Origin of the sequence: Cupriavidus sp. DL-D2, from assembly GCF_039710735.1 — a bacterium.
In the GTDB taxonomy this organism is placed as follows: domain Bacteria; phylum Pseudomonadota; class Gammaproteobacteria; order Burkholderiales; family Burkholderiaceae; genus Cupriavidus.
Window position 1 is genome coordinate 1 of sequence record NZ_JBDKXK010000002.1, and the last position, 113,069, is coordinate 113,069.

Below are 113,069 nucleotides of genomic sequence, written 5' to 3' on the forward strand. Positions count from 1 at the left end.
GGCGGTAAGGTCCGGTCTTCCCATTGTTTTCTCCCCTCTCCCTCTGGGAGAGGGGCGGGGGTGAGGGCAAGCCGTGCAAATTGCGACTCGGTCGGCAAACAGAGCCGCTGGCCCTCACCCCCAACCCCTCTCCCGCAAGCGGGAGAGGGGAGAAAACAAGAGGGAGAGACAGACCTACAAATCCGTCCGCAACTTCCACAACTCCGGAAACAGCACCACGTCCAGCATCCTGCGCAGGTAGCTCACGCCTTCGGTGCCGCCGGTGCCGCGTTTGAAGCCGATCACGCGTTCCACCGTTGTGACATGGCGGAAGCGCCATTGGCGGAAGGCGTCTTCGAGGTCGACAAACTTTTCGCCGAGTTCGTACAGGTCCCAGTGTGCTGACGGATTCCGATAGATCTCAAGCCACGCGGCCTCGACCGATTCGTTGTAGGCCAGCGGCTCGGTCCAGTCGCGCTCCACCACGTTGGCGTCGATCGCAAAGCCGCGACGTGCCATCAGGCGAATCGCCTCGTCATACATCGACGGGGTTTGCAGTGCCGTTTCCACCAGCTTCATATGCTCGGGACGATGCGCATGGGGGCGCAGCATCGCGGCATTCTTGTTGCCGAGGATGAACTCGATCTCGCGGTACTGGTACGACTGGAAACCGGACGACGCACCCAGGTAAGGCCGCATTGCGGAGTACTCGGGCGGGGTCATCGTGGCCAGCACGTTCCAGGCTTGCACGAGTTGATCCATGATGCGCGAGACGCGTGCCAGCATCTTGAACGCAGGTTGCAACTGGTCTGTCTTCACGGATTCGCGCGCCGCGCGCAATTCGTGCAGCATCAGCTTCATCCACAGTTCGGTGGTCTGGTGCTGGACGATGAACAGCATCTCGTTATGGTCGGGCGAGAGTGGGTGCTGGGCCGACAAGATCTGGTCGAGACCCAGGTAGTCGCCGTAGCTCATGTCGCGCGCGAAATCCATCTGCGCGCCATGCCAGCCCTCTGCATCGGCGCCTGCCGCAGGGGCGGCGCCGTGTCCCATCGGACATCCCTTGAATTCGCTCATGATCTGCTCCGCTCAGGTCACTGCGGTCCGCACGGCAAAGCGCGCGTCGCGGTACACGCGACTATCGAGCACGTCGCGCAGGATCTCCACGGCGTCCCAGACTTCGGTGAAGCTCGTGTACAGCGGCGTAAAGCCGAAGCGTGCGATGCCCGGTTCGCGGTAGTCGCCAATGACGCCACGTTCGATCAGCGCGGCCACCAGTGCATAACCGTCCGGGTGCGCGAAGCTGACCTGGCTGCCGCGCTTTGCGTGTTCGCGTGGCGTGACGAGCGTCAGCGGATGGTGTCCGCAGCGGGCTTCCACGAGTTCGATAAACAGATCGGTCAGCTTCAGCGATTTCGCGCGCAGGGCGGTCATGCTGGTCTGCGCGAAGATGTCGAGGCCGCATTCGACCATCGCCAGCGACGTGACTGGCTGCGTGCCGCAGAGGAAACGGTCGATGCCATTGGCCGGCACGTACTGCGGCGACATCGCGAACGGTGCGCGGTGGCCCCACCAGCCCGACAGCGGCTGCCAGAACTGGTCGCGCAGCGACGGTGATACCCAGACGAATGCCGGCGAGCCCGGACCGCCGTTCAGGTACTTGTACGTGCAGCCGATCGCATAGTCGGCCCGGGCCGCGTTCAGCGACACGGGCACGGCGCCAGCCGAGTGAGCCAGATCCCAGACCGTCAGCGCGCCGCGTGCGTGCGCGAGTTCGGTCAGGCCGGCCATGTCGAGCATCTCGCCGGTCTTGTAGTTGACGTGCGTGAGCATCAGCACGGCGGTGTCGGCGCCTACGGCGGCGTCGATCTCGCTGGGGCTGTTGACGAGCCGGACTTCGTAGCCTTGCTGCAGCAGGTCGGCCAGGCCCTGGGCGATGTAGAGATCGGTTGGGAAATTGCTGGCTTCGGACACGATCACGCGGCGTGCCGGATCGCGCTGTTGCTGCACGCGCACGGCGGCAGTGAGCACCTTGAACAGGTTGATCGACGTGGTGTCGGTGACCACCACCTCGTCATGCCCGGCACCGATCAACGGCGCCAGCAGGTTGCCCAGCCGCTGCGGCAGGTCGAACCAGCCGGCCGTGTTCCAGCTGCGAATCAGGCCGTTGCCCCACTCCTGATTGACCACTTCCGAAGCACGCGCGGCGGCGGCGCGCGGACGTGCGCCGAGCGAGTTGCCATCGAGGTAGATCACGCCTTCGGGCAGGGCGAACTGTTCACGGAGTGCGCGGAGCGGGTCGTCCCGGTCCATCGCCTCGCAGCGTGTATGCGTCAGGGTTGTCATATCGAATTCTGCTTGCAGGAGGGTAGGAGGTTGTTCAAAGCGCGCGCAGCACGGCACGTACCGGGCTGGCGTCGAGCGTTGCCAGTCGTAGTGGCAAGGCGATGAGTTCGTAGTCGCCAGCGGGCACGTCATCCAGCACGATGCCTTCGAGAATGGCGAGCCGATGGTCGCGCACGGCGTGGTGCGCATCCATGGTCTTGGAGGTTTCGGGGTCCAGCGACGGCGTGTCGATGCCGATCAGCTTCACGCCACGGCTGGCGAGCAGCGCGATGGTCTCGGGCGCTACGGCGCAGAACGCGGAATCCCAGGCGCCCAGCGGCGCGGTCTGGTACGTGCGCAACAGCACGCGCGGTGGCACGTCGCTCAAAGCATGGTCGATATGTTGCGGCTCCACACGCGGCGCGGCGCCGATGCAGTGGATCACGCGGCAAGGGCCGAGGTAGGCGTCGAGCGGCACCTCGCCAATCGGTGCACCGTCTGCCGCGTAGTGCAGCGGGGCATCGGCGTGCGCGCCCGTGTGCGGCGACATCGTGATCTTGCCCACGTTGACTGGGCAGTGCTCGTCGAGTTGCCACGCAGGCTCATGACGGAACGGCGTGTCGCCAGGCCAGACCGGCGTGGCGTTCGAGACCGGGGGCGTGATGTCCCAGAGGCGGCGGGAATCCGTGTGGACTATGGGGGCGTTCGGCATTGGGGCGTTGTCTCGGGGGCGTTTCTAAAGACGCGGTGCGTGCAGGGATCATAGTCAAAACCCGCGAGAAGAGGCTTGCGAAATGGGGCGTCGAAGCGCGGTTGTTTCGCATAGAATTGTGCGAATGGCACAAAAAACAGTGGATTCTGCGAAATGACCCTCGATCCAACCGATTTGCGCATCCTGACCGCGCTGCAGGAGAACGGACGCATCAGCAACCAGGACCTCGCCGACCGCGTGGCGCTATCACCCTCGGCCTGTCTGCGGCGGGTGCGGTTGCTGGAAGAGAGCGGGGTGATTGGCGGCTACAACGCGTGGTTCGATGCGGAGCAGCTAGGGCTGGAGATCGAGGCCATCGTGCAGGTGTCGATGCGGCACGATGTGGAGGGATGGCACGACACGTTCAATGCCGTAGTGCAGACGTGGCCGGAAGTGCTGACAGCCTATGTGATTACGGGGGATAGCAACTACATCCTGCGCGTTCAGGCGCGCAACCTGAAGCACTATTCGGATTTCATCGTGAACCGGCTGTACCGTACGCCGGGGGTCATGGATATCCGCTCCAACATCGTGCTGCAGCGGATCAAGACCGATGGATCGCCGTTGGCGATCCTCAAGGAAAGTAACTAGCGGTCGGCAACTAGCGGTCAGTCGGGCAGAGCGGGCAGAGCGTGGAGAATTGCGCGCCCTGGAACACCAGCGGATCGCCGCCAGCATCCAGAATGCCGCAACGCTCCACTTCGCCGACGAAAATCGTGTGGTCGCCTTCGTCATAACGGCTGCGATTGTGGCATTCGAACCACGCCAGCGCGCTGCCGAGGATGGGCAGTCCGGTTTCGGACAGGCGATAGTCCACGCCGGCAAAGCGATCGCCCTTGAGCGTGGCAAAGCGTTGGCACAGGTCCAGTTGCGACGCCGCCAGCACATTGATGATGTAGTGCGAACCGTCGCGGAACATCGGCAGGCTGTTGGCGCGGTGGGCCATGCTCCACAGCACGAGCGGCGGCGACATCGATACCGAGTTGAACGAACTGGCGGTAATACCGATGAACGGCGCGCCGTTGGCATACGGATGGCCGGCCGCGCGGGTGGTAATCACCGTCACGCCGGTGGCGAACTGCGACAGCGCACGCTTGAAATGCTGGCTGTCGAAATCGGGAGCGGTGGCCGTGCGGCCCGTAACGGGGGCGTCGGCCTCTGGCATGCCCATCTCTCGGGCTCCACACAAATCCATGATCTTCATATCGGGTTGGCCGGCGCGCATTCAACACGCACAAGCTAATCCGCGGGGGCGGCAACTTCGGTGGCCTGCCGCACAAAAACCGTGCGACTGCGGAAGGCCCAATTGTAGCGGACATCGGACATGGGCTCCGGGGTGACCTTACCGGCAGATGTTCTATGTGATTCCGATGTCCTATGCGGTGCCGAGCCTGTCGGCAATCGCTGTGGCCAGCCCAACGATACTGAGTGGCGCGCAGCCTTCGGCATTGTTGCTCACGATGACGTAGGCGGGCTGCCCGGCCTGCAGCGTGCGGACCACTACATCGGCGATGGCATTGCGCGTCTCCGTGTCCGGGTCCGCAAGCTTGTCGAAGGGGGAGAAGGCTTTCTCGGCCATCGCATAGGACCGGCCTTCGCGCAGCATCCAGCGCAGGACGAGTGGTCCGGGCGCGCCATCGTCCATCAGCGCCTGGGCTTGCGCCTGCCGGGGCACGGAAGGCAGACGATCCCCCGCGGCCAGGCAGAAGCGCACGCCGTGATCGCGCAGCAGGCGGATGTAGCGCGGCGTCAGCAGGGTCGCGTCGCGCATTTCCACGGCATAGCAGGCGTTTGGCGTCAGCGTTGGTTCGAGCGGCGGCAGCGCGGCAAGGAATGCTTCGAGTCGCGCGAATAGCGCCGGGCCATCGTCGGCAAGACTCTGCAAAGGCGAAAGCTGGAACAGCAGGGGACCACAACGCGCGCCGAGTCCCGTTGTGGCCGGCTCGATAAAGTCGCGAATGGCGATTTCCGCGTCGAGAAATGCGGCATTGGCCAGGCGTCCCGCGCCGTCGGGGCCGCGCAGCCAGGCATCGCAAACGCTGGCCGGTGCCTTTACCAGGAAGCGGAAGTGCTCAGGCACCTGCGCTGCGTACCGCAGGTAATCGGTAATCGGAATGGGACCATAGAAGCCGCGATCGATACCGGCGGCGCGCAACAGCGGATGCTGGCCGCAGGCTTCCAGGCCCTTGCGCGACAGCAGGCTTTCCGTGTACTCGCCGTCGTAGACCATGCCGTGCCAGCCTGGGTACGACCACGACGACGTACCGAAATACAGGTTCGACGGCAGCCCCGCGGCGAGCGCGTTCAGGGCGGGGTCGTGCGTCCATGGCTGGACGACCTTGCCGACGGCTTGCTTCTTGACGGGTGTGGGCGTGGAGGCGGTATCCGGCGACGCAGGTGCATCGCCGAACAGGTCGAGGTTAGGGGTCAATCTCAGCTGCTGGTTCCGATCGGAGAAGCGTAAATATAGCGCCGCGAGACCGGGAACGTATCGGCGGGGCGATCCGCCTTCTGGCAGATGACCTGGTAGATCGACATCTTGCCGGTGGTGAAGGCGTGTGCGCAGCCTGCCAGGTAGATGCGCCAGATGCGGTATTTCTTCTCGCCGACCATGGCCCGGATGGTCTCCGCATTGCTCTCGAAGTTCTCGGCCCAATGCCGCAACGTCTGCGCGTAGTGGCGGCGCAGCAGTTCCACATCGAAGGCTTCGAGCCCGCCCTTCTGGGCCGTGGTCAGCACCATGCCGATATGGGGCAACTCGCCTTGCGGAAAGACGTAGCGGTCCATGAAGGCGGACCCGTCCATTGGCACTTCGCCGCTGTCGGCATCGGGAGACGTGATGCCGTGATTCAGCGCCACGCCGTCATCCTTGAGCAGGTCGCGGATACGGCCGAAGTAGCCGGGCAGGTTCTCCTTGCCCACATGCTCGAACATGCCGACGCTGGTGATGCGGTCGAACTGCCCCTGCGTGTCGCGATAGTCCTGCAGCCGGATCTCGATACGGTCCTGCAGCCCCGCCGCCTTCACGCGCTCGGTGGCCATGTCGAACTGGTTCTGGCTCAGCGTGATGCCCACGCAGCGCGCGCCGAATTTCTCCGCTGCGCGGATGACCAGCGCGCCCCAGCCGCAGCCGATGTCGAGCAGCGTCTGGCCCGGCTGCAACTGCACCTTGGTCAGGATATGGTCGATCTTCTTGAGCTGCGCAGTGGCCAGGTCCTCGGTGCCATCCTCGAAGTACGCACACGAGTAGACCATGCGCGGATCGAGCCAGAGCTGGTAGAACGCGTTGGAGACGTCGTAGTGGTACTGGATCGACGCCTTGTCTTCTTCCTTGGTATGCGTGAAGTGGTCGGCCACCCGGGCGAGCATGCCGCCTGCCCGGCGGGCGGCCGCGGCAGAAAGGCCATAGCCCACCTTGATGATGTCGGCCAGCCGGCCGTCCAGGTCGATCTTCTCCTGGACATAGGCTTCGCCAAGATTATCAAGGCTTGGTACGAGCAGTAGGGGCAGGGCGGATGCCTCGCGCACGGTCAGCGTGACGTCCGGCTTTTCGAAATGGCCAAGCTGGTATTCACTGCCGTTCCACAGGCGGAGCCTGACTGGCAGGTTGGCGTGCTCCCGCACGTCGGAGATCCAGCTATCGAGCTGCTTTTCCAGGGCTTGTTTGAAGAACATGCGGCTTTCTCCCGATTGGTTCGTGATTCCTCTCGAAATGAAATGCCCCACGGTCGGCTGCGCTTACTGCGTGGATGCCGCAGCGCTGGCCTTGGGGGCCGCATCGATGCATGGCCGATGCGGCGGCACAGAAAACTTTACGCCAAATCCCCGGATTGTGCAGTGCGCGTCCCGCACCGTCAGTGCCTGTCAGGTCAGGCAGACATTTGCGCTCGGTCGTGGCTCAAGGCGAGAGACGCACGATCTGCCAGCTGCCGTCGGCCTGCTTGCGATAGCCAATGCGGTCGTGCAGTCGTGAAGGGCGACCCTGCCAGAATTCCATCCAAGTTGGGCTGACCCGATAGCCGCCCCAGTGCGGGGGACGCGGCGGGTTCTCGCCGTACTTGGTGCGGAAATCGGCTTCGCGCGCTTCGAGTACGTCGCGGCCCGAGACTTCGCGGCTTTGCTCGGAGGCCCAGGCGCCCAGGCGGGAGCCCAGCGGGCGCGAGGCGTAATAGGCGTCGCTTTCGGCATCGGCCACTTTCTCGACGATGCCCTCCACGCGCACCTGCCGTTCGAGCTGTACCCAATGGAATAGCAGTGCCGCGCGCGGATTGGCCCCGAGGTCCAGCCCCTTGCGGCTTTCGTAGTTCGTGAAGAACGTGAATCCGTGCTCGTCCATGCCCTTGAGCAGCACGATGCGCGCGGACGGCTGGCCGTCGCTGGCCACCGTGGCAAGCGTCATCGCGTTGGGTTCGGGGAGCTTGGATTGCATCGCCTCGTCGAACCAGCTCTGGAACTGGCGGATGGGGTCAGCGGCTACGTCGGATTCTGAAAGTGCGCTCAGCATGTAGTTGCGGCGCAGGTCGGCGAGTTGGGTCATGTCGCGGCTTGAAGGGTCAGGCGCGCGCGCGGAATCACGCGCGCAGATGCTTCGAGTATAGCGAATGCGCCGGGGAGCGCATTTGCGTTGCCGCAAGCAAAAATGGACGATTTACGAGTCCGCTGGTGAATCCTTCAGGGCAGGCGTTGCACCGATCTTGCGCGTCTGCCTGCGCGAGTAATAGTTCGCCACGCCCATCGCCCCTGCCATCGACAGGAAGATCGGCAGCATGCCCAGCGCGGTGCCCACCACGCCGAACGTGAGTGGCCACACTACCTGGCTGGTATTGAGCACGGCCGAGCGCAGCCCGAGCGCTTCGCCGGCACGGCCCGATGGCGACACGGTGTGGAGGATGTTCATGACGTTGGGCTGGGCGCTGCCGAGCGCGAGCCCCAGCACAAAAGCCAGCGCGCACATCAGCCAGAAATGCGCCACGAAGGGATAGACAAGGTAGGCCAGGCCCCCCACGAGCAAAGCCAGCCGGATGATCTTCCATTCGGAGAAGTGCCGCGACACCATTGGCATCGCCACACGAATCGCCAGCGTGGCCAGCGAAAAGGCGCCGAGCACCCAGCCGATCATCGATGGAGAAAGACCGATGCGCGTGCCTTGAATCGGAATCAGGAACGCGTGCAGATCCCACGCGGCGGAGAGCACGGCGCTGGCGACGAATACCGCGCGCAGTTCGGGATACTGGAGCAGGTCCAGCGTGGAGCGGCGCGAGCCGTCCTCGATGGCGAGGCGTCCCGCGTTGCCGCCCGTGGCGGGCAGGCGATGCCGCACGCGCTGCAACCCGATCACTCCGGCGAGCGCCACCACCACCAGCAGGCAGAAAGCCGGGCGGAAGCCCGCATGCTCGATGGTGTAACCCATGGCAACCGGGCCGAGCGTGCCCGAGATCGACAGGCCCAGCGCATGCCAGGTGTAGTTGCGCAGCCGGGTCTCGTTGGTTGATACCTGTCCGATCAGCAACTGCATGGCCACCTGCACCAGCATGAAGCCCACGCCGATCAGCGCGCAGGCGGCGTACAGCGCGGCGATGTCCGGCCAGACCGCCGGCAGCAGCGTACCGCCCACGACCATCAGCGAACCGGCCATCATCGGCAGCCGGGGACCGATCTCGTCGATGCGCTTGCCCGCGCGGATCGCCAGGAACATCGGCAACAGCGCGTAGAGCGACATCAGGATGCCCAGCGTCACCGTCGACGCCTTGAGCGAAATGGCAAAGAGGGAAACGACGACACGGCTGGCATTGAATGCCACGTGATTGCACACCGTCAACGCGATCAGCCATGTGATCGGCGGGACGGCAGCGTGAGGCAACGTCATGGGGCGCGGGGGCAGGAATAGTGGATCGCGCCGCCGGCAATGTCTCCGATCCGGGCGAGAAGACGCGCGAAGAAGAAAAAATGGATGCGGCCGAAGCCGCACCTGACAAAGCACCAAGGCCGGACTGGAACCCGGCAAAGGCGGCGATGCACGCCACTGTTGCTTAAATGCTTGATTAGTCAATGGCTGGGATGATTATGCGACCGCATCGACGCGATGCACAACATCGGTGAAGGGGGAGGTGCGGATTTGCAACAGTGGTATGTGGGCTCCCCTCTCCCACAAAGTGGGAGAGGGGTTGGGGGAGAGGGCCTGAGGGTCTGCTTGCCGACGAGTCGCAATTTGCACCGCTGACCCTCTCCCCCGCCCCTCTCCCGCGAGCGGGAGAGGGGAGCAAACCGGCGAGAGAGGAAGTCCTCAACCCCCCTGATACAGCTGCCGATCATTCTCCGGCCGGTTCGGACTCTGTACCGACGGCGCCGGAATCCTCGGCTTGGTCGGCGCCGGGCCTGCCTCCCCACGCGCGGCGTCGGACTTCGTCGGCGATTCCGGCACCGCTGGGCCGGCCTGCTGGCCCTTCACGTTGGGGCCTTGATACGTCTTGCCCGGTGGCGGTGCCGTAGGCCGCTTCTTGAGTTCCGCCAGGAGCTTGCCGCACTGGCTTTCGTCGCCGCCGGGCGAGATATCGAGTAGTGGGATCACCATCGCCACCGGCGCGGTCAGAGCGAGTGCCAGCGCGCCGCCGGCGCGCAGGGCCAGGATCGCGATGTTGGGGCTGACCGACGGATTCTTGAACGTGCCGCCTACGTAAAGCGGCGAGCGCAGCGAGATGATCCGCAGCCCCTTGGAATCCGGGTGGATGGTCAGCGCGAGTTGCTCGTCCTTGAAATTGATGCCGCCATCGACGTTGATCACCGCATCCTGCGTATCGAGCACGAATGTCTGAACGCGCGCCACACCGTCCTTGACGCCGAATGCACTGACGCCGCAATTGATCTGCACGGGCTTGTCGCCGAACAGCTTGGAGATCACTACGCTGCCCACGTTAAGACCTACCGCTTCGAGGATGAACTTGCTGACCGTGCCGTTCTCCACCAGCAGCTTGGCCTCGCCGTTCGATGTGCCCAGCAGGGCCGCCACCGAGTTACCCGTGGCCGACAGCTTGGCGCTGCCGTTCACCTCACCCACGCTCGCGCGGGTGCTCTCCACCTTCGGGAACAGTTGCTTGAGCTTCAGGTGCCGCGCGGTCATGTCGAGCATCGCGGTCATCGGCTCGCGCTTGCCGTCGAGCTTGATCGTCGAGACGAGGTTGCCGCCGGCCATGCCGAAGTTCAGGGGATCGAGCAAAAGCACGCCGTCAGTCAGCTTCAGATGCGTGGTCAGGTCCGTGATGGGCAGGTCCTCGTCGCGGACGATGCGTTTGCCTGTGAATTTCACGTCGGCATCGATCTCGTCCCAACGCTCGGTGCGGAACGGCGCCACAGGCAGCGCCTTGTTCGGCGGCTGCTTGACCGGGCTTTCCTTGGCGGCCTGGCCCGGTTTGGCATCGGCGCCAATCAGCGGCGCGAGATCGGCGAACAGCAGTTGTTTCGATACCAGTTCGCCCGACAACAACGGACGCGGCGAGCGTTGCGCGAAGGTCAGCGTGCCGCCCAGATCGCTGCTACCTACCTTGCCGGTGAAGTCACGATAGGTGTACGTCGAGGCGCCTTTCTTCAGCGTGGCCACCAGCCGGCCACGCGTGTCGTAGGGTGGCGTGGAAGGCAACACGATGCCGGTGAGCGGATACAGCGATGCCATGTTGTCGCCCGATAGCCGCAGGTTCACGTCGAGCGCGCCGAGGTGGGCCGGGTTGGTGACCGTGCCTTCGATCACCGCGCGCGTGGCACCTACGCGCACATCGGCCTGCACAGGGTAGGGCGTGTTCACATCGCGCAGGCTCAGCACCGTGCCGGCCTTGCCGGTGGCGTTGATCGTGGCCTTGTTGTAATGGCCCACTGCCTTCCAGCGGATGCCGTAGCGCTCGTTGTCCTTCGCGTCCTTGGTGTCCTTGTCCTGCTTGTTGTCCGCGGCTTTGGCGTCCGATGCGGCATCGCCCTGCGAAGCCGCCACTGCCGAAGCGTCCGATGGCATCAGCGCACCATCGCGAGCCTTGTCGTAAAGCGCCTGGTCGCCCACGGTATCGAGCGTGGCCTGCAGTTCGATCTTTTCGGCTGCATCGCTTAGCGCGAGATTGCCGCGCTGGAGTACGACCTCGCCAATGTCGAGGTGCCATTTCGATTGGCCGGAATCGGTCTCCTTGCGGGTATCGAAGGTCCAGTTATTGCGTTTGTCGGCGAGTCGTTCGAGCCAGACGGCCGGGCTGTCCACGACGATGGTCGGCACGTTGATTTCATGGGCCAGCAGCGGCAGCGGGCGCAGAATGAAGATCAGTTCGCGGATGGTGCCCATGTTGGGTGCGCGAGCCCAGTCGGGGTTGCCCACCGTGATGTCCCGTGCCGAGAGGCGGGGCCACGGCACGAAAGTGCGCCAGCCGGTCTCGCCCTGCGCGCGTTTCCACGTGACCACGAGGTCGCCGTTGATCGCGAAGGGACGGCCGATGGATTCAGATACCTTGTCGTTGAGCCACGGTTTGAGCCGGTTCCAGTCAAAGGTCAGGATGACGATGATGAGAATGGCGATCAGCGCCAGCGGCGTGAAAGCACTCCAGAAAATGATCTTGCGTCGACGCGAGGCGGGCATGGGAAACGCTCCGTTTTGTGGCTCCGTTTGTGCAGCCATGCGGCGGATAAACCACTACATGGATATTGTAGGGAGCCGTGTCCGGCGGAGTTGTCGGCGGTCGGCTGACATTGCGGTCGCCCGAAAGCCTATTTTTGGCGCCGATGCCATGGCGGCGGCTGGCTTAGAATGCCGGCAGCACAAACATTGATCGTCATGACCGCGAACTCCACGCCTGTGGCAGCGCATCACCTGCCCGACTCCCTTACCCATGAATCCGTTGCCGATGACGACTATCACCGTCGTTTTGGCGGCGTCGCGCGCCTGTACGGGACGGCCGGGCTGATCCGGCTGGAGCAGGCCAGGGTGTGTGTCATCGGCATCGGCGGCGTGGGCAGTTGGGCCGCCGAGGCGCTGGCGCGCAACGCGGTGGGCCACATCACACTGATCGATCTCGATCACATTGCTCCGTCGAACACCAATCGCCAGATTCACGCGCTGGGCGATGCCTATGGCCGCGCCAAGGTGGAAGCGATGGCCGAGCGCATCGTCGCGATCAATCCGCGTTGCCGGGTCACGGCCATCGATGACTTCGTGACGGAAGACAACGTGGCCGAATTGCTCTCGGGCTTCGACTACGTGATCGACGCCATCGACGCGGTCAAGGTAAAGACCGCCATCCTCGGCTGGGCGCGCGGCGCCGGTGTTCGGGTCATTACGTGTGGCGGGGCGGGTGGTCAGCTCGACCCCACGCGCGTCGGTATCGAGGATCTGTCTCGCACCATTCAGGATCCGCTGCTCGCGAAAGTGCGCGGCAACCTGCGCAAGCAGTGGAATTTTCCGCGCGATCCGAAAAAGAAATTTGGCATCCAGGCCGTCTATTCGGACGAGCCATTGAAATACCCCGAACCCGAGCAGCAGGCGTGCGAAATCGACGAGGTGCCGCCCGCGCCGCGTCAGGCGCCGCAAGGACTGGCCTGCGCGGGCTTCGGATCGTCGGTGGCGGTGACCGCCGTGTTCGGCTTCGTCGCAGCCTCGGCCGTGATCGGGACGATTGCCGCCGAGAACTAGGCCGCCAGTGTACGGATCAACTGGTCCACCTCGGCTTGGCCGGGTGCCTGATTGTCGAAGAAGATTAGTTCGGGATACTCGCCCGGATCTGGCGAGAAGCGGCGCTTGCGATACGCGTCCCAGTGCGTGAGCTTGTACGCATCGTTGGGATTGCCACGCTGGATAATGCGCGCGTGAGCCTCGTCCTCGGGCAGATGCACCCAGACAATGCGCGTCCGCGTACCGTCAGGCACGCGCAGCCATTGCGGATCGATCAACTGGTGTGCGCGGATTTCCCGCGATAGCGGTCCGATCACGATCACGCTGATGCCGAGCATCAAATTCTCCCGCGCGGTATCGAGCAGGCCCTCGTATTCGGGATCACGCAGGTTATCGAGGTAGGCCGGGCTGTCGCGGTCGTTGGGGTCGCCGGTAATGGCGCGCATTGCCGCGGCGCTGTAGTTACCGTAGAGCGTGTCCTTGTCGAGGAGACAGAACGGTTCGCCGGTGACCTGCATCAGCGGCCCGATCAGCCGATGCGAGAGCGAGGTCTTGCCGGTGCCGGCGTGTCCGCAGAAGAATATCAGTCGTGGCATATCGGTGGCCTGCAGGAAAGCATGAAGGCCAAGCATACCGGGCTTTGCGCAAAATCAGATCGGCTCGCGGGGAAATCGGTATCCTTTCCGCCTATCTCAAAGAAAAAGCGACCAGTCGCCATGTCCGCTTCCCCAGCACAAGATTCCCTCCATCCTTCCTCCAATCCCTACGAAGGGCTTTCCTCGGAAGGCTTGCCCGACGCACTGCGGCTTGGCGAGCCCGTCACTGATGCCACGCACGCCGAGTTCCTGCAGCTACTGGATGTAGCCGTCAAGGCGGACGACGCGGGCTTCCTGGCTGCGTTCGACGCCTGGATCGACCACACGCGCCATCATTTCGAGCAGGAAGAGCAATGGATGGAGGCAATGGATTTCGGCCCGCGTTTCTGCCACGCCAACGAGCACAAGGGTGTGCTGCAGGTCTGCGAAGCGGTGCGCAACAAGATTGCCGAAGAACAGGAAGATCCCGAAGGATCGGGCAAGGGCGGCCTCGATCTGGGCCGCCGGCTGGTGGGTGAACTGTCAGCGTGGTTCGACAATCATGTGAAGTCGATGGACACGATGATGGTCGAACATATGAAGGCGAACGGGTTTTCGTTGGTGGAGGCAGGGGCCGCTTAATCCTCGCTTTGGTTTTCTCCCCTCTCCCAGAGGGAGAGGGGAACAACACCCGCAGACGGCGAGTGTTAATTCAACGCCGTCGCCAACTGCCGCCGCCATTTCGACACCACGGCGGGTGCTTCCGTCGCCATCAGGTCGAAGACAGACAGCATCGTCTTGCGGCCGATGTCGTCTTCGAAGCTGCGGTCGCGGCGAACGATTTCCATCAGTTGTTCCAGCGCAGGTTCGTATTCGCGACGTGCGATCAGGATCTTGGCGAGTTCCAGCCGGACGCCGAGGTTGGCCGGCTCGGATGCCACCTGGGCCTTGAGATCGGCGCCATCGGGCAGGTCGTTCAGGCCGGCCATCGCCTCCTTCATCGCATCAAGCCGGGTTTGCAGCGCGGCGTAACCATCCTCCTGCGGCGCGCGCGGGGTGAGCTGGCCGAACTCGGCTTCGGCGGCGTCCAGTGCGTTGCCATCGAGCAGGAAACTGATGAATTCGAGTCGCGCCGCGTCGTTCTCTGCATCGGCTGCCAGCACGGCCTGCCATGCCGCAGTGGCTTCGTCACGCTGGTTTGCTGCCGTCAGCTCGCGCGCATGCTGCAGGGCCAGCACGCTTTCGTCCGGTCCCAGCGTGCCGATGAAATCGCGCAGTTGCGATTCCGGCAACACGCCAACAAACTGGTTCACCGCCTGCCCGCCCGCGAACGCGACGACGTGCGGAATGCTGCGTACGCCGAAGTGGGCCGCCAGTTGCTGGTTCTCGTCGACGTTAACCTTCACGAGCTTCCATTGGCCGGCGCCTTCGGCTTCCAGCTTTTCCAGCATCGGTCCAAGTGTGCGGCACGGACCACACCACGGTGCCCAGAAATCGACCAGCACCGGCACGGGGCTGTTGATGACTTCGGCTTCAAAATTCTGCAGGGTGACGTCGCTCATGTTCTGCACCTCGGAAATCGGATGGGCCAAAAACATGGCCGGATCTTCCCATTGTGAGGGCGACGCCGCAGATTGCAACCGGGCACCCTTGCAGCCCCCTCCTATAGGCGGGAAAACCTCCGGTTGAAAATAGAACGGTCGTTCAGTTATATTGTTTGACTGCTGCGCAAGGCCCGCCTTGCGCCCCATGCGAATTCGAAAAACCGGTCACCAAGACCGTCCGCAGGAGACACCATGACCACCAAGCCCGCCCGTCCGCATTTCCAGTTCTGGCCCAAGCGTGCGCCGACCGAGATCGTGCTGCCGGAGACCTCGCTCTGGTACAACCTCGAAGTCTCGGCCCATCGTTTTGCGGACAAGGCGGCGATCCGGTATTTCGGCAATGCCATCACGTTCCGCGCGCTGCAGGAGCAGGCCACAGCGCTGGCCGGCTGGCTGCAGCAGAAGGCAGGCGTGAAGAAGGGCGATCGCGTGCTGCTGTACATGCAGAACTGCCCGCAGTTCATCATCAGCTACTACGCGATCCTGCGCGCAGATGCCGTGGTGGTGCCGGTCAACCCGATGAACCGGTCCGAAGAGTTCAAGCACTACGTGACCGATGCGCAAGCCTCTGTCGCCATCTGCACGGCGGATCTGGCCGCCGGGGTCATGCAGGCCGACGGCGAGTTGCCGGCCGCAGAGCGGCTCAAGCATCTGCTGGTGACGCAGTACGCCGATGCGCTGCCGCCTTCCCATGAATTTCCCGAGGATGCCCCGCCCGCGTGGCTGACCGCCCAGCATCCGCTGCCGGCTATGGCCACGGCGTGGACCGAGGCGCTCGGCGCCGCGTTGCAGCCCGGCCCGCATACAGCAGGCCCCGACGACATGGCCGTGATGCCCTATACCTCGGGGACCACGGGCTTCCCCAAAGGCTGCATCCACACGCACCGCTCCGTCATGCACAACGTGGTGGGCGGATCGACATGGTCGGGTAGCGGCGCCGAATCGGTGCTTCTTTCCGTGCTCCCGCTGTTCCATGTGACGGGCATGCAGTACGGCATGAACGGCCCGATCTACTCGGGCGCCACGGTCGTGATGCTGCCGCGCTGGGATCGCGAGGTGGCCGGCCGCCTGATTTCGCGCTACCGGGTCACGCACTGGACCAACATCCCGACCATGGTCATCGACTTCCTGGGCAGCCCGAACCTGGCATCGTTCGACCTTGGCAGCCTGCGCTACATCGGCGGCGGCGGCGCGGCCATGCCGCAGGCCGTGGCCGAGCGGCTGAAGACGCAGTTCGGCCTGAGCTACCTGGAAGGCTATGGCCTGTCGGAAACGATGGCGCCGACGCACAGCAATCCGTCAGAGCGCGCCAAGCTGCAGTGCCTGGGCATGCCGACATTCAACACCGATGCCCGCATCGTGGACCCGGTGACGCTCGAGGAATTGCCGCCGAACGAGGTGGGCGAGATCATCGTGCGCGGCCCTCAGGTATTCAAGGGCTACTGGCGCAAGGAAGACGCCACTCGCGATGCCTTCATCGAATTCGAAGGCCAGACCTATTTCCGCACGGGCGACCTGGGCCGGATGGACGAGGAAGGCTACTACTTCATCACCGACCGCCTCAAGCGCATGATCAATGCGTCGGGCTTCAAGGTCTGGCCGGCCGAGGTGGAGAACCTGCTGTACAAGCATCCGGCCGTGCAGGAAGCGTGCATCATCGGCACCCGCGATGCGTATCGCGGCGAGACGGTGAAGGCCGTGGTGGTGCTGCGCGCCGACGCCAAGGGCAAGACCTCGCCCGACGACATCATCGAATGGGCCAAGGAAAACATGGCCGCCTACAAGTATCCGCGCGTAGTGGAGTTTGTCGACGCACTGCCGAAGTCGGGCACAGGCAAGGTGATGTGGCGCGCGTTGCAGGAATCGGAGAATGCGAAGCAGGGGGCTGCGGCGTAGGGGTTTGACCCTGCCTCGGGTTTTCTCCCCTCTCCCGCACGCGGGAGAGGGGAGCCAAAACAGTCGGGAGAGCGCAGGCTCAATGCCCCCGCGCCCGCATCAGCATCTTCACCATCGTCTTGTACCCCCGCTCCCTCGCGTGCCGTGACGGCGTGATGCCTTCGCGGTCGGCCAGATTGGCGTCGGCACCCGCATCCAGCAGCAGTTGCACGATCTCTTCGTAGCGCGCGCTGCCATCGCCCAGGATCACGGCTTCGAGCAGCGCGGTCCAGCCAAGCTGGTTCACGCGGTCTACGGGCACTCCCGCTTTCAATAGCAGTTTCACGCCTTCCACGTTGCCGTGCTGGCTCGCGGCAATCAGTGCGGTGCCATCGTAGCGATCGGTGCTGCGCACGTCCGCGCCATGTGACAGCGCCAGCCGCAGCGCGTCGAGTTGATTGGTGGCGGCGGCCAACAGGAAGGCGCTGTTCGATTCCATATCCTTCTGGTTCACGTCGGCGCCTGCCAGGATGAGCGCGCGTGCCACATCGTCGCGCCGGTTGTAGAGCGCGGCCAGTAGCGCGGAGCGACCGCGTTCGTCAGCGGCGCGGGTCGATGCGCCGGCGTTGAGCAGGCGCATGACGAGGTCAAGGTCGCCGATACCGGCGGCCGTGATCAGGTTTCGGTCCAGCGCGGTCATGCCCTCACCGCGCGGCGGCGAGATCGGGCTGCCGGTGGGGGGGCGGGAAGCAGGGGAGGGTGACGACGCGTCGCGTGCGCCGCTCATCGAGCGGGCCAGTGTCTGGCTGCCCTGGCCCGCCAGCAATCCCCCTGTCACCAGCAATCCCGTCAGGCCGATCAACTCGGCAAGTGCCTGGCGTCGGGACCGTGTCTGGAAGCGCGTCATGGTGGTGAATGTGGAGGACGATCAGACGGTTTCGTGTGGATGCGTGCTGGCCGCGATGGCGTCACCGGGGCACGTGGCTGCCGAGGCCGACACGGCGAGCGGCGTGGCAACCGGGCATGAATCGGCAGCGGCCTCCGCAGCGTCGCTAGCCTGGAGCTGGCGCCACAGCCGGCCAAGGTAGGGATCTTCCACACCGTGTGTGGCGAGGCCGAGCAGGGTCTGATGGAGGTAGTCGCGCGCCGGGCCATAAAGTCCGCAGGCGTGCTGCAGGCAGGCCACCACGCGTGCATCTGGCAGGCGGCCCGCGTAGCTTGCGTGCTCGCGGTTCATCACAAACGCCAGGGCGCGTTGGGCAGGCGCTTCCGGATTGGTATCGAGTTTCACGCGCAGCCAGCGCGGGTGATACGCGCCGGTCATCATCTCGCGACGCCACAGCACGCGGAACTCCTGTTCCACGACATGCGCCGGAACGCGAAAAATCATGCCGGTGCAGCAGCCGCCCCGGTCGAGGCCGAGCACGAGACCTGGGTGATCCCATGTGCCGCGATTGATCTTGGAGTACAGGTAGAAGCCGCGATGATAGCCGTGGACGGTGGCCAGGCGGCTTTCCGTATGCACGATCATCGGATTCCAGATCAGCGAGCCGTAGCCGAATACCCAGACATCGCCGTCGAGGCCGGGCTGTTCAGGGCGCTGCGACAGCGCCTGATGAAGCGAGCGCTCCACATCGGCATCGGACAGCAGGGACGACGCGACCGGTGAGCTGCACAGCGTCGTGCGCAGCCTGTCCGCTTCGAGATCCTGTCTGGTGATGGCCATGGGTGAAAGAATAATCCAAAGCGCATTGACACGTCGCAAGCAAACAACGGTTTGTTGGTGGGGTGTGTGCAGCAGGCAACGGTCGGCGGCGCAGGCTTGATCGGAGCGGGCGCCCTGACCGGGTGCCAAGTCACTACAATAGGCACCCTAACCTCGTGGAACAGTCACTGAACTTCGGAGAACCCAAGATGGCGCGCACCCTGACCGTGGTATTTGGCAGCGGCAAGGAATTTGAATTCACGCTGGGAGACGCCGAGTTGTCGGCGGTGACCGAGGACGCCGCGTGGCGCTGGTTCGACCGTGAGTACGCCGAACTTGACTGCCAGGCATCTAGCCCGGTGGGCAAGGTGCTTGTGATCGACAAGATCCTTAACGTGGCCAAGTTTTCGGGCGAGGCCCGCTTCGCGGGCAATGCCGAATGGGCACAGGACTTCGCGCGTCATGCGGGGCGGCTGCTGGACCGCGACAAGGTGCGGGTCGACGTGGGCAATGCGGCGATTGGGTTCTGATCCCGATCAGCGCTCTCAGCCCTCAACGAAAAACGGACGCCTTGGCGTCCGTTTTTCATGGTTGCGGAAGAGCAGGGGGCTTAGACGCCCAGCAGTTCCACTTCGAACAGCAGCGTGGCGTTCGGCGGGATTACGCCGCCGGCGCCGCGTGCGCCGTAGCCCAGCTCGGCCGGGATCACCAGGCGGCGCGTACCGCCAACCTTCATGCCTTGCACGCCTTCGTCCCAGCCGCGGATCACATGGCCGGCGCCCAGCGGGAAGATGAACGGGTCGTTGCGGTCCTTGCTCGAATCGAACTTGTTGCCGGCCTGGCCGTTCTCGTACAGCCAGCCGGTGTAGTGCACGGTCACGTGCGTGCCTGCCTTGGCTTCGTCGCCCGAGCCAACGACGGTATCTTCGTACTGCAGGCCGGAGGGAGTGGTTTGCATCGCGTTCTTCCTTTTCTGGTTGCTGAGGGGTGTCAGTCGGCGCGTTGCAGCACGTCGCGCGTCAACTGCACATTATGGTCGTCGTCGCTGACCCAGATATCGCCATCCTGGATCGTCACGGACAGCCGCATGGCGCGCTGGGCCATCTGCGCCAGCGCATCCACGGCTTCCGATGGCACATTGTAGACGGTCACGTTGCGCAGCTTGCTGGCCTTGCCCGCCATGCCCTTCCACCATTCGCGGGCGCTGGCGCTCTGATAGGTATAGACGGTCACGCGGTCGGCACGGGCGGCAGCGCGCTTGAGGCGGCTCTCGTCGGGCTGACCCAGTTCGATCCAGTGCTCGATATCGCCCGTCAGCGTTTTGTCCCAGAGGTCGGGCTCGTCCGGCTCGTCCAGGCCGCGCGTAAAGGCGAGGGTTTCGGACGCTTCGCAGGCAAAGGCCAGCAGGCGCACCATCATGCGCGCGTCGTTCTCGGACGGATGCTGGGCGATGGTCAGCGCGTGGCTGCCGTAGTACGGCCGGTCCATGTCCGATACGGACAATTCGGCCTTGAAGATCGTGGATTTGAGCGCCATGGGAACGGAATGCAGCGCGTGCCGCCCCAGGGTGGGGGACACGCGAAAGGCCGCATCATACGTGATCCGCGTGGCGCCGCGATGGAAAACCGGATGGCTGGCGTGCGGTGGCGCGCGCTTGTTCAGGACTTGCGGTAGTCGCCGAGCCAGAAGCGCAGCAGCGCGGAGACAAACAAAAGCACCAGGAACGCTGCCGCCGCTACCAGCGCCAGGCCGCCATCGCTATTGATCTGGCCAGCCAGTGCGATGCGTGCCAGCAGCATGCCGACCATCGCCGAGAGCAATGGCAGCAATATCGCGCCACGGCCGTAGGTCTTGAATGCCCACAGCGGGAAGCGACGCAGGAAATTGGCGGGAATGCTCAGGGCCAGGCAGGCACCCGCAGCAGAAAGCGACGCCGCGACGACGTCGTTGGGAGAAATCAGGCTCATCTTGGCTCGCGTCGGACCAGTACCGCATACTTCGAACGCGGCAGGATGTAAATCGGCAAGGCGCTGATTCTACGGAAGATTTTGCGTTTAAAGGTGATGCCGGGTCGTCATCGACGGAGGAATTGCTGGCTCAGGGCGCGGCGCCGGACGGCGCAGCCTCTATGGCGATCTGCAATGTGACGATGTCGCCCACTTCGGGCAGAAAACGGGTCATGCCAAAAGCGCTGCGCGACAGGCTACCTCGGAAATCGCCGCCGCAGACATCTCGCCGGATGCCGAACAGCACCGTCTGGCCGCAACTGAAGCGATTGGCTTCGAGCCGAAACGGCTGCGAGATGCCGTGCAACGACAACGTCCCTTCCACGGCAGTCAGCTTGCCTGCCTCGACCACAAACCGGTTGGCCTGGAACCGTGCCACGGGGAACGACTGCACATCGAAGAATTGCTCGGATCGCAGCACGCCATCCAGGCTGCGATTGCCGGTGTCGAGGGAATCGGTGTCGACCGTGAAATCAATGGATCCGGCACCGGTCTGCGGGTCGTAGACGATCCGGCCGTCGATCTTGGCGAAACGGCCCCGTACGGTCGTGCGGTCGTAGTGGCTGGCGCCGAAGTACACGCTCGTGTGGACGGGGTCCACCGTGTAGTTGGTAGGGGCTGCCCAGGCGGAGGCGCTCGATGCGAGCAGCGCGCCGACGATGGCGATATGGCGGAGGGCGCGCGGCATGGTGCTAGGGTTGTGAGGGAACAGTCAGTGAACAAACACCGGCAGCAGGAAGATGCCGATGACGGTCAGCATGCCGATCGTCCAGCACAGCGTACGCAGCGTGGCCCGGTCGGTCAGGTAGCAGATGGTATAGGCAATGCGGATGACGATGAAGAACATCGCCAGTTCGTCGATGCGTGCCTGCGGTGCCGCGAGGTACGACGCGGACAACACGGCTGCGGCGAAGAACGGAAAGGCCTCGAAGTGGTTGCGGTGCGCCATGTCGGCGCGCCGCGCCCGCCCGCTCTGTTTTTCCAGCCACGCGCGAGGATCGTGGTTGTCAAAGCCGCGACGGCCGCTTCCGGCCTTGGCAATCGCGACTGTCAAAACGGGCATCAGCCCCGCCAGCAGGACACACCAGAACGCGATCGGCATGCGTGCTCCTTGGATGATGGGTTGACGTGACGGCGCCCAGCGCGCCGCCATCGGACAATCAGGACAGCCAGGCGGTGCCGCGTGACCTGATGCGACGAACCTTCATGCGGCCACGACCTTGATGCGCACACCACCGGTGCCGCCCACGGCGACAACCTGTCCGGCGCGGATCTTGGCGGTCTTGCGCGACTCCTGCGCGCCGTCCACCGACACCTCGCCCGACGCGACCAGCGCCTTGCCGGCGCCGCCGCTATCGCAGATCCCGGCCAGCTTGAGCAGGTCGTTCAGCGCGACAAACTCGCCTTCGAGCGGGAATGTGATCGTCTGCGCCATTACTTGCCGCCCCAGCTGTCCTTGAGTCCGACCGTGCGGTTGAACACGGGCTTGCCCGGTTTCGAATCCACGCGATCTGCGACGAAGTAGCCCATGCGCTCGAACTGGAAGCGGTCTTCCGGCTTCGCGTTTTCCAGGCCCGGTTCGAGGTAGGCCTTGATGACCTTCTTCGATTCGGGATTCAGTGCATCAAGAAAGTTCTTACCGCCAGCATCCGGGTTCGGATCGTTGAACAGGCGGTCGTACAGACGCACTTCGGCTTCCTGCGCATGCAGGGCGCTGACCCAGTGAATGTTGCCCTTGACCTTGACGCTGTCGGCCCCCGGCGTGCCGCTCTTCGTTTCCGGCAGGTAGTTCGCGTGGACGGCGATCACGTTGCCGTCGGCGTCCTTGTCCACGCCCGTGCATTCGATCACGTAGCCATGGCGCAGGCGCACCTTGTTGCCCGGGAACAGGCGGAAGTAGCCCTTGGGCGGCGTCTCGGTGAAGTCTTCGCGCTCGATCCACAGTTCGCGCGAGAACGGGAACTCGCGGCGACCCAGTTCGGGCTGCTTCGGATGCACCGGCGCCGAGCATGCCTCGCTCTGCCCCTCGGGGTAGTTGTCCAGGATCAGCTTGACCGGGTCCAGCACGGCCACGCTGCGGTGAGCCCGGCCATCGAGGTCGTCGCGCACGGCACCTTCCAGCGTGCTCATGTCGATCCAGCTATCGGCCTTGGACACGCCGATGCGGTCGCAGAACAGCTGGATCGATTCCGGCGTATAGCCGCGGCGGCGGATGCCGACGATGGTGGGCATACGGGGATCGTCCCAGCCGTCCACGCGCTGCTCGTCCACCAATTGCTTGAGGCGGCGCTTGCTGGTGATCGCGTAGGTCAGGTTCAGACGTGCAAACTCGTACTGGTGCGGCAGCGGGGCGGGGAAGACGCCGGCGTCGCGCAGGTGTTCGAGCACCCAGTCGTACAGCGGACGGTTATTCTCGAATTCAAGCGTGCACAGCGAATGTGTGATGTTCTCGATGGCGTCCGAGATGCAGTGCGTGAAGTCGTACATCGGATAGATGCACCACTTGTCGCCCGTGCGGTGGTGATGGGCGTGGCGGATGCGGTACAGCACCGGGTCGCGCAGCACGATGTTCGGCGCGGACATGTCGATCTTCGCGCGCAGCACGTGCTCGCCATCGCCAAACTTGCCGTCGCGCATCTCGCGGAACAGCGTCAGGTTTTCCTCGACCGTGCGGTCGCGGAACGGCGACGGCTTGCCCGGCTCGGAGAAGTTGCCCCGGTTGGCTGCAATCTGCTCGGCGGTCTGGCTGTCCACGTAGGCCACGCCGCGCTCGATCAGGGTCTCGGCAAACTGGTACAGGCGGTCGAAGTAATCGCTCGCGTAGTACAGGTGCGGGGCGGCATCGGCGGACTTGGCGTCCCACGAGAAGCCCAGCCAGTGCACGGCGTCGATGATCGAGTCGACGTACTCGGTGTCTTCCTTGACGGGGTTCGTATCGTCGAAGCGCAGGTGGCAGCGGCCGGCATAGTCGCGCGCCAGGCCGAAGTTCACGCAGATGCTCTTGGCGTGGCCAATGTGCAGATAGCCGTTCGGCTCCGGCGGAAAGCGCGTGATGACGGTCGGCAGCGGCGCGCCCTGCTGGTCGGCGCGTCCGGCGTAGGTACCTGCGGCGAGATCCTGGTCGATGATGCTCCGCAGGAAGTTGGAGGCGGCTGGCGTGTCGTTGGGCTTGTTGTCTTGGCTCATGGTGGCGCCGCGTGGCATGCGGCTCGATAGCTTGGCGGACGGGCAGGGATCGGTCAGCCCCGGTCCTGGTGTTGCCTGGAATGGCGAGATTTTACAGTGCTTGCGGGCTAACCCGTCACTAACCTGTGACGACCCGGTGATTTTAAGAATCGTCTCACCTGCATGGCGTGGCGAAGTGGTGCAGAATTCACCGCAGATCGGCTCCCCGCCCATTTTGCGAGGCGTTCTGCCGTGCGACGTGATCGTCGCATGCCGCGCCCCGCCTTGCTGCAGGAACACACGCCATGAATACCCCTTCTTCTCCCGCCTCTTCCACCCATCCTGCCGATGCACTGGCTGCGCTATGGCAGGACCTGGCCCTGCCGGCCGAGGCCCTCCGCCACCTGCACCTCACAGGCGCTGATCCGATACTGCCGTCGAGCTTCGCGATCGGCACCGCCGCACAGGTCAGCCTGGGCGCGTCGGGGCTGGCTGCGGCAGCGCTCTGGGCACAGCGCACCGGACGCTGGCAGGAGGTATCCGTGGATATGCGCCACGCACTGGCCGAGTTCCGCAGCGAGCGCTACCTGCGCGTCAATGGTGGTCCGGCCCCGGAGCTGTGGGACAAGATCGCCGGCCTGTATCCGTGCGGTGACGGGCGCTGGGTGCGCCTGCACACCAATTTCCCCCATCACCGGGACGGCGTGCTGCGCATCCTGCAATGCGCGGCGGAGAAGGATGCCGTGCGCACCACGCTTGGCAAGTGGAAGGCCGAGGATTTCGAGCAGGTGGCATCGGATGCCGGCATGGTCGTCTCGGCGATGCGGACCCACGACGAGTGGCTGGCGCATCCGCAGGCCCAGGCGCTGCGTGGCCTGCCGCCCGTGATCATCGAGAAGATCGGCGAGGCGCCGCCCCAGCCTTTGCCCGAACTGCCGCCCCATGCCGAAATCAATGTCGATGCCCGCCCGCTAAGCGGTGTTCGCGTGCTCGACTTCACGCGGATCATCGCCGGACCGGTGGCAGGTCGCACGCTGGCGGCCCATGGCGCCGACGTGCTGCTGGTCACTGCGGCACACCTGCCAGCGATGGAGGTGCTGGTAATCGACACCGGCCGAGGCAAGCGGTCCTGCCAACTGGACCTGCGCGATGCCGAGGACAAGCGCGCGCTGCACAAGCTGCTGCATGGCACCGACGTGGTGGTGCAGGGCTATCGGCAGGGTGGGCTGGATAAGCTCGGCGTCGGTCCCGAAGCGGCGGCGCGTGCGCGGCCCGGCATCGTCTACGTGTCGCTGTCGGCGTATGGCCATGTGGGACCGTGGGCTGGCAAGCGCGGATTCGACTCGCTCGTGCAGACGGCCACGGGGATCAATGGCGACGAGGCGCAGGCGGCGGGCCGCGCCGATCCGGTGCCGCTGCCGGCGCAGGTACTCGACCATGCCTCGGGTTACCTGCTGGCGCTGGGCGCGATGGCGGCATTGCATCGGCGTGCTTCGGAGGGAGGGAGCTGGCATGTGCGGGTGTCACTGGCACAGACCGCACAGTGGTTGCGGAGCCTGGGCCGCATACCGGACGGCATGGCCACGCCGGACCAGCACATCGACGAAATCTCCGATCTGCTGCAGATCGAGGAGTCGGGGTTCGGCGAACTGACCACCGTGCGTCACGCCGCGCAGCTTTCGGAGACGCCGGCGCACTGGGCGCTGCCATCGGTGCCGCTCGGCACGCATGCGCCGGAATGGCTGCTGCGCGGCAGCCATTGACGTAACGCAGTCAGTACGACGCTCAGTACAGCGTCTTGCGCAACCGTTCCGGCAGTTCGCGATCATAGGTCTCACCGTCGATCGCATTGTGGCTGAGTGTGGCGACCATCGTGCCAGTGCTCGGCAGGGTGCTGCGTGCGATCTGAGCGTCGGCTGACCAGAGATGCGACCGCACCAGCGCGCGGGCGCACTGGAAGTAGACCGACTGAATCGCAATCACCAGTACCGTGGTGGGCGGTTTGTCCTCCACCGTGCAGCGTGCAATTAGTTCGGGGTCGACGGAAATCGTCGCGATGCCACTGACCCGCAGCGTTTCGTTGATGCCGGGGATCATGAACAGCAGGCCCACGCGCGGGTCCGCCACGATATTGCGCAGGCTGTCGATGCGGTTGTTGCCACGTCGGTCGGGTAGCAGCAGTGTGCGGTCGTTGAGGATCTGCACGAAACCTGGCGAGTCGCCACGTGGCGAGCAATCGCCGCCATTGGGGTTCGAGGTCGACAGCAGACAGAACGGCGCCTTCTCGACAAAGGCACGGTAGTGAGGATGCAGGTAGTCGACTTCCTTCGCCAGGGATGCCCCAGCGGGTTGGGCATACAGCGCTTCCAGCGCGGCGATCGAGTCTAGTGTGTGCGGGGGCATGATGCGAACTCTTTGAGCAGATGCGACAGGGCCTCCAGTATGCCGCAGCATGTCGGGAGGCTCCGGGCGAAGTATCGGCGGTTCAGATCGTCACGGTGCCCCGGCCCAGTTCAATCACGCGGCCACCCACGCGGATGGCGCCGTCGGCGGTCACCGAAAGATCGAGCCGGCAGCGGCGGTCTACTTGTTCGCCCTGATCCACTTCGTATTGCGCCGGCAATGCATGTCCCGTGGCCAGCAGCCAGCCGCCGAGATTGGCGCAGGCCGAACCCGTGCCCGGATCCTCGGCCACGCCGCCACCCTGCTTGGTGAAGAAATAGCGAACCAGCACCTTGCCCCGATGGGTGGGATCGAAGGCGAACACATAGGCGGTCTTGCGTCCCAGGCTGCTTTGCGGCCACTGCTCCAACCGGCCGCTGTCCGGTTGCGCGCGACGTACGGCATCGGGGGTTTTCAGCGGCACCAGCAACTGGTCGGCGCCGGTATCGACCCACATCGGCGAAGCGGCCAGATCATCGGCCGAGAGGCCCAACAGCGAGGCCATCTCGGCATCGGGCAGCCCGGCGGGCGCGGTCTTCGGCGCGCCTGTGTGCGGCGCGGTCAGCGTCCAGCGGTCTGCCTGGGCGGTGACGGGCACCACGCCGGCCTTGAATTCGAGCGTCAGCGCATCGCTCGTGCTGGCGAGTTCGCGCACGACGTGCGCCGTGCCCAGCGTGGGATGTCCTGCGAAGCGCATCTCGTAGCCGGGCGTGAAGATGCGCACGGCCGCGGTGGCCTGTTCCGACGGCAGGACGAAGGTCGTTTCGGACAGGTTGAACTGCAGCGCCAGCGCCTGCATGGTGGCGTCATCCATGCCACGGGCATCCTCGAACACGCAGAGCGGGTTGCCTCCGAATGTGGATTCTGCAAAGACATTGACGATTCGGTACGCGTAGCTGGGCATGGTCGATGGCAGGCGGACGTTGAAAACGCCAGTCTACGGAAACGGCGTCCCGATGCCATGCACAGTTTCTGACCCGCCGAACCAGACAGTTCCGCTACGCTGCGTTTTTGGACATTTGGCGATTGGCGACATCGTTGCCGATGCGAAGAATGGATGCTTTTTTCGGGTACTCCATCCATGCTGGAACTCAACAACTACGAAACGCTCGTGGCGGCGTCGCTGGTGCTGCTGGTCGGGCGCAAGCTCGTGCAGGTCACTCGTCCGCTGCGTACCTACAATATTCCCGAGCCCGTCGCAGGTGGCCTGATCGTGGCGATCTGCCTGGCGCTCGCGCGCTACACGGCCGATGTCGAGGTGAAGTTCGATACGGTGACGCAGACTCCGCTGATGCTCGCGTTCTTCGCCACGCTCGGCCTGAGCGCGAATCTGGCCAGCCTGAAGCAGGGTGGCAAGTCGATTGGTATCTTCCTGTTCGTGGTCACCGGGTTGCTGATCATTCAAAACGGGGTCGGCGTTGGCCTCGCCAGCGCACTCGGCCTGGAGCCGGTCACGGGCTTGCTGGCGGGATCGATCTCGCTGTCCGGCGGGCACGGTACGAGCGCAGCATGGGGCGACACGTTCACCAGGCAATTCGGCATGACGTATGCCAAGGAACTTGGCGTGGCATGCGCAACGTTCGGCCTTGTGCTCGGTGGGTTGATCGGCGGTCCGGTGGCACGCCATCTGTTGCGCAGGGTGACAGTTCCCGGCCTCGGGACGGATGCCGCCGATCCGCTGACCTTCGAGAACCCGCAGGCGGGGCGGCAGATCACGGCTTCGTCGCTGATCGAGACGCTGGCGCTGATCCTGATCTGCCTCTCGGCCGGTTATGCGCTGACCGAATTCTTCAAGGGCACGCGCGTGCAATTGCCCACCTTCGTGTGGGTGCTTTTCGTCGGCGTGCTGCTGCGCAACGGGCTGGCAGCACTCGGCTGGTACACGGTGTTCGACCGTGCGCTCTCGGTGCTTGGCAACGTCAGCCTGTCGATGTTCCTGGCGATGGCGCTGATGAGCCTGAAGCTCTGGCAACTGTCGTCGCTGGCCTTGCCGATGATGCTGATCCTTGCGGTCCAGACCGCCGCGATGGCGGCTTACGCGATCTTCGTCACGTTCCGCGTGATGGGCCGCAACTACGACGCAGCGGTATTGGCGGCAGGACACTGTGGCTTCGGCCTTGGCGCCACGCCCACGGCCATTGCCAATATGCAGGCGGTGACCGACCGCTTCGGTCCGTCGCATCTGGCCTTCCTGATCGTGCCGATGGTGGGCGCGTTCTTCATCGACATCGTCAACGCCATCGTGATCCAGTTCTTCCTGAACTTGCCCATGATCGCGCCTGCGCTGATCGGCCCCTGATCGTTCGCCTGCGATAAACGTTAAAAAAGGCGCCACCGGTTTCCCGATGGCGCCTCGCAGGACTTCTACTGCGGTACTGCCGTACTACGTACTGCAAAAAATCAGAAGCCGACTGCCTGACCGTCACGTCGGCTGTCGCTGGCGGCCACATAGCCGTGCTCGCCATCGTCGGACAGGCGCCAGATGAACTGGCCCGATCCGAAATCCATGTACGGATCGTCCACCGACTTCAACTGGTGGCCGCGGTCCTTGAGACCGTCCACGGTGGTGGGGTCCATGGTGCCTTCAACGTCCAGCGTGAAATCGCGGTTGACCTTCCAACGGGGGGCACAGCAGGCGGCCTGCGGTTGCTGGTTGTAGTCGAGCATGCGCACCACGGTTTGCAAGTGGCCTTGAGGTTGCATATCGCCGCCCATCACGCCAAAGCTCATCTGCGGCTTGCCGTCCTTGGTCAGGAATGCCGGAATGATCGTGTGGAACGGCCGCTTGCCGCCTTCCACCACGTTGGCCGACTTCGGATCCATGGAGAAGCCCACGCCGCGGTTCTGCAGGCTGATGCCGGTGCCCGGCACCACCACACCCGAACCGAAACCCATGTAGTTCGACTGAATGAACGAAATCATCATGCCGTTCTCGTCGGCGGCGGTCAGGTAGATCGTGCCACCCGTGCGCGGCATGCCGAAATCGAAATGCGTGGCGCGCTGCATGTCGATCAGCTTGGCGCGCGATTTCAGGTAGGCGTCGTCGAGCATCTGCTCGGGCGTGACTTCCATGCTGCGCGGGTCCGCCACGTAGCGGTAGAGATCGGCAAAGGCCAGCTTCATGGCTTCGATCTGCAGATGCTGCGAATCCACGGAATCCACAGGCAGCGAGCCGACGTCGAACTGGTCGAGGATTCCGAGCGCCATCAGCGCGGCGATGCCCTGGCCGTTCGGCGGAATCTCATGCACTTCGTGACCACGGTAGGACTTGCTGATCGGCTTGACCCATTCCGGACGATAGTTGCGCAGGTCATCGAGCGTCATCGACGCGCCGCACGACTTGCTGAACGCGGCGATCTTCTCCGCGATTTCGCCTTCGTAGTAGGAACGGCCCTTGGTGGCGCCGATCTTGCGCAGCGTCTCGGCGGCGTCCTTGAAAACGAACTTCTCGCCCACATGCGGCGCGCGGCCGTTGGGCATGAAGGTCTCGGCAAAGCCCGGCTGGTTCTTGAGATCAGGCACGGCGGCGGCCCACTTGTGCGCCACCACCGGCGGCACGGCATAACCACGCTCGGCGATCTCGATTGCAGGTTCCATCAGGTCTTCGAACGGCAGCTTGCCGAAGCGCTCATGCAGCGCAGCCCAGCCGGCGATCACGCCCGGCACGGTCACCGAGTCCCAGCCACGCACCGGGCGATTGGCCAAACCATTGCCGTCGGCGCCGTACTTGTTCTTGAAGTAGTCGGTGCTCCACGCAGCCGGCGCCACGCCCGACGAGTTCAGGCCATGCAGTTCCTTGCCGTCCCAGAGAATGGCGAACGCATCGCTGCCCAGGCCGCACGAGACCGGCTCGACCAGCGTGATGGCAGCGGCTGCGGCAATCGCAGCGTCCACGGCATTGCCACCCTTGAGCAGCATGCGCAAGCCAGCCTGCGCGGCCAGCGGGTGCGAGGTCGACACCACATTGCGCGCAAACAGCGGAATGCGCACGGAAGGGTAGGGGTTGGTCCAGTTGAAGGTTTGCATGGTTGTCTCGTCGTCCGATACACGTTCTGTTCTGCTCCCCTCTCCCGCGGCGCGGGAGAGGGGTTGGGGGAGAGGGTTCAGCGGTTCAAATTGCGGTCTGTCGAATCGTAGCCGCCAGCCCTCTCCCCCGCCCCTCTCCCGCAGGGCGGGAGAGGGGAGAAAACCAGGGGAGTGAAAAAATCAATCCACCTGAATCTTTCGATCCTTGATCAGTTTGCCCCAGCGGGCGCTGTCTTTCTTCACCATCGCGGCGAATTGCGCGGGGGTGCCGCCAATCGGTTCGGCGCCGAGCTTGGCCAGGCGGTCCTTCACGTCCTGCGACTGGATGGCCTTGTTGAACTCGGTGTTCAGGCGCGTGACGATTTCGGGCGAAAGGCCCTTGGGGCCGTAGATGCCGAACCACGTATCCGATTCGAAGCCGGGCAGGCCCGACTCGTTGACCGTCGGCAGTTCCGGTGCCAGCGGCGAGCGCTTCATGCTCGTCACGGCCAATGCCTTGAGTTTGCCGTCCTTCACATGCGGCATGCCCGAGACGATGCTGTCGAACAGTACCTGCACCTTGCTGGAAATCAGGTCGGGTACGGCCAGCGCGGTGCCGCGATAGGGGATGTGCGTGATGAACACGCCGGCCTGCGCCTTGAACGATTCGGCAGTCAGATGGACCACGGTGCCGTTGCCGCTGGAGGCGTAGTTCAGTTCACCAGGATGCTTCTTGGCGTAGTCGATCAGGTCCTTGACGTTCTTGACCGGCAGCGTATTCGGCACCAGCAGCACGTTGGTCGCCGTGGCGACCTGGCCGATCGGCGTGAAATCGGTCTCGGTGTTGTAGGGCAGGCGCGAATTCACGAACGGCCCCACCGAGTGCGTGCTGGTGGTAGCAATCAGGATCGTGTAGCCGTCAGGCGCGGCTTTGGCAGCCATGTCCGAACCAATCGCACCGCCAGCGCCGGGCCGGTTGTCCACGACGATCTGTTGCCCCATGTTCTGGCCGACCTTCTGCGCAATGGCACGCGCCAGCAGATCGGTGGCGCCGCTGGCCGGGAACGGCACGATCAGCCGGATCGGCTTGGACGGGAAGCTGTCCGCACGCGAGGGCGCGGCGGCAATGGTCAGGCTCGAGGCAAGGCCGATGCCGAGAAGGCGTAGCCAGTGTTGCATTGTTGTTCTCCGGTACGGAACGGACAGCGTGGAAATTCGGCAGGAAACCCAAATTATTCCGCGCCCTCGGTCACAATGAAAGTTAATATTTGTTGCTTGATCCACAAGAAAATCTTGTGGATTGGCCGATCATCGGCTGCCCCTTCCTTCTACGTTGACCTATGAGCACGATTCGCTTTCTGAAGACCTTTGTTGCTGTGGCCGAGCGTGGGTCTTTTGCCGCAGCAGCAGGGCAGGTGGCGCTGACCCAGGCCGCCGTCAGCCTCCAGATGCGCTCATTGGAGGAGGAGTTGCGACGTGCCTTGTTCGACCGCAGTGGACGAGTGGCCACGCTGAATGCCGATGGCCGGGCGCTGCTGCCGCAGGCGCGCCGACTGCTGGCGCTCTATGACGAAATGCGGCTGCCGCTGTCCGGTGCCGGCGATATGGCGGGTGCCGTGGCAGTGGGAGCAGTCGTGTCGGTCATGGGCGGCCTCTCGCATGTCGTGGCCGGGATGAAGCGGACCTATCCCGCGCTCGACGTGCGCCTGATCGGCGCGAAGTCGTTCGAACTGGCCGCGATGGTGGAAAGTGGCGAACTCGATGCGGCGTTCGTGGCCGAAGGCTCGGCGCAGCTGGCCGGCACACTGCAGTGGACGCCGCTTTACGAGGAGCCCATCGTGCTGATTGCCGGACGGGGAAGCCGGGGCGATGACGCGCGGGAGGCGTTGGCCGCCAATCCCTTCCTGCGATTCGACCGGAGCCAGCGGACGGGCGCACTGGTGGAGCGTGCATTGCGGCGCGCTCACTTGCGGACCAACGAGTTCCTCGAACTGAATTCGATCGAGGCGCTGGTGGAACTGGTGCGGCAGGAGGTGGGTGTGACCGTGGTGCCATTGCTCAAGCGTTCGCGCTGGCGCGACGACCCCGCGCTGCGCATCGTGCCTTTGCGCGCGGGCGGGGAGCCGATGGTGCGCATCATCGGCATGCTGGAGCGGCGTGACCACGGACGGGTGCGCGTGACCGAGGCCATCCGCGCGGCGTGCGCAGCCCTGTTCAACGCGTGACGAAAAGGGGGCGGCATAAATGAAGAAGGGCGCCACGTAGGCGCCCTTCTTCATTTCCGCGAGACTGCCGGAGACTTACTCTTCCTGGAACGCTTCTTCGCGCTTGGCCTTGATCGACGGCAGGGCCACGATCAGCACCAGCACGGCTGCGGCAATCAGCAGGCCCAGCGACAGCGGACGCGTCACGAACACGCTGAAGTCACCACGCGACAGGAGCAGCGAGCGACGGAAGTTCTCTTCCATCATCGGTCCCAGCACAAAGCCGAGCAGCAACGGAGCCGGTTCGCAGCGCAGCTTGATGAACAGGTAGCCGATCACGCCGAAGGCTGCGGTCTGGAACACGTCGAACGTGGTGTTCTGAACCGAGTACACGCCAATGCAGCAGAACGTCAGGATGGCCGGGTACAGGTAACGGTACGGCACTTTCAGCAGCTTCACCCAGATACCGATCATCGGCAGGTTCAGGATGATCAGGATGAAGTTGCCCAGCCACATCGAGGCGATCAGGCCCCAGAACAGCGCGGGGTTGCTGGTCATGACCTGCGGACCCGGCTGGATGTTGTGGATCGTCATCGCACCGACCATCAGCGCCATCACGGCGTTGGGCGGAATGCCCAGCGTCAGCAGCGGGATGAACGAGGTCTGCGCTGCGGCGTTGTTGGCCGATTCCGGACCTGCCACGCCTTCGATGGCACCCTTGCCGAACTCGTGTGCGAACTTCGACGTCTTCTTTTCCAGCGAGTACGCTGCAAACGAAGCCAGTGCCGCACCGCCACCCGGGAGAATACCGAGCATCGAACCCAGGGCCGTACCGCGCAGGATGGCCGGGATCATGCGCTTGAAGTCTTCCTTGGTCGGGAAGAGGTTCGTCACATGGTCCGTGAAGGTCTCGCGGGCATCCTTCTGTTCCAGGTTCGCGATGATTTCCGCGAAGCCGAACACACCCATGGCCACCGACACGAAGTTCAGGCCGTCAGTCAGTTCCGGTACGTCGAACGAGAAGCGCGCGGCGCCCGAGTTCACGTCAGTACCGACCAGGCCCAGCAGCAGGCCCAGCACGATCATCGAGATCGCCTTGACCAGCGAGCCGGAGGCCAGCACCACGGCACCGATCAGGCCCAGGATCATCAGCGAGAAGTATTCGGCAGGGCCGAACTTGAACGCCAGTTCCGAGAGCGGGGCAGCAAAGGCCGCCAGGATCAGCGTGGCCACGCAGCCAGCGAAGAACGAGCCCAGACCGGCAGTGGCCAGCGCCACCCCGGCACGACCCCGCCGCGCCATCTGATAACCGTCGATCGTAGTGACCACCGACGACGATTCGCCCGGCAGGTTCACCAGGATAGCCGTGGTCGAGCCGCCGTACTGCGCGCCGTAGTAGATACCTGCCAGCATGATCAGCGCGGCCACCGGGGGCAGCGTGTAGGTCACGGGCAGCAGCATCGCGATGGTGGCCAGCGGGCCCAGGCCCGGCAGCACGCCGATCAGCGTACCGAGCACGCAGCCCAGGAACGCGTAGGCGATGTTCTGAAAGGACAGGGCGGTCGAAAAGCCCAGTCCGAGGTTGGTCAACAATTCCATGAGGGCCGTCTCCTTAGCTTGCCAGGAACGCCGGCCACACCGGCATCTGCAGGTTGATGCCGTATACGAACGCGCCCAGGCTGATGATCACCAGGATGATCGCGTTGAGTACGGCGCCCTTCCAGCTGAATTCATGGCTGGCCATCGAGGAGACCAGTACCAGGACCACCACCGACAGCACCATGCCCAGCGGCTTGAGCAGCAGGCCGAACAGGACGACCGAGCCCAGGATCCACAGCAGGATCTTCAGGTCCCAGCGGGCCAGTTGGTCGTTCTCTGCCTTGGAAGACAGCGAGCCCCACAGTACGAGCGCGCCAAGGATGGCGAGCACGATGCCGAGCCAGAACGGGAAGTATCCCGGTCCCATCTTGGCGGCTGTTCCCATGGAATAGCCACGGGCAACGAAGGAAAAGCTCAGTCCGACCAGGATGAACATCAGGCCGGAGGCAAAGTCCTTTTGGCTGCGTATGCGCAAAATGATTCTCCTCGATTTGAATCTTGAAAAGCTTCGCGACAGAGGCTGCCTGTCGCGGCAGGGTGGAAGGTAAAAGCGCATCCTTTCAGCTACCTTTCATATGTCTGCATAAAGTGGCAACCTCAGGGTATGTCCCTACGCAGACGTCCGAAAGGTTTCGGTAAGTCGTTGACAATGCAAGGAAAAATGCAGGGAAAACGCGCAGCAACGCGGTGCGCGGGCTTGTGGAAAGCAGGACGAAAGCGGACAGATCGGGCGAGGGTCGTCAGCTAAGCTTGATGGATTCCGGCGCGCACCTGGCGCCTCGAATATTCCATCCCTCGGCATTCCGAAAAAGAACGAAAAAGAACAATTCACAGTCCCCGGAGGTGCGCTTGGAAACCATCGACCATGCCATTCTCATCGGCGCCGTGGTGATGACGCTGGGCATCCTGCTTGGCGTGTTTTCGTCGCGCTTCGGCGTGCCGTTTTTGCTGGTGTTCCTGGGGGTGGGGATGGCAGCCGGTGTGGACGGCCCGGGTGGCATCCGTTTCAACAACACCTGGCTCAGCTTCCTCGTCGGCAATATCGCGCTGGCCGTGATCCTGCTCGATGGCGGGCTGCGGACGCGCTTCGCCACCTTCCGGGTGGCGCTGCGGCCTTCGCTGTCACTTGCCACACTCGGCGTGGTCCTGACGGCGGTGCTGGTGGGATTATTCGCAACCTGGCTGCTCGGCATCGACTGGAAGCTCGGACTGTTGCTGGGCGCCATTGTCGGGTCCACGGATGCGGCGGCGGTCTTCTCGCTGCTCAACAGCAGCGGCATCCGGCTCAAGGAGCGGGTGGCCAGTGTGCTGGAGATCGAATCGGGCATCAACGACCCGATGGCGATCTTCCTGACGCTGACGTTGATCGAATGGATCACGGCGCCGGATGGCCTGTCCGGCCCCGCGCTCGCCATGCGGCTGGTGGTGCAATTCGGCGTGGGCGGGGTGCTGGGCGTGGCACTGGGGTATTGCCTGGCCAACATCATGGAGCGCGTCAATGTGGCCGAGGGGCTGCAGGCGATCCTGGTGTGCTCGGGCGGCTGCATGGTCTGGGCCATCGTCCAGACGGCGGGCGGCAGTGGCTTCCTGGCGGTCTACCTGACCGGCATGATCGTGGGAAACCGCGAGCGCGCGGTGACGGGCGACACCATGCGCGCGATGGACGGCATGGCGTGGCTGGCGCAGTCTGCGATGTTCCTGCTGCTCGGGCTGCTGGTAACGCCGCACCGGATCTGGGACATCGCCTTGCCGGCGACGGCACTCGCGTTGTTCCTGATGTGCGTGGCGCGGCCCGTGGCTGTGTTCGTTTCGCTTCTGCCATTCCGGTTCAATACCCGCGAGAAGGCGTTCGTCGCGTGGATGGGGCTGCGCGGTGCGGTGCCCATCGTGCTGTCGCTGTTTCCGCTATTGCAGGGCATGGAGGATTCGGGGCTGCTGTTCCGCGTGGCCTTCGCCGTGGTGCTGGCGAGCCTGCTATGCCAGGGAACCACCGTGGCACTGGCCGCTCGCCTGGCCCGGGTGTTGCGCCCGCCCTATGACGAGCCGCTTTCTCGCGAGCGCTTGCGGGGCACGCGCAATCCGCCCCTCGAGCTGATGCAGTTCGTGGTGGCGGCCAATTCATCGATGGAGGACCTGCGTGCCGATCAGATGGAGCTACCACCGCGCAGCCGGCTGATGACTGTGGCGCGCGACGGCGCGTTGGTGCCGCTGGATCAGGTTGTCCTGCATGCTGGCGATGTCGTCTCCGTGCTGGCGCCGAGCGGCACCGTGCCGTTGCTGTCGCGGCTGTTCCTGACGGCGGCCACACCACCTGCCTGGGATCAGGTGGGGCACGACTTCGTGCTCGACGGCCAGGCCGCGTTGGCCGACGTGGCTTTGCTTTATGGCTCGCGCCCGCTGACGCCGGAGGAACTGCAGTGGACGCTGGAGACGGCGATGCTCGCCATGTTTCCCTCGCCACCCGTTGAAGGCGATGCGGTGGAGATTGCCGGCCTGCGGCTTACGGTGACCCGCATGGACGGGCCACGTATCGTGCAGGTTGGCCTGCTGTTGCCGCGCAATGCCGCCGAGGATGCCCGCGACGGCAAGGAGCGCCTCTGGCGCATGCGCGACAAGGCGCGGCCAAGCGATGCGCTCAATCCACCTTCGCGCCGGAAGCCTTGACCACCTGGCCGTACTTCTTCAGTTCGCGCTGAATCAGCGCGCCGAACTGTTCGGGCGTGGTGGGCGCCGGCGTAGCGCCGATGCGGGCCAGCTTTGCTTTCATGTCGTCGGTCTTGAGGATGGCCACGATGTCGCGATTGAGCCGTTCGACGATCTCGGGCGGCGTGCCGGCCGGTGCGAGCACGCCGAACCATGTGGAGATATCGAATCCTTCAAGCCCCAGCCCCTTGCCGGCCTCGGCAATGGTCGGCAGTTCCGGGAACGATGTGGCGCGGCTGGCGGTGGTCACGGCAAACGCCTTGAGCTTGCCGGCCTTGATGTTGGCCGAGGCCGAGGCGAGGTTATCGAAGATGAGATCGGTCTGGCCCGACAGCACCGACAATTGCGCAGGCGACGCGCCGTTGTACGGGATGTGGACCATGCTCACGCGCGCCATGCTCTTGAACAGCTCGCCCGACAGATGGCCGGCGCTGCCGTTGCCGCCCGACGCGTAGTCGAGCTTGCCCGGATGCTTGCGCGCATATTCGACGAGATCGCGCACGTTGTTGATGTGCAGTTCGGTGGCCTTGCCCGGATGCATCACCAGCACGTTCGGCACGTCGGCCACCAGCGTGATCGGTGCGAAATCCTTCACCGGGTCATACGGCATTTTGGTGAACAGCGTCGGATTGATGGCGTGCGTGGCTACGGCGCCCATCACGATCGTGTAGCCATCGGCGGGCTGCTTGGCCACGTAGTCGGCCCCCAGGTTGCCGCCTGCGCCGGGCTTGTTCTCTACCACGACCGGCTGGCCGAGACTGTTGCGCAACTGTTCGCCGATGGCGCGCGCCACCGTATCGAGCGGGCCGCCCGCGGGGTAAGGCACGACGAAGCGGATGGGCTTGGTGGGCCAGTTGGCCGGCGTCGCTGCCGGGGCGGTGAACGAGGCGAGCGCGGTGGTGGCGGCCAGAACGGCAGAAAGCAGGGTCTTCAACATATCAGGCGTGGAAAGGATGGGAATCTTGTGCGCGGGGACGTGCGTTGCGTCCCCGCGTCTCAAATGGGCCCGCGAGCGCCGGCCTTCGGTGGATGCGCTTCAGCGAGCGCCAATTCCGCGCGCCATCATCACCGCGCACAGCGGCAGCAGGATAAATACATGGGCTTCGATCATGACCCAGCGGCGGGTCTTCCTGATCTCGGCGGGCGTGGGAACAAACTCCGGGAGTTTCTTTGCCTGCTTGCGCCACTTCGCGATGGCGAACGTGGGCGGCAGCGAGCACAGCGCAATCAGCACGAAGACCGTCATCTTGGCGTGGAACCACGGATTGTGGATATAGAACTCCACGCCCTTGGCGCCCAGGAACAGCCGCAGCAGGCCGGTGGCCAGCACGGCCATCGCCGAGAGGAAGTAGAACAGGTCGTACAGCGACAGGCGGCGGACGGTTGCGGGGGTCATGTCCGGGCGCAGTACTACAGCTTCGGCGGCCATCAGCGTTACCAGGATGAAGATGGCCGTGAAGTGCAGGAATGCGAGCAGGGCATCGGTCAGCATGAAATCTCCTCGGAGTGGGGAATACTCGGGAAAACTCGAAAATACGCGTCGATGATCGCCTGCCCGGTGTGTGGCGGGGGCCGTGCCTGATCAAGCGGAAGCTATCAGACCACGCCCTTGCTGCGCAGGGTGGCGATGTGTTCGGCACTGTAGCCGAGTGTCTCGCCAAGCACCACATCGGTGTGCTCCCCAAGCAACGGCGGGTGGCGCAGCGCCTCGGGCGGCGTGGCGCTCATCCGCATCGGGCTGCCCACCAGCTTGACCGTGCCGGCCGTGGGGTGCGGCAGGTCCACGCGCAGGCCGCGAGAGACAACCTGCTCGTTCTCGAACACTTCATCGAGCGTGTTGATCGGGCCGCAGGGCACACCAGCACGCTCCAGATCCAGAATCCATTGCTCGCGTGTGCGCGGGGCCACCATCTCGGACAAGATCGGCACCAGCACGTCGCGGTGTGCCACGCGCTGCGGATTGGTGGCAAAGCGCGGATCGTCGGCGAGTTCGGGTTTGCCACCCGCCGTGACGAACTTGCGGAACTGCCCGTCGTTGCCCACCGCCACGATGATCCAGCCGTCGGCGGCCTGGAACGTCTGGTAAGGGACGATGTTCGGATGGGCATTGCCCCAGCGCTTCGGCGCCACGCCGCTAGCCAGGTAGTTCGTGTTCATGTTCGCCAGCATCGACACCTGCACGTCGAGCAGCGCCATGTCGATGTACTGGCCTTCACCGGTGCGGTCGCGGTGCATGAGCGCCGCCATCACGGCGATGGTGGCGTACTGGCCCGTCATCAGATCCGAAATCGCCACGCCGGCTTTCTGCGGGCCGCCACCGGGCAGGTCGTCGCGCTCGCCGGTCAGGCTCATGAAACCGCCCATGCCTTGAACGATGAAATCGTAGCCGGGGCGTTGCGCGTACGGGCCCGTCTGACCAAAGCCGGTCACCGAGCAATAGATCAGGTCGGGCTTGACGGCCTTCAGCGATTCGTAGTCCAGCCCGTACTTCTTCAACTGGCCAACCTTGTAGTTTTCGAGCACCACATCGCTCTGTGCAGCCAGTTCGCGCACCAGTTGCTGGCCCTCGGGCGTGCTGATGTCGCAGGTCACCGAGCGCTTGTTGCGGTTGGCGGCCAGGTAATAGGCGGCCTCGGCCGTGTCGCGTCCGTCTTCGGTCTTGAGCCAGGGCGGTCCCCAGATGCGGGTGTCGTCGCCCGCGCCGGGCCGCTCGATCTTGATCACGTCGGCGCCGAAATCGGCAAGATTCTGGGCGCACCACGGCCCCGCGAGCACGCGGGTCAGGTCAAGAACACGAAGATGGCTTAAGGCACCCATGGCGGTCACGGCTGGCAGGTCTGAGGAGCCAGCACTCTATCACCGGGTCTCGGCGCCAACGCGCCGGGGCACGGGGGAATGAATGTTCCTTGGGCGATAACCGGACAGGCTGCCGGGCGGCGTCCGGCCCGGCATGGGCGTGCGCGCCACAGGTCCGCCAGCGACTGCCCCAGCGCTGGGCTTGCCCGTATAATCAAGGGTTCGAAAAATCCAACCTGACCCACTGCGCCCTGCCCCGATGCGGGAAGCGCCCGATACAACATGAAAGTCTCCGACATTCGCAGCAAGTTCCTGCAGTTCTACGAGTCGAAGGGCCATACCGTGGTCCGCTCGTCCAGCCTGGTGCCGGCGAACGACCCGACGCTGCTGTTCACCAATTCGGGCATGGTGCAGTTCAAGGACGTGTTCCTGGGCACCGACAAGCGGCCGTACTCGCGCGCCACGTCGTCGCAACGCTCGGTGCGCGCCGGTGGCAAGCACAACGACCTCGAAAATGTGGGCTACACCGCACGGCACCACACGTTCTTCGAGATGCTGGGCAATTTCTCGTTTGGCGACTACTTCAAGCGCGAAGCCATCCAGTACGCCTGGGAGTTGCTGACGAAGGTCTACCAGCTGCCGCAGGAAAAGCTCTGGGTGACCGTCTACGCCGAGGACGACGAAGCCTACGACATCTGGGCCAAGGAAGTGGGCGTGCCGGCCGAACGCATCGTACGAATCGGTGACAACAAGGGCGCGCGCTACGCCTCGGACAACTTCTGGCAGATGGCCGATACCGGCCCGTGCGGCCCGTGCTCGGAAATCTTCTACGATCACGGCCCGGATGTCTGGGGCGGCCCCCCGGGATCGCCCGAGGAAGATGGCGATCGCTACATCGAGATCTGGAATCTCGTGTTCATGCAGTTCAACCGCGACGAGCAGGGCAACATGACGCGCCTGCCCAAGCCGTGCGTGGACACCGGCATGGGCCTGGAGCGGATTGCCGCCGTGCTGCAGCACGTACACAGCAACTACGAGATCGACCTGTTCCAGGCACTGATCACGGCGGCTGGTCGCGAAACGCATATCGCGGATCTGCACCAGAATTCGCTGAAGGTCATTGCCGACCACATCCGCGCCTGCTCGTTCCTGATCGTCGACGGCGTGATCCCGGGCAACGAAGGTCGTGGCTATGTACTGCGCCGTATCGTGCGCCGTGCCATTCGCCATGGTTACAAGCTGGGCCAGAAGACGCCTTTCTTCCACAAGCTCGTGGCCGACCTGGTGGCGCAGATGGGTGAAGCCTATCCGGAACTGGCCGAAGCCGAGACGCGCGTCCGTGACGTGCTCAAGGCCGAGGAAGAGCGCTTCTTCGAGACCATCGAAAACGGCATGTCGATCCTGGACGCGGCCGTGGCCGAGCTGAAGTCCAAGGGCGGCAAGGTGCTGGATGGTGAACTGGCGTTCAAGCTGCACGACACGTTCGGCTTCCCGCTCGATCTGACGCAGGATGTGGCGCGCGAACAGGAAATCACGGTGGACGAGGCCGCGTTCGACGCGGCGATGACGCGCCAGCGCGAGCAGGCCCGCGCCGCCGGCAAGTTCAAGATGGCTGCCGGCCTCGAATACACGGGCGACAAGACCGTGTTCCATGGCTATGACGCACTGAGCAAGGAAGGCGCGCGCGTGACCGCCTTGTACGTCGATGGCGCTTCGGTGCAGACGATGCAACCGGGTCAGACCGGCGTGGTCGTGCTCGACAACACGCCGTTCTACGCCGAATCTGGCGGTCAGGTGGGCGATCAGGGTACGCTTGTGTCCGGTGCTGCCGTCTTCAACGTGGCTGATACCACCAAGGTCCAGGCCGACGTGTTCGGTCATCAGGGCACGCTGGCCAACGGCGCGCTTAACGTAGGCGACACCGTTGCCGCCCAGGTGGACGCTGTGCGCCGTGCGCGCACCGTGCGCAACCACTCGGCTACCCACCTGATGCACAAGGCCCTGCGCGAGGTGCTCGGTACCCACGTGCAGCAGAAGGGTTCGCTGGTCGATCCGGACAAGACCCGCTTCGACTTCTCGCACAATGCGCCGCTGACCGATGACCAGATCCGCCAGATCGAGGAAATCGTCAACGCCGAGATCCTGCGCAACGAAGCTACTGTGGCCGCTGTGATGCCGTTCGATGATGCCGTGAAGAGTGGCGCCATGGCCCTGTTCGGCGAGAAGTACGCCGACGATGTGCGCGTGCTGTCGATCGGTACGTCGAAGGAACTCTGCGGCGGCACGCACGTGACCCGCACTGGCGATATCGGCCTGTTCAAGATCGTCGTGGAAGCAGGCGTTGCTGCCGGCATCCGTCGCGTGGAAGCCATCACGGGCGACAACGCGCTGCACTATCTGCAGTCGCTCGATGCCCGCCTGAACGAAGCCGCCGCCGCGCTGCGCGCACAACCTTCCGAACTCGTGCCGCGTATCGGTCAGGTCCAGGATCAGGTCCGTTCGCTCGAGAAGGAACTCGAAAAGCTCAAGAGCAAGCTGGCCTCGTCGCAAGGCGATGAACTGATGGCGCAGGCTGTGGACGTCAAGGGCCTCAAGGTACTGGCCGCCCAACTCGACGGCGCCGATGTGAAGACCCTGCGCGAGACGATGGACAAGCTCAAGGACAAGCTCCAGAGCGCTGCCATCGTGCTGGCCGCCGTCGCCGACGGCAAGGTCAGCCTGATCGCCGGCGTGACAGCCGATGCCACGTCGAAGGTCAAGGCCGGCGAACTCGTCAACTTCGTCGCCCAGCAAGTGGGCGGCAAGGGCGGTGGTCGTCCGGACATGGCGCAGGCAGGCGGTACCGATCCTTCGGGCCTGCCACAGGCACTGGCCGGTGTGACGGAGTGGGTGTCGGCGAAGGTTTGATCGATCGTTGTACTGCGCTGGAAAAGACGCCTGCATGGTTCGCCATGTGGGCGTTTTTTGTTTTGCGCGCAGCGAGCCGCTAGCGCGTGTAGTGAAGGTAAGCCATCCACACGTTGACTCCCAACGCGTAGACGCCCATGGCGTAGAGGATGGGCGTTATGACCTTGTATTGCAGATCGGATTCGGTCATGAGCCGGTAGAAGAACCTTCGCATGATGGCTTTCCTTTGCTTGAGTAGAAATAAACTGTTGGGCCGCATTCTTCGATCGAATCGGTTAATGCACGACAGGCTGAAATAGCCAGATATAGCCGCCCAGATGCATGGCTGCGGTGATCGCAGTCAAAGTGACAGATACACGCAGGATCCTGTTCGGGCCGTGCGCACACGTATCTGAACGCAGACTGGCCTCCATAGTCCCGATGAGAACAAGCACAGAGGCAAGCACGATCAACGCGACATGGCCGCAGAGCAACACCCACATGAGCGCTGGATTGGCCGACGATTTGTTCAACTGCTGCCCAATGACGTAGCCCGCGCTGGCATTCATCGGAATCGCCGTCCACAGCAACTGCCCGTGCTCCATGGCACGGAGCACGGCGCCGCGCGCATGCTCCCTGAAGAATGTCGGTAGTCTCAATAGTGGCAGCAACGCCAGCGGCGCCAGCAGCGGGATCGCGATGTTGAACACGAACCAGCCGAACTGTTCCAGTCCTCTCATGGTGTCCGTCGGGCAAGAGCCAAAGAATGGCCCTCATCCTAGGCACCGCATCGGCCACTCACAATAGGGCGGATGTGAACTTTTGTGACATCGGCGCCGAGGCTTGCGTGGTGTCAATCATGTCGGAATACGACTTTTCTCAAAGGTCGCAGAGGGCCGGAAAATTCTTTCATGCTGCGGCCGAAATCGGCGCCAGATCGGAAGCAGCATCCGCATTCGTCAGCATGTCCGCCAGTGCCAGCAGCGCGGCGCTGCCCATCGACGGATACCAGGCCAAGACAGTGGTCACGCGTCCGGCATCGCCCAGCGGATGGATGCTGATCTGCGGCAGGTTGCGATAGAGCGTCAGTACGGAGCCCGGCATGATTGCCACGCCGATACCTGCCGCGGCGCACGTCACGATGGCGTGATAGGAACCGAGCTGGATCACGCGGTGCGGTGCATGGCCGCACTGTCCGTACCATTGCTCGAAGCGCGAGCGGTAATTGCAGCCGGTCTCGAAAGCGAGCAGCGTGGCACGTTCGAGATCGTCGGGGCTGGTGATGGGGGCGTGGCCTGCGCTGGCGATAATCACGAGTTCTTCCTCGAAGCCGGCGCGGGTCACAAGGCCTGGATCGTCCACGGGTTCGGCCACGAACGCGCAGTCCACATCGAAGCGTCGCAAGGCGTCGAGGGCCTGCCGGGTGGGGAGTGTCACGAGTTCGAGTTCGACATCGGACCACGCGTGGTGGTAGGCGGCCAGTATGTTGGGCAGCCGGCTCGCGGCGGTGCTTTCCATCGACGCAATCCGCAACCGGCCGTGCGGACGCGCGGGCTGCACTGCGTGGCGGGCCTCGTCGGAAAGTTTCAGGATGCGGCAGGCGTATTCGAACAGCGTCTTGCCGGCCGGCGTGAGCACCATGCGGCGTCCGTCGCGCACGAACAATTCCACGCCCAGCGATTGCTCCAGCTGGCGAATGCGCGTGGTGACGTTCGACTGCACGCGGTGCAGACGTTCGGCGGCGCGCGTGATGCCGCCCGCTTCAACGACGGCACGAAAGATTTCCAGGGCAGCGAGGTCCATATGTGCATCCTTTCCAAATACAGATGGTTTCCATCTCGGAAATTCATTTTTCGTGATGGATGTTTGGGCATAGGATAGTCAACAACGTCAAACCGTGCCAGTCGCCCCTGAGGCGCGCCAACCGCCCCATGTCTATCGCCAATGTCGAGGTTCCTGCCGGGCGCACCACCCGGCCCACCGCTAGCCCATGGGCTGTGGCGATTGCTGGCTTTGTGTCGCTGGCGCTGGCTATGGGAATTGGCCGATTCGCGTTCACGCCACTGTTGCCGATGATGCTGCACGATGGCACCGTGACACTGGGAGAGGGTGGCGCACTCGCCACACTGAACTACATCGGTTATCTGCTGGGTGCCGTGCTGTGCCTGGTGATCCGCCCCGACCCAGCGCGCATGGTCAAGATTTCGCTGGCGCTGACGGTCATCCTGACGCTGGCGATGGCCTTGCCCGGCGGCATGCCTGCATGGCTTGCCTGGCGCACGCTGTCGGGCATCGCCAGTGCCGTGGTCATGGTCTACGCCACTGCATGGTGCATGCAGCGGCTGGCGGAACTAGGGCATCCGACGCTTGGCGGGCTGATGTTCGCCGGCCCAGGTATCGGCATCGTCGTGACGGGCGTGTCGGTCTTTGGAATGGTCGGTGCGAACTGGCTGGCCAACTGGGGTTGGATCACCTTCACGATTCTCGGAGCGCTGATGCTGGCACCCGTGTGGCGCGTATTCGGCACGCCGTCGCCGATCGCGTTGCCGGCAGGGGGAACGGCACATGCGGCATCCTCCGCCCCGATGGCGCCACGGCTCAATCTCGAAACCTGGGCACTGACGCTGGCCTACGGCCTGGCCGGTTTCGGCTACATCATCACGGCAACTTTCCTGCCCGTGATCGCGCGCCACGAGATGCCCGGCAGCGTGTGGGCCGATCTGTTCTGGCCGATCCTCGGCGCGGGCGTGGCAGTGGGCGCGTGGGCCGTGACGCGCTTCGGCATGCATCACGACAATCGGCGCATGATGATGTACCTCTATGCCATGCAGGCACTGGGCGTGGCGATTGCCGCCGTGTGGCCCACGGTGACGGGCTTCGCGCTGAGCAGCCTGCTGGTGGGTCTGCCGTTCACGGCACTGGTGTCCTTTGCCATGCGCGAGGCACGGCGGCTGTGGGGCGCCAGCGCGTCGAAGCTGATCGGGCTGATGACCGCTGCCTATGCCATCGGCCAGATCGCGGGGCCGCCGCTGGCTACGTCGCTGGTGGCGCGCACGGGTGGCTTTGGCGCGTCGCTCGGCGTGGCCTCGGCCGCGCTGCTGCTTGGCGCCGCCATCTACTTGTGGATGTGGCGCACGATGCCGGTGGACGGACGCGCAGCCGGCTGACGAGTACGCTACAGTGTTGGCTTCGTCGCCCACACGAACCGGTCGCCCCCGCGCCGGCGCTGCAGGGCGGCGCGAAAGCCAATCTCCATGTCTTTTGCCTTGCAGCCCGGGCGTGCCGCCGGCCCGGCCTGGCCGATCGGTGCCGAGGAAGCGCGCGTGCGCGTGGACCTGGCCGCCGCTTATCGGCTGGCCGCACTGGAACGCTGGGATGATTTGATCTACACGCACATCTCGGCCACCGTGCCTGGCGAGCCCGGTCACTTCCTGATCAATCCCTTCGGCTTTGCCTTCGACGAAATCCGCGCATCGGACCTCGTCAAAATTAATGGGCAGGGCGAAGTGGTGGGCGAGACGGTCCATCCAGTCAATGTCACGGGCTTCGCACTCCATGGCGCCGTGCACGCGGCGCGTGCCGACGCGCATTGCGTCATGCACCTCCACAACACCGCAGGCATCGCCGTATCCGCCCAGGCTGAAGGCTTGCTGCCGCTCTCGCAACATGCCATGCGCTTTCATGGCCGCATGGCCTATCACGATTACGAAGGGCTGGCGTTTACACCCGCCGAAGGGACGCGGCTGACGGCTTCGCTCGGCGATCATCCGGCGATGCTGCTGCGCAACCATGGCACGCTGACCTTGGGCCGCACCGTGGCCGAGGCTTACGTGTTGATGGCCACGCTGATCAAGGCATGCGAGATCCAGCTGGGTGCGCAGCTTGGCAGCGCCACGGTGCAGCCGTTGCCTGCCGTGGCGGATCGGACCTCGCTCCAGCTATTCGACGATGGGGCGGTGGAGGGCGTGCTCGAGTGGCCCGCGCTGCTGCGCAAACTCGATAGAATCGATCCCTCGTACAAAGACTGACAACACCTAGAAGGAGTCAAGGAATGCCCACGTTTCACGTAGAAATGTTCGAAGGCCGCTCGGTGGAGCAGAAGCGCAAGTTTGTTGAGGAAGTCACGCGCGTCACGTGCGAGACGCTTGGTTGCTCGGCGGGTGCGGTCGATATCATCATCACCGACGTCAAGCGCGAGAACTGGGCCACCGGTGGCGAGCTCTGGGCCGACAAGCAGTAATCCATTCAGCAAGGTTTGACCGATGACCTCCGCAGTTTCCCCCGCCCAGCAGTTCGCCTCCGATAACTACGCCGGCTTTTGTCCGGAGTCGCTGAAGTATTTTCTCGAAGCCAATGCCACCGGCCACGAGAAAGCCTACGGCGACGATAGCTGGACCCAGAAAGTTTGCGACCGGATTCGCGACCTGTTCCAGACCGACTGCGAGGTCTTCTTCGTTTTCAATGGCACCGCGGCCAATTCGCTGGCGCTGTCTTCGCTGTGCCAGTCCTATCACTCGGTGATCTGCCACGAACTGGCACATATCGAGACCGATGAATGCGGCGCGCCGCAGTTTTTTTCGAACGGCTCGAAGCTGCTGACTGCCCCCGGCGAGAACGGCAAGCTGACGCCCGATGCGGTGGAGGCGCTGGTCACACGCCGCACGGATATCCACTATCCCAAACCGCGCGTGGTGTCGCTGACACAGGCCACGGAAGTGGGCACGGTCTACACCGTGGAAGAAGTGCGTGCCATCGCGGCTATCGCCAAGCGGCGCCAGTTGCGCGTGCATATGGACGGTGCACGTTTTGCCAATGCCGTGGCATCGCTGGGCGTGCATCCATCGGAAATCACGTGGCGTGCCGGCGTGGATGTGCTGTGTTTCGGCGGCACCAAGAACGGCCTGCCGGTAGGCGAGGCGGTGGTCTTCTTCGATCGCAGACTGGCGGAGGACTTCGCCTATCGCGTGAAGCAGGCCGGTCATCTGGCGTCGAAGATGCGCTTTATCTCGGCGCCCTGGCTGGGCATGCTGGAGAACGATGTCTGGCTGCGCAACGGTCGCCATGCCAATGCGATGGCGACGCTGCTCGCGCAACGCATCGCGGATATCCCGGGCGTGCGCATCATGTTCCCGACCGATGCCAACGCGGTGTTTGCCGAACTGCCGCTGCCGGCCATCGAGGCGCTGCGCGCCAAGGGCTGGTTGTTCTACACGTTCATTGGCGCGGGCGGATGCCGCATGATGTGCGCGTGGGATCTGCAGCCGGAAACCGTGGAGGCATTCGCTGCGGACATCCGCGCTGCATGCGGCCGCTGAACCAAATATCAAGCAAGAACGGGCAGCATCACAATAACGAGACAGTCCCTGGAGCCCCCTGATGGAACCCTATCGATTCTGTCCGCGCTGCGGATCTACGCTGGAACACTTGCCGATGTCGGGCCGCTATCGCCATGCCTGCGTGCAGGACGGATGCGGCTTCGTGCATTGGGACAACCCGCTGCCGGTATTGGCGGCCGTGGTCGAGTACGAGGGCCAGTTGCTGCTGGCGCGCAATGCGCTGTGGCCCGAGAAAATGTTCGCGCTGGTCACAGGCTTCATGGAACGCGACGAGACCCCGGAACATGGCGTCGCGCGCGAGCTCAAGGAAGAGACGAATCTCGATACGGTGTCGGCCTCGCTGATCGGCGTCTATGAGTTCATGCGCAAGAACGAACTGATCATCGCCTATCACGTGAAGGCGGAGGGGGACATCCGGCTGTCCGAGGAACTGGCCGAGTATCGGCTGGTGGCGCCCGAGAAGATGAAGATCTGGAACGCCGGCACCGGATTTGCAGTGGCTGATTTCCTTGAGCGCCGCGGCTTGCCCGTGCGTTTCTTCGATCGGGCCACCGGCGAGGATATCCCCGACCCGCGCCGGCCGACGGACTTCAGCATGGTCGCCGCTTCGCTACAATACGGCATCCATCAGAAATAGAAGGTGAGAGGAATGGACTTCCAGAAAGAAGTGGACGCACGCGGCCTGAACTGCCCGCTGCCGATCCTGCGGACCAAGAAGGCGCTGGCAGACATGGCTAGCGGTGAAGTGCTCAAGGTGCTGGCCACCGACCCGGGCGCCACACGCGATTTCCAGGCGTTCGCCAAGCAGACCGGCAACGAACTCGTGTCGCACGCCGAAGTCGACAAGGTGTTCGTGTTCTACATGAAGCGCCGCTGAGTCTTTGCGGGATTTGGATGTAAAAAAACCGCCTCGTGAAGAGGCGGTTTTTTATTGGCTTGGGTTTCGCACCAACCAGCGATCAACCCCGTTGCGCGAGGTAAGCGCTGAACTCGTCGCGGACTTCCGGATGCTTGAGTGCGAACTCGACGGTCGCCTTCAGGTAGCCAAGCTTGCTGCCGCAGTCGTAGCGCACACCCTTGTAGCGGTACGCCAGCACCTGCTCCTGTCCGAGCATCGCCTGGATGGCATCCGTCAGTTGGAACTCGCCACCCGCACCCGGCTTCAGGTCGCGGATATGGTCGAAGATGCGCGGTGTCAGGATGTAGCGGCCTACCACGCCCAGGTTGGATGGGGCGTCTTCGGGTGCCGGCTTTTCGATGATGCCGGACATCTTGATGACGCGTTCGTCCCACTCGCGGCCATCGACCACACCGTACGACTTGCTCTGCTCGGGCGCGATTTCCTCGACGCCTAGCACGGAGCAGTTGTAGTGGTTGTACACATCCACCATCTGCTTCATCACCGGCTCGTCGCCCAGGCCGTCCAGCAGGTCATCGGCCAGCATCACGGCGAACGGGGCGTCGCCTACCAGTCGTGCGGCGCAGAGCACGGCATGGCCCAGGCCCAGTGCTTCGGGCTGGCGCACGTAGAAACACTCCACGTTCTTGGGTTTGATCGAGCGCACCACGTCGAGCAGTGCTTGCTTGTTCTTGGCTTCGAGCTCCATTTCCAGCTCGTAGGCCTTGTCGAAGTGATCCTCGATGGCGCGCTTGGAGCGGCCGGTGACGAAGATCATCTCGTTGATGCCGGCAGCCATGGCTTCTTCCACGGCGTACTGGATCAGCGGCTTGTCTACCACCGGCAGCATTTCCTTGGGGCTCGCCTTGGTGGCGGGCAGAAAACGGGTGCCTAGCCCGGCTACGGGAAAGACGGCCTTGGTGACGCGGTTTTCCATTTCAGCTTCCTTTTCAATCCGGTGTAATACCGTGCCGCAGGATGGGGTCGCCGTCTGTCCGGTTCCGTCCGACTCGGGAGCCGGACGGGTGCGATGAGCACGTCAGGACGGCAGACGCTGTAGTTGATCCTGCAGCTTTGCCAGCGTCTGTTCGAAATCCGACATACGCTGGGTCTCCTGCGCGACGACTGCAGGCGGCGCCTTGGCGACAAAGCTCTCGTTGGACAGTTTGCCACGGCACTTTCCGATCTCGCCCGTGATCCGGTCAATCTCCTTGGACAGGCGCACGCGCTCGGCCGCCACGTCGATCTCGATCTTGAGCATCAGGTGGTTGCCAGCGACGATTGCCACCGGCGCCCCGGCACCTTCCTGCAGCAATGCGGTCTCGTCTTCGAACACCTTGACCTCGGAAAGTTTCGCCAGCGCTTGCACTTGCGCCGCGGCTTCGTTCAGGAAGGCGCTGTCGCCATGTGCGTAGAGCGGGATACGCTGGGCCGGCGAAATGTTCATCTCGCCACGCAGGTTGCGGCAGGCGTCCACCAGGGCCTTGAGCTGCGCCACCCAGGCTTCGGCGGCTTCATCGATCTTGGCCATGGCCGGCAGCGGGTACGACTGCGTGGCGATGGTCTCACTGCCGTCACCCTTGGCGCGGCCGGCCAGCGGCGCCACCTTCTGCCAGAGTTCCTCGGTGATGAATGGAATGATCGGGTGCGCCAGGCGCAGCACCGTCTCCAGCACGCGTACCAGCGTGCGGCGCGTGGCGCGCTGTTGCGCCGGCGTGCCGGTCTGGATCTGCACCTTGGCCAGTTCCAGGTACCAGTCGCAATACTCGTCCCAGACGAACTTGTAGATCGCGCTGGCGATATTGTCGAAGCGGTATTCGTCGAAGCCCTTCGCAACCTCGGTTTCCACGCGCTGCAGCAGCGACACGATCCAGCGGTCTGCCTGCGAGAAGTGCAGGTAGCCGTCCGGGCCGCAGTTGTCGTTGCACGGGCCCATGCCGCAGTCCTGGCCCTCGGTGTTCATCAACACGAAACGCGTGGCGTTCCAGAGCTTGTTGCAGAAGTTGCGGTAGCCCTCGCAGCGGCCGGTATCGAAATTGATGTTGCGGCCCAGCGTGGCGAGCGATGCAAAGGTGAAGCGCAGCGCGTCGGCGCCGAACGACGGAATGCCGTCCGGAAATTCCTTCTTCGTCTTCGATTCGATCTTCGGCGCGTCCTTGGGACGGCGCAGACCCGTGGTGCGCTTCTTCAGCAGCGGTTCCAGTTCGATACCGTCGATCAGGTCCACGGGATCGAGCGTATTGCCCTCGGACTTGCTCATCTTCTTGCCTTCGGAGTCGCGCACCAGACCGTGCACATACACGGTATGGAACGGCACCTGGCCGGTGAAGTGCTTGGTCATCATGACCATGCGCGCCACCCAGAAGAAGATGATGTCGTAGCCGGTGACCAGCACCGACGACGGCAGGAAGTGCTTCAGTTCAGGCGTCTGCTCGGGCCAGCCCAGCGACGAGAACGGCACCAGTGCGGACGAGAACCACGTGTCCAGCACGTCTTCCTCGCGGCGCAGCGGGCCGGTGCTGCCGGCGGCGTCAGCCTTGGCGCGGGCCTCTTCCTCGGTGCGGGCGACGAACACCTTGCCGGCTTCGTCGTACCAGGCCGGGATCTGGTGGCCCCACCACAGCTGGCGGCTGATACACCAGTCCTGGATATTGGCCAGCCACTGGTTGTAGGTGCTGTTCCAGTTCTCGGGCACCAGCTTGATCTCGCCGCTCTGCACGGCGTCGAGCGCCACGTCGGCGATCGAGCGGCCCGGATAGAACGTGCCTTCCGGCGCCGGCTTGCTCATGGCCACGAACCATTGATCGGTCAGCATCGGCTCGATCACGCTGCTGGTGCGCTCGCTGCGCGGCACCATGAGCTTGTGCGGCTTCACCTCGCCCAGCAGGCCCTGCGTCTTCAGGTCCTCGACCATCTGCTTGCGCGCTGCAAAGCGATCCATGCCGGCATAGGCGGCAGGCGCATCGGCCACGATCTTCGCGTCGAGCGTCAGAATCGACAGTTGCGGCAGGTTGTGGCGCTGGCCCACTGCATAGTCGTTGAAGTCGTGGCCGGGGGTCACCTTGACCACGCCCGTGCCGAACTCGCGATCGACGTACTCGTCGGCAATCACCGGAATCTGGCGATCGGTCAGCGGCAGGTTCACCATCTTGCCGATCAGGTGCGCATAGCGCTCGTCTTCCGGATGCACCATCACGGCGGTGTCACCGAGCATCGTTTCCGGACGCGTGGTGGCCACGGTCAGGTGGGTCAGGCCGCGTACGGTATCGGCCTCGGCCAGCGGATAGTGGATGTGCCACAGCGAGCCGTCTTCCTCGACGCTGTCGACTTCCAGGTCCGACACCGCGGTCCCCAGCACCGGGTCCCAGTTCACCAGGCGCTTGCCGCGGTAGATCAGACCCTGCTCATGCAGGCGGACGAAGACCTCCGTCACGGCCTTCGACATCTCGGGCGACATCGTGAAGTACTCGCGCGTCCAGTCGATCGAGGCGCCCATGCGGCGCACCTGGCGCGTGATCGTCGAACCCGACTCTTCCTTCCACTCCCAGACCTTCTCGGTGAACTTCTCGCGGCCGAGGTCGTGGCGCGATACGCCCTGCGCCTCGAGCTGGCGCTCCACCACGATCTGGGTGGCGATGCCGGCGTGGTCCGTGCCCGGTACCCACAGCGTATTGGCGCCGAGCATGCGTGCGTGGCGGGTCAGGCCGTCCATGATCGTCTGGTTGAACGCATGGCCCATGTGCAGCGTGCCGGTCACATTGGGCGGCGGCAGCTGGATGGAAAAGTCCGGGCGGGCTGGGTCGAACGTAGGCTGGGCGATACCCCGGCGCTCCCATTCTGGGCCCCATTTCGCCTCGATGGCGGCGGGTTCGAAGCTCTTGGCGAGGGACTGGTCTTCTGCGGTCATGCTTGGATGCTGGTGGGATGCGGGTCAGGGCCCTGGCCGGCAGGCGGATTGGCGCGCCATGGCACTCGGCCGGGAAAACGTCAAATTATAGGGGAGGCGGGGTGCCGGTGCGCATTTCGGGCGCCTCGGCGTGCGTCCGGCGCCCCGTCCGATGGAAACCATCCCGGTAAGGGAGGGTTGGCCGCCGGTATAATTGCCGCCTACTTTTCCGGCCCTGTCCCGATGTCCAGCCTGCTAGCCAATCTCAACGCCGAACAACTCGCCGCCGTCACCCTGCCGGACGAACCGGCCCTGATCCTGGCGGGCGCGGGCAGTGGAAAGACCCGCGTGCTGACCACGCGGATTGCCTGGCTGATCCAGAACGGCCGGGTCTCGCCGGCCGGCATCCTGGCGGTGACCTTTACCAACAAGGCCGCCAAGGAAATGCAGACGCGGTTGTCGTCGATGCTGCCGATCAATACGCGCGGCATGTGGATCGGCACCTTTCACGGGCTGTGCAACCGCATGCTGCGCGCGCATTTCCGCGATGCCGGACTGCCGCAGACCTTCTCGATCCTCGATACCCAGGACCAGCTCTCGGCGCTCAAGCGCCTGCTCAAGCAGCTCAACGTCGATGACGAGAAGTACCCGGCCAAGAGCCTGCAGTACTTCATCAACAACGCCAAGGAGCAGGGCCTGCGTCCGGCTGACGTCGAAGCCAACGACGATTTCAATCGCCGGTTCGTGGATCTCTACGCGGCCTATGACCAGCAGTGCCAGCGGGAAGGGGTGGTGGATTTCGCCGAGTTGCTGCTGCGCTGCTATGAACTGCTGCGCTACAACGACGCCATCCGCCAGCACTACCAGTACCGGTTCCGGCATGTCCTCGTCGACGAGTTCCAGGATACGAACGTACTGCAGTACCGCTGGCTCAAGCTGCTGGCCGGCTATGGCACAGGCAACGGGGCGGCGGTGTTCGCGGTGGGTGACGATGACCAGAGCATCTACGCCTTCCGCGGTGCCAACGTGGGCAACATGCGCGATTTCGAGCAGGAATTCCGCGTGCGCCACATGATCAAGCTGGAGCAGAACTATCGCTCGCATGGTCACATTCTCGATACCGCCAACCACCTGATCTCGCACAACGCGCGCCGGTTGGGCAAGAACCTGCGTACCGATGCCGGGCACGGCGAGCCGGTGCGCGTGTATCAGGCTGGCACCGATGGCCAGGAGGCGTCGTGGATCGTCGAGGAGATTCGTGACCAGATCGCGCAGGGCATGACACGCTCCGAGATCGCCATCCTTTACCGCAGCAACGCGCAGTCGCGCGTGATCGAGCATGCGCTGTTCTCGTCGGGTATCGCGTACCGCGTGTACGGCGGCCTGCGCTTCTTCGAGCGGGCCGAGGTCAAGCATGCGCTGGCCTACCTGCAACTGATCGAGAACCCGCGCAACGACGCCGCTTTCGCCCGGGTGGTCAACTTCCCGACACGTGGCATCGGCGCCAAGTCCCTGGAAACGCTGCAGGACGCCGCGCGCCAGTACAACCTCTCGCTGGCGGAGGCCGTGGCCTACGTGCCCGGCAAGGCGGGGAGTTCGCTGGGCGCGTTCCTGCGCCTGATCGATCAGATGCGCACGGAAACGAGCCGCATGACGTTGCCGGAGACGGTGGAGTACGTCACCAATACCAGCGGCCTGATTGCGCACTACCAGGCCGAGAAAGAGGGCCAGGACCGCATCGAGAACTTGCAGGAACTGGTGACTGCCGCGCAGGCATTCGTCGTGGAAGATGGCTTCGGGCTGGATGCCCCGGCGCGCATGCTGCCCGTGGGGCGCGATGCGCCGCCGGCACTGGCGCAGGGCGACCAGGATCAGCAGGTACTCGACCCCGAACAGTTGCCGGTGGTGATGACGCCGCTGGTGGCGTTCCTGACTCACGCGTCGCTGGAAGCCGGCGACAACCAGGCGCAGGCCGGCCAGGATGCGGTGCAGATGATGACGGTCCACGCGGCCAAGGGCCTGGAATTCAACGTGGTATTCATCACCGGGCTGGAAGAGGGGCTGTTCCCGCACGACAACAGCGCACAGGAAGCCGATGGCATCGAGGAAGAGCGCCGCCTGATGTATGTGGCCATCACCCGCGCCCGCGAGCGGCTGTTCCTGTCGTTCGCGCAGAGCCGCGTCCTGCACGGCCAGATGCGCTACCACATGAAATCACGCTTCTTCGAGGAACTGCCTGAGGAATCGCTGAAGTGGATCATTCCGCAAGGCCAGACCGGCTACGGCGTCAGCCGCCAGGAGCGCGACAACGCCTGGGGCCGGGATTGGTTCAAGCGTGCGGAAGATGTGCCGTACACGGGCACGAAGCCCACGGGCGGCATGGATACCGGCAAGAAGAACTACGCCGAGGAAAAACGCGCCGCAGCCACGGGTTTTCGCGTGGGCCAGAACGTCTTTCACACCAAGTTCGGAGAAGGCCGGATCAAGGCACTGGAAGGCGAGGGTGCCGATGCCCGCGCGAATATCGACTTCAAGCGCCACGGCGTGAAGTGGCTGGCACTGGCAGTGGCGAAGCTGGATCCGATTGATTGAGCGCTTCACTCCCTCGCTGTTTTACTCCCCTCTCCCTCTGGGAGAGGGGTAGGGGAGAGGGCGGGAGGTTCTGCTTGCCGGCGCATCGCAATTTGCACTGCTGACCCTCTCCCCCGACCCCTCTCCCGCCGTGCGGGAGAGGGGAGCAAGACAAGCGGATATCAAGGCTGCTGCGCCCCGTTCACCACCTCTTCCGGCGGCAGGATATTGAAACAACCCCGGTACGTTGCATAGAACGAGCAGTACAGGATAGCCAGCATCAGCAGCGAATACGGCGTCACGAGGAACGACAGCACTTCCTGCCCGCCGAATGCCGCGAACACGGTCTCCAGCACCAGCGGCACCGCTACCAGCAACACCGCGAACAGCATGGCGTAGGTGAAGAACGCGCCGCGATTGCGCCAGCAGGCGGTCCAGCTGAAGAACAGCGCCTTGACCGGCGGCACCTGGTGCCAGGCCGACAGCAGCGGCGCGAACCAGAACAGCATCGCGATCGGCGTATAGAGCAGGGCGCCGATCATCAGCGCATAGTAGAGCTGCTGTACGGCTTCGGCCGAAGGTTCCTCGCCCTTGAGCACCATGGGCGCCACCGTGCCGATGTCCACCACCGAGGTTGCGATCAGACTCAGCGTGAAAATCAGCACCGCATAGATGCCACCCAGCACAAGCAGATTGCGCATCGCCTGCTTGCCGTTGCTGCGGAAGCCCGACAACAGGATGGTTGGCAGTACGCGCTTGTTCTGGATGACCTCACGGCAAGCCGTCATCACGCCTACGTAAAGCCCTGGCGTGAAAACCAGCAGTGCGATGATGCCGAGCAGCGGTACAAAGATCGCCAGTTGCGCGGCGATCAGGTAGATGAACAGCAGCATCAGGAAGGCGAGCGGGTTCTTGCGGAACAGCCAGACACCCTGGCGGAACCAGACATAGCCTTCCTTGGCGGAAACTTCCAGTAGTTGCATGGCGAATCAGATCCAGGGGAGCGCCGCTGCGTCGTCGAGGCGACGGCGCAGGATGCGTTCGAAATGGGTCGGGTCATGCGGCTGCAGCATATCGGCTTCGCGCGGCAGATAGAAATCCCACAGCCTCGATACCCAAAAGCGCAGCGCGCCGGCGCGCAGCATGTCTTGCCAGTGACGCGCCTCTACCGCTGTCAGCGGCCTCACCGCATGATAGGCGCGCAGCATGGCCTCCGCACGCGAGAGGTCGAGCACGCCGGTCGGCAAGTCGATGCACCAGTCGTTGACCGTCACGGCCAGGTCGAACAGCCATTTGTCGTTGCCGGCAAAGTAGAAATCGAAGAAACCGCCGAGCTTCTGCTGGCCCCCGGCAGTATCGAACAGCACGTTGTCGCGGAACAGGTCGCAATGGCACGGGCCGCCCTGCAGCGCGGCATAGTCGGCGCTGCCAAAGAAGGCGGTCTGGTGCGCGATCTCGTCGGTCAGCAGCTTGCGCTGTGCCGTGTCGAGGAATGGGGTGATCTCTGGCGTGGTCTGCTGCCACCAGCCCAGGCTGCGCAGGTTCGGTTGCTGGCGCGGATAGTCCTGCCCGGCCAGGTGCATGCGCGCCAGCATCGCGCCCACTTCGGCGCAATGTTCGGGCTGCGGGGCCAATTGCGAGGTGCCGGGCAACCGTGTCACGATGGTGGCCGGCTTGCCCTTGAGCTCGCGCAGGATCTCGCCATCGCGAGCGGGCATCGGGGCCGGCACGCTGATGTCGTGGCGCGCCAGATGGTCCATCAGATGCAGGTAGTACGGCAACTGGTCGCTGCGCAGCCGTTCGAAGATCGTCAGCACGTACTCGCGCGTGACGCCATCCTGCTCCATGGTCAGAAAGAAATTGCTGTTTTCGATGCCCGAGGCGATGCCGCGCAGCGCGCGCACTTCGCCAAGGTCATAGTCAAGCAGCCAGCGGGCGATCTCGTCCTGCGAGACCGTGGTGAAAACGGCCATACTGTTTAATTGGTGCGAATCGGGGAGCGGCCGGTCGGCACGACAAGGTGCCGGCCAGCCGCCGCGGCATTGCTGCCGGAGGGCCGGCGCGATGGCCGCCCGGGCTGGGCCTTGGCGGCAATCGTGGGTAAGAAAGGCTAAAGGGTATCAGGACATGAGGCCCTGAACCAGAAAACGTCCTTCAGGCTCAGAACTTGAGGTTCACGGAGGGCACGCGATTCACGTCGTGATCCCGGATTCGCGGCGAGCTATCTTCCGGCTTGCTCATCTCGTACTTGGTGCCGAAACCCGATTGCACCTGGATCTCGGTGGCGCGTCCCTTGTCCTTGTATTCGGTCACCTGGGTGCCATCGCGCTCACGCAACTGGAAGCTCGGCTCGCGCGGCTGGTTCAGCTGGCTCTTGGACGCAGGGGCGATCGGCTGGTTGTTGATCTTGTTGAGTTCCTGCTGCGTCAAGGCGTTGCTGGTTTCCGAGTCCTGCGCCAGCACACGCTGGCTGGCGGTCAGGGCAAGCACGGCGGCGGCAAGCGCGAGCACATAGCCGGGGCGGCGGATCGCTGCATGCAGATCGGCCAGCCTGGCACCCGGTTGCGAAGGGGAAGTCATCTGAAGCTCCTGTGCGCGCGGGCAGGGAGGGCCCGCTGCGCGGATGGATCCTGCCGAATCCGGCGGCGCCGGCCCAGTCAGGATGAACAGGTTTCCATTCTAGCAATTCCTGCCATTTTCGGTCTGTTCTCGTGGCCTTCCGTCCACCCACTGTCCGGTCCGTCGCGACACCGGCCAGCGGGTGGTTGCAACGCGTAATGCCTTACAGGTAGAACATTTCTTCCTTGGGCGGAATCGGGTGGTCGCCGCCGCGCTTTTCGTAGTACTCGTACACGGCTTCCAGCACTTCCTGCGGCTCGTCCACGATCTTCATCAGGTCCAGATCGTGTTCGGCAATCAACCCCATCGGCAGCAGCGTGAAGCGGAACCAGTCCAGCAGGCCCTTCCAGAAGCGGCTGCCGTACATGACCACTGGCACGGCGCGGGACTTGCCGGTCTGCACCAGCGTCAGCACTTCGGCCAGTTCATCAAGCGTGCCGAACCCGCCGGGCATCACGATGAACGCATCCGAATTCTTCACAAAAGTGACCTTGCGCGTGAAGAAGTGGCGGAACCGCATGGCGATGTCCTGGTACGGATTGCCCTGCTGCTCGTGCGGAAGTTCGATGTTCAGACCCACGCTGGCGGACTTGCCGGCGTGTGCGCCCTTGTTGGCGGCTTCCATGATGCCGGGGCCACCACCCGAGATCACGGCGAAGCCAGCGTCCGAGAACAGCCGGGCGATCTCGATGGTCTTCTGGTAGTACGGCGAGTCCTCGCGCAGCCGCGCGCTGCCGTAGATAGAAACGGCCGGCCGGATCTCGGACAGGTACTCGGTCGCCTCGATGAACTCTGCCATAATCGTGAACATTTGCCACGATGCGCGCGCCTTCTTTGCCGTGGCGCGGTCTTCATCCGCCAGCGCACGCAGGCTTGGAATCATCTTGCGCGGATTTGCGCGAGCGGCCGCCGCGCGGGCGGCAGCGTCCTGTTCCTCGGGGGTCTTGCCAGCTGCTGCGGCATCGGCTTTTGCGGCGATGGACGCGGCGTGTGCCGAGGCTTTCTCGGGCGGCGGATTCACCGTGTTACCGGAAATGTCGGAAACGTCCGTGTCGGCGAGGGGGGCGGCGTCTGCGCCGCCTGCGGGGGCACCAGTCAATTTAGAGTCCATGGGAATGTCGGATAGTCGAAAAACACTCTTGCTCGTCGATGGATCGAGCTATCTGTATCGCGCGTATCACGCGCTGCCGGACCTGAGGAATGGCGAAGGTCTGCCCACAGGGGCAATCTACGGCATGATCAACATGTTGCGCAAGCTGCGCAACGATTTCCCCGCACAATATATCGCCTGCGTATTCGACGCCAAGGGCAAGACGTTCCGGGATGATCTATATCCCGCCTACAAGGAACATCGCCCGTCGATGCCCGAGGACCTCGCCCGCCAGATCGAGCCGATCCATGAGGCCGTGCGCGCACTGGGCTGGCCGATTGTGGTGGTCGAGGGCGTGGAAGCCGACGACGTGATCGGCACGCTGGCCTGCCAGGCCACGGCGCAAGGCGTGAATACCGTGGTCTCCACCGGCGACAAGGACCTCGCGCAGCTCGTGAATGGCAACGTCACGCTGGTCAACACGATGAGCGGCGAGATCCTCGATCCGCCCGGCGTGGTCGCCAAGTTCGGCGTGGCCCCCGAGCGTATCGTCGACTATCTGTCGCTGATCGGCGACGCCGTGGACAACGTGCCGGGCGTGCCCAAGGTGGGGCCGAAGACTGCCGTCAAATGGCTGACCGAGTACGGCACGCTCGACAGCATCATGGCTGGCGCCGACGGTATCAAGGGCGTGGTGGGCGAGAACCTGCGCAACACGCTTGACTGGCTGCCGCGCGCGCGCGAACTGGTGACCGTCAAGACCGATTGCGACCTGAGCGATGCGGTGGCGGATTTCCAGGCGCTGCATGACCTTGGCGAAGACAAGGAGAAGCTTGTCGATTTCTTCCGCAAGTACGGCTTCAAGACATGGTTGCGCGAAGCCACTGGCGAGGCGTTGCCGAATGCGCGCGCCGCCGGAGCACGTGCCACGCCGCAACCCGCGCAGTCTGCGCAGGGGGGGCTGTTCGATGCCGCGCCGAGCGCGTCGGAAGCGCCCGCCGAGGATTTGACGCCGGCCGATGTCCGCTACGAGACTGTGACCACCGAGGCCGCGCTCGAAGCCTGGATGCTGAAGCTGGTGGATGCGCCACTGGTAGCCATCGACACGGAAACCACGTCGCTCGATCCGATGGTGGCCGAACTGGTTGGCATTTCGGTGTCGGTGGAGCCGGGCGAGGCCGCCTACATTCCGGTGGCTCATCGCGGCCCCGATGTGGCGGGCATGGATAACCACGGCCAGCTGTCGCGCGAGTTCGTGCTGGAGCGGATGCGTGCGTGGCTCGAAGATGATTCGCGTCTGAAGCTGGGACAGCACCTGAAATACGATTCGCACGTCTTCATGAATCACGGCATCACGCTGCGTGGCATTGCCCACGACACGATGCTGGAGAGTTACGTGCTGGCGTCGTACCGCAATCACGGCATGGACAGCCTGGCCGAGCGCCTGCTGAACGTGAAGACGATCACGTACGAGGAAGTCTGCGGCAAGGGCGCGAGCCAGATCGGCTTCGACCAGATCGACCTGCAGCGTGCCACCGAGTACGCGGCGGAAGATGCCGACGTGACGCTGCGCCTGCATCGCAAGATGCTGCCGCAACTGGAGCAGGCCGAAGGGCTGCGCTACGTCTACGAGAAGATCGAGATCCCGGTGTCGGTGGTACTGCAGAAGATCGAACGCAACGGCGTGCTGATCGATGCGGACCGTCTGGCTGCACAGAGCGCGGACCTGGGCCAGCGCATGATGGAAGCCGAGCGCGCTGCGCATGAAGCTGCGGGGCAGCCGTTCAACCTCGGTTCGCCAAAGCAGATCGGTGAAATCCTGTTCAACCAGATGAAGCTGCCGGTGGTCAAGAAGACCGCCAGCGGCGCACCGTCCACGGACGAAGAGGTGCTGCAGAAACTGGCCGAAGACTATCCCCTGCCCAAGCTGCTGCTGGACTACCGGGGTCTGTCGAAGCTGAAATCGACTTACACCGACAAGCTGCCGCGCATGGTCAACACGCGCACGGGCCGCGTGCATACGAGCTATGGGCAGGCCACTGCCGTGACTGGCCGCCTGGCTTCGACCGAGCCAAACCTGCAGAACATTCCGGTGCGCACGGAAGAAGGCCGCCGCATTCGCGAAGCGTTCATTGCCGCGCCGGGCAACGTGATTGTTTCCGCGGACTATTCGCAGATCGAACTGCGCATCATGGCGCATATCTCGGGCGACGAGAATCTGCTGCGCGCGTTTGCCAATGGCGAAGATATCCACCGCGCCACGGCCGGCGAGATCTTCAACGTGGAACGCGAGGCCGTGACAAGCGAGCAGCGCCGCTACGCCAAGGTCATCAACTTTGGCCTGATCTACGGCATGAGCGCGTTCGGGCTGGCCGGCAACCTTGGCATCGAGCGCGAGGCGGCCAAGCACTATATCGATCGCTACTTCATGCGCTATCCGGGCGTAGCGAACTATATGGAAGAGACGCGGCAGAAGGCGCGCGAACAGGGGTATGTGGAGACGGTGTTCGGTCGTCGCCTGTGGTTGCCGGATATCAACGGCGGCAACGGTCCGCGCCGTCAGGCAGCGGAGCGCGCGGCCATCAACGCGCCGATGCAGGGGACCGCAGCAGACCTGATCAAGTTGTCGATGATCGCCGTGCAGGACTGGCTGGAGGCCGACAAGCTGGGCTCGCGTCAGATCATGCAGGTACACGATGAACTGGTGCTCGAAGTGCCCGAGGCAGAGTTCGAACTTGTGAAGGTGAAGCTGCCCGAGCTGATGTGCGGCGTGGCGCAGTTGAATGTGCCGTTGGTGGCTGAAGTGGGCAGCGGCTCGAACTGGGAAGAGGCGCACTAGCAAGTCACCTGTCTTGTCTGTCGCCCCTGCGATGCCGCTGTATGCAAAGAAGTACTTGCTGAAACGACCGGGGACCCCCTTGCCAGTCGTGTTGCTGTGCAGCACACTGGCAGCAACCCAGTCGTAGTCAGCAGAATCTTCGCAGTACAGAATAACGGCCTCGCGGTGCGAGACCACAACAGAAAGACGCCGCAGGGGCCTGCACCGGTTTTCAAATTGAAAACATCGGGTAGACCATGAGCAACGCACAAGGCAAAGAGGAAAGCGCCCCTACTCCTACGGAAACCACACCAATCGCAAGCGGTCCGCAACGCAGCGCGGCGCCGCGTGCATCCAACGCACTCCATCGCATCATCGTTGTCGGTGGCGGTGCCGGCGGGCTCGAACTCGTCACGCGGCTCGGTGACAAGCTCGGCAAGTCGCGTCAGGCGCAGATCACGCTGGTGGATCGCTCGCCCACGCACATCTGGAAGCCGCTGCTGCACGAAGTGGCTGCCGGCAGCATGGATCCCAACACTCACCAACTGGAATACGTGGCGCAGGCACGCTGGCACCACTTCGAATTCCAGCAGGGCGAACTGACGGGCATCGATCGCGAGAGCAAGGTCATCCATGTGGCTGCCTGTATCGACCAGGACGGTGCCGAACTGTTGCCCGCGCGCGAGTTGGCATATGACACGCTTGTGCTGGCCATCGGTTGCGTGACGCACTTCTTCAGCGTGCCCGGTGCGGCCGAGCATGCGATTGCCCTCGATACCGTGGCGCAGGCCGAGCGCTTCCGCCGCAAGCTGATCGCGGCATGCGTGCGCGCCCAGAATGGCAAGGGGCGCATGGGCGAGGACGGCCGTCCGCGTGTCGATGTCGCCATCATCGGCGCGGGGGCAACGGGCGTGGAACTGTCGGCGGAGTTGCGCAACACGGCGCATGTGCTGAACGCGTATGGGCTGCACCAGCTCGACCCGCGCCGCGATGTGCGTATCCACGTCATCGAGGCCGGCCCGCGCATCCTGCCCGCGCTGTCCGAACGCGTGTCAGCAGAAACGACCAAGCTGCTGCGCAAGCTCGAAGTCGATGTGTTCACTGGCGAACGCGTGACCGAAGTCACTTCGGATGCAGTGCTCACGGCCAGTGGCAAGCATATCGATGCCGACCTCACCGTATGGGCGGCCGGCATCACCGCGCCGGGCGTGTTGCGCACCCTGGGTTTGCCAGTCAGCAAGATGGGTCAGATCGTGGTTGGTCCCACGCTGCAGAGCGAGACCGATCCGAACATCTTTGCGTTTGGCGATTGCGCTGCCGCGCCGTGGACCGAGAAGCAGACCACGGTGCCCCCGCGTGCGCAGGCCGCGCATCAACAGGCCACGTTCCTGTACGACGCCATCCGCGCCCGGCTCGCAGGCAAGCCGCTGCCGGAGTTCGGCTTCAAGGACTTTGGTTCGCTGGTGTCGCTGGGACACTTCAGCGCGGTAGGTAGCCTGATGGGCGGCCTGATCGGCGGGTCGATGTTCATCGAGGGGCTGATGGCACGCTTCATGTACACGTCGCTGTATCGCATGCACGTACTGGCGCTGCACGGCGCCATCGGCATGGGGCTCGACACGGTCACGCACTGGCTGCGCAGCAAGACCAGCCCCCGGGTGAAGCTGCACTGAGGTCGATGGGCGAAAGAAGGATGGCCGGTGGCGCGTGCGCTACCGGCCATCTTTGCTTAGAATCGACGGCGCCGCGCTGGCGTCACATGGAGCGGCATCCCGATATCGCCTGATTCCCGGAGCCCGCCCCATGCTGAAGCCAGAAATTGAAAGTCTCGTCCCCGGCCAGCCCTTCGACCGCCGCAGTTTCGTCAAGACCGCGCTAGGCTCGGCTTTTGCCGCAGCCGTGCTGCCGGTGACCGCGCAGACCATCAAGACCGATTTCCAGGGCCTGACGGCCGGCGAGATCACGGTGCCGTCGAACGGCTTCAACATGCCCGTGTACCGCGCCCAGCCGGAGGGCAAGACCAACCTGCCCGTGGTGCTGGTCGTCAGCGAGATCTTCGGCGTGCATGAGCACATCGCCGATGTGTGCCGACGCTTTGCCAAGCTTGGCTACCTGGCCATCGCACCCGAACTGTTTGCGCGGCAGGGCGACCCCAGCAGCTATGGCACCATCCAGGAACTGCAGGCCAACATCATCCAGAAGACGCCCGATGCGCAGGTCATGAGCGATCTCGACACCTGCGTGGCCTGGGCGGCTGCGCATGGCGGCGACGTGAACCGCCTGGCCATCACCGGTTTCTGCTGGGGCGGCCGCATCACGTGGCTCTATTCGGCGCACAGCAAGCGCGTAAAGGCCGGCGTGGCGTGGTACGGCCAACTGGTGGGCCAGCCCAACCCGCTGAAGCCGCGCAATCCGGTGGATATCGCTGGCGAACTGAATGCGCCGGTGCTGGGGCTCTACGGCGGCAAGGACACCGGTATCACGCAGGAACACGTGGCGCAGATGAAGGCGGCGCTGGCCGAATCGTCGAATCCGAATGCGAAGGCGTCGACGTTCGTGGTCTACCCCGAAGCCGGGCATGCGTTCCATGCCGACTACCGGGCCAGCTATGTGGAAGCGGCGGCCAAGGACGGCTGGCAGCGATGCCTGGCCTGGTTCAAGCAGCACAAGGTTGCCTGATGCCGCATCGACCCGGATGACGGTGAAGTAGCCCCAACGACCGCGCGGGTGATTGCAAAGCAAGGCCGGTCGTACGTACAATGCCGACTCTTGCGTTTTTGCAACCATGTTGCGTTAGTGCGAGCGTTTCAGTCGGCGACGACTGCCCGGTGGTCGGGCGGGGGCCGGTCCGGGAGTTCATCATCCATTCCACGCTTTTGTACATCCTGCTGGCGGCGACCATTTCGGGCGTCGGCAGCATCCTGGGTGCGGCAGTGCTATCGCTGACCGTTGCCTCGCGCGTGGTGGAGCGCATGGTGAGTTTCTCGGTGGGGGTGCTGCTGGCCACGGCGCTGCTGCACTCGCTGCCCGAGGCGTTCGAGTCCGGCGCCGATCCGCGCGCGCTGTTCGGCACGCTGCTGGCCGGGCTGCTGGGCTTCTTCCTGCTCGAAAAGATCTCGCTGCTGCGCCATTCGCACCATCACGAAGGTGACGGCCATCACCATCACCATGGGCATGACCGCGAGGAAGCGGGTCGCAGTGGCCTGACGATCCTGGTGGGCGATACCTTCCACAACTTTGCCGATGGCATCGTGATTGCGGCCGCGTTCCTGGCCGATCCGCATATCGGACTGGTCACCGCGTTGGCGATTGCCGCTCACGAGATTCCGCAGGAAGTGGGCGACTTCATCGTGCTGCTCAATGCCGGATTCTCGAAGGCGCGCGCCTTTGCCTTCAACCTGCTGTCGAGTCTGGCCGCCGTGCTCGGCGGCGTGGTCGGCTACTTCCTGCTGGACGAGCTGTCGAGCTGGATTCCGTACGTGCTGGTGATCGCGTCGAGCAGCTTCCTCTATATCGCAGTGAGCGACCTGATGCCGCAGATGCAGCGCAAGCCACGGCTCAAGGAATCGGCGGTGCAGGTGTTGCTGGTGGCCGCCGGCATCACGGCCATCGTGTTCATCACCAATGGCGTGCACGAGCAGCACGCCCATCAGCATTCGAAACAGGAGGAAGCGGCGTCCCGGTGACGCCGCTTTTTGCCTGCAGTGGCCGGTGGATTAGCTACCGGTAGCCACCGGCCGCTTCGGGTCGGCGCACCATTCGCTCCACGATCCCGGATACAGCGCCGCATCGGTCAGGCCAGCCGCTTCCATCGCCAGCAGGTTGTGGCAGGCCGTCACGCCCGATCCACACTGCATCACGGTCTGCGCAGCAGGTTTGCCGCCGAAAACTTCTTCGAACTCGGCGCGCAACTGATCGGCTGGCTTGAACCGGCCATCGGCGGCCAGATTGTCCTTGAAGAAGCGATTGGCTGCGCCAGGGATGTGACCACCCACAGGATCGAGCGTCTCGTTCTCGCCGCGGAAGCGATCCGGTGCGCGGGCATCGACCACGAGCAGGGCAGGTTGATCGAGATTGGCGAGCAGGGCATTGGCGTCGGCAGTGCGCACCAGCGATGGCCGGCGCGTCAGGTTGCCACCCGTTTCCGGATCGGGCGTCGCGCCGGGTTCGAGCGGCAGTCCCGCCGCCACCCAGGCGGCCTTGCCGCCATCGAGCACGGCTACGGCACCGTGACCCACCCAGCGCATCAGCCACCACAGCCGCGCGGCGTACATCGCCCCATGGGCGTCGTAGGCCACGACCAGCGTATCGTCATCCACGCCCAGCGCGCGCAACCGGTTCACAAGCAGTTCGGCGTCGGGCAGCGGATGGCGGCCATTGACGCCGGTCTTCGGGCCGGACAGTTCGTTGTCGAGGTGGAGATAGAAGGCGCCCGGCAGGTGGCCCTGCTGGTAGATCTCGCGGCCCGCAGCCGGATTGGTCAGGTCGAACGAGCAGTCAATGATGACGGTCCGGCGGCCTTCGGAGCGAAGTTGCTGCAGTTCGGTAGCGGTGATCAGCGGTGATGGCGTGGAAGATGGCATGGACAGCGGTCTCTCTCGTTGAGCGAATCGCCGTCAATGCTACACCGCTCAGGGATCAAACCTCGGGGTGGACCTCGGCTTCCGGGGACTTCACCGGCGTGGCCGGCGTGGGATGCTCGTCCGTATCGCGCGCCCGTGTCAGCGTGGTGGCGATGCCACTGCCGACAATCAGCGCCATCCCCAGCCACGACACCCAGTTAAGCTTGTCGTTCCAGACGAGGATGCCCCAGAGGCTGGAGAACACGATGCCTGCGTATTGCAGGTTTGCGGTCAGCAGCGTATTGCCGCGCTTGTAGGCGCGCGTCATCGATGTCTGGCCCAGCGTGGCAAGAATACCGATCGCCAGCAGCATGCCGGCGCCGCGCCAAGTCATCGGACTGACCCCCGAATACAACATCCAGACCAGTCCGCAGGCCAGCCCGACCGCCGAGAAATAAAACACGATCCGGCCTTCGGGCTCGCCGAGCTGGCCGAGCTGGCGCACTTCCACATACGCCAGCGCCGTGAACACGCCCGAGATCAGGCCGATCATGCCGCCCGCGAGCTGGTTGTGGCCGACGACGGAAGGCTGCAACAGGCAGATCACACCGCCGAACGACATCAGGATGGCGCCGATCAGTTTCTTGTCGGCGGTTCGGCCCGTGCCAGCCAGCGCCGCCCCAGCACCGATGATCAGCGCGATCCAGACCGGCGACATGTAGTTCAGCGTCATCGCCGTGGCCAGCGGCAGCATCGTGATCGAGGTGAACCAGAGCAGCAGCGCGGTCACGCCGAACAGGCTGCGCTTGATGTGCGTGACCATGTGGGGCGTACGTACCGATATGCCTTGCGAGCGCAGCATGATCCACATGATCGTCACGCCGATCAGGCTGCGGTAGAAGACGATCTCGCCCGTGGTGTAGTAGTCCGACGCCAGCTTGACGCCCACCCCCATCAACGAGAAAGCGAAGGCGGCGAACAGCATCCAGAGCGATTGCATGGCGAGGGGCGGTAACGGGTGAAGCGGGTTGAAGCCGCATGGCATGGCGCCGGGCGGGAAATTCGTTGTATCGGCAACGATTGCGAATGGCGATTGTAACAGTCGGAAGAGGTCGGCTCCAAAGCAAAACGGACCGTTTTCACGGTCCGTTTCGGGGTTACCACAGTGGCGCCTAGCGCTTCTGATAGTCCATGGCGCGGCGATACCACTCGTGGAAATGCTGCATGCCGTCTTCCATTGGCGACTGGTAAGGTCCGGTCTCGCTGACGCCGCGCTTCATGAGTGCGAGGCGGCCGGCGTCCATGCGCTCGGCAATCTCGTCGTCCTCGATGCACGTCTCCATATAGGCGGCGCGCTCAGCCTCTACGAACTCGCGCTCGAACAGCACGATTTCCTCGGGGTAGTAAAACTCCACCACATTGCGCGTCTTGCGCGGCCCGAGCGGGTGCAGCGTCGAGATGCAGAGCACGTTCGGATACCACTCCACCATGATGTTGGGGTAATAGGTCAGCCAGATCGCGCCATGCTTGGGCAGCTTGCCGTTGTTGAAGCGCAACACTTCCTCGTGCCACTTCTGATACGTCATGCTGCCCGGACGCTTCAGGCCCGCGTGCAGGCCCACGGTCTGGACGCTGTGCCATTCGCCGAACTCCCACTTGAGATCGTCGCACGACACGAAACTGCCAAGGCCTGGGTGGAACGGTACGACGTGGTAGTCCTCCAGATAGACCTCGATAAAGGTCTTCCAGTTGTAGTCGCACTCGTGAACTTCCACGTGGTCGAGCATGTAGCCTTCGAAGTTCAGGTCTTCGGCCACCCCCATGCGCGCGAGGTCCGCCCGCACATCGCGCTCGCCCTCGAACAGCATGCCGTTCCAGTTCTGGAGCGGCGAACGGTTCAGGTGGACGCAGGGTTGCTCGGCGAAATGCGGCGCGCCCAACAGGTCACCCTTGAGGTCGTAGGTCCAGCGGTGGAGCGGGCAGACGATGTTCTTCGCATTCCCGCGGCCGTTCATCATGATGGCCTGGCGATGGCGGCAGACGTTGGACAGCAGTTCGATGCCGTCCGGGTTGCGCACCAGCATGCGTCCCTCGTCCTCGGCGGCCAGCGTCTGGAAGTCGCCGGATTCCGGCACCATCAGTTCGTGGCCGACGTAGCCGGGACCCTTCTTGAACAGCAGTTCGAGTTCTTGTTGATGCAGCGCCTCGTCGAAATAGACATCCACGGGCAACTGCGAATCAGCCGGCGCAAGTTTGAGCGCGGTGCTGAGATTGGACATTATCCCCACTCCCTATGAACAGGCGAAAGCAGTGAACAACCCAACCATCGAAATATGAATCGATTTGGGAAACCGTGTCAGACGAGCAGAAACCGGTCCGGTTCCCCAATCTGCAAGACTGGAGAATGCGTGGAAAACGCAACGGGGGCGAACTCGCTGACGAGCCGGGGATTGTACCCGACCCAAAAAGTTAAGGGCCTGATTATTTGGCCTTTTTAGCGAAAAAGTCGACCCGGGTCGTCATGGAGGTGCCCTTTCGGGCGCATTCGGAATGACGACCCGGGCGCACACGTCACATGGCGGTCACGCCCGTGTCACAAGCGATTGATATGTGCGCTATCCGCACGGGGCTGTCTGCAATATGGATCAGTCTGTTCTGCGGCCTGCCCACGGTTTGGCGTAAAATCGCGAATTACCCTGATCAAGGCCTGACATGCCAAGAACGACCACAGCCCCGGCGCAGCCTCAAGAGGCAGACGAGCCGGTGGCCGCAAGCGTGCCGCCGGCTTCCTATGAGGCCGCCATGGCCGAGCTGGAAACGCTGGTGGCCAGCATGGAAAGCGGCGAACTCCCCCTGGAGGCCTCACTGACGGCATACCGTCGTGGCGCCGAACTCGTGCGCTATTGCCAGCACAGCCTGGAGCGGGTGGCCCAGCAGGTCAAGGTTCTGGAAGGTGACGCGCTGAAACCCCTGGCAGCCGAGTCACGTACCGATAACAACAGCAACGGCGCAGACTTCGAATGAGCGATTTTGCAACCTGGATGCGGGCGCAGGGCGCCCGGACCGAGGCCGCCCTGGACGCAGCACTGCCGTCCAGGGACACAATTCCACACACCCTCCATGAAGCCATGCGCTATGCTGTCCTCGGCGGTGGCAAGCGGGTTCGCCCGCTGCTGGTGCATGCGGCTGGCGAAGTGGCGGGGGCATCCCCCGAGGCTTGTGACGCTGCGGCCTGCGCCGTGGAGATGATCCACGCCTACTCGCTGGTCCACGACGACATGCCATGCATGGACGACGACGACCTGCGCCGCGGCCGTCCCACGGTCCACAAGGCCTACGACGAAGCCACGGCGCTGCTGGTGGGCGATGCCTTGCAGACGCAGGCTTTCATCGTGCTGGCCCAGACGCCGGCGCTGGGCGCCGAGGCGCGCCTGAAGCTGGTGGCCGAACTGGCGCACGCATCGGGCTCCGTGGGCATGTGCGGTGGCCAGGCCATCGACCTGCAGAACGTGGGCCTGGCGATGAGCCGCGACGCGCTGGAAGGCATGCATCGCATGAAGACCGGTGCGCTGCTGCGTGCCAGCGTGCGCATGGGCGCGTTGTGCGGAAGCATCGATCCGGACGGCCTGGCAGCGCTGGATCGTTACTCGGCAGCCGTGGGATTGGCGTTCCAGGTGGTAGACGATATTCTCGACGTCACTGCCGATACGGCCACGCTCGGCAAGACTGCCGGCAAGGATGCCGCCAATGACAAGCCGACCTATGTGTCGCTGCTTGGTCTGGATGCCGCACGCGAGCTGGCCTCCCAGCTGCGCACCGACGCCCACGAGGCGTTGGCGGGATTCGGCGCACGCGCCGGCCGGCTGGCCGAATTGGCCGACCTGATCGTGCTGCGCTCAAACTGAACTGACAAGCCGGACAAACAGAATCCGGCGGCCGAACGGACACAAATGACCTACACGCTGCTCAACAACATCGACGACCCCGCAGACCTGCGCCGCCTGGACCGGCGCCAACTCGAGACGCTGGCCGACGAACTGCGCGCCTACGTGCTCGAATCGGTCTCGCAGACCGGCGGCCACCTGTCGTCGAACCTCGGCACGGTGGAACTGACCATTGCGCTGCATTACGTCTTCGACACGCCCAGTGACCGCGTGGTCTGGGACGTGGGTCACCAGAGCTACCCCCACAAGATCCTGACCGGCCGTCGCGACCGCATGTCGACGCTGCGCCAGTACGGTGGCATCTCGGGCTTCCCGCGCCGCGCCGAAAGCGAGTACGACACCTTCGGCACCGCACACTCGTCCACTTCGATCTCGGCCGCGCTCGGCATGGCGCTCGGCGCCCGAACGCAGGGCGAGAAGCGCGTTGGCATCGCGGTGATCGGCGATGGCGCGATGACCGCCGGCATGGCTTTCGAGGCCATGAACAACGCGGGCGTCTACAAGGACCTGCCGCTGCTGGTGGTGCTGAACGACAACGACATGTCGATCTCGCCGCCGGTGGGCATGCTGAACAAGCATCTGGCGCGACTCTTGTCTGGCCAGTTCTACGCGGCCACGAAGAAGGGCATCGAAAAGGTGCTGTCCGTTGCGCCCCCCGTGCTCGAATTCGCCAAGCGTCTGGAAGAGCATGCCAAGGGCATGGTCGTACCGGCCACGCTGTTCGAGGAATTCGGCTTCGACTACATCGGCCCGATTGATGGCCACGACCTCAACTCGCTGGTGCCGACGCTGCAGAACATCCGCCAGCGCGCCCTGGAAGGCCACGGCCCGCAGTTCCTGCACGTGGTCACCAAGAAGGGCCAGGGTTACAAGCTGGCAGAGGCCGACCCGATCCTGTACCACGGCCCGGGCAAGTTCAATCCCGAGGAAGGCATCCGCCCGGCTGCCAAGCCATCGCGCAAGACCTACACGCAGATCTTCGGCGATTGGCTGTGTGACACGGCCGCTGCCGACAAGCGCCTGATCGCCGTGACGCCGGCCATGCGCGAAGGTTCGGGCATGGTCGAGTTCGAGAAGCGCTTCCCGGATCGTTACTACGATGTGGGCATTGCCGAGCAGCATGCGGTGACGTTTGCAGGCGGTCTGGCCTGCGAGGGCCTGAAGCCTGTCGTGGCGATCTACTCGACGTTCCTGCAGCGCGGCTATGACCAGCTGATTCACGACGTGGCATTGCAGAACTTGCCCGTCGTGTTCGCACTGGACCGTGCCGGCCTGGTGGGCGCCGATGGTGCCACGCATGCGGGCGCTTATGACATCCCGTTCCTGCGCTGCATTCCGAACATGATGGTGATGACGCCGTCTGACGAGAACGAGTGCCGCCAACTGCTGACCACGGCTTACCAGCAGGATTGCCCGACCGCCGTGCGCTATCCGCGCGGTGCGGGCGTGGGCGCGGCCACGCAGGCTGAACTCACGGCGCTGCCGGTGGGCAAGGGTGAGATTCGCCGCCAGGGTCAGGCACGTGCCGGCCAGCGCGTGGCGATCCTGGCGTTTGGTTCGATGCTCCAGCCGTCGCTGACGGCAGCCGAGCCGCTAGACGCCACCGTGGCGAACATGCGCTTCGTGAAGCCGCTGGATGTGGAGCTGGTCAAGCAACTGGCTGCCGACCACGACTTCCTGGTGACCGTCGAAGAGGGTGCAACGATGGGCGGTGCGGGCAGTGCGGTGCTCGAAGCGCTGGCCGAGGCCGGCGTGGAGATCCCGACGCTGGTGCTGGGCTTGCCCGACCGCTTCATCGACCATGGCGATCCCGCATTCCTGCTGTCGCAATGCGGCCTGGATGCGGCGGGTATCGAGCGCTCGGTGCGCGAGCGCTTCAAGCTGGCCGATCAACCGGTCAAGGTGGCTACCTCGCGCGTGGCGTGATGGCCTGAGCGGTCTCAGTAAGATTGAAACCGGCGCGGAAATTCCGCGCCGGTTTTGTTTTGGGCGCCGCAAACCGGCAACGCGCCGCACGGGCAGGGCATGGGCTGCTCGAAATGCGCGGAATCACGCACGCCTGCGGCGAGCCTTGCCGATATCCCGTAAAATCGCCGTTCCCATTTTGTGTTCGCAGCTGCGGGCCGGTGCATGAACCATGTACATGGACCCGTCGTTTCACACTCGTTGCGCGGCGTGGAGAATAAATCCTGCGAAAAACGCCGCGACCGTAAGGATGGCTGCCGCGCCCCGGCTGGCGTCCTGGAGGAAACCGTAGATGAATGACATCAATCCCGCCTTTGTCATGCCCGACGTGCAATCGAGCGTCGATACCCGCCAGATCGTGATCCAGCGCGTTGGCGTGAAAGGCGTGCGCTATCCGTTGACGCTGAAGACGCCGGCCGGCGCAGTGGCCACGGTTGGCACGTTCACGCTGGACGTACGCCTGCCGGCTGACCAGAAAGGCACACACATGTCGCGCTTTGTGGCATTGCTCGAAGACAACCGCGCGCCGCTGGATCTTGCAGCGTTCCGCGCGCTGCTCGACGATATGCTCGTGCGCCTGGAAGCCGACGCCGGCCGTATCGAAGTCACGTTCCCGTACTTCATCAGCAAGACCGCGCCGGTCTCGGGCGTGCAGTCTTTGCTCGATTACGAAGTCACGCTGATCGGCGAGAAACGCGATGGTCAGACCCGCCTGTTCCTGACCGCACTGGTGCCGGTGACCAGCCTGTGCCCGTGCTCGAAAAAGATCTCGCAGTACGGCGCACACAACCAGCGCTCGCATATCACCATGAAGGTGGAGCTGGCCGGCGACCTCGACGTGGAAACACTGGTACGCATGGCTGAGGAAGAAGCGTCGTGCGAACTGTGGGGCCTGCTGAAGCGCCCCGACGAGAAGTTCGTGACGGAGCGCGCCTACGAAAATCCGAAGTTCGTCGAGGACCTCGTGCGCGATATTGCGATGCGACTCAATGCCGATGCGCGCATCGTGGCGTACACGCTGGAAGCCGAGAACTTCGAGTCGATCCACAATCACAGTGCCTATGCTGTGATCGAGCGCGACAAGCGCGTCGACTGATCGCCCGCTGCTTGTTTGCTCCCCTCTCCCGCTACGCGGGAGAGGGGAGAATGCCATCAGCAGGTCAAACCACTGTCACCGCAGGCACCCCTGCCGCAACCTCCACCACCTTCACACTCTCCGTTGCCGGCAGCGCAGGCGCCACGCCGTTCGCCAGCGGCTTGAGCTTGCGGAAGCTGCAGCTCAATTTCGACGCCGTCAACGTCACCACCGCATACCCCTGCGCGTCCGTATTCACATACTTCAGCCACGGATTGAACGTCGTCAGCGTGCTGTTGAAGGTGTTGGTGACCGTGCCACTGGAGTCGGTCGTGTAGATCAGCGGCGCGGCAGCTTTGAATGCCGCATCGCTATCCACCACGCTCTTGAAGTAGCTCTGGAACGAGTTGCTCGACAGGCCAGCGGTGACAAGATCCACCATCACGGGCACCGGCGTGGTGGCGTCGTAGTCGTCCATCACCGGGCCGGCGAAGAACGCGTGGATATCGCCAGTCAGCGCCACTACATTCTTGATGCTGCCGTTCTTCAGGAAGGCCATCATGGCCTTGCGCTCGGCGTTGTAGCCATCCCACTGATCGGCGTTGAGGATGTACTTGTCCAGTAGCGCCACCGAGGGCAGGGCGGCGTTGAGCACGGGGGCGATGCCTGCGTCGAACACGCCGTTCGAGATGCCCGCATTGGTCAGCAAGTACGCCTTGAGCGAGGCATAGGCCGGCGTCGGATAGGTGCCATCGCCCTTGGCCGTGGTCAGGTCGGCCACCAGTGCGCCGATCATGCCCGTTTGCAGCGGCGCGAGCGCGCTGTTCGCCTGCACCAGGCCGCTGGCGAGCAATGCGGCGATGGCTTGCGTACCATCGATCTGCATGCGCAGCAGCGAGACCTCGTTGCCCCAGAGTTTCCACGTCGTCGAGGCACTCGCCATCTGCTGCTGCCACCACGCGCGCTGCGTATCGCCGAGGATAGACACCGGCGTCAGCGCACCACCCGCGCCGCTGATCTTGCTCGCTTCGAGTCCAGCCAACGTGGCCTTCGGCACGAAGTAGCGGCTGCCGATGCTGCTGCCGGCTGCCTGCTCGGGGATCACGTGGTCCGCGCGATAGAGGCGTTCGTCGGTCATCACCAGCGTGGCGAGATTACCGAACGTGAATGAGCGGTAGATCTGGATATTGCGGAACGACGTATCGGCCTGGTCGAAGCTGACATCGGCCGGCATGAATTCGAACCATGCCTGGCTGGCGGCGCGGCGGCGGGCCGTGCGTGGGTCGGCATCGTCGGCGGCCGTGTAGGTCTGGTGGTCCTGCCAGCAGTCGTCCGAGAATTCGTGGTCGTCCCAGATGCCGATCACCGGAAAGCGTGCATGCAGTGCCTGCAGGCGGGCATCACTGCGATACGACTTGTAGAGGTAGCGGTAATCGTCGATCGTGGTGGCGTAGGTGCCATCGGCGGTGGCGGTGCCGTTCGGCAGCGTCAGTTGCGTATGGCGGCTTTCCACCTTGCCTGTCTGGAATGCGGCGCCGACGGTCTCGTAGATGTAGTCGCCCATGTGGACGATGAAATCGAGATCCTCGCTGACCAGTTCCTCCATGCCGGCCCAGTGATTCACGCTCCAGTCCTGGCACGTGATGAAGGCGAACTTGAGCTGCGAGAGCGGCGTGCCGGCGGCCGGCGCGGTCTTGGTGCGGCCCACCGGGCTGGTCTGGCTACCGGCGATAAAGCGGTAGTAGTAGGTCGTGCCGGCCGTCAGGCCCGTGACCTTGTTGCGCAGCGTGTAGTCCCAGTCGGGCAGCGCATTGAGTGTGCTATCGACGACGAGCGTGCTGAAATCGGCGTTGGCGGATACCTGCAGCCGCACGCTGACGCTCTGGCCGGCGCCGGCACCGGCCACGCGCGTCCACAGCATGACGCTGTCGGGTTTCGGATCGCCCGAGGCCACGCCCTGATCGAACTTGTAGGAAGTGCCGGGATTGGTAACCGGCGGCGTGGTGGGGGCGGGGGTGTTGTTATCGTCGTCGCCACCGCAGCCGGCCAGGCCCGTAGTGGCCACCGTCACGGTAACGAAACTGCCCCATTTCAGGAACTTGCGGCGATCCATCTGCGTTTCCTCGTCTTTGTGGGATGTGATGCGGGAAACGCAAATTGTTCGGTGGCGATGTGACCGCCATGTGTCCGGCCCCGGGGCGGAGAGCCAGATTAGAGGGCTGCCACCAACTCAGACCGGCAGCCGAATGTCCGCCAGATCCCAGCGCGGCGTCACGCCATAGCTGTATTCGTGCTGCGCCAGTTGCGGCGCCGCCTGCAGGCGCATGGCCCCGGCAAAGGCGATCATCGCGCCGTTATCCGTGCAGAAGGCCAGGTCGGGGTAGAACACCTCCACCTTGCGGCGGCGGCCCATCTCGTCGAGACGCTCGCGCAACTGGCGGTTGGCACCTACGCCTCCGGCCACCACCAATCGCTTGTGGCCGGTCTGCTTGAGCGCGTTGAACGACTTGGCGGCCAGCACATCGACGATGGCATCGACAAACGAGCGCGCCAGGTTGGCGCGATCCTGCTCGCAGGCATTGCCCAGCTTGCGGGTCTGCGTCAGCACCGCTGTCTTGAGCCCTGCGAACGAGAAATCGAGATTGCCCGAATGGAGCATCGGGCGCGGCAGTTCGAACGAACCTGGATTGCCGAATTCGGCCAGACGAGACACTTCCGGGCCGCCCGGATAACCGAGGCCCAGCAGCTTGGCGGTCTTGTCGAACGCCTCGCCGGCGGCATCGTCGAGCGTCTCGCCGAGCAGTGCGTAGTCGCCGATCCCCTTCACTTCCATCAACTGGGTGTGGCCGCCGGAAACCAGCAGCGCCACGAACGGGAAGGGCGGCGGCGCATCGGTCAGCAGTGGCGACAGCAGGTGTCCTTCCAGGTGATGGACGCCTACCATCGGCACGCCCAGCGCAAAGCCGAGCGCATTGGCGACCGAGGCGCCCACCAGCAGCGCACCGGCAAGACCGGGGCCTTGCGTGAAGGCGATGGCGTCGATGTCCTCGCGCTTGCGTCCGGCCTCGTCCAGTACCTGCTGCAACAGCGGCAGCACGCGGCGAATATGGTCGCGCGAGGCCAGTTCGGGCACGACACCCCCGTACTCGCGGTGCATGGCGATCTGCGAGTAGAGCGCGTGCGAGAGCAGTCCGGCCTCGGTGTCGTAGAGGGCCAGCCCGGTTTCGTCGCAGGAGGATTCGATGCCGAGGACAAGCATGGGGAGATTCTGGTGCCGCCAGCCCGTTTTGGTCTGCAACTGCAGCCATTGTGCCGGCAAAAAACGGAAGGCCAGCAGGGTAGCACACCCGCACCCGACGCGCTGGCGCCGCCGCCATTCGCTACAATCGCGGCTTCTTCAAGGGATGTTATGACACAGGGCAGGAAGGAACGGTTCGATGTGGCCGTGCTGGGCGCGGGCGCGGCCGGCATGATGTGTGCCGCCGTGGCCGGGCAGCGCGGCGCGCGCGCGGTGCTGATCGACCACGCCACGCGGCTGGCCGAGAAGATCCGTATTTCAGGCGGCGGGCGCTGCAATTTCACGAATCTGCAGGCCGGGCCGGCCAACTACCTGTCGTCGAATCCCCATTTCTGCCGTTCCGCGCTGGCGCGCTATACCCCGCAGGACTTCCTGGGCCTGATTCGTCGCTACGACATCGGCTGGCATGAGAAGCATCGCGGGCAGTTGTTTTGCAACGATAGCGCCGAGGACATCATTTGCATGCTGCGCGCCGAGTGTGACGCAGGTGGCGTCCATTGGCAGACCGGCTGCACGATCGAGGAAATCCGCAAGGAAGGCGATGATTACCTGCTGTTGACGACCCAAGGCGAGGTGCGCGCTGGCGCAGTGGTGGTGGCGACGGGCGGGTTGTCGATCCCGAAGATCGGCGCGACGGACTTCGGTTACCGCATCGCCAAGCAGTTTGGACTCAAGTTGATCGAGACCCGCCCCGCACTGGTGCCGCTGACGTTCGACGGCCAGGCATGGCAGCCTTTCGTGCCACTGGCTGGGGTATCGATGGAAGTCGATATCTCCACGGGCAGCGGCAAGACAGCCGGCGCGTTCAAGGAGGATTTGCTCTGGACTCACCGAGGACTCTCCGGTCCGGCCGTGCTGCAGATTTCGAGCTACTGGCGTCCCGGCACGCACATCGAGGTAGACCTCTTCGACGGCGAGGATGCTGCAGAATGGCTGATCGGCCACAAGAAAAACAGTAAGAAGCACTTGAACAACCTGCTTGGCGAGCGCCTTCCATCCCGGCTGGCCGATGCGTGGTGTGAGGCTGTGGGCCTGCACGGCGGCCAAGGCCAATCCATTGCCGACATGCCTGACCGCGCGCTGCGCCAACTGGGCGAAGCGTTGAATCGCTGGCGCCTGCTTCCTTCAGGTACGGAAGGCTACAAGAAGGCCGAGGTCACCCTTGGGGGCGTGGATACGCGCGGACTGTCGTCGGCGACGATGATGGCGCGCGAGGTGGCAGGGCTGTACTTCATCGGTGAAGTGGTCGACGTGACCGGCTGGCTGGGCGGCTATAACTTCCAGTGGGCCTGGGCGTCAGCCGTGGCCGCCGGTGAAGCCGCTGCCGAGGCGTCCCGATAAGGTAAACTGCTCGACCGCTGTTCACTCCATATTTTCCGGAAGATTGCCATGTCCCTCAAAGCCCGCATCAACGATGACATGAAGGCCGCCATGCGTGCCCGTGAGACCGACCGCCTGGGCACGATCCGCCTGCTGCTGGCGGCGATCAAGCAACGCGAAGTCGATGAGCGTGTGGAACTGGACGATGCGGCAGTCACGGCCGTCATCGACAAGATGATCAAGCAGCGCAAGGATTCGATCAGCCAGTTCGAGCAGGCTGGCCGCGATGATCTGGTCGCAAAGGAAAAATCCGAAGTGGATGTGCTGGTGGCCTACATGCCGGCCCAGTTGTCGGAGGCCGAAGTGGCCACCGAAGTCCAGAACGCCGTGAAGGAAGCCGGCGCCACTGGCCCGCAGGATATGGGCAAGGTGATGGCCCTGGTCAAGGCACGTCTGGCCGGTCGCGCAGACATGACGGCAGTGTCTGGACTCGTCAAGGCGGCATTGGCCCCGAAGTAACCTTGAAGCGATTGACCGTCAGGTCAGTGATAAGCATGATTAGCAGTTGCGATCCGTGAGAATGCCGACGCGTTGACGGGACTTGGCGGGTGATGTCGGTAAAGACCGGCACGGCGTTGCGGCTGCACTACAATGATTCGAATCACGGCCGGGCGTCGTACCGGTCACGCATTAACTAGAACAGGCCACCGGCATACCCGGAAGGCCATGGCATCAGGACGGTCAGCCGGGTGATTCCGCAATCCTTCATTCAGGACCTGCTCAACCGCGTCGATATTATCGACGTGGTGGGTAAGTACGTGCAGTTGAAGAAGGGCGGCGCCAATTTCATGGGGCTGTGCCCGTTCCACAACGAGAAATCCCCGTCATTCACGGTGTCGCCGACCAAGCAGTTCTATCACTGCTTCGGCTGCGGCGCCCATGGATCGGCCATCGGTTTCCTGATGGAGTTCTCGGGAAGTTCTTATCCGGAAGCTGTGCGCGAACTGGCGCAATCCGTGGGCCTGTCCGTGCCCGAGGAGCGCAACAGCCTGCCGCCCGCCCAACGGGCCGAGCAACAGGCCCGCTCGGTGGCGCTCAGCGACGCGATGACGCGCGCTACGGATTTCTACAAGAAGCAGCTACGCGGTGCGCCGCAGGCCATCCAGTACCTGAAAGGGCGCGGCCTGACGGGCGAGATCGCCGCCCAGTTCGGCCTCGGCTACGCACCGGACGACTGGCAGGGGTTGGAATCCATCTTCGGCAGCTATCGGGACGACGCGATTGCCGGCCCGCTGGTCGAGAACGGTCTGCTGATCGAATCCCAGGACAAGCGGGATGCCGATGGCAAGCCCCGCCGTTACGACCGGTTTCGCGACCGGATCATGTTCCCCATCCGCAATACCAAGGGTAATGTGATCGGGTTTGGCGGCCGGGTAATGGGCCAGGGCGAGCCCAAATACCTCAACTCACCGGAAACGCCGCTCTTCAGCAAGGGAACGGAGCTTTATGGTCTGTTCGAAGCCCGTCACGCGATTCGTGAGAATGGCTACGTGCTGGTGGTGGAAGGCTATATGGACGTGGTGGCGCTGGCCCAGTTGGGCTTTGCCAATGCCGTGGCCACGCTGGGCACGGCATGTACCCCGGTCCACGTGCAGAAGCTGCTGCGCCAGACCGACGCCGTGGTGTTTTCCTTCGACGGTGATGCGGCTGGCCGCCGTGCGGCGCGACGTGCACTTGAAGCGTGCCTGCCACACCTGGCAGACAACAAGACTATCCGCTTCCTCTTCCTGCCTGCCGAGCACGACCCCGACAGCTACGTCCGCGAAGAGGGCACCGACGCCTTCGCGCGTGAAGTGCAGAACGCGATGCCGCTGTCGCGCTTCTTGCTGCAAGTGGTCACCGAGGATCAGGACATGCGCCAGCCCGAGGGTCGGGCGCGGGCGCAGTTCGAGGCCAAGCCGCTGCTCCAGGCCATGCCGGCGGGCGGCCTGCGGCTACAGATCGTGCGGGAACTTGCCGATGCTACAGGGACGACCCCTGCGGAAATCGAGGCGGTTTGTGGACTCGGCAGCGATCCGTCGCGGGTCGGCCGCTTCGCGCAACCCCGGCCGCGGGCACGGCGTCAGGCGCCAACCGGGCTGGAGCAGCGAGTAATCCAGCTACTGATGAACCATCCGGCGCTGGCCGCACAGCTCGATGGCGATGCCCGCGCGCTGCTGCTCGATCCCCATCGGCCGGAAACAGAAGTGTTGGCTCACCTCGTGGCGGCGTGCGATGGCATCGAGGGCGAAGTGAATTTCGCGGCATTCAGCGAGCAACTGGCTCAGACACCCTACGCCGATGTCTACGCCACGGCACGCGCCGCTGTGCTTAAAGAAGATATCGAAGTGGAGGCGGCGGCACTAGAATTCGAAGGCGCCATCTTCAAGCTGCTGGCCGATCCACTGGAAAGGGAGCAGAAGGCACTGGAACCCGCCGTGATGAGTGGGACAGCCGATGCCGAGACGAAGCAACGCTATCTGTGGCTGGCGGGCGAGGTGCAGCGCCGGCGCCAGATGGGATGGCGTCCCGCGACCGCGGAAAATTAAGGCAGCACAGCAGCGCGATTTTTTGGCTTGAGCCCGGCGGTACGTGGCCCCAACTATGCGAAGAATCCGGGGTCTAAACGCTTAAGCCTTGATTTATCAGGTGAAAACCCCACCTGACAGGAAGCCGGGGATTGGTGACGTGCTACAATGCCCGGTTTGGATTGCGAAATCTTTCTCTCCAGTACTGGCGAAAGTGAGCGTGCCAATGGCAAAGGCCAAAGCAACCGAAAGGGTAGCCGTTAAGGCGCCCTCCAAAGCTCCCCAATCAGGGAGCGGCAAGGCGTCCGTGAAAACAACGGCGGCGAAGACATCGACCGCGTCAGTCAGGACGACATCAGCCCGGTCTGCGCCAGCAAAAACCGTGCGAAGCGCTTCGGCGCCCGCCGGAACCGCTTCCGTCAGGAATCGCATATCCGAAAATACCAAGCCCTCGACTTCGGCACGCGAGAGCGGCAAGAGCGCCAATACAAGCGGCCTTCAGGCTGCTGCACCAGTGAAAGGTAAGAGTATCACCGTGGCGAAACAGCAGAATACCGAAGTCGAGAGCAAACGTGCGGCAACGACGGCCGGCACCCGGAGCAGCAGCGCCAAGGCAGGCGCAGCGGAGGCTGCCGTGTCCAAGGCCCGTGCCGCAACTCCCGCATCCGTTGCATCCGAGCAGCCCGCCGCCCCGGCCGTCAAGCCGGAGCCGAAAAAGCGCGGCCGCAAGCCCAAGGCCGAGATGCAGCAAGACGACAGCACCAGCGAAGACGTGACTGAAGAGTTATACGACAACGACGCGCCGGCAACTCCCGCCGCTGCGCCCAAGACCGAAAAGCAGAAAGCCAAGGACCGGAAGGCCAAGGAAAAGGCACTGCTCAAGGAGTTTGCCTCGTCCAACCAGGCGGGCAGCGAAGAAGAGCTGGAAGTTCGCCGCCAGAAGCTGAAGGCGCTGATCAAGCTGGGCAAGTCGCGTGGTTACCTGACCTACGCCGAAATCAACGATCACCTTCCGGACGACATGGTCGATTCGGAAACGATCGATACGCTGGTTGCCACCCTGAACGACATCGGCATCGCCGTGTACGAACAGGCGCCGGACGCCGAGACGCTGCTGCTGAACGACAACGCTCCGTCGGCTACCAGCGAGGAAGAGGCGGAAGAAGAAGCCGAAGCCGCGCTCTCGACCGTCGATTCCGAATTCGGCCGCACCACCGACCCGGTCCGCATGTACATGCGCGAGATGGGTACGGTCGAACTGCTGACGCGCGAAGGCGAAATCGAAATCGCCAAGCGGATCGAAGCCGGCCTGAAGGACATGGTCATGGCCATTTCCGCCTGCCCGGTCACGATCTCGGAAATCCTGGCCCACGCCGAGCGCGTGGCCAACGAAGAGATCAAGATCGACGAATTCGTCGACGGCCTGATCGATCCGAACGCCGAGGAAGTCCAGGACACCACGCCGGCCCAGGCTGCCGCGGCAGTCGAGGAAGACGAGGAGTCCGAGGAAGACGGCGAGGACGGTGACGAAGAAGAAGACGACGACGGTGCCGCTGGCGCAGGCGCGTCCGCTCGCCAGCTCGAGGAACTGAAGGTTGCCGCGCTGGAGAAGTTCCGCATCATCGCCGAGCAGTTCGACAAGATGCGCCGTGCCTTCGAGAAGGAAGGCTACAAGTCGAAGCCGTACGTGAAGGCCCAGGAAGCGATCCAGGCCGAGCTGATGGGCATTCGCTTCACTGCCCGTAACGTCGAGCGCCTGTGCGACACGCTGCGTGGCCAGGTGGACGAAGTGCGCAAGCTTGAGCGTTCGATCCTGAACATCGTGGTCGACAAGTGCGGAATGCCGCGTTCGGACTTCGTGGCCCGTTTCCCCGGCAACGAGACGAACCTGGACTGGATCCAGACCATCGTGGCCGACCACAAGGGTTACAGCACGATCGTCGAGCGCAATGTGCCGGCCGTGCACGAACTGCAGCAGAAGTTGATCGACCTGCAGGCCCGCGTGGTGCTGCCGCTCAAGGAACTGAAGGACGTCAATCGCAAGATGTCCGAAGGCGAGCGCCGTGCCCGTGAAGCCAAGCGCGAAATGACCGAGGCCAACCTGCGTCTGGTGATCTCGATCGCGAAGAAGTACACGAACCGTGGCCTGCAATTCCTGGATCTGATCCAGGAAGGCAACATCGGCCTGATGAAGGCTGTGGACAAGTTCGAATACCGTCGCGGCTACAAGTTCTCCACGTACGCCACGTGGTGGATTCGCCAGGCCATCACACGCTCGATTGCCGACCAGGCCCGTACGATCCGTATTCCGGTTCACATGATCGAAACGATCAACAAGATGAACCGCATTTCGCGTCAGATCCTGCAGGAAACCGGCAACGAGCCGGATCCGGCAACGCTGGCCGAAAAGATGGAAATGCCCGAGGACAAGATCCGCAAGATCATGAAGATCGCGAAGGAACCGATCTCCATGGAAACGCCGATCGGTGACGACGACGATTCCCATCTGGGCGATTTCATCGAGGATACGAACACGCTGGCCCCCGCCGAAGCGGCGCTGCATGGTTCCATGCGCGACGTGGTGAAGGACGTGCTCGACAGCCTGACGCCGCGCGAAGCCAAGGTGCTCCGCATGCGTTTCGGTATCGAAATGAGCACGGACCACACGCTGGAAGAAGTGGGCAAGCAGTTCGACGTCACGCGCGAGCGTATCCGTCAGATCGAGGCCAAGGCACTGCGCAAGCTGCGCCACCCGAGCCGCTCGGACAAGCTGAAGAGCTTCCTGGAAGGCAACTAAGCAGTACGCCTTTCATGGGCCTCTAGCTCATGCCTGGTTAGAGCAGCGGACTCATAATCCGTTGGTGCCGTGTTCGACTCACGGGAGGCCCACCAACTTATAGCAGTAGGTAGTAGACAGTAGGCAGTCAGAAAGAAGGGGCTACGGTTATCGCCGTAGCCCCTTTTTTTGTCCTGTCCTTTTGCTCGGATCAACTCGCCACTGCCACCTTCACCTGTTTCAACGCGTGGAACGGTTCCAGTTGGGCCGGGGTGGCACTGCTGTCCGTGACGAGGGTCCAGGCGCGTTCGAGCGGGGTCCAGTGTTGCTGTCGGGCGCGGCCGAGTTTGGTGGAATCAACCAGTACGAAGATGTCCGCGGCCTGGCGGATGATGCATTCCTTGAGGTATGCCTGTTCGGCGCTGGCTTCGCAGAGGCCCACGCCGGCTACCACGCCGTCGGCGCCGAGGAATGCCTTGTCAACGCTGATGCGCGACAGCGCCACCTGGGCGAGCGGGCCGAAGGTGCCCATGCTCGATGGGCGTACATCGCCGCCGATCAGGGTCACGCGGACCTTTGGCAGACCGGCCAGTGCGGTGACAGCCAGCAGGTTGGTAGTGTAGACGTGCAGGTCTTCGCGTGCGGCCAGCAGGCGGGCAAGGGCGGCGGCGGTGGTGCCGCTGTCGAGCAGCACGGCGTCGCCGTCCTGCACAAAGCTCGCGGCCAGGCGGGCGATGGATTCCTTCTGTTCGCGCTGCAGTGCCTTGCGCTCTTCGAGCGAGGCTTCGGGCTCGTGGCCGCCAACCTGCATCAGCGCCGCAGCGCCGCCATAGGTCCGGACGATGCGGCCTTCACGGGCGAGCGCGGTGAGGTCGCGCCGTACCGTGGCTTCCGATACGCCGAGGCTCGCCGTCAGGCGGTCCACGTTGGCATCCTCGCCTGCAAGCACGAGTTCGAGGATGGCGCGGCGGCGGTCGGCGGCTTTCATGGCAGGGAAAGAAAAAGGGGATCGCAAGGACCCCCGATCTTACAGCAGTGCAGGGGTGCTCAGCCCCGGCGGGTGGCCAGTTCCGCGCCCTGGCGCAGGGCTTCGAGCAGGCTGCGCTCGTCGGCGATGCCCTTGCCGGCGATGTCGAACGCGGTACCGTGATCGACCGAAGTGCGGATCACCGGCAGGCCCACGGTGATGTTGACGCCGGCCTCCAGGCCCAGCACCTTGACCGGGCCGTGGCCCTGGTCGTGATACATCGCCACGACGAGATCGAAGTCGCCCCGGCCGGCGCGATAGAACAGCGTGTCGGCGGGCAGCGGCCCTTCCACGTCCAGCCCTTGCGCGCGCAGTGCTTCCACGGCGGGAATGATCTTCTGTTCTTCCTCGCCATGGCCGAACAGGCCGTTCTCGCCCGCATGCGGGTTGATGCCGCACACGCCGATGCGCGGAGCAGGGATGCCGGCGCGCTTGAGCGTCTCGTCGCCACGTGCGATCGTGCGCTGTACGAGGCCCGGCTCGATCTTTCGGATGGCGTCGAGCAGGCCGATGTGCGTGGTCACGTGGATCACGCGCAGTTGCGGCGCCACCAGCATCATCGACACCTCGGGCGTGCCGGTCAGGTGCGCCAGCATCTCGGTATGGCCCGGAAACTTGTGGCCGCCTGCGTGCAAGGCTTCCTTGTTGAGCGGCGCGGTGCAGATCGCGTCGATCTTGTCCTGCTGTGTCAGTTGCACGGCGCGCTCGATATAACGGAACGCGGCGTCGCCAGCCACGGCAGAGAGCTTGCCGAACGGCAGGTCTTCCGGGATCAGGCCCAGGTCGATGCAGTCGACGGTGCCCGGCTCGAAGCGGGCTTCATCCGGTGTGGCGATCGCGCGAATCTTCAGCGTCGAGTTCACCAGTGTTGCAGCCTGTTCGAGCCGGCGCGCGTCGCCGATCACGAGTGGGCGGCATTGGGCATAGACACTGGCGTGGGCCAGGCTCTTGACGACGATTTCGGGGCCGACGCCCGTGGCATCACCCATCGTGATGCCGATTACCGGAATGTAGTTGCTCATTGTGTAGCCGTTCCTGTGGGGCGAATTCAGTCTTCGCGCATGGCTTGCCAGGCCAGCCATAGCGCTGCTTCGGTGCCAAACGCGCCGGCCTTGGTGGCCACGCGCCGGGCGGGAGTGTCTGTGGTTTCGGATAGCGGTACGCCGGGCTCGGCTTCGCGCTGCAGCCGCAACGCGTCGATGCCTGCGGCGGACAACATGGCGCGGGCCGTCTCGCCACCGGTGGCAATCAGGCTGCCGACCAGTGCAAAGTGAGGCAACACCAGTTGCGCCAGTGCGGATGACAATTTTGGACCTTCTGATGGGTCGAAGGCGTCGTCACGGCCGATGCTGACGAGGAGGTCGCGATTCGCGCCTAGCACCTCGGCCAGCGATCGTTGCGTAGCGGCCCAGTCGTGATGGGTTGCGGCATCGCGCAGTACTTGTGGCGGCACCACCAGCGATGTCATGCCGGTCTGATCGCACAGATAGGCGGCCTGCTTGCCCGAGATGCCCGACATGCTGCCGACCAGCGTCAGCACCGGGCCGGCATGTCGGCTCGTTGCCGTGGATTCCGGACTGCCGCTCACCGGCGAGACCGCCGCCAGCGCGCGTGCCAATCCGCCGGAGCCAACCCAGAACGTGGGCGTGCCAAGGTCGATCGACGCTTCAGCGAGTGTTACCAGGTCCTGCTCGATCTCTGCATCGCCGACTACGGCGTTGTAACCCTCTGCCACACAGGTTTCGAGTTGCGACCGCACGGCGGCCACGCCAGCGCGGATCGTGCGGAGCGAAACGCACGCGGTGCGCTGGCCTTGGGCCGTGAGCAGCGCGACCATATCCGCCTGCCCGGTCAGTCCTTCCGTACGCCAGATGTCGGTGTCTTCGAGCGGCTGGCCCTTCACGAACATGCGGCCATCCTGCGTGGTGCGACCCGTGGCCGGGAAGGCCGGAGCGACAATGGCCAGCCCGGCCATCGGCTGCAGTGCAGCTGTCTCGGAAGCCCAGTTGCCGCGCAACGTGGAGTCGATCTTCTTGTACAGGCGCCGGCCCGGTGCCTGTCCGTTACGCCACGCTTCGATATTGCGGGCCGCGGCATCGGCGGGCGGCAGGCGCCGGCTGTCTACATCGGTCGCGACGATATCGGACGGTGTGCGGCCTGCTGGCGGCGTATCGAGCGTGACGACGGCGCGCGCACCATGCGCGGCGAATCCGATTGCGCAATCGGCGGCGCCAGACAGATCGTCGGCGATGATCAGCCAGCTCATGCGGCGTTCCTGGCCAGCGCGGCGTTTTCGCGATTGGCCGCACGGCGTGCCACGAATGCGGTCACCAGCGGCGTCATCACGGCGGTCACCACCACGCAGGCGGCCACAAGTATGGTGGCGTGCTTGGCGGCTTCGGTATAGATCGGATTGGCTGCGGCAACGAGCGTGGGCACTGCGGCGGCATTGCCTGCCGTACTCGCGGCGGCCACGCCAGCGACGCCGGTACCGCCGCTCAGGCGGTCGGCAATGTAGAGCGTGAAGCCGGTGATGACCACCACGGCCACGCCGAGGCCCAGGCCCAGCATGCCGGCTTGCCACACCTTGTGCAGGTCCAGGCCAGCGCCCAGTGCCAGCGCGAAGAACGGGATCATCACGGGAACGGCCTTGCTCAGGAAATCGCGCATTTCGCGGTCAAGGTTGCCAAGCAGCATGCCCAGCATCAGCGGCAGGATGCTGCCGACCAGCGTCGGCCACGGGAAGGCCGACAGACCTGCCACGCCCAGCGTCACCATCGTCAGGAACGGGCCGGACTCCAGCGACATGATGCTGTAGGCGCCCACGTCTTCCGGCTTGCCGTACTGGCCCATCAGCGCCATGTACAAGCCACCGTTGGTGTCGTTCATTGCGGCGACCACGGCCAGCGTGGAGAGGCCGGCGAACATGCCGGCGCTGATTGGCGCTTCACCGAGGAAGTGGCCCAGGACCACGCCCAGCAGCATGGCGGTGCCTACCTTGGTGGCAAACAGTACGCCGCCTTTCTTGACAATATACGGCGTGGCCTTGATGTTGATGCTCGCGCCCATGCAGACATAGAACACCGCCAGAATCGGAAGCGCACCCGTGAACAGCGCGTTGGTGAATGATCCGAAGAACTTCGGGCCGTCCGGTACGAAAGTCGCCACCAGCGAGCCAATCAGCAGCGGCACGATCATCATGCCGCCGGGTACGCGCTCGATGGCGCGCTTGATATGAATCTGCATTTTTTCGTCTCCCGCCGCGTGGGGTGGCGGCGCCTGTTTGTTTCGGGCAGGTATTTGATCGAATCGATCAATCCTGGGCGGCAGTGTAGGCGAAACGGTTAGATTTGACTAGTTCGATCATAAAAATGATTGAAGTGGTCAAGAAGTGATGTCCCCGATAGAACCCTCGCACGACACGCAATCGCGAACCGTGAAGGATAATCGTCACTCTTTCCGAACCACACTGCCCACAACCGAGGTACATCATGAGACTGATTGGCATGCTCGATTCCCCCTACGTGCGCCGCGCCGCCATCTCGATGCGATTGCTTGGGCTGCCGTTCCAGCACGAATCCGTCTCGGTGTTCCGCACGTTCGAGCAGTTTCGCGCGATCAACCCCGTGGTCAAGGCGCCCACATTGGTGTGCGACAACGACGTGGTGTTGATGGATTCGACGCTCATCATCGACTATGCAGAAACGCTGGCCGGTCGCAGCCTGATGCCGGCGGACATCGCGCATCGGCAACGCGCGCTGCGGACCATTGGCCTGGCGCTGGCTGCGTGCGAAAAGGCAGTGCAGAACGTGTACGAGCACAACCTGCGTCCCTCCGAGAAGGTGCATCAGCCTTGGGTGGAGCGTGTGAATGGTCAGTGTGCCAGCGCCTTTGCGCTGCTGGAGGATGAAGTGGCCACGCTGCCCGTGCCCGCCAAGGAAGGCGATGTGGATCAGGCAGGGTTGACCGCTGCAGTGGTCTGGACGTTCACCCAGGCGCTGTTGCCCGGTCACGTCGATCCGGCGCAACATCCGGCGTTGGCCGCGTACACCGCAGCCGTGGAGCGTTTTTCGGCTTTCTCGTCGTTGCCGCACGATTGATCTGACAACGGTGCGCAGTCCCCGCGACATGGGGGGTGCGTTCTTGTGCGTTCGCGCACAAAGATCCCCACAATCGGGTGATGTGGTGGCGGGTGTCATGCATCAAGATTGTGGCGGGGCAACAGGATCCTTGCTCCGCTACCACTTCAAGCCCCGCGACCTCCCCGGCCAGCGGGGCTCTTTCATTCTGAAGCGGGATAAGCGTTTACCGCGCTTTGAGAATTGTCTCGATCTTCTGTGCCGCAGCTTGCAGCGGCGGCAGGAAATGCTGCTCCAGATACGCCTGGTCACGGCTGCCCAGCACCATGCTGATGCCGAGCCCTGCCACCACCTTGCCGGTCTGGTCGTGCAGCGGCACCGAGACCCCTGCAAAGCCATCGGCCAGTTCGCTGATCAGCGTGCAGTAGCCATCCGCAGCGACCTGTTCCAGCTTTCGGCCCAGCACTTTGTGCGAATCGATGGTGAACGGTGTCAGCTTGCGAAGCTCGGCATCGGCCAGATAGGCGCTGCGGGTGGCCTCGTCGAGTCCTGCCAGCAGCACGCGCCCGAGCGAGTGTGCATAGGCGGGCATGCGCCGGCCGATCGCCATGTCCACGCGCAGCAACTGGCTGGGTTCCTCGCGCGCCACCAACACCACCGCATCGCGGTCGAGCATGCCGATCGAGCAGCTTTCGCTGACTTCCGCACACAGCGCCTGCAAATAAGGGCGCGCGATTTGCGGCAGGTTCATCGACGCAAAATAGGCATAGCCGAGATCCATCACCCTGGGCGTCAGCACGAACTGCCGCCCCTCCTGTGCCAGATAGCCGTTGTGCGCCAGCGTCAGCAGCAGCCGGCGTGCGGCGGCGCGCGTCACGTCGAGCTGCTCGGCCACGTCCTGCATCGTCAGCCGGTCCACACCGCTGGCGTAAAGCCGCAGCAAGGCCAGGCCCTTGGTCAGGGAGTCGAGCAGTTCTTCCTTTTTTGGAATCTCGGGCGTGTCGTCGGCTGGCGTGGCCTGGCTGCGCGGCATGGGCGAATGAGTGAAATAGGGGGGATCTGCGGGTCAGACCGGACTTGCGTCTGGCCGTGCGATCCGTATGATAGGCGTTTCCCGAACAATTGTTCGCGATTTGTGTGTAGTACGTGGATCGGTAGAAACCACGACATGACAAGATGCAGGAGACAGGCATGAAGGTGATCACCACCGCGCAGGCGGCGGCACTTGTCCAGACCGGCTGGACCGTGGCCAGTGCAGGGTTTGTCGGCGCGGGCCATGCCGAAGGCGTGACCGAGGCGCTGGAGCAGCGCTTTCTGCGCGATGGCTTGCCACGCGATCTGACGCTGGTCTATTCCGCAGGGCAGGGCGATCGCGGTGCGCGCGGGGTGAATCACTTCGGCAACGCCGGCATGACCCGTGCCATTGTGGGCGGTCACTGGCGTTCGGCCACGCGCCTCGCCACGCTCGCCATGAACGAGCAGTGCGAGGGCTTCAATTTGCCGCAGGGTGTGCTGACCCATCTGTATCGTGCGATTGCCGGCGGCAAGCCCGGCGTGCTGACCAAGATCGGGCTGCACACCTTTGTCGATCCACGCACGGCCCAGGATTCCCGCTATCACGGCGGCGCCGTCAACGCGCGGGCGCGCGAGGCCATCGCGGCCGGCACGGCCAACTGGGTCGAGGCCGTGGATTTTCGTGGCGACGAATACCTGTTCTATCCGAGTTTCCGCATCGACTGCGCACTGATCCGCTGCACGGCGTCGGATACGCGCGGCAACCTGAGCACGCATCGCGAGGCGTTCCATCACGAGTTGCTGGCGATGGCGCAGGCCGCGCACAACTCGGGCGGCATCGTGATCGCGCAGGTGGAGTCGCTGGTCGATTATCACGAGACGCTGCAGGCCATCCACGTGCCCGGCATCCTCGTCGATTACGTCGTGGTCAGCGAGGAACCGGCTCATCACCAGATGACCTTTGCCGAGGCGTACAACGAAGCCTACGTCCGCCCGTGGCGGGGAGAAGCGGCTGACGCCGCCGAGAAAGCGAAGGAAGCCGAATTGCTGCCTGCTGCATCGGCACCGCTCGACGCCCGCACCATCGTGCAGCGCCGCGCCGTGATGGAACTCGCAGCGCGCAGCCCGCGCGTGGTGAACCTCGGCGTGGGCATGCCAGCGGCCGTGGGCGCGCTGGCGCATCAGGCCGGACTCGGTGGTTTCACGTTGACCGTGGAAGCGGGGCCGATCGGCGGCACGCCAGCGGACGGACTGAGCTTTGGCGCATCGGCCTATCCGGAGGCCGTGGTCGATCAGCCCGCGCAATTCGACTTCTACGAAGGCGGCGGCATCGACCTTGCCATCCTCGGATTGGCCGAGTTGGACGGCCACGGCAACGTGAACGTCAGCAAGTTCGGTGAAGGCGAGGGCGCGCTGATCGCTGGAGTGGGCGGCTTCATCAACATCACGCAGAGCGCTCGGGCCGTGGTGTTCATGGGCACGCTGACGGCTGGCGGACTGGAGATCCGCGCCGAAGATGGCCGGCTGACGATTACGAAGGAAGGGCGCGTCAAAAAGATCGTGCCCGAAGTCTCGCACCTGAGTTTCAACGGTCCCTACGTGGCGTCGCTCGGTATCCCCGTGCTCTACGTGACCGAGCGCGCGGTGTTCGAGATGCGCGCCGATGCATCTGGCGAGCCGCGCCTGACGCTTGTGGAAATCGCACCTGGCGTAGATCTGCAGCGCGGTGTGCTCGACCAGTGCGCCACGCCGGTGGCCGTGGCCGATGACCTGCGCCAGATGGATGCACGACTGTTCCAGCCGGGTGTGATGAAGCTCTGAGCGCCACACAAACGATCACAGAATCAGCCGGCGCCCGATGATCGCGCCGGCATATATGGAGGAAACAACATGCAACACCGTCAACCGCGCCGCCTGGCGCTGTCCACGCTCGCGCTGGCTGCGCTGCTGCCGTTCGCGCCGATTGCCGCCTTCGCACAGCCGAGCTACCCGGACAAGCCAATCAAGCTGATCGTGCCGTTCCCGGCAGGCGGCCCGACCGATACCGCCGCGCGCATCATCGGCCAGAAGATGGGCGAGACGCTCAAGCAGACCATCGTCGTCGATAACCGTCCCGGCGCGTCGGGCACCATTGGCGCGGATGCCGCTGCCAAGTCCGCACCGGATGGCTACACGCTCGTCATGCTGGCTACGCCCACGCTGCTGGCGCCGCACCTGCTGCCGCGCAAGGGCTACGACGTGTTCAAGGATTTCACGCCCGTCGGTAACGCCTACGAGTTGCCGATCGTCATGGTGGTCAATCCACAGTCGCTACCCGACGTGACCGACCTGCAGCAGTACATCGCCAGGGCCAAGGCCCAGCCGGGCAAGATGAACTACACGAGCGCGGGCAATGGCAGCTTCGGCCATCTGTCGACGGAACTGCTCAAGAACCTGGGCCATTTCGACGTGCAGCACGTTCCTTACAAGGGCAGCGCGCCGGCGATTTCAGACCTGCTGGCCGGACAGGTGCCGATGATGTTCTCGGACATGATCGCCGCACTGCCGCACATCAAGGCCGGCAAGCTACGTCCGATCGCCGTGGGATCGATCAAGCGCGTGTCGTTCACGCCCGACGTGAAGACCGTGGCCGAACAGGGTTTCCCGGGCTTCGATGCCTCGTCGTGGGGCGCGCTGCTCGTGCCGGCCGGCACGCCCAAGGACATCGTCGCCAAACTCTCCGACGCCCTCAAGGGCGCGCTGGCCGACGCGACCGTGCAGCAGAAGATGCTGGGCGCCGGTACGGTGGCGTCATTCCTGCCTGCCGACCAGCTTACGACCCGCATGCAGAACGACTACGCCAAGTGGGGCAAGGTGATCAAGGACAACGGGATCAAGAGTGATTGAGCCTGTTTGACTTCGCCTTGGATTTTCTCCCCTCTCCCGCTTGCGGGAGAGGGGCAGGGGAGAGGGCCAGCAGTTCAAATTGCGACACGTAGTCAAGCAGAACCTCCAGCCCTCTCCCCCAACCCCTCTCCCACTTTCGTGGGAGAGGGGAGCAAAAAAAGTAGTGCAGGAGACGGGAACACGTCACACCCCTGACACCCCAGCCCCCAATACTCCCAATCGCGCCCGCTGCCCACCCCTCTTAGTCTGGTGGTAGAATCCAAGTCTTTGATTTTCCGGGCAATTCATCTTTTCGCATCTTTTCGCCGGGTTTGGCGACCGCGATCTGTTGCCCGCGAACCGTATAGACGCGTGTCCGTTGCCCCGGCTCCGCGCCGAGACTGACACACCATAGATGACGATGACCACCACCCCAGACCAGACCCCAGCCACTGAGCAGACGTTCGAGAGCTTCGGGCTGGACCCGCGTATCCTGCGCGCCTTGACCGACCAGGGCTACACCAAGCCCACGCCGATCCAGGCGCAGGCCATTCCGGTGGTGCTGCTGGGCAAGGATGTCATGGGTGCTGCGCAGACCGGCACGGGCAAGACGGCAGGTTTCGCGCTGCCGATCATCCAGCGGCTGCTGCCGCTGTCGAATGCCAGTGCATCGCCCGCGCGTCATCCGGTGCGCGCGCTGATGCTGACGCCGACGCGCGAACTCGCCGATCAGGTCTACGACAACGTGGCGCGTTACGCGCAGCACACGGACCTGCGCAGCACGGTGGTGTTCGGCGGTGTGGACATGAACCCGCAGACCGAGGCGCTGCGCCGTGGCGTGGAAATCCTCGTCGCCACGCCGGGCCGATTGCTCGATCACGTGCAGCAGAAGTCGGTGAACCTGTCGCAAGTGCAGATGCTGGTGCTGGACGAAGCGGACCGCATGCTCGACATGGGCTTCCTGCCGGATCTGCAGCGCATCATCAATTTGCTGCCGGCCCAACGCCAGACGCTGCTGTTCTCGGCCACGTTCTCGCCCGAAATCAAGAAGCTGGCTTCGAGCTACCTCAAGCAGCCGGTCACGATCGAAGTAGCACGCAGCAACTCGACGAACGAGAACGTGCGCCAGATCGTGTACCCGGTGCAGGACGGTCACAAGCAAGCTGCAGTGGTGCACCTGCTCAAGCAGCGCGCCGACGCCCAGCAGTCCAAGCAATGCATCGTGTTTGTGAACAGCAAGATTGGCTGCTCGCGACTGGCACGCCATCTGGAGCGCGAGGGCATCAATGCAGCGGCGATCCACGGCGACAAGACACAGACCGAGCGCATGCAGACGCTCGAGGGTTTCAAGACGGGCACGATCGATGCGCTGGTGGCTACCGACGTGGCCGCGCGTGGCCTCGACATCCCCGCCATGCCGTGCGTGATCAACTTCGATCTGCCGTTCAGCGCCGAAGATTATGTGCACCGCATCGGCCGTACGGGCCGCGCCGGCGCCAGCGGCGATGCGCTGTCGATCTATGTGCCGGGCAGCGATGATCGCCTGCTGGCCGATATCGAGAAGCTGATCAAGCGCGCCGTGCCGCGTGGCACGCTCGACGGCTTCGACCCGACTGGCGAGCGCGCCCGTCAGGAAGAATCCGACCGTCGCCGCCAGCGCACCGAAACGCGCCGTCCGCGCGAGAATGGCGCCACCGAGGAAGAATCGACCACGCGCCGCCGCCGTACCGAGCCAAACGGGCGTCAGGCGTTCCGTCCGTCCGACGATCCGTTCTTCTCGCGTCCGTACGAGCCGTCGGGCAACTACACGCCAGCACCGAAGACGGAAGACGAACTTGCTGCTGCGCTGACGCGTGGCCGTCAGGCGCCCAAGCGTCCCGTTGCAGCGTTGCTCGGCGGCGTACCGCGCAAGTCCTGACGCTTCAGGCGGCAAGCGATAAAAGCTGGCGGATCGACTAGTTCGATGCCGCCAGTTTTTCTTTCCACTGTTCCGTGGCGGTCTCCAGCCACGCGGGCACATTCCCTTCGCCGTTCACGATGCCGAGATGCGCGCCAGCCTGGCGCAGCGCATCGAGCGGTGCAGCCGTGTCCAGCGCTTCGGCGCCGCTCTGCTTGCTGAGTTTCTCGCCCACCGCGTTCACGACAACCGGCACATGCAGGTACGACGGCGTAGGCAGGCCGAGCAGGTGCTGAAGATGGATCTGGCGCGGCGTGGAATCGAGCAGGTCCGCGCCACGCACGATATGCGTGATTTCCTGCGCGGCGTCATCGACCACTACGGCCAGTTGATAGGCCCAGAGTCCATCGGCCCGGCGCAATACGAAATCCCCGAGTTCCGTTTCGAGGTTCTGGCATTGACGGCCCTGCCAGCGATCGTCGAAGCAGACGGTCGAGGCATCGCCGTCGGGTACGCGCACGCGCCATGCGCGGGGCAGCTTGCCATGGAGGCCATTGCGGCAGGTGCCCGGGTAGCCGAGCGTCTGGTGTCGCTCGCGCACGTGTATCAATGAATCGGCAATTTCCCGGCGCGAGCAGCCGCATGGGTAGAGCTGGCCGGCGATTTCCAGCGAATGCAGTGCTTCGGCGTAGCGGGTTTCGCGGCGGCTCTGCCAGACGGGTGGCTCGTCGGGATGCAGCCCTAGCGCGGCGAGCGTGCGCAGGATATCGTCATCGGCGCCCTTCACGCAGCGTGGATAGTCGATGTCCTCGATTCGTACGAGCCAGTCGCCGTCATGGGCACGGGCGTCGAGCCAACTGGCCAGCGCCGTGACAAGCGAACCCAGATGCAGCGGACCCGTGGGGGAGGGGGCAAAGCGCCCCCGATAGCGTTGCGTCATGCGGACTGCCAGCCGACCCGGTTACTGCGGGGCTTCCGATGACGGCGGCAGCAAGACATCCAGTGACTCCGGCTGCCCCTGCGGCGCTTGCTGCATCAGCGCCTGCGCCAGTCGTGGATCTTCCAGCTTGTTGCTCCACCACTGCACGGCCTTGCCGCGCGTATTGGTGCGCCATGCCACCTTGAAGTTGCCGGGCGCCCGAACTTCCACAGTCTCGCGCACCTGTAGCACGCCGCTTTCGATGTGCGGCTGTGCCATTGGCGCGGGCAGCCAGCCGCAGCCCAGGCCACGGATCTGTGCTTCGAGCTTGTCTCGCATGGTGGGCACCACGAGCACGTCCTGGCCGGCCAGCACCCCATGGGTACGCGCCGGCAGGTTGCGCGAGGTATCGCCCACGGCCACGATCCGGTGCCGTGCGATCTGAATCGTCGTCAGCGGCCCTTCTTCGGTGGCCAGCGGATGATGCGCCGCTACGGCAAAGACAAACGGGATCGTGCCGAGAGGCCGGACCTGGAACCCCTGCGTACTCGGAATCTCGTAGGCGCCGCCAATGATCATGTCCGCGCGGTTGCTGACCAGTGCGTCCCATGTGCCGCCGAGCACCTCCTTGGAAAAACGTAGTCGCGTGACCGTGTTTTCGGCAAAGAAGTCCTGAATGACGGGCAGCAGCGCGCGGAAATTGACGAGATCGTCGACGGCGATGTTGAGGCTGGCCTCCCAGCCCGTTGCAAGCCGTTTGACGCGGCGGGCCAGGTCGTCAGCCGCATGCAGCAGGTGGCGCCCCTCGTCGAGCAACGCGCGTCCGGCTGGCGTCAGTTCCGCGCGATGGCGCCGCCGGTCGAACAGCAGCACGTCGAGATCTTCTTCGAGCTTGCGGACCACATAGGTCAGGGCGGACGGCACCTTGCCCATCTCGTGGGCAGCGGCGGCAAAGCTTCCCTTGCGCTCGATGGCGTCAAGGACTTCGAGTGATTCTAGTGACAGGGGCATATTCAGATTTTCTGAACAACTGCTTCTAAGGCGGTGTCCGCAAATATACTCCCGCTCCCCTAAACTGCCTAGCATCGAAACGTTGCTGACCCCCAAGCCCCAGCAAACAAGCCGCTAACGGGGGTCGAAGACCAGGCCTAAGGAGGGCCATCAAAATGATTGAAATCCGTAAGTCTGAAGAGCGCGGTTATGCGGATCATGGCTGGCTGAAGTCGTATCACACGTTCTCGTTTGCCGACTACTACGACCCGCGCCACATCCAGTTCGGCCCGCTGCGTGTGATCAATGAGGACCGCGTGGCGCCAGGCATGGGCTTTGGCACGCACGGCCACCGCGACATGGAGATCATCAGCTATGTGCTGGAGGGCGAACTGGCCCATAAGGACAGCATGGACAACGGCAGCGTGATTCGGCCGGGTGACGTACAGCGGATGAGCGCCGGCACCGGTGTGCGCCATTCGGAATACAACCACGCCCAGCACGACACCACGCACTTCCTCCAGATCTGGATCGTGCCTGACCAGCAGGGCATCGAGCCGGGCTACGAGGAAAAGCGCTTCGACGCGGCAGACAAGCGTGGCCGCCTGCGCCTGGTGGGCAGCCCGGATGGCGCCGAAGGTTCGGTGGTGATCCATCAAGACGTACGATTGTTTGCCGGTCTGTTTGATGACGATGAGGCTGCCACGCTGGCGCTGCAGCCGGGTCGCAAGGCGTATGTCCATGTGGCGCGGGGACGTGTCACGGTAAATGGTCAGCCGCTGGAAGCTGGCGACGCCGCCCAGATGGAAGGTGAAAGTGCCGTGAGCATCGAAAAGGGCGAGGGCGCCGAAGTGCTGGTGTTCGACCTGCCTTGAGTAATGTGGCCGTAGCTGGCGTCAGAGCGCCCGCCCCCTCACCGGGGCGGGCGTTTTGCTTACCAGCACTTACAGGTCTTTTGCAAAGTTGCCTTGCCGCTATGCTATCGTCTGCACTATCCGCCATGCGACCGCCGCGGCACTTCGCCGCGCGCTGAATAATCGTCCCGCGATGACATTCGTTTCCATTCTGCTGGCACTGATTGCCGAACAGTTCCGTGCCCTGGGACGGAACAATCCCATTGTCGACATCGTTCGCGTATTAGGTGAACGTGCCGAACACGCCTTCGATACAGGCCGCCCGCGCGATGCCGCGCTGGCGTGGCTGACCGTCGTGCTGCCGCTCGTGCTGGCCGCCGTGATCGTTCACTACCTGCTGGCTTCGATCAGCGTGGCGTTGACGCTCGCGTGGAATGTCCTGCTGCTGTATCTCACGCTGGGCTTCCGCCAGTTCAGCCACTACTTCACCGATATTCACGAAGCGCTCAACCGCGACGACCTGCATACGGCCCGCACGCTGTTGCATGAGTGGACGGAGATCGACACCGTGGACATGCCAGTCAGCGAGATCGTGCGCCATACGCTGGAAGCGGCCATCGTGGCCGTGCATCGTCACGTGTTCGGTGTGTTCTTCTGGTTCCTGGTGCCGATTGGCCCCGGTGGTGTGGTGCTGTATCGCACGGCCGAATTCCTGAATCGTCAGTGGAACGTGCCGTCGAACGAGCGCAGTCCTGCATTGGGCCGCTTTGCTGCGCGGGCGTTCTATGTGCTGGACTGGGTGCCATCCCGACTGACCGCCATCGGGTTTGCCATCGTCGGCAACTTCGAGGACGCGGTCTATGCGTGGCGCAACCACGCACGCAAGTGGAACGATGCCGTCAACGGCATCCTGCTGGCAAGCGGCGGCGGCGCGCTCGGCGTCCGGCTGGGCCAGCCGCTGGCAGAAGAGGATTCGAGTGTGATGCTGCGTACAAGCCTGGCTGGCGTGGACTACGCGCCCGGCATGGGCGATGCGGAACCGGTACCGCCCGAATTCGGCATGGACCCCGGCATCCGCACGCTGCAATCGGCCATCGGACTGGTCTGGCGTGCGGTGATCTTGTGGATGCTGCTGCTGGCGATGATTTCGCTGGCGTTGTGGGTCGGGTAACTCACCACGCCCTCTGGTTTTCTCCCCTCTCCCGCATGGCCGGAAAGGGGAGCACCCCTCAAGAAAATATCTCAAATCACCAAGGCTTCTGCTGCCTCGACTCGTGCAGCAACTGGGTATAGAGCTCATGCCTGCGCGGTGAGATGTCACCGCCTTCGATGGCGCCCAGCACGCCGCAGCCTGGCTCGTTGATGTGATGGCAGTTGTAGAACCTGCAATCCGTCAGGCGCTCCCGGAACTCCGGGAATGCGCGTTCGAGCATGCCTTCGCTCAGATGGTGCAGACCAAATTCCTGGAAGCCGGGTGAATCGATCAGGTAGCCCGGCTTGCCATCCACCACCGCCCACGTCTCGGGCAGGTGATACAACCGCGTGAACGTGGTCGTGTGCTTGCCGGAATCGAGCTTGGCCGAGATTTCGCGCGTCTGGGCTTCCACGCCGGGAATCAGCAGGTTCAGCATCGACGATTTACCCATGCCGGACTGTCCGATCATGATGCTCGACACACCCGCGGTGCGCGGCTGCAGCGCGGCCAGTGCTTCCTCGGGGCGGCTGTTCACGGACAACTCCAGCGTGTCGTAGCCAAGGTCCTGATAGAGCTTGAGCCGGCGCCGCGCATCGTCAAGGCGCGCGGTCAAGTCGGTCTTGTTCAGGATCACCAGCGGGCGGATGTCCAGCGCCTCGGCCGAGACCAGAGCGCGGCCCAGCAGATCCTCCGAAAAGCTCGGCTCTGTTGCGAGCACGATGATGACCTGATCGATATTCGCGGCGAGCAGCTTCGACTTGAACTGGTCGGAGCGGTGCAGCAGATTCTTGCGCGGCTCGATGGCCGTGATCACACCTTGGTCGGCGGCAGCGAGTTCGATGCGAACGTGGTCGCCCACGGCGGCGTCGCTCTTCTTGCCGCGCGGGAAGGCGTGCAGATGCGAGTGGTCTGCGCGCTCCACCACGTAATGGCGGCCATGCGCGGCAACGATCAATGCGGATTCGGACTCGGCGCCCTTGCCGGCACTCTTCCCGGCGTTCTGGTGGCGGGAGCTGCGGTTCATGCGTTGTACGAGAGCAGGCGATCGATCCGTTGCGCGGCAGGCGGATGCGAGTAATAGAAAGCGCTATAGATGGGGTCGGGCGTCAGCGTCGACGCATTGTCCTTGTACAGCTTCACGAGTGCCGACACCAGATGGCCGGCATTGGTCTGATGCGCGGCAAACTCGTCGGCCTCAAACTCATGCTTGCGCGACGACTGGCTGGCCAGCGGTCCGAGGATGAAGGTGAAGACCGGCAGCGCCAGGAAGAACAGCACGAGGGCCAACGCATCGTTGCTGGTGCCCAGGTTCGGCAGCACGCCCAGATCCATGTAGAACCATTCGCGCGTGGCAAGCCAGCCCAGCACCGCCAGGAACACCAGCGACAGCGCAAACGTGACCGCGATCATCTTGGCCACATGGCGACGCTTGAAATGGCCGAGTTCATGCGCCAGCACCGCTTCCACTTCCTCGCCGTCTAGACGGGCCAGTAGCGTGTCGAAGAAGACGATGCGCTTGGCGGCGCCAAAGCCGGTGAAATAGGCATTGCCGTGCGCGCTACGCTTGCTGCCATCCATCACGAACAGGCCCTTGCTGGCAAAGCCGCACTTGCGCAGCAGCGCCTCGATGCGTACGCGCAGGCCGTCGTCGGTCAACGGCTCGAAGCGGTTGAACAGCGGCGCGATGAAGGTCGGCACGATCACCTGCAGCAACAGGCTGAAACCCACCCAGAGCAGCCACGCATAGAGCCACCAGTAGGTGCCGGCGCGATCCATCAGCCAGAGCACGGCCAGCAGTAGCGGCAGGCCCAGCACTGTGGCGACCGCGGCCATCTTGGCGAGGTCGGCCAGCCACAGTCCCACGGTCATCTTGTTGAAGCCAAAGCGCTGCTCGATCACGAACTGGCCGTAGAGCGAGAAGGGCAGGTCGAACAGGCCGCCGATCAGCGCCACGCTGGCTACCAGTGCCACGCCATAGAAATAGCCGCCGCCGTCAAAGACCTGCAGCCAGAACTGGTTCAGTGCGTGCAGGCCGCCCAGCATCGTAAAGCCGATCAGCACGGCGGCACCGGTCAGTACCTCCAGCATCGACAGCTTGGTACGAGCGATGGTGTAGTCGGCGGCCTTCTGGTGGGCGGAGAGGGTAATGGTGTCGGCAAACCGTTCGGGCACGGCGCCGCGGTGGCGGGCGACATGGCGAATCTGGCGGGAGGCCAGCCAGAGCTTGGTCAGCACCATGACGACCAGGGCGGCAAGAAAGATCAACGTGAACATCGGCAAGCCTTGTTGGGATGACGCAGTGCGCAAAAGCTGCGCGGACGCCATTCGGGGCAGATATGCGAGAATTATAAGTTGTTCGCCCCCGAGCCAGCCGCGCCCGGGGAAAATCCCTTCCGAATCCCATATCGAGCCGTACCGCAAGATGACAAGCCCCGCCGCATCCTCCGTGAAAAGTGAAAACAACCTCGTCTGGCTGGACATGGAGATGACCGGCCTGCAGCCGGACACCGACAGGATTATCGAAGTGGCGGTAGTGGTCACTGACTCCGAACTGAATATCCTGGCCGAAGGTCCGGTGCTGGTGATCCACCAGTCCGATGCTGTGCTCGATGGCATGGACAACTGGAACAAGGGCACGCACGGCCGTTCGGGCCTGATCGACAAGGTCAAGGCGTCCACGCTGACCGAGGCGCAGGCCGAGGCGGAACTGATCGCGTTTCTGAAGCGCTGGGTGCCGGCCAGCAAGTCGCCGATGTGTGGCAATTCCATCTGTCAGGATCGTCGCTTCATGGCGCGTTACATGCCGAAGCTCGAGGCGTTCTTCCACTATCGCAATCTCGACGTCTCGACGCTCAAGGAACTGTGCAAGCGCTGGGAGCCGGCCATCCACAAGGGTTTCCACAAGCGCCAGTTGCACACGGCGCTGGCGGATATCCTGGAGTCGGTGGAAGAACTGCGCTACTACCGCCAGCATTTCATCAAGACGCCGGCCGAGGCGGCCGCGTCGCTGCCGGCTCCCGAAGCACCGGCTCCGGATGCGCCTGCCGCCTGAGTCCCGCGCCCGCATGAGAAGTTGGCGGGCTGGCCCTGACGGGGCGGCTACGCCGTCCCGATAGCTTTTTTCCCCGCCCCCATGTTCACGCGCATCGTCTCGATCATCACGCCAGTCATCCTGATCATCCTGATTGGCTGGATCTACGGGCGTCGTGCCCATCCGGACATGACCGGTATCAACCGGGCCATGCTCGATGTGATCGCACCGCTGCTCGTCGTGTCGGCGTTCATCAGCAAGGATTTCGTGCTGGCGGACCAGTTGGTGTTGCTGGCCTGCGCGGTGGCCGTGGTGATCGGATCGGGCATCCTGGCCTACGTGGTAGCCAAGGTGCTGAAGGCCGATCCCCGCACTTTCGTGCCGCCGATGATGTTCAACAACAGCGGCAACATGGGGTTGCCGCTCTCCGTCTTTGCGTTCGGACCGGTGGGTCTGGCGCCTGCCGTGGCACTGTTCGCGGCGTCCAACCTGATGCATTTCACGATCGGGCTGAAAATCGTCAACCGTCACGCCTCGCTCACGCAGATCGCGCGTAATCCAATGGTGCTGGCCACCGTGGCTGGCGTGGCACTGTCGCTGGCGCGACCGTATTTTTCGCTACCCGATCCCGTTTACGAATCGATCAAACTGCTGGGTGACTCCACGGTGCCGCTGATGCTGTTTGCGCTGGGTGTGCGCATGAAGGACGTGAGCCTGCGCAACTGGGGCATGGGCCTGCTCGGTGCGGCGGTGTGTCCGCTGGCCGGCATTGCCGTGGCGCTGCTGTTGGTGTGGTGGGTGCCAATGACCGATTTGCAGCGCGGGCTGCTGTTCGTCTTTGCCGCGCTGCCGCCCGCGGTGCTGAACTTCCTGGTTGCCGACCACTTCCGACAGGAGCCGGACCAGGTGGCGTCGATCGTGTTGCTCGGGAATATTGCGGCGGTGGTGTTCGTGCCGATCGGGTTGTATCTGGGGCTGAAGTAACGGCTCGCTCCCCGCCGGTTTGCTCCCTCACTCTTGCTTTGCGGGAGAGGGGAGCCCTAAACCGCTGCGGGCTTAACCCGCACCGCACTCTTCGGCCGAAACGCCTTTACCACGCCCTCATCGGTTTCCATATACGGGCCGCCAATCAGGTCGATGCAGTACGGAATCGCCGCGAACACCCCTTGCACCACGGGTTTGCCGTCGGCGTCGCGCAGTCCTTCCAGTGTTTCGCGGATGGCTTTCGGCTGCCCGGGCAGGTTGACGATCAACGCAGCGCGGCTCGGCGTTTCGCGGATGACCGCCACCTGGCGTGACAGGATTGCCGTCGGCACGAACTTCAGGCTGACCTGGCGCATCTGCTCCCCAAATCCCGGCATTTCCTTCGTGCCTACAGCCAGAGTCGCCTCGGGCGTCACATCGCGTCGCGACGGCCCGGTGCCGCCAGTGGTCAGCACCAGATCGCAGCCCACCACATCCACCAGTTCGATCAGCGTCTTCGAAATGAGCGCCTGCTCATCGGGAATCAGTCGCTCCACGACCTGCCACGGCGACGTCAGCGCCTTGCCAAGCCAGTCGCGCAGGGCCGGAATGCCTTCGTCCTGATAGGTGCCGGCCGAGGCGCGATCGGAGATCGATACCAGACCGATCACGATTTCGTCGGGATGGCTGCGCGCGACTGGCGACGTGGCGGTTGCGTTCATTCGTCGGATTCCCCGGGTTCGGTGGGCTCGCCTTCCTCGGCTGCACCTGCCTTGATGTCCAGCGCCGTCTTGATGGCCTGGAACAGCTCGCGGTAGTACTTGGGCGGCTTGCCGGATTCCTTTTCCTTGCGGGCGTTGCGGATGATGTTGCGTACCGCCTGGACGTCCACGCTGGGGTGCTCGCCCAGGAACTTGGTCAGGTTGGCGTCATCGGCCAGCAGCAGGTCGCGCCAGCGCTCGATCAGGTGCAGCTTGGCGGTTTCGGCCTTGCTGGTGCCCTTGAAGCCTTCCAGCGCGGACTGGATCGCGGCCACTTCCTCTTCATCGAGGTTGCGCATGACCTTGCCGACGAACTGCATCTGGCGGCGCTTGCCTTCGTGATTTGTGATCTTGCGGGCGGCGAAGATCGCGTCGGCCACGGCTTCGGGCAGTGGCACGCGCAGCAGGCGGTCCTTGGGCAGCGCCTCCAGCTCGGCGCCCAGCTTCTGGAGCGCCGTCGAATCCCGCTTGCGCTGGGATTTGCTGATGGGCTGGTCGTCGTCTTCCTCCGGGGCAAAGGCGCCCGGGAAACGGCCGTTGGAGTTGTTACGGGTATTTCGCGTCATGGGCGGCATTTTATCTTGCTATGATTCCCGTTTGCACTTTTGATCACGCCCGCCCATATGAGCCAGACCGCCGAACAGACCGCGTATTTCACCTATACCCAGGACGAGCTCAAGGCCATGGCGGCCGATGTGCTGCGCGTGGCACGCGAACTGGGTGCGAGCGACGCCGCCACCGAGATTTCCGAAGGCAGCGGCCTGTCGGTCACGGTACGCAAGGGGCAGGTGGAAACCATCGAGCAGAACCGCGACAAGGTCGTGGGCGTGACCGTCATGATCGGCCAGCGTCGCGGCAATGCCAGCACCTCCGATTTCTCGCCGGCTGCGCTGCGCGCCACGGCCGAGGCTGCCTACAACATCGCCCGGTTCACGGCCGAGGATGACTGCGCGGGCCTGGCCGAAGAGGATCTGCTCGAACGCGATCCCAAGGATCTCGACCTCTTCCATCCGTGGAGCATCGATGCCGCTGGCGCCATCGACATCGCGCGACGTGCCGAGGCCGCTTCGTTTGCCGTATCCCCGAAGATCAAGAATAGCGATGGCGCGAGCGTATCGGCCCAGCATTCCCAATTCGTGCTGGCCACGTCACGTGGTTTCGTGGGCGGCTACCCTTATTCGCGCCATTTTGTGTCGGCCGCGCCGATCGCCGGCTCTGGCGGTGGCATGCAGCGTGACGACTGGTACTCGTCGAAGCGTGCCCCCGAGGCGCTTGCCGAGCCGGAAGCCATTGGCCGCTATGCCGCCGAGCGCGCGCTGGCCCGCCTGAACGCGCGCAAGCTGTCCACGCGCAAGTGTCCGGTGCTGTTCGAGGCGCCGCTGGCCGCTGGCCTGCTGGGCGCTTTCGTCCAGGCGGTATCGGGCGGCGCGCTGTATCGCAAGTCCACGTTCCTGCACGATTCGCTTGGCAAGCAAGTCTTTGGCTCGCATATCCAGATCCACGAGAATCCGCATCTGCCGGGCGCGATGGGCAGTGCACCGTTCGACGAGGAGGGCGTGCGTGTACATGAGCGCGATGTGGTGCGCGACGGCGTGGTGGAAGGCTATTTCCTGTCGACCTATTCGGCGCGCAAGCTGGGCATGAAGACCACCGGCAACGCTGGCGGCTCGCACAACCTGACGCTGACCAGCTCGCTGACCCAGCCCGCCGATGACTTCGCGGGCATGCTGCGCAAGATGGGCACTGGTCTGCTGGTGACCGAACTGATGGGGCAGGGCGTGAACTATGTCACCGGCGATTATTCGCGCGGCGCGTCGGGCTACTGGGTCGAGAACGGCGTGATCCAGTATCCGGTGGAAGAAATCACGATTGCCGGAAACATGGTCGAGATGTTCAAGCAGATCGTCGGTATCGGTTCCGACGCGCTGGTGCGCGGGACCAAGGAAACTGGGTCGATTCTGATCGAACAGATGACGATTGCCGGGGGCAATTGAGGCGTAGCGCTTTCGCCCCCTGATGGTTGCGCCCCTCTCCCGCAAGGCGGGAGAGGGGCGCATAGCCCAAGCGGGGAGACTTACTCCTCCCCCGAAGCCGGCCTCTCATACACCACGAACGCATACTCAAAACCATTCGCCTCCGAATGGTGCGTCTCGCGCGCTGTTTCCAGCCATGTCGAACGATCCACTGCCGGGAAGTGCGCATCCCCTTCCACGTCGGCATCGATCTCGGTGACGATCAGGCGGTCCGCTGACGGTAGCGCCTCGGCGTAAAGCTGTGCGCCGCCGATCAGGAATACCTGCTCCACGCCCACGCAAAGCCGCTGGGCATCTTCGAGCGAACCCACCACCTCGGCACCTTCGAGCTTCAGGTCTCGGTTGCGGCTGACCACGATATTGCGGCGGCCCGGCAGCGGGCGGCCGATCGAATCCCAAGTCTTGCGGCCCATGATGATGGGTGCGCCCAACGTGGTGCGCTTGAAGTGCTGCAGGTCTTCGGGCAGGCGCCACGGCAGCGTGTTGTCGCGGCCGATCACGCCGTTGCGCGCGCGCGCGACGATCAGGGTCAGCAACGTCATACGGCCACCGGCGCCTTGATTGCAGGGTGCGATTCGTAGCCGACCAGTTCGAAGTCGTCGTAGCGGTAGTCGAAGATGCTGTCGGGCTTGCGCTTGATGTTCAGCGTCGGCAGCTTCAACGGCTCGCGCGAGAGTTGCGTCTGCACCTGCTCGAAGTGGTTGCTGTAGATATGGCAATCACCGCCGGTCCAGACGAAGTCGCCCACATCGAGGTCGCATTGCTGGGCAATCATGTGCGTCAGCAGCGCGTAGCTGGCGATGTTGAACGGCACGCCGAGGAAGATATCGGCGCTGCGCTGGTACAGCTGGCAGCTCAGCTTGCCGTCTGCCACGTAGAACTGGAAGAACGCGTGGCAGGGCGGCAGCTTCATCTGCGGAATCTCGCCCACGTTCCACGCCGACACAATCAGGCGGCGCGAATCGGGGTTGTTCTTGATCTGCTGCACGACCTCGGTGATCTGATCGATATGACGGCCGTCTGGCGTGGGCCATGCGCGCCACTGGTAACCGTAGATCGGGCCGAGGTTGCCGTTGGCATCGGCCCACTCGTCCCAGATCGTGACGCCGTTGTCCTTGAGGTACTGGATGTTGGTGGAGCCCTGCAGGAACCACAGCAGCTCGTGAATGATCGACTTCAGGTGCAGCTTCTTGGTCGTGACCACCGGAAAGCCAACGCTTAGATCGAAGCGCATCTGGTAGCCGAACACCGAGCGCGTGCCGGTGCCCGTGCGGTCGGACTTTTCGGTGCCATGCTCGAACACATGGCGCATGAAGTCGAGGTACTGTTTCATCGGCGCGTGGGAAGGGAATGTGATGTCGGCGTTTTAACTGCAAGGTGGGGATTTTAGCCTATCGGCACCGTTAACGAAGCTGGCCGCCCGGAGGCGGCCAGCTTCAACTCAGGTCAGCCAGTTCAGTGGCTTTCCACCGGCTTTTCGGTGGTCTCGCGCGAGCCGCGACGCTTCTGCGTCAGGTAGCCGGCGCCAAGCACGCCACCCACAAGAACCACGTACAGGCCCCACTTGATCACGGGCTGCGACTCGAAGAACGCCTTCGTGATCGGTTCGCCCAGGATCATCTTCACGGCCGTGAAGGCCAGCACGCCGGCGCCGATGTAGATGATCGACGGATAGCGCGACATCAGCTTGAGCACCAGGCTCGAACCCCAGACCACGATCGGAATGCTGATCAACAGGCCCAGCACTACCAGCAGGAAGCTGCCATGGGCAGCGCCGGCCACGGCCAGCACGTTGTCCACGCCCATCACGGCGTCGGCGATGATGATGGTTTTCATCGCACCAACCAGCGTGGCAGCGCCCGCGCCATGCTCGTCGCCATCTTCCTCGGCGGCCAGCAGCTTGTAGGCAATCCAGACCAGCGCCAGGCCACCGACCAGGAGCAGGCCGGGGATCTTGAGCAGCCAGACCACGCCGATGGTCATCGCCGAACGGACGACCACGGCACCGACGGTGCCCCAGACAATGGCTTTCTTCTGCAGGTGGGGCGGCAGGTTACGCGCCGCCAGGGCGATCACGATGGCGTTGTCGCCGGCAAGAACCAGGTCGATGACGACAATAGACAGCAGTGCCGTCAGGAACTGCATCGTGAACAGATCAGTGAACCACTCCATGTACGCTCCTCAATGTGCGAAACAGCTGCGGGCCAGGCGGCCAGCAAGGTCTTTTATTTCACATCCGGGATCTGGGGCGAGCGCAGGAAGTCCGATGGGGGCTGCCTTTGCAAACCATAGAAACCAGGTGTGCAAAGGTCTTGCTCGACTGGCTGCCGCGGAATGCGCGTCAGAGTCAGCACAACCGGAGACGGGTCGCGTCTCGGAATGACGATTGTGCTAAGGGCAAAGATGCCCCCAAGCTACTCCCCTTTAACTTCCCTTTCTGGAAGGGATGCGTGCCCGTCAGATACTCCGCCGAGCACGTTGGACGCGATTATAAGGGAACTACGAGGAAAAATGTTGCACTGCCGAGGTGGGGTTTGTATGTATTCAGAATCGGACATTGTCTGTCGTGGCGTCTGACGGAGATCGCCCGACAGACTTGTAAAGTGATGCAACGTATTGTGGGTGTATAAGCTTATGCACCTATCCTGTTTGGATTGGCCAGGCAGAAGTGCGTCGGACAGGACAGGCGCGCATCCCCGGCCAACCGCCGTGCCTTGCACAGGCGGTGCCTTAGAGGGATGCCACGTAGTGCCCATCGACAACAAGGACAAGTCATGCCGGCCGTTACGACACCCAGTCAGCCCCCCAGCCAGTCAAGTTCCCGCTCCCACTCCCACAACAACGGTTCAGCCAATCACCACAATCACGCCACGCCGACGCTAGCGCCCGAACCGGGCATCGTCATTGGCAATGGCCACGCTCGAGCAGGCGCCGCCCCCCAGCCGGAATTCGTGCAGCAATACCGTGAGGATAGCGGTGCGTTGCGTGCGGAGATCCTGCGCGGCTTGATTGAAGCCCAGGCCCGAATCAGCCCTAAGTTCTTCTACGATGTGTTGGGCTCGCGGTTGTTCGAGGCCATCACCGACCTGCCCGAGTATTACCCCACGCGCACCGAGGCATCGATCTTCAACAATATGGCGCCGGCCATTGCGGCGCGGGCGGGCAGTGGCTGCGTACTGATCGATCTCGGCGCTGGCAACTGCGAGAAGGCGGCGCGGTTGTTCCCGAGCCTGCAGCCGGCGCAGTACGTGGCTGTCGATATATCCGTCGATTTCCTGCGCGGCACGCTGTCGGGCCTGCAGCAACAGCATCCGCAGATCCCGATGTTGGGGCTGGGCGCGGACCTCTGCGGGCCGCTGGACCTGCCGAGGAATGTGCGGCGGGGGCGTCGGCTGTTCTTTTATCCAGGGTCCAGCATCGGCAATTTCAGCCCGATCGATGCATTGGCGTTGCTGCAGCGTCTGCGCGCGGCAGCCAGTCCCGGTGACGGCGTGCTGATTGGTGTGGATCTGTTCAAGGATGCGAGCACGCTGGAGGCGGCCTATGACGACGCGCTCGGCGTGACTGCCGCGTTCAACCGGAACGTATTGCGCAACGTGAACCGCATCGTCGGCAGCGACTTTGCTCTGGAGGACTGGCGGCACGCCGCTACCTTCGATACGCAGTCGTCGCGCATCCAGATGCATCTGGAGTGCGTGCGGCCCGTGACGGTGCGATGGCCGGAGGGCGAGCGCCAATTCGCGGCCGGGGAACGTATCCACACGGAGGATTCGCACAAGTATCGGGTGGAGGATTTCGCGATCCTGCTTGAAGCGGCTGGCTTCACCGATCCGGTGAGCTGGACCGACCCCCAGGGCTGGTTCGCGGTGTTCCACGCGCGCGGATAGAGAGTTCGGGAAGCCTCGCCGCCAGCAGGGTGAAGCGGGGCCGGCCGGAAACCGTGCGCGCGCGATGTCATAATGCGCGCAGCCGGGCCGGCCGGCCCTTTTTTCATTCTCTGACACGGATATTTCGATGAGCGGATTCTCCATGCTTCCCGATCTCCATTTCACCGGCGGCAATGCGCAGTGGCCTGACGCGCGCCGCCTGCCGCGTGAAGGGTTGGCGCAGGCGCTGGTGGAATCACGCAATCGCACGCTCGCGTGGCTCGGTGCCTTTGGCCAGACCCGCAAGGGCTGGGATGTGCCGCGCCAGTACGATTGCAACCCGCCGCTGTGGACCCTGGGTCATATCGCCTGGCACGCCGAATGGTGGTGCCTGCGCGGCGTGCGTCATCTGGAGCAGGGCGGCATCCGCCTGCCGGTAGCCAGCGAGCCGTCGTTGCTCGATGGCGCCGATGAATGGTTCGATCCAGACCGGATCGGCCCTGACGAGCGCTGGGAAATCGTGCTGCCCGATGTGAGCCGCGTGAAGCAATATGCCACGCAGGTGCTCGACGGCCTGCTGCGCCGTATCGCGCTGTTGCCCGATGACGAGGACGCGACGCTGTACCCGTTCCGTCGCGCACTCTGCCATGAGGACGCGCAGGGCGAGACCGTGGCGACGCTGCTGCAGGCGCTGGGCATGGCGCCCGTGGAGCCCGCCGCTGTGGGTCCGTCGATATCGCAGTCGTCGGGTGGCACGCTGCATTTCCCGGGCGGCAATTTCACGCAGGGCTGGGCCGAGGCCGATGGGTTTGCCTGGCCCGACGAATTGCCGCCGCAGAAAATTTACGTCCCGGCCTTCGAGATGGATGCCTCGCTGGTGACCAACGCCCAGTTCCTGGAGTTCGTCGAGGATCGCGGCTATGAGCATCCGTCTTATTGGTCGGTTGCGGGCCGGCAATGGTTGATGACGCAGGAGCGCTCGGCACCGCGCTACTGGGGACGCCATGCGGTCAGCCGTAGTTGGGTGGCATCGCGCTTCGGCACCGAGCGCACGTTGAATCCCGACGAGCCGGTGCGCCATGTCTCGCTGTTCGAGGCGCAGGCCTGGTGTGTCTGGGCAGGTCGCCGCTTGCCGCAGGAAGTGGAATGGGAACTGGCGGCCACGCAGAACCGCGGCCTGCAGTGGGGCGCGCTGCGCGAATGGACGGCCACGCCGTACGAACCGTACATCGGGTTTGTCGCAGAGCCGACCGACGGCGAAATCATCGGCCGCTTCGGCACGCATCAATCCGTACGCGGCGTATCGTTCGCGAGCCCGGCACGCGCACGGCATGTGCGGGCGCGGACAGCGTTGTTGCCGGAGGACGATGTGTCGTTTGTGGGGTTTCGGAGTTGTGGGGTTTGAGTAAATCTCTCCGTTGTCTTGCTCCCCTCTGCCGCTATGCGGGAGAGGGGTTGGGGGAGAAAACACTGGGCAGGTGAAACGCAGGAGCACCAACAAAAAAGGCACCCGAAGGTGCCTTTTTCATTTCTCATTTCTGAGAATCAACGCTCGTAGCGCGAACGGCTGTTGCCGTTGCGTTGGCCGCCGAAGCCGCCGCGATCGTTGTTGCGGTCGCCGAAGCTGCGGTCGCCAAAGCTGCGCTGTTCGCCGCCGAAGCCGCGGTTGCCGTCGCGCTGGCCGCCTTCGCGGTTGCCGAAGCTGCGGTTGGCATTGGCGCCATCGCGGTTGAAGTTGCGCTCGCCGCCACCAAAGCTGCGTTCGCCGCCGAAGCTGCGCTCACCGCCACCGAAGCCGCGTTGCTGGCCTTGACCTTGGCCCTGGCCGCGATAGCCGCCCGTGTTGCCACGGTCGCCGAAGCCGCGTTGTTCGCCGCGATCACCGAAACCACGGTTTTCGCCGCCGCCGAAGCTGCGTTGCTCGCCGCCACGGTCGCCGAAGCCACGGCTTTCGCCTCCGAACTTGCGGTCGCCGAAGCTACGCTCGCCGCTGCCGGAGTTGCCACGATAGCCGCCGCCGTTGCTGTTGCCATTGCCACGGTAGCCGCCACCGCTGCCACCGCCATTGCCGCGGTAGCCGTCACGGCCGCCCGGCTTGCCGCCGAAGTTCGAACGGGGCTTCGGCGTGCGACGCGGTTCGTGACCTTCGATCACGGAGGCGTCCACGCGGTTGTTCGTGAAGCGCTCGATACGCTTCCACTGGAACATGTCGTTGTGGTTCACGAGGTTGATCGCCACACCCGAGCGACCGGCACGACCGGTACGGCCGATACGGTGCACGTAGTCTTCTGCCTGCTTGGGCAGGTCGAAGTTCACGACGTGGGTGATGTCGGGCACGTCGATACCACGTGCGGCCACGTCGGTGGCCACGAGCACGCGCAGGTTGCCGCGGCGCAGGGCCGTCAGCGTGCGGTTACGCGCGCCCTGGGTCATGTCGCCGTGCAGGGCACCAGCCGAGAAACCGGTATCCGACAGGCGCTCGGCCAGCGAATCGGCATCACGCTTGGTAGCCGTGAACACGATGGCTTGCTTCAGCGATGCGTCGCGCAGCAGATGGTCGAGCAGGCGTTCCTTGTGCGACATGTCGTCGGTGAAGTGCAGGCGCTGTTCGATGTGGCTCTGGTCGGCGCGTGCGGCAGCGATCTCGATGCGTTGCGGATCCTTCAGCTGGCGCGAGGCCAGTTGTGCGATACGTGCGTCCAGCGTGGCCGAGAACATCAGCGTCTGGCGCGAAGCCGGCGTGGCGGCCACGATGGCGTCGATGTCATCGGCAAAACCCATGTCCAGCATGCGGTCGGCTTCGTCGAACACCAGCATGTCCAGCGCGGACAGGTCGATGCGGCCGGCTTCGATATGGTCGAGCAGGCGGCCCGGCGTGGCCACGAGGATGTCCGGCATGCGCGAAAGCATGGCCAGCTGCTTCGGGTAGGGCATGCCGCCCAGGATGCTGGCGCACACGATGCGGCGCAGATGGCGGCCGTACTTGGCGGCGGCTTCCGTTACCTGCAGGGCCAGTTCGCGTGTCGGCGTCAGCACCAGCAGCGACGGCTGCGCGGGCGACGGACGGGGACGCTTGCCCTTCATGCGCTTGGCGGGTTCGGTCGGGCGATTCGTGAGCGGCTTCTCGCTGATGCGCTGGATAGCGGGCAGCATGAACGCGGCAGTCTTGCCCGAGCCGGTCTGGCTCGAAACCAGCAGGTCCTTGCCGGCCAGGAATGCGGGAATGGCCTGTGCCTGAACAGGCGTCGGGTCGTTGTAGTTGGCTTCAGCCAGGGCGCGCAGGATGGCGGCGTCGAGGCCGAGTTTGGCGAAGCCGCTTTCCGGCACATCGGCGGCTACGATCGGGGCTGCGTCGGTGTTGAGCAGGGCGTCGAGCTTGTCGAGCGGGCTCACGGCAGCGGCGGGCGTGGCGGATGCGTCGGTGGCGGAGGCAAAAGGTTGCTCCGCACGGAAATCTTCGTGCTGGGTCATGTCGTACGTACGTATTAAATATGCATGGCACCCCGGGGCAAATGTGATGCTCGAGGGTGGGCGCAAGTGCAAAGTCTTAAAAAAGGCTTCGGCGCCAATCGGTAGGCCGTTCGACAGACTCAGCTGGCAACACGGCGGCAGGCAGGGTGGGCAACTGGCTGATTCATATTCAACCGGTCGATTATCCCTGGCAGGCAAACAGCGCAATGGACTACAGGCTGTTCATCAGGATCGGAGACGAGGCGACGTCAGGTGAGCGGTGCGTTCTGGCCAGGCACCTGTCTGAACTTCGTGTGATGACAGAGGCAGGGAGCAGATATTGGGAGGGCAGCGGATACGCCATGGGCTGATGATGCCGGGCGTGGTGCGGAACTCACAGTGCGAAACTCACGGCGCGAAGTATAGCAGAACACTTATTTTTTTGCTGCACCGCGAAACGGTCAAACACGTGCGCAATCGTAATCAAACGTAAGCAGGCATGTGAATTGTGCGATTCAAGCGCAGCCCGCGTCGCTTGATTGTCGGAGACCGCTGCCTATACTCCAGTGCGCGGGCCACGCCCGCAATGGGGCGGACGGATTCACGTCCCGATGATCCTGCCTTTGGCAAGGTTGGCTTGCCGCTCGGCTCGGGCATTGCGGTCATTGATGCCATCGCCACGTTTCCTCCGACTGTCCGGGTGGTCCGGATGGGCGTCCGCGTCATGGGCGGAATCCATGGGAAACATGCCTGGCACAGGAATGACCGGAATCGCCGGTGACGCAGACCCAGGAGGTCCGGGCCCGTCCGCAACCAAAGCCCGCCAATTGCTTGGCGGGCTTTTCTTTTATCCCTCGCTTTTTCGCTTGTTTCTTTATCGTGCCGGGGATCTTTCGCGCACACACTTCACTTGCGCGGCGTCCCGGTCTCCCGTTCCTCCCCTGCATCCTGCGGCGTGCCCGGAAAACCCTGCGGATACTGGATCAATCGCGTCAGCGATGGTCGTCGATGCGATTGCCAGCGATAGCTGCCGGCCAATCGGGCGCCGCCGATGATGGCGGTCATGGCCTCGCGGTCGAGGTCCATGTTTTCCGACAAATCCTTGATGACGATGACTGCCATGGCGTTCTCCAGCTTGCGGAC

Annotated in this window: 101 protein-coding genes and 1 tRNA gene; 42 read left to right on the forward strand and 60 right to left on the reverse strand. The window is 63.9% G+C overall.

The window, feature by feature from the left end:
* Positions 1-174: 174 nt before the first annotated feature.
* Genes kynA through kynB form a run of 3 tightly spaced genes read right to left on the reverse strand, consistent with a single transcriptional unit; the run spans position 175 to position 3,016 of the window.
* Positions 175-1,056, reverse strand: a complete 882-nt coding sequence (gene kynA / locus ABDB81_RS01060) for a tryptophan 2,3-dioxygenase (RefSeq protein WP_137925156.1) — start codon at positions 1,054-1,056, stop codon at positions 175-177.
* Positions 1,057-1,068: 12 nt separating this feature from the next.
* Positions 1,069-2,325 carry a kynureninase gene (kynU, locus tag ABDB81_RS01065; protein ID WP_346809422.1) on the reverse strand — a complete coding sequence of 419 codons (1,257 nt, stop codon included), beginning with the start codon at positions 2,323-2,325 and terminating at the stop codon, positions 1,069-1,071.
* 34 nt (positions 2,326-2,359) lie between these two features.
* Positions 2,360-3,016: an arylformamidase gene (kynB, locus tag ABDB81_RS01070; protein WP_346809423.1), complete on the reverse strand. Its 657-nt coding sequence runs from the start codon at positions 3,014-3,016 to the stop codon at positions 2,360-2,362.
* A gap of 153 nt (positions 3,017-3,169) precedes the next feature.
* On the opposite strand from kynB, the gene ABDB81_RS01075 reads away from it, so the two are divergent.
* The gene (locus tag ABDB81_RS01075) at positions 3,170-3,646 is read left to right on the forward strand and encodes an Lrp/AsnC family transcriptional regulator (protein ID WP_137925159.1); all 477 of its coding nucleotides are present in this window, start codon (positions 3,170-3,172) and stop codon (positions 3,644-3,646) included.
* A gap of 10 nt (positions 3,647-3,656) precedes the next feature.
* Here ABDB81_RS01075 and ABDB81_RS01080 read toward each other — a convergent pair whose 3' ends face one another.
* The 5 genes from ABDB81_RS01080 to ABDB81_RS01100 all read right to left on the reverse strand — a co-directional run bounded on the left by ABDB81_RS01080 (position 3,657) and on the right by ABDB81_RS01100 (position 8,921).
* Positions 3,657-4,226 carry a flavin reductase family protein gene (locus ABDB81_RS01080; protein WP_137925160.1) on the reverse strand — a complete coding sequence of 190 codons (570 nt, stop codon included), beginning with the start codon at positions 4,224-4,226 and terminating at the stop codon, positions 3,657-3,659.
* A gap of 204 nt (positions 4,227-4,430) precedes the next feature.
* On the reverse strand, positions 4,431-5,486 hold the full coding sequence (locus tag ABDB81_RS01085; protein WP_346809425.1) for a DUF72 domain-containing protein: 1,056 nt from the start codon (positions 5,484-5,486) through the stop codon (positions 4,431-4,433).
* A gap of 2 nt (positions 5,487-5,488) precedes the next feature.
* Complete coding sequence (locus ABDB81_RS01090) at positions 5,489-6,730, reverse strand: cyclopropane-fatty-acyl-phospholipid synthase family protein (protein ID WP_137925162.1); 1,242 nt, start codon at positions 6,728-6,730, stop codon at positions 5,489-5,491.
* 223 nt (positions 6,731-6,953) lie between these two features.
* Positions 6,954-7,592, reverse strand: coding sequence for a pyridoxamine 5'-phosphate oxidase (gene pdxH, locus ABDB81_RS01095; RefSeq protein ID WP_137925163.1), 639 nt, complete (start codon positions 7,590-7,592; stop codon positions 6,954-6,956).
* Between the two features lie 111 nt (positions 7,593-7,703).
* A complete protein-coding gene (locus ABDB81_RS01100; RefSeq protein ID WP_160472827.1) occupies positions 7,704-8,921 on the reverse strand; it encodes an MFS transporter in 1,218 nt (405 codons plus the stop codon).
* A 20-nt stretch (positions 8,922-8,941) separates the two neighbouring features.
* Here ABDB81_RS01100 and ABDB81_RS01105 point away from each other — a divergent pair, with 20 nt between their 5' ends.
* Entirely contained in the window at positions 8,942-9,088 is a 147-nt protein-coding gene (locus ABDB81_RS01105; RefSeq protein ID WP_171020400.1) for a hypothetical protein, read from the forward strand.
* A gap of 250 nt (positions 9,089-9,338) precedes the next feature.
* Here the strand turns inward: ABDB81_RS01105 and ABDB81_RS01110 are convergent, their stop codons facing one another.
* Complete coding sequence (locus ABDB81_RS01110) at positions 9,339-11,663, reverse strand: AsmA family protein (RefSeq protein WP_346809428.1); 2,325 nt, start codon at positions 11,661-11,663, stop codon at positions 9,339-9,341.
* 195 nt (positions 11,664-11,858) lie between these two features.
* On the opposite strand from ABDB81_RS01110, the gene tcdA reads away from it, so the two are divergent.
* Positions 11,859-12,713, forward strand: coding sequence for a tRNA cyclic N6-threonylcarbamoyladenosine(37) synthase TcdA (gene tcdA / locus ABDB81_RS01115; protein WP_346809429.1), 855 nt, complete (start codon positions 11,859-11,861; stop codon positions 12,711-12,713).
* Here tcdA and ABDB81_RS01120 read toward each other — a convergent pair.
* The gene (locus ABDB81_RS01120) at positions 12,710-13,288 is read right to left on the reverse strand and encodes an ATP-binding protein (RefSeq protein ID WP_137925167.1); all 579 of its coding nucleotides are present in this window, start codon (positions 13,286-13,288) and stop codon (positions 12,710-12,712) included. The genes tcdA and ABDB81_RS01120 overlap by 4 nt on opposite strands.
* A 120-nt stretch (positions 13,289-13,408) precedes the next feature.
* Between ABDB81_RS01120 and ABDB81_RS01125 the strand changes: the two genes are divergently transcribed.
* The gene (locus ABDB81_RS01125) at positions 13,409-13,909 is read left to right on the forward strand and encodes a bacteriohemerythrin (RefSeq protein WP_137925168.1); all 501 of its coding nucleotides are present in this window, start codon (positions 13,409-13,411) and stop codon (positions 13,907-13,909) included.
* A 65-nt stretch (positions 13,910-13,974) separates the two neighbouring features.
* On the opposite strand, the gene trxA is transcribed toward ABDB81_RS01125, so the two are convergent.
* Positions 13,975-14,829 (reverse strand): thioredoxin, encoded by an 855-nt coding sequence (gene trxA / locus ABDB81_RS01130; protein WP_137925169.1) that lies wholly within the window; start codon positions 14,827-14,829, stop codon positions 13,975-13,977.
* Between the two features lie 234 nt (positions 14,830-15,063).
* Between trxA and ABDB81_RS01135 the strand changes: the two genes are divergently transcribed.
* The gene (locus ABDB81_RS01135; protein ID WP_137925170.1) at positions 15,064-16,767 is read left to right on the forward strand and encodes a long-chain fatty acid--CoA ligase; all 1,704 of its coding nucleotides are present in this window, start codon (positions 15,064-15,066) and stop codon (positions 16,765-16,767) included.
* Positions 16,768-16,846: 79 nt separating this feature from the next.
* Here the strand turns inward: ABDB81_RS01135 and ABDB81_RS01140 are convergent, their stop codons facing one another.
* Positions 16,847-17,653: an ankyrin repeat domain-containing protein gene (locus tag ABDB81_RS01140; RefSeq protein WP_346809430.1), complete on the reverse strand. Its 807-nt coding sequence runs from the start codon at positions 17,651-17,653 to the stop codon at positions 16,847-16,849.
* Positions 17,654-17,674: 21 nt separating this feature from the next.
* Positions 17,675-18,472, reverse strand: coding sequence for a gamma-glutamylcyclotransferase (locus ABDB81_RS01145; protein WP_346809432.1), 798 nt, complete (start codon positions 18,470-18,472; stop codon positions 17,675-17,677).
* A gap of 188 nt (positions 18,473-18,660) precedes the next feature.
* Here ABDB81_RS01145 and ABDB81_RS01150 point away from each other — a divergent pair, with 188 nt between their 5' ends.
* Positions 18,661-18,981, forward strand: coding sequence for a hypothetical protein (locus ABDB81_RS01150; RefSeq protein ID WP_137925705.1), 321 nt, complete (start codon positions 18,661-18,663; stop codon positions 18,979-18,981).
* An 80-nt stretch (positions 18,982-19,061) separates the two neighbouring features.
* Here ABDB81_RS01150 and ABDB81_RS01155 read toward each other — a convergent pair whose 3' ends face one another.
* The 7 genes from ABDB81_RS01155 to ABDB81_RS01185 form a co-directional block, all read right to left on the reverse strand.
* Positions 19,062-19,409, reverse strand: coding sequence for an FKBP-type peptidyl-prolyl cis-trans isomerase (locus ABDB81_RS01155; protein WP_137925706.1), 348 nt, complete (start codon positions 19,407-19,409; stop codon positions 19,062-19,064).
* A gap of 32 nt (positions 19,410-19,441) precedes the next feature.
* On the reverse strand, positions 19,442-19,987 hold the full coding sequence (locus tag ABDB81_RS01160; RefSeq protein ID WP_137925707.1) for a YaeQ family protein: 546 nt from the start codon (positions 19,985-19,987) through the stop codon (positions 19,442-19,444).
* Positions 19,988-20,109: 122 nt separating this feature from the next.
* Positions 20,110-20,418, reverse strand: a complete 309-nt coding sequence (locus ABDB81_RS01165) for a hypothetical protein (protein ID WP_346809433.1) — start codon at positions 20,416-20,418, stop codon at positions 20,110-20,112.
* Positions 20,419-20,548: 130 nt separating this feature from the next.
* Positions 20,549-21,145, reverse strand: coding sequence for a YceI family protein (locus tag ABDB81_RS01170; protein ID WP_137925709.1), 597 nt, complete (start codon positions 21,143-21,145; stop codon positions 20,549-20,551).
* A 24-nt stretch (positions 21,146-21,169) separates the two neighbouring features.
* The gene (locus tag ABDB81_RS01175) at positions 21,170-21,559 is read right to left on the reverse strand and encodes an MAPEG family protein (protein WP_160473284.1); all 390 of its coding nucleotides are present in this window, start codon (positions 21,557-21,559) and stop codon (positions 21,170-21,172) included.
* Between the two features lie 102 nt (positions 21,560-21,661).
* Positions 21,662-21,892, reverse strand: a complete 231-nt coding sequence (locus ABDB81_RS01180) for an RNA-binding S4 domain-containing protein (RefSeq protein WP_160472819.1) — start codon at positions 21,890-21,892, stop codon at positions 21,662-21,664.
* Positions 21,892-23,643, reverse strand: a complete 1,752-nt coding sequence (locus tag ABDB81_RS01185) for a glutamine--tRNA ligase/YqeY domain fusion protein (protein ID WP_160472818.1) — start codon at positions 23,641-23,643, stop codon at positions 21,892-21,894. The genes ABDB81_RS01180 and ABDB81_RS01185 overlap by 1 nt, the downstream gene beginning before the upstream one ends.
* A gap of 284 nt (positions 23,644-23,927) precedes the next feature.
* Here ABDB81_RS01185 and ABDB81_RS01190 point away from each other — a divergent pair, with 284 nt between their 5' ends.
* Entirely contained in the window at positions 23,928-25,385 is a 1,458-nt protein-coding gene (locus tag ABDB81_RS01190) for a CoA transferase (protein WP_346809434.1), read from the forward strand.
* Positions 25,386-25,407: 22 nt separating this feature from the next.
* Here the strand turns inward: ABDB81_RS01190 and ABDB81_RS01195 are convergent, their stop codons facing one another.
* Together ABDB81_RS01195 and ABDB81_RS01200 are read right to left on the reverse strand one after the other, a co-directional pair.
* Positions 25,408-26,025 carry a pyridoxamine 5'-phosphate oxidase family protein gene (locus ABDB81_RS01195; protein ID WP_346809436.1) on the reverse strand — a complete coding sequence of 206 codons (618 nt, stop codon included), beginning with the start codon at positions 26,023-26,025 and terminating at the stop codon, positions 25,408-25,410.
* A gap of 82 nt (positions 26,026-26,107) precedes the next feature.
* Complete coding sequence (locus ABDB81_RS01200) at positions 26,108-26,968, reverse strand: PhzF family phenazine biosynthesis protein (RefSeq protein WP_346809438.1); 861 nt, start codon at positions 26,966-26,968, stop codon at positions 26,108-26,110.
* 177 nt (positions 26,969-27,145) lie between these two features.
* Here ABDB81_RS01200 and gltS point away from each other — a divergent pair, with 177 nt between their 5' ends.
* Positions 27,146-28,363 carry a sodium/glutamate symporter gene (gene gltS, locus ABDB81_RS01205; protein WP_160472814.1) on the forward strand — a complete coding sequence of 406 codons (1,218 nt, stop codon included), beginning with the start codon at positions 27,146-27,148 and terminating at the stop codon, positions 28,361-28,363.
* Positions 28,364-28,464: 101 nt separating this feature from the next.
* Here the strand turns inward: gltS and ggt are convergent, their stop codons facing one another.
* Together ggt and ABDB81_RS01215 are read right to left on the reverse strand one after the other, a co-directional pair.
* Positions 28,465-30,090, reverse strand: a complete 1,626-nt coding sequence (gene ggt / locus ABDB81_RS01210) for a gamma-glutamyltransferase (protein ID WP_137925717.1) — start codon at positions 30,088-30,090, stop codon at positions 28,465-28,467.
* A gap of 180 nt (positions 30,091-30,270) precedes the next feature.
* Positions 30,271-31,248, reverse strand: coding sequence for a tripartite tricarboxylate transporter substrate binding protein (locus ABDB81_RS01215; RefSeq protein WP_137925718.1), 978 nt, complete (start codon positions 31,246-31,248; stop codon positions 30,271-30,273).
* 161 nt (positions 31,249-31,409) lie between these two features.
* Between ABDB81_RS01215 and ABDB81_RS01220 the strand changes: the two genes are divergently transcribed.
* Positions 31,410-32,294, forward strand: a complete 885-nt coding sequence (locus ABDB81_RS01220) for a LysR substrate-binding domain-containing protein (RefSeq protein ID WP_137925719.1) — start codon at positions 31,410-31,412, stop codon at positions 32,292-32,294.
* Between the two features lie 75 nt (positions 32,295-32,369).
* Here the strand turns inward: ABDB81_RS01220 and ABDB81_RS01225 are convergent, their stop codons facing one another.
* Both ABDB81_RS01225 and ABDB81_RS01230 read right to left on the reverse strand, forming a co-directional pair.
* Entirely contained in the window at positions 32,370-33,872 is a 1,503-nt protein-coding gene (locus ABDB81_RS01225) for a tripartite tricarboxylate transporter permease (protein ID WP_137925720.1), read from the reverse strand.
* A gap of 13 nt (positions 33,873-33,885) precedes the next feature.
* The gene (locus ABDB81_RS01230; RefSeq protein WP_137925721.1) at positions 33,886-34,347 is read right to left on the reverse strand and encodes a tripartite tricarboxylate transporter TctB family protein; all 462 of its coding nucleotides are present in this window, start codon (positions 34,345-34,347) and stop codon (positions 33,886-33,888) included.
* A gap of 374 nt (positions 34,348-34,721) precedes the next feature.
* Here ABDB81_RS01230 and ABDB81_RS01235 point away from each other — a divergent pair, with 374 nt between their 5' ends.
* Complete coding sequence (locus ABDB81_RS01235) at positions 34,722-36,536, forward strand: potassium/proton antiporter (protein WP_346809441.1); 1,815 nt, start codon at positions 34,722-34,724, stop codon at positions 36,534-36,536.
* On the opposite strand, the gene ABDB81_RS01240 is transcribed toward ABDB81_RS01235, so the two are convergent.
* The 3 genes from ABDB81_RS01240 to ABDB81_RS01250 all read right to left on the reverse strand — a co-directional run bounded on the left by ABDB81_RS01240 (position 36,508) and on the right by ABDB81_RS01250 (position 39,392).
* The gene (locus ABDB81_RS01240) at positions 36,508-37,512 is read right to left on the reverse strand and encodes a tripartite tricarboxylate transporter substrate binding protein (protein WP_346809442.1); all 1,005 of its coding nucleotides are present in this window, start codon (positions 37,510-37,512) and stop codon (positions 36,508-36,510) included. The genes ABDB81_RS01235 and ABDB81_RS01240 overlap by 29 nt on opposite strands.
* 99 nt (positions 37,513-37,611) lie before the next feature.
* The gene (locus ABDB81_RS01245; RefSeq protein ID WP_137925724.1) at positions 37,612-38,067 is read right to left on the reverse strand and encodes a DUF2214 family protein; all 456 of its coding nucleotides are present in this window, start codon (positions 38,065-38,067) and stop codon (positions 37,612-37,614) included.
* A gap of 104 nt (positions 38,068-38,171) precedes the next feature.
* Positions 38,172-39,392 (reverse strand): CaiB/BaiF CoA-transferase family protein, encoded by a 1,221-nt coding sequence (locus tag ABDB81_RS01250; protein ID WP_160472809.1) that lies wholly within the window; start codon positions 39,390-39,392, stop codon positions 38,172-38,174.
* Between the two features lie 261 nt (positions 39,393-39,653).
* Here ABDB81_RS01250 and alaS point away from each other — a divergent pair, with 261 nt between their 5' ends.
* Complete coding sequence (gene alaS / locus ABDB81_RS01255) at positions 39,654-42,278, forward strand: alanine--tRNA ligase (RefSeq protein ID WP_346809444.1); 2,625 nt, start codon at positions 39,654-39,656, stop codon at positions 42,276-42,278.
* A gap of 79 nt (positions 42,279-42,357) precedes the next feature.
* Here the strand turns inward: alaS and ABDB81_RS01260 are convergent, their stop codons facing one another.
* From ABDB81_RS01260 to ABDB81_RS01270, 3 genes are all read right to left on the reverse strand, one after another.
* On the reverse strand, positions 42,358-42,492 hold the full coding sequence (locus ABDB81_RS01260; RefSeq protein WP_255459330.1) for a hypothetical protein: 135 nt from the start codon (positions 42,490-42,492) through the stop codon (positions 42,358-42,360).
* 61 nt (positions 42,493-42,553) lie between these two features.
* Positions 42,554-42,997: a hypothetical protein gene (locus tag ABDB81_RS01265; RefSeq protein WP_137925727.1), complete on the reverse strand. Its 444-nt coding sequence runs from the start codon at positions 42,995-42,997 to the stop codon at positions 42,554-42,556.
* A 169-nt stretch (positions 42,998-43,166) separates the two neighbouring features.
* Entirely contained in the window at positions 43,167-44,060 is an 894-nt protein-coding gene (locus tag ABDB81_RS01270; RefSeq protein ID WP_346809445.1) for a LysR family transcriptional regulator, read from the reverse strand.
* Between the two features lie 128 nt (positions 44,061-44,188).
* On the opposite strand from ABDB81_RS01270, the gene ABDB81_RS01275 reads away from it, so the two are divergent.
* From ABDB81_RS01275 to ABDB81_RS01300, 6 genes are all read left to right on the forward strand, one after another.
* Positions 44,189-45,424, forward strand: coding sequence for a YbfB/YjiJ family MFS transporter (locus ABDB81_RS01275; RefSeq protein WP_346809446.1), 1,236 nt, complete (start codon positions 44,189-44,191; stop codon positions 45,422-45,424).
* Positions 45,425-45,511: 87 nt separating this feature from the next.
* On the forward strand, positions 45,512-46,285 hold the full coding sequence (locus ABDB81_RS01280) for a class II aldolase/adducin family protein (protein WP_346809447.1): 774 nt from the start codon (positions 45,512-45,514) through the stop codon (positions 46,283-46,285).
* Positions 46,286-46,308: 23 nt separating this feature from the next.
* Positions 46,309-46,497, forward strand: a complete 189-nt coding sequence (locus ABDB81_RS01285) for a 4-oxalocrotonate tautomerase (RefSeq protein WP_137925731.1) — start codon at positions 46,309-46,311, stop codon at positions 46,495-46,497.
* A 22-nt stretch (positions 46,498-46,519) separates the two neighbouring features.
* On the forward strand, positions 46,520-47,572 hold the full coding sequence (locus ABDB81_RS01290) for a low specificity L-threonine aldolase (RefSeq protein ID WP_137925732.1): 1,053 nt from the start codon (positions 46,520-46,522) through the stop codon (positions 47,570-47,572).
* 61 nt (positions 47,573-47,633) lie between these two features.
* Positions 47,634-48,230: an NUDIX domain-containing protein gene (locus tag ABDB81_RS01295; RefSeq protein WP_160472804.1), complete on the forward strand. Its 597-nt coding sequence runs from the start codon at positions 47,634-47,636 to the stop codon at positions 48,228-48,230.
* Positions 48,231-48,242: 12 nt separating this feature from the next.
* Complete coding sequence (locus tag ABDB81_RS01300; protein WP_130389494.1) at positions 48,243-48,470, forward strand: sulfurtransferase TusA family protein; 228 nt, start codon at positions 48,243-48,245, stop codon at positions 48,468-48,470.
* A gap of 82 nt (positions 48,471-48,552) precedes the next feature.
* Here ABDB81_RS01300 and galU read toward each other — a convergent pair whose 3' ends face one another.
* Both galU and ABDB81_RS01310 read right to left on the reverse strand, forming a co-directional pair.
* Positions 48,553-49,428, reverse strand: coding sequence for a UTP--glucose-1-phosphate uridylyltransferase GalU (galU, locus tag ABDB81_RS01305; RefSeq protein WP_137925734.1), 876 nt, complete (start codon positions 49,426-49,428; stop codon positions 48,553-48,555).
* A gap of 102 nt (positions 49,429-49,530) precedes the next feature.
* Entirely contained in the window at positions 49,531-52,398 is a 2,868-nt protein-coding gene (locus ABDB81_RS01310; protein ID WP_346809450.1) for a valine--tRNA ligase, read from the reverse strand.
* Between the two features lie 222 nt (positions 52,399-52,620).
* Between ABDB81_RS01310 and ABDB81_RS01315 the strand changes: the two genes are divergently transcribed.
* A complete protein-coding gene (locus ABDB81_RS01315; RefSeq protein WP_346809452.1) occupies positions 52,621-54,969 on the forward strand; it encodes a UvrD-helicase domain-containing protein in 2,349 nt (782 codons plus the stop codon).
* A 161-nt stretch (positions 54,970-55,130) separates the two neighbouring features.
* On the opposite strand, the gene ABDB81_RS01320 is transcribed toward ABDB81_RS01315, so the two are convergent.
* The 4 genes from ABDB81_RS01320 to ABDB81_RS01335 all read right to left on the reverse strand — a co-directional run bounded on the left by ABDB81_RS01320 (position 55,131) and on the right by ABDB81_RS01335 (position 58,678).
* Positions 55,131-55,931 carry a BPSS1780 family membrane protein gene (locus ABDB81_RS01320; RefSeq protein ID WP_137925737.1) on the reverse strand — a complete coding sequence of 267 codons (801 nt, stop codon included), beginning with the start codon at positions 55,929-55,931 and terminating at the stop codon, positions 55,131-55,133.
* A 6-nt stretch (positions 55,932-55,937) separates the two neighbouring features.
* A complete protein-coding gene (locus ABDB81_RS01325; protein WP_346809454.1) occupies positions 55,938-56,921 on the reverse strand; it encodes a homoserine kinase in 984 nt (327 codons plus the stop codon).
* A 187-nt stretch (positions 56,922-57,108) separates the two neighbouring features.
* Positions 57,109-57,528, reverse strand: coding sequence for a DUF2782 domain-containing protein (locus ABDB81_RS01330; protein ID WP_137925739.1), 420 nt, complete (start codon positions 57,526-57,528; stop codon positions 57,109-57,111).
* Positions 57,529-57,730: 202 nt separating this feature from the next.
* A complete protein-coding gene (locus tag ABDB81_RS01335) occupies positions 57,731-58,678 on the reverse strand; it encodes a TIGR00730 family Rossman fold protein (protein ID WP_171020422.1) in 948 nt (315 codons plus the stop codon).
* A 4-nt stretch (positions 58,679-58,682) separates the two neighbouring features.
* Here ABDB81_RS01335 and polA point away from each other — a divergent pair, with 4 nt between their 5' ends.
* The 4 genes from polA (at position 58,683) to ABDB81_RS01355 (ending at position 65,161) form a co-directional block, all read left to right on the forward strand.
* A complete protein-coding gene (gene polA / locus ABDB81_RS01340) occupies positions 58,683-61,496 on the forward strand; it encodes a DNA polymerase I (RefSeq protein WP_346809456.1) in 2,814 nt (937 codons plus the stop codon).
* Positions 61,497-61,732: 236 nt separating this feature from the next.
* Positions 61,733-63,148 carry an NAD(P)/FAD-dependent oxidoreductase gene (locus tag ABDB81_RS01345; protein WP_137925741.1) on the forward strand — a complete coding sequence of 472 codons (1,416 nt, stop codon included), beginning with the start codon at positions 61,733-61,735 and terminating at the stop codon, positions 63,146-63,148.
* A gap of 130 nt (positions 63,149-63,278) precedes the next feature.
* Complete coding sequence (locus tag ABDB81_RS01350) at positions 63,279-64,154, forward strand: dienelactone hydrolase family protein (protein ID WP_346809458.1); 876 nt, start codon at positions 63,279-63,281, stop codon at positions 64,152-64,154.
* 197 nt (positions 64,155-64,351) lie between these two features.
* Positions 64,352-65,161 (forward strand): ZIP family metal transporter, encoded by an 810-nt coding sequence (locus tag ABDB81_RS01355; RefSeq protein ID WP_202126689.1) that lies wholly within the window; start codon positions 64,352-64,354, stop codon positions 65,159-65,161.
* Positions 65,162-65,191: 30 nt separating this feature from the next.
* Here ABDB81_RS01355 and ABDB81_RS01360 read toward each other — a convergent pair whose 3' ends face one another.
* The 3 genes from ABDB81_RS01360 to ABDB81_RS01370 all read right to left on the reverse strand — a co-directional run bounded on the left by ABDB81_RS01360 (position 65,192) and on the right by ABDB81_RS01370 (position 68,316).
* A complete protein-coding gene (locus ABDB81_RS01360; RefSeq protein WP_346809460.1) occupies positions 65,192-66,058 on the reverse strand; it encodes a sulfurtransferase in 867 nt (288 codons plus the stop codon).
* A gap of 55 nt (positions 66,059-66,113) precedes the next feature.
* Positions 66,114-67,037 carry a DMT family transporter gene (locus ABDB81_RS01365; RefSeq protein WP_137925745.1) on the reverse strand — a complete coding sequence of 308 codons (924 nt, stop codon included), beginning with the start codon at positions 67,035-67,037 and terminating at the stop codon, positions 66,114-66,116.
* Positions 67,038-67,209: 172 nt separating this feature from the next.
* Positions 67,210-68,316 (reverse strand): aromatic ring-hydroxylating dioxygenase subunit alpha, encoded by a 1,107-nt coding sequence (locus ABDB81_RS01370; RefSeq protein ID WP_137925746.1) that lies wholly within the window; start codon positions 68,314-68,316, stop codon positions 67,210-67,212.
* Between the two features lie 433 nt (positions 68,317-68,749).
* On the opposite strand from ABDB81_RS01370, the gene ABDB81_RS01375 reads away from it, so the two are divergent.
* From ABDB81_RS01375 to folE2, 4 genes are all read left to right on the forward strand, one after another.
* The gene (locus tag ABDB81_RS01375) at positions 68,750-69,061 is read left to right on the forward strand and encodes an exodeoxyribonuclease VII small subunit (protein ID WP_137925747.1); all 312 of its coding nucleotides are present in this window, start codon (positions 68,750-68,752) and stop codon (positions 69,059-69,061) included.
* Entirely contained in the window at positions 69,058-69,942 is an 885-nt protein-coding gene (locus ABDB81_RS01380) for a farnesyl diphosphate synthase (protein WP_137925748.1), read from the forward strand. The genes ABDB81_RS01375 and ABDB81_RS01380 overlap by 4 nt, the downstream gene beginning before the upstream one ends.
* A 45-nt stretch (positions 69,943-69,987) precedes the next feature.
* The gene (gene dxs, locus ABDB81_RS01385) at positions 69,988-71,907 is read left to right on the forward strand and encodes a 1-deoxy-D-xylulose-5-phosphate synthase (protein WP_137925749.1); all 1,920 of its coding nucleotides are present in this window, start codon (positions 69,988-69,990) and stop codon (positions 71,905-71,907) included.
* Between the two features lie 331 nt (positions 71,908-72,238).
* Positions 72,239-73,042 (forward strand): GTP cyclohydrolase FolE2, encoded by an 804-nt coding sequence (folE2, locus tag ABDB81_RS01390; RefSeq protein ID WP_137925750.1) that lies wholly within the window; start codon positions 72,239-72,241, stop codon positions 73,040-73,042.
* 64 nt (positions 73,043-73,106) lie between these two features.
* Here the strand turns inward: folE2 and ABDB81_RS01395 are convergent, their stop codons facing one another.
* On the reverse strand, positions 73,107-75,134 hold the full coding sequence (locus ABDB81_RS01395; RefSeq protein WP_346809462.1) for an alkaline phosphatase D family protein: 2,028 nt from the start codon (positions 75,132-75,134) through the stop codon (positions 73,107-73,109).
* Between the two features lie 117 nt (positions 75,135-75,251).
* On the reverse strand, positions 75,252-76,280 hold the full coding sequence (gene tsaD / locus ABDB81_RS01400) for a tRNA (adenosine(37)-N6)-threonylcarbamoyltransferase complex transferase subunit TsaD (RefSeq protein ID WP_137925752.1): 1,029 nt from the start codon (positions 76,278-76,280) through the stop codon (positions 75,252-75,254).
* Positions 76,281-76,430: 150 nt separating this feature from the next.
* Here tsaD and ABDB81_RS01405 point away from each other — a divergent pair, with 150 nt between their 5' ends.
* The 3 genes from ABDB81_RS01405 to dnaG all read left to right on the forward strand — a co-directional run bounded on the left by ABDB81_RS01405 (position 76,431) and on the right by dnaG (position 80,227).
* Positions 76,431-77,660, forward strand: coding sequence for an NAD(P)/FAD-dependent oxidoreductase (locus ABDB81_RS01405; protein ID WP_346809464.1), 1,230 nt, complete (start codon positions 76,431-76,433; stop codon positions 77,658-77,660).
* Between the two features lie 48 nt (positions 77,661-77,708).
* Positions 77,709-78,158 (forward strand): GatB/YqeY domain-containing protein, encoded by a 450-nt coding sequence (locus ABDB81_RS01410; RefSeq protein WP_137925754.1) that lies wholly within the window; start codon positions 77,709-77,711, stop codon positions 78,156-78,158.
* 230 nt (positions 78,159-78,388) lie between these two features.
* Positions 78,389-80,227, forward strand: coding sequence for a DNA primase (dnaG, locus tag ABDB81_RS01415; RefSeq protein ID WP_137925755.1), 1,839 nt, complete (start codon positions 78,389-78,391; stop codon positions 80,225-80,227).
* A 96-nt stretch (positions 80,228-80,323) separates the two neighbouring features.
* Here the strand turns inward: dnaG and ABDB81_RS01420 are convergent, their stop codons facing one another.
* Positions 80,324-80,692 carry a hypothetical protein gene (locus ABDB81_RS01420; RefSeq protein ID WP_137925756.1) on the reverse strand — a complete coding sequence of 123 codons (369 nt, stop codon included), beginning with the start codon at positions 80,690-80,692 and terminating at the stop codon, positions 80,324-80,326.
* 28 nt (positions 80,693-80,720) lie between these two features.
* On the opposite strand from ABDB81_RS01420, the gene rpoD reads away from it, so the two are divergent.
* Together rpoD and ABDB81_RS01430 are read left to right on the forward strand one after the other, a co-directional pair.
* Entirely contained in the window at positions 80,721-83,003 is a 2,283-nt protein-coding gene (gene rpoD, locus ABDB81_RS01425) for an RNA polymerase sigma factor RpoD (RefSeq protein WP_137925757.1), read from the forward strand.
* A 16-nt stretch (positions 83,004-83,019) separates the two neighbouring features.
* Positions 83,020-83,098 (forward strand) — tRNA-Ile (locus tag ABDB81_RS01430).
* Between the two features lie 95 nt (positions 83,099-83,193).
* On the opposite strand, the gene ABDB81_RS01435 is transcribed toward ABDB81_RS01430, so the two are convergent.
* Genes ABDB81_RS01435 through ABDB81_RS01450 form a run of 4 tightly spaced genes read right to left on the reverse strand, consistent with a single transcriptional unit; the run spans position 83,194 to position 87,255 of the window.
* A complete protein-coding gene (locus ABDB81_RS01435) occupies positions 83,194-83,970 on the reverse strand; it encodes a DeoR/GlpR family DNA-binding transcription regulator (RefSeq protein WP_346809467.1) in 777 nt (258 codons plus the stop codon).
* Positions 83,971-84,029: 59 nt separating this feature from the next.
* Positions 84,030-85,031: a 4-hydroxythreonine-4-phosphate dehydrogenase PdxA gene (pdxA, locus tag ABDB81_RS01440; protein WP_346809469.1), complete on the reverse strand. Its 1,002-nt coding sequence runs from the start codon at positions 85,029-85,031 to the stop codon at positions 84,030-84,032.
* Positions 85,032-85,057: 26 nt separating this feature from the next.
* Positions 85,058-86,275, reverse strand: coding sequence for a four-carbon acid sugar kinase family protein (locus ABDB81_RS01445; protein WP_346809471.1), 1,218 nt, complete (start codon positions 86,273-86,275; stop codon positions 85,058-85,060).
* A complete protein-coding gene (locus ABDB81_RS01450) occupies positions 86,272-87,255 on the reverse strand; it encodes a 2-keto-3-deoxygluconate permease (protein WP_137925761.1) in 984 nt (327 codons plus the stop codon). Before ABDB81_RS01450 ends, ABDB81_RS01445 begins: the two co-directional genes overlap by 4 nt.
* 245 nt (positions 87,256-87,500) lie before the next feature.
* On the opposite strand from ABDB81_RS01450, the gene ABDB81_RS01455 reads away from it, so the two are divergent.
* Positions 87,501-88,109, forward strand: coding sequence for a glutathione S-transferase (locus ABDB81_RS01455; RefSeq protein ID WP_137925762.1), 609 nt, complete (start codon positions 87,501-87,503; stop codon positions 88,107-88,109).
* Positions 88,110-88,314: 205 nt separating this feature from the next.
* Here the strand turns inward: ABDB81_RS01455 and ABDB81_RS01460 are convergent, their stop codons facing one another.
* Positions 88,315-89,121: an IclR family transcriptional regulator C-terminal domain-containing protein gene (locus ABDB81_RS01460; RefSeq protein WP_160472791.1), complete on the reverse strand. Its 807-nt coding sequence runs from the start codon at positions 89,119-89,121 to the stop codon at positions 88,315-88,317.
* Positions 89,122-89,279: 158 nt separating this feature from the next.
* Between ABDB81_RS01460 and ABDB81_RS01465 the strand changes: the two genes are divergently transcribed.
* From ABDB81_RS01465 to ABDB81_RS01475, 3 genes are all read left to right on the forward strand, one after another.
* Entirely contained in the window at positions 89,280-90,923 is a 1,644-nt protein-coding gene (locus ABDB81_RS01465) for a malonate decarboxylase subunit alpha (protein ID WP_346809472.1), read from the forward strand.
* 69 nt (positions 90,924-90,992) lie between these two features.
* Positions 90,993-91,988: a tripartite tricarboxylate transporter substrate binding protein gene (locus ABDB81_RS01470; RefSeq protein WP_137925765.1), complete on the forward strand. Its 996-nt coding sequence runs from the start codon at positions 90,993-90,995 to the stop codon at positions 91,986-91,988.
* A 394-nt stretch (positions 91,989-92,382) separates the two neighbouring features.
* Positions 92,383-93,885 carry a DEAD/DEAH box helicase gene (locus ABDB81_RS01475; protein ID WP_137923228.1) on the forward strand — a complete coding sequence of 501 codons (1,503 nt, stop codon included), beginning with the start codon at positions 92,383-92,385 and terminating at the stop codon, positions 93,883-93,885.
* A 37-nt stretch (positions 93,886-93,922) separates the two neighbouring features.
* On the opposite strand, the gene gluQRS is transcribed toward ABDB81_RS01475, so the two are convergent.
* On the reverse strand, positions 93,923-94,804 hold the full coding sequence (gene gluQRS, locus ABDB81_RS01480; RefSeq protein WP_346809475.1) for a tRNA glutamyl-Q(34) synthetase GluQRS: 882 nt from the start codon (positions 94,802-94,804) through the stop codon (positions 93,923-93,925).
* Positions 94,805-94,825: 21 nt separating this feature from the next.
* Positions 94,826-95,794 carry a LysR family transcriptional regulator gene (locus ABDB81_RS01485; protein ID WP_137923226.1) on the reverse strand — a complete coding sequence of 323 codons (969 nt, stop codon included), beginning with the start codon at positions 95,792-95,794 and terminating at the stop codon, positions 94,826-94,828.
* Positions 95,795-95,949: 155 nt separating this feature from the next.
* Here ABDB81_RS01485 and ABDB81_RS01490 point away from each other — a divergent pair, with 155 nt between their 5' ends.
* Complete coding sequence (locus ABDB81_RS01490) at positions 95,950-96,648, forward strand: pirin family protein (RefSeq protein ID WP_137923225.1); 699 nt, start codon at positions 95,950-95,952, stop codon at positions 96,646-96,648.
* Positions 96,649-96,820: 172 nt separating this feature from the next.
* A complete protein-coding gene (locus ABDB81_RS01495; protein WP_137923224.1) occupies positions 96,821-97,798 on the forward strand; it encodes a CobD/CbiB family protein in 978 nt (325 codons plus the stop codon).
* A 76-nt stretch (positions 97,799-97,874) separates the two neighbouring features.
* On the opposite strand, the gene rsgA is transcribed toward ABDB81_RS01495, so the two are convergent.
* Together rsgA and ABDB81_RS01505 are read right to left on the reverse strand one after the other, a co-directional pair.
* Positions 97,875-98,846 (reverse strand): ribosome small subunit-dependent GTPase A, encoded by a 972-nt coding sequence (rsgA, locus tag ABDB81_RS01500; RefSeq protein ID WP_346809478.1) that lies wholly within the window; start codon positions 98,844-98,846, stop codon positions 97,875-97,877.
* The gene (locus ABDB81_RS01505; RefSeq protein ID WP_137923222.1) at positions 98,843-100,096 is read right to left on the reverse strand and encodes a M48 family metallopeptidase; all 1,254 of its coding nucleotides are present in this window, start codon (positions 100,094-100,096) and stop codon (positions 98,843-98,845) included. The genes rsgA and ABDB81_RS01505 overlap by 4 nt, the downstream gene beginning before the upstream one ends.
* A 148-nt stretch (positions 100,097-100,244) precedes the next feature.
* Here ABDB81_RS01505 and orn point away from each other — a divergent pair, with 148 nt between their 5' ends.
* Together orn and ABDB81_RS01515 are read left to right on the forward strand one after the other, a co-directional pair.
* Positions 100,245-100,874 (forward strand): oligoribonuclease, encoded by a 630-nt coding sequence (gene orn, locus ABDB81_RS01510; RefSeq protein WP_137923221.1) that lies wholly within the window; start codon positions 100,245-100,247, stop codon positions 100,872-100,874.
* Positions 100,875-100,955: 81 nt separating this feature from the next.
* Positions 100,956-101,837, forward strand: coding sequence for an AEC family transporter (locus tag ABDB81_RS01515; RefSeq protein ID WP_160472782.1), 882 nt, complete (start codon positions 100,956-100,958; stop codon positions 101,835-101,837).
* Between the two features lie 56 nt (positions 101,838-101,893).
* Here the strand turns inward: ABDB81_RS01515 and mog are convergent, their stop codons facing one another.
* Positions 101,894-102,538 (reverse strand): molybdopterin adenylyltransferase, encoded by a 645-nt coding sequence (gene mog / locus ABDB81_RS01520; RefSeq protein ID WP_137923219.1) that lies wholly within the window; start codon positions 102,536-102,538, stop codon positions 101,894-101,896.
* Positions 102,535-103,152 carry a ribosome biogenesis factor YjgA gene (yjgA, locus tag ABDB81_RS01525; protein ID WP_137923218.1) on the reverse strand — a complete coding sequence of 206 codons (618 nt, stop codon included), beginning with the start codon at positions 103,150-103,152 and terminating at the stop codon, positions 102,535-102,537. The genes mog and yjgA overlap by 4 nt, the downstream gene beginning before the upstream one ends.
* Positions 103,153-103,200: 48 nt before the next feature.
* Between yjgA and pmbA the strand changes: the two genes are divergently transcribed.
* The gene (gene pmbA, locus ABDB81_RS01530; protein ID WP_137923217.1) at positions 103,201-104,571 is read left to right on the forward strand and encodes a metalloprotease PmbA; all 1,371 of its coding nucleotides are present in this window, start codon (positions 103,201-103,203) and stop codon (positions 104,569-104,571) included.
* An 80-nt stretch (positions 104,572-104,651) separates the two neighbouring features.
* Here the strand turns inward: pmbA and ABDB81_RS01535 are convergent, their stop codons facing one another.
* The 3 genes from ABDB81_RS01535 to ABDB81_RS01545 all read right to left on the reverse strand — a co-directional run bounded on the left by ABDB81_RS01535 (position 104,652) and on the right by ABDB81_RS01545 (position 106,782).
* Positions 104,652-105,152 (reverse strand): dihydrofolate reductase, encoded by a 501-nt coding sequence (locus ABDB81_RS01535; RefSeq protein WP_346809481.1) that lies wholly within the window; start codon positions 105,150-105,152, stop codon positions 104,652-104,654.
* The gene (locus tag ABDB81_RS01540; protein ID WP_346809483.1) at positions 105,149-105,943 is read right to left on the reverse strand and encodes a thymidylate synthase; all 795 of its coding nucleotides are present in this window, start codon (positions 105,941-105,943) and stop codon (positions 105,149-105,151) included. Before ABDB81_RS01540 ends, ABDB81_RS01535 begins: the two co-directional genes overlap by 4 nt.
* A gap of 122 nt (positions 105,944-106,065) precedes the next feature.
* Positions 106,066-106,782, reverse strand: a complete 717-nt coding sequence (locus tag ABDB81_RS01545; RefSeq protein ID WP_137923207.1) for a TerC family protein — start codon at positions 106,780-106,782, stop codon at positions 106,066-106,068.
* A 602-nt stretch (positions 106,783-107,384) separates the two neighbouring features.
* On the opposite strand from ABDB81_RS01545, the gene egtD reads away from it, so the two are divergent.
* Complete coding sequence (egtD, locus tag ABDB81_RS01550) at positions 107,385-108,497, forward strand: L-histidine N(alpha)-methyltransferase (protein WP_137923206.1); 1,113 nt, start codon at positions 107,385-107,387, stop codon at positions 108,495-108,497.
* 127 nt (positions 108,498-108,624) lie between these two features.
* Positions 108,625-109,881 carry an SUMF1/EgtB/PvdO family nonheme iron enzyme gene (locus ABDB81_RS01555; RefSeq protein ID WP_137923205.1) on the forward strand — a complete coding sequence of 419 codons (1,257 nt, stop codon included), beginning with the start codon at positions 108,625-108,627 and terminating at the stop codon, positions 109,879-109,881.
* A gap of 140 nt (positions 109,882-110,021) precedes the next feature.
* Here the strand turns inward: ABDB81_RS01555 and ABDB81_RS01560 are convergent, their stop codons facing one another.
* Positions 110,022-111,947, reverse strand: coding sequence for a DEAD/DEAH box helicase (locus ABDB81_RS01560; protein WP_346809486.1), 1,926 nt, complete (start codon positions 111,945-111,947; stop codon positions 110,022-110,024).
* An 885-nt stretch (positions 111,948-112,832) separates the two neighbouring features.
* On the reverse strand, positions 112,833-113,048 hold the full coding sequence (locus tag ABDB81_RS01565; protein WP_137923202.1) for a hypothetical protein: 216 nt from the start codon (positions 113,046-113,048) through the stop codon (positions 112,833-112,835).
* Between the last annotated feature and the right edge of the window lie 21 nt (positions 113,049-113,069).

Coding starts and splice junctions, on each gene's coding strand:
- ABDB81_RS01285 (WP_137925731.1), top strand. CDS start 46,309: ATGCCCACGTTTCACGTAGAAATGTTCGAAGGCCGCTCGGTGGAGCAG.
- ABDB81_RS01315 (WP_346809452.1), top strand. CDS start 52,621: ATGTCCAGCCTGCTAGCCAATCTCAACGCCGAACAACTCGCCGCCGTC.
- ABDB81_RS01555 (WP_137923205.1), top strand. CDS start 108,625: ATGAGCGGATTCTCCATGCTTCCCGATCTCCATTTCACCGGCGGCAAT.
- ABDB81_RS01275 (WP_346809446.1), top strand. CDS start 44,189: ATGTCTATCGCCAATGTCGAGGTTCCTGCCGGGCGCACCACCCGGCCC.
- ABDB81_RS01330 (WP_137925739.1), bottom strand. CDS start 57,528: ATGACTTCCCCTTCGCAACCGGGTGCCAGGCTGGCCGATCTGCATGCA.
- pmbA (WP_137923217.1), top strand. CDS start 103,201: ATGAGCCAGACCGCCGAACAGACCGCGTATTTCACCTATACCCAGGAC.
- ABDB81_RS01495 (WP_137923224.1), top strand. CDS start 96,821: ATGACATTCGTTTCCATTCTGCTGGCACTGATTGCCGAACAGTTCCGT.
- ABDB81_RS01445 (WP_346809471.1), bottom strand. CDS start 86,275: ATGAGCTGGCTGATCATCGCCGACGATCTGTCTGGCGCCGCCGATTGC.
- ABDB81_RS01280 (WP_346809447.1), top strand. CDS start 45,512: ATGTCTTTTGCCTTGCAGCCCGGGCGTGCCGCCGGCCCGGCCTGGCCG.
- ABDB81_RS01155 (WP_137925706.1), bottom strand. CDS start 19,409: ATGCAAACCACTCCCTCCGGCCTGCAGTACGAAGATACCGTCGTTGGC.
- ABDB81_RS01125 (WP_137925168.1), top strand. CDS start 13,409: ATGTCCGCTTCCCCAGCACAAGATTCCCTCCATCCTTCCTCCAATCCC.
- ABDB81_RS01270 (WP_346809445.1), bottom strand. CDS start 44,060: ATGGACCTCGCTGCCCTGGAAATCTTTCGTGCCGTCGTTGAAGCGGGC.
- ABDB81_RS01240 (WP_346809442.1), bottom strand. CDS start 37,512: ATGTTGAAGACCCTGCTTTCTGCCGTTCTGGCCGCCACCACCGCGCTC.
- ABDB81_RS01220 (WP_137925719.1), top strand. CDS start 31,410: ATGAGCACGATTCGCTTTCTGAAGACCTTTGTTGCTGTGGCCGAGCGT.
- ABDB81_RS01120 (WP_137925167.1), bottom strand. CDS start 13,288: ATGCCACGACTGATATTCTTCTGCGGACACGCCGGCACCGGCAAGACC.
- ABDB81_RS01080 (WP_137925160.1), bottom strand. CDS start 4,226: ATGGGCATGCCAGAGGCCGACGCCCCCGTTACGGGCCGCACGGCCACC.
- ABDB81_RS01335 (WP_171020422.1), bottom strand. CDS start 58,678: ATGGACTCTAAATTGACTGGTGCCCCCGCAGGCGGCGCAGACGCCGCC.
- tsaD (WP_137925752.1), bottom strand. CDS start 76,280: ATGCTTGTCCTCGGCATCGAATCCTCCTGCGACGAAACCGGGCTGGCC.
- ABDB81_RS01560 (WP_346809486.1), bottom strand. CDS start 111,947: ATGACCCAGCACGAAGATTTCCGTGCGGAGCAACCTTTTGCCTCCGCC.
- ABDB81_RS01345 (WP_137925741.1), top strand. CDS start 61,733: ATGAGCAACGCACAAGGCAAAGAGGAAAGCGCCCCTACTCCTACGGAA.
- ABDB81_RS01195 (WP_346809436.1), bottom strand. CDS start 26,025: ATGCCCCCGCACACACTAGACTCGATCGCCGCGCTGGAAGCGCTGTAT.
- ABDB81_RS01165 (WP_346809433.1), bottom strand. CDS start 20,418: ATGAGCCTGATTTCTCCCAACGACGTCGTCGCGGCGTCGCTTTCTGCT.
- ggt (WP_137925717.1), bottom strand. CDS start 30,090: ATGCAAACCTTCAACTGGACCAACCCCTACCCTTCCGTGCGCATTCCG.
- ABDB81_RS01185 (WP_160472818.1), bottom strand. CDS start 23,643: ATGAGCCAAGACAACAAGCCCAACGACACGCCAGCCGCCTCCAACTTC.
- ABDB81_RS01290 (WP_137925732.1), top strand. CDS start 46,520: ATGACCTCCGCAGTTTCCCCCGCCCAGCAGTTCGCCTCCGATAACTAC.
- ABDB81_RS01350 (WP_346809458.1), top strand. CDS start 63,279: ATGCTGAAGCCAGAAATTGAAAGTCTCGTCCCCGGCCAGCCCTTCGAC.
- ABDB81_RS01565 (WP_137923202.1), bottom strand. CDS start 113,048: ATGGCAGTCATCGTCATCAAGGATTTGTCGGAAAACATGGACCTCGAC.
- ABDB81_RS01215 (WP_137925718.1), bottom strand. CDS start 31,248: ATGCAACACTGGCTACGCCTTCTCGGCATCGGCCTTGCCTCGAGCCTG.
- ABDB81_RS01545 (WP_137923207.1), bottom strand. CDS start 106,782: ATGGAGTGGTTCACTGATCTGTTCACGATGCAGTTCCTGACGGCACTG.
- pdxA (WP_346809469.1), bottom strand. CDS start 85,031: ATGAGCAACTACATTCCGGTAATCGGCATCACGATGGGTGATGCCACG.
- ABDB81_RS01180 (WP_160472819.1), bottom strand. CDS start 21,892: ATGGCGCAGACGATCACATTCCCGCTCGAAGGCGAGTTTGTCGCGCTG.
- ABDB81_RS01360 (WP_346809460.1), bottom strand. CDS start 66,058: ATGCCATCTTCCACGCCATCACCGCTGATCACCGCTACCGAACTGCAG.
- ABDB81_RS01310 (WP_346809450.1), bottom strand. CDS start 52,398: ATGACCGCAGAAGACCAGTCCCTCGCCAAGAGCTTCGAACCCGCCGCC.
- yjgA (WP_137923218.1), bottom strand. CDS start 103,152: ATGCCGCCCATGACGCGAAATACCCGTAACAACTCCAACGGCCGTTTC.
- ABDB81_RS01225 (WP_137925720.1), bottom strand. CDS start 33,872: ATGGAATTGTTGACCAACCTCGGACTGGGCTTTTCGACCGCCCTGTCC.
- pdxH (WP_137925163.1), bottom strand. CDS start 7,592: ATGACCCAACTCGCCGACCTGCGCCGCAACTACATGCTGAGCGCACTT.
- ABDB81_RS01370 (WP_137925746.1), bottom strand. CDS start 68,316: ATGTCCAATCTCAGCACCGCGCTCAAACTTGCGCCGGCTGATTCGCAG.
- rsgA (WP_346809478.1), bottom strand. CDS start 98,846: ATGAACCGCAGCTCCCGCCACCAGAACGCCGGGAAGAGTGCCGGCAAG.
- polA (WP_346809456.1), top strand. CDS start 58,683: ATGTCGGATAGTCGAAAAACACTCTTGCTCGTCGATGGATCGAGCTAT.
- ABDB81_RS01170 (WP_137925709.1), bottom strand. CDS start 21,145: ATGCCGCGCGCCCTCCGCCATATCGCCATCGTCGGCGCGCTGCTCGCA.
- ABDB81_RS01265 (WP_137925727.1), bottom strand. CDS start 42,997: ATGAGAGGACTGGAACAGTTCGGCTGGTTCGTGTTCAACATCGCGATC.
- ABDB81_RS01485 (WP_137923226.1), bottom strand. CDS start 95,794: ATGCCCCTGTCACTAGAATCACTCGAAGTCCTTGACGCCATCGAGCGC.
- ABDB81_RS01365 (WP_137925745.1), bottom strand. CDS start 67,037: ATGCAATCGCTCTGGATGCTGTTCGCCGCCTTCGCTTTCTCGTTGATG.
- ABDB81_RS01460 (WP_160472791.1), bottom strand. CDS start 89,121: ATGCCGCGCAGCCAGGCCACGCCAGCCGACGACACGCCCGAGATTCCA.
- ABDB81_RS01410 (WP_137925754.1), top strand. CDS start 77,709: ATGTCCCTCAAAGCCCGCATCAACGATGACATGAAGGCCGCCATGCGT.
- gltS (WP_160472814.1), top strand. CDS start 27,146: ATGCTGGAACTCAACAACTACGAAACGCTCGTGGCGGCGTCGCTGGTG.
- ABDB81_RS01475 (WP_137923228.1), top strand. CDS start 92,383: ATGACGATGACCACCACCCCAGACCAGACCCCAGCCACTGAGCAGACG.
- gluQRS (WP_346809475.1), bottom strand. CDS start 94,804: ATGACGCAACGCTATCGGGGGCGCTTTGCCCCCTCCCCCACGGGTCCG.
- ABDB81_RS01405 (WP_346809464.1), top strand. CDS start 76,431: ATGACACAGGGCAGGAAGGAACGGTTCGATGTGGCCGTGCTGGGCGCG.
- ABDB81_RS01100 (WP_160472827.1), bottom strand. CDS start 8,921: ATGACGTTGCCTCACGCTGCCGTCCCGCCGATCACATGGCTGATCGCG.
- ABDB81_RS01325 (WP_346809454.1), bottom strand. CDS start 56,921: ATGGCCGTTTTCACCACGGTCTCGCAGGACGAGATCGCCCGCTGGCTG.
- ABDB81_RS01150 (WP_137925705.1), top strand. CDS start 18,661: ATGGCGCGCACCCTGACCGTGGTATTTGGCAGCGGCAAGGAATTTGAA.
- ABDB81_RS01455 (WP_137925762.1), top strand. CDS start 87,501: ATGAGACTGATTGGCATGCTCGATTCCCCCTACGTGCGCCGCGCCGCC.
- ABDB81_RS01470 (WP_137925765.1), top strand. CDS start 90,993: ATGCAACACCGTCAACCGCGCCGCCTGGCGCTGTCCACGCTCGCGCTG.
- folE2 (WP_137925750.1), top strand. CDS start 72,239: ATGAATGACATCAATCCCGCCTTTGTCATGCCCGACGTGCAATCGAGC.
- ABDB81_RS01505 (WP_137923222.1), bottom strand. CDS start 100,096: ATGTTCACGTTGATCTTTCTTGCCGCCCTGGTCGTCATGGTGCTGACC.
- ABDB81_RS01245 (WP_137925724.1), bottom strand. CDS start 38,067: ATGCTGACCGATGCCCTGCTCGCATTCCTGCACTTCACGGCCATCTTC.
- kynU (WP_346809422.1), bottom strand. CDS start 2,325: ATGACAACCCTGACGCATACACGCTGCGAGGCGATGGACCGGGACGAC.
- ABDB81_RS01175 (WP_160473284.1), bottom strand. CDS start 21,559: ATGCCGATCGCGTTCTGGTGTGTCCTGCTGGCGGGGCTGATGCCCGTT.
- trxA (WP_137925169.1), bottom strand. CDS start 14,829: ATGAGCGACGTCACCCTGCAGAATTTTGAAGCCGAAGTCATCAACAGC.
- ABDB81_RS01135 (WP_137925170.1), top strand. CDS start 15,064: ATGACCACCAAGCCCGCCCGTCCGCATTTCCAGTTCTGGCCCAAGCGT.
- dxs (WP_137925749.1), top strand. CDS start 69,988: ATGACCTACACGCTGCTCAACAACATCGACGACCCCGCAGACCTGCGC.
- ABDB81_RS01380 (WP_137925748.1), top strand. CDS start 69,058: ATGAGCGATTTTGCAACCTGGATGCGGGCGCAGGGCGCCCGGACCGAG.
- ABDB81_RS01320 (WP_137925737.1), bottom strand. CDS start 55,931: ATGCAACTACTGGAAGTTTCCGCCAAGGAAGGCTATGTCTGGTTCCGC.
- ABDB81_RS01300 (WP_130389494.1), top strand. CDS start 48,243: ATGGACTTCCAGAAAGAAGTGGACGCACGCGGCCTGAACTGCCCGCTG.
- ABDB81_RS01260 (WP_255459330.1), bottom strand. CDS start 42,492: ATGCGAAGGTTCTTCTACCGGCTCATGACCGAATCCGATCTGCAATAC.
- ABDB81_RS01110 (WP_346809428.1), bottom strand. CDS start 11,663: ATGCCCGCCTCGCGTCGACGCAAGATCATTTTCTGGAGTGCTTTCACG.
- tcdA (WP_346809429.1), top strand. CDS start 11,859: ATGACCGCGAACTCCACGCCTGTGGCAGCGCATCACCTGCCCGACTCC.
- egtD (WP_137923206.1), top strand. CDS start 107,385: ATGCCGGCCGTTACGACACCCAGTCAGCCCCCCAGCCAGTCAAGTTCC.
- ABDB81_RS01535 (WP_346809481.1), bottom strand. CDS start 105,152: ATGACGTTGCTGACCCTGATCGTCGCGCGCGCGCGCAACGGCGTGATC.
- ABDB81_RS01190 (WP_346809434.1), top strand. CDS start 23,928: ATGAATACCCCTTCTTCTCCCGCCTCTTCCACCCATCCTGCCGATGCA.
- ABDB81_RS01140 (WP_346809430.1), bottom strand. CDS start 17,653: ATGACGCGCTTCCAGACACGGTCCCGACGCCAGGCACTTGCCGAGTTG.
- ABDB81_RS01250 (WP_160472809.1), bottom strand. CDS start 39,392: ATGGGTGCCTTAAGCCATCTTCGTGTTCTTGACCTGACCCGCGTGCTC.
- ABDB81_RS01395 (WP_346809462.1), bottom strand. CDS start 75,134: ATGGATCGCCGCAAGTTCCTGAAATGGGGCAGTTTCGTTACCGTGACG.
- galU (WP_137925734.1), bottom strand. CDS start 49,428: ATGGAAAACCGCGTCACCAAGGCCGTCTTTCCCGTAGCCGGGCTAGGC.
- ABDB81_RS01075 (WP_137925159.1), top strand. CDS start 3,170: ATGACCCTCGATCCAACCGATTTGCGCATCCTGACCGCGCTGCAGGAG.
- alaS (WP_346809444.1), top strand. CDS start 39,654: ATGAAAGTCTCCGACATTCGCAGCAAGTTCCTGCAGTTCTACGAGTCG.
- ABDB81_RS01435 (WP_346809467.1), bottom strand. CDS start 83,970: ATGAAAGCCGCCGACCGCCGCCGCGCCATCCTCGAACTCGTGCTTGCA.
- ABDB81_RS01160 (WP_137925707.1), bottom strand. CDS start 19,987: ATGGCGCTCAAATCCACGATCTTCAAGGCCGAATTGTCCGTATCGGAC.
- kynA (WP_137925156.1), bottom strand. CDS start 1,056: ATGAGCGAATTCAAGGGATGTCCGATGGGACACGGCGCCGCCCCTGCG.
- ABDB81_RS01375 (WP_137925747.1), top strand. CDS start 68,750: ATGCCAAGAACGACCACAGCCCCGGCGCAGCCTCAAGAGGCAGACGAG.
- ABDB81_RS01145 (WP_346809432.1), bottom strand. CDS start 18,472: ATGGCCATCACCAGACAGGATCTCGAAGCGGACAGGCTGCGCACGACG.
- ABDB81_RS01515 (WP_160472782.1), top strand. CDS start 100,956: ATGTTCACGCGCATCGTCTCGATCATCACGCCAGTCATCCTGATCATC.
- orn (WP_137923221.1), top strand. CDS start 100,245: ATGACAAGCCCCGCCGCATCCTCCGTGAAAAGTGAAAACAACCTCGTC.
- ABDB81_RS01465 (WP_346809472.1), top strand. CDS start 89,280: ATGAAGGTGATCACCACCGCGCAGGCGGCGGCACTTGTCCAGACCGGC.
- ABDB81_RS01090 (WP_137925162.1), bottom strand. CDS start 6,730: ATGTTCTTCAAACAAGCCCTGGAAAAGCAGCTCGATAGCTGGATCTCC.
- mog (WP_137923219.1), bottom strand. CDS start 102,538: ATGAACGCAACCGCCACGTCGCCAGTCGCGCGCAGCCATCCCGACGAA.
- ABDB81_RS01540 (WP_346809483.1), bottom strand. CDS start 105,943: ATGAAACAGTACCTCGACTTCATGCGCCATGTGTTCGAGCATGGCACC.
- kynB (WP_346809423.1), bottom strand. CDS start 3,016: ATGCCGAACGCCCCCATAGTCCACACGGATTCCCGCCGCCTCTGGGAC.
- ABDB81_RS01450 (WP_137925761.1), bottom strand. CDS start 87,255: ATGCAGATTCATATCAAGCGCGCCATCGAGCGCGTACCCGGCGGCATG.
- ABDB81_RS01295 (WP_160472804.1), top strand. CDS start 47,634: ATGGAACCCTATCGATTCTGTCCGCGCTGCGGATCTACGCTGGAACAC.
- ABDB81_RS01200 (WP_346809438.1), bottom strand. CDS start 26,968: ATGCCCAGCTACGCGTACCGAATCGTCAATGTCTTTGCAGAATCCACA.
- ABDB81_RS01490 (WP_137923225.1), top strand. CDS start 95,950: ATGATTGAAATCCGTAAGTCTGAAGAGCGCGGTTATGCGGATCATGGC.